Source organism: Collinsella aerofaciens (genome assembly GCF_028206995.1).
Classification (GTDB): Bacteria; Actinomycetota; Coriobacteriia; order Coriobacteriales; family Coriobacteriaceae; genus Collinsella; species Collinsella aerofaciens_AQ.
This window is the reverse complement of record NZ_JAQLFL010000005.1, coordinates 57672-171086: the sequence shown is the minus strand read 5'-3', so window position 1 is coordinate 171086 and position 113415 is coordinate 57672. Positions and strand designations below refer to the sequence as shown.

The window sequence follows — 113415 nt, the reverse complement described above, 5'->3', positions numbered from 1 at the left end:
GCTTGCCCGTATCGTAGGCAATGCGCCGAATGCTCGCCATCGAAATTTATCGGTGGCCCACTTCAGACTGTAATGGGGCGCCATGGGAGACGTGCTGCACAGGGCAATGTCGTTTCCTGAATTGCTTTCCCTATTTAGATGCCCATCCCGTACGTTAAAGACACCTCTAATGGATCGCCCTGCTCGCTGGGAAGACCATGGTAGTACCCGGCTGCGTTCATATAGAGACGTCTGTCTCTCAGGTCGTCGATATACGCCTCTTTGGACACGAACTTCAGTTGGTAGACGATGCCGTCGTTTGGCATGGTGCTATCCCCTCATTTAGTGGGTGTGTCCTGAGCCGCCGCACGGGCCCAGGTCCTTTGTTCCAAAATAAGAGAGATTTCTTAAACCATCGTGCTAGGTTGACGTGCGCCTGGCACGGCTCAGAGTAGCGGCGCCTTAGGGTATGGGAGCCCTCGCTCGCGAAGAGTTTGGCGGGCATTGCTGGACTGTGAGCGTCGGCTTCCTCTATCTGCCAGTAAAACGATCGGGTGAAGGGCACGCTCGCGCTGCCTGGGGCGCTTTTGTGCCGTGAGAGCAACTGTTGTTCAGTCTTAATTGAACGCGGCGAAGCGTTTAATTAGGGTTTTTCCCTTCTACATTCAGTGGAGACATTGCATTCGGTCGGCCTATTCACGGGTATAAGGTGGCTGTCTGGTTCGATCGTGACGGGTGATGTTTATGGCTAAGCAAAAGATGTCGGTTTACCTCATTAAAGAGGGTTTTAATATTGGTGATATCGTTGACTCCAATGATCCATAGGCACCTTCTAGAAGATGGTTCGGTTGTTTACACAAAGCCATCAGACCCTCATCCGCCAAAATGGATTGATTATTTTGACGGTCAACTGGAGTCCGATACTTTGCTATCTTCTTCTGCAAGCGCTCTCCATCTGGTTCAAGTTGCCGTGGCGGAGGACGCTGAGCGTCTATTTGCCATTTCTTTTGGCTATGGTTTTACTTTGCTGGATAAAGAGGCGGTCGAGGAACGCTTTGGGCTTAAAGTGGCGCTCAATCAGGCGATGGATGGTGGACTTCGCAAACTAAAACGAACTGCAGTTTCTGGCAATGCTCGAAAGACCGATGAGCAAATGCCCCTTCCGTCATCAGTTGATGCTTTTGAAATCGATGTCGAGCGCGATTTGCTAGAGGGAGTGACTGTGAGCGGAGGCGATGGGCTGCTTGCAACTGGATCTATTACTGGATCGGATTCTCTCGCATTGAGCGTTGGCGAGTCGGTAGAATCGATCCGAGACTATCTTAAGTCTGTCTATGCTGTTTATGTGCTTGATTCTTATAAGGCTAAATACGGTTGGGTCGACAGAATCGTTCCGGTGCGCAAGCGGTCACTCGAAGATGCGTTGAATTCTAAAGCCATCAGCCTCATTAATGCTCACGATCAAAATATATGGCTTGCAGTGCCGGAAATCCTTGAATGGGAGGCGGTCGCCGGCTTTCGTGTTGGATCAAAGGGTTCTTTGCTTGACGATGTTTGTCTCGACATGGTCTATCCGGAACCGGAAAAGTTGCCTCAGAGCTACGAAGACCTTTGCAAAACCCGTATTTCTGTTATTGGACAGGCAGAGGGCTCGGTGATAAATAAATGGCGCGCATCTGAGTGTCTATATGGCGAGGTCGAATATCAAGGGGCCAGTTACTGTGCAAATAATGGAAAATGGTATCGAATTGATGGTGACTACAAATCATCGATTGAATCTCGCTTCTCTAAGATTCCGCTTTACCCAACGGAATTCCCAGAATATTTTAAGGGCGAATATGAGGGCCCGTATAACCAACGTGTCGTGGAGATGAATTCCTCGACCGAGTTGTTGCTAGACAAGAAGACCATTTACTACGGCGGTCGTGGCAGCCAGGTCGAGCTTTGTGACATCTTGTGTAAAGACGGTACGTTCATTCACGTTAAGCATTATCAAGGTTCTTCGACTTTAAGCCATCTGTTCAATCAGGGCTTGGTCTCGGCTCGTTTGGTAAAGGCAGATCCTAGTTTTAGGAAGTGCGCACAGGTTGTTCTAGACAAGATTGAACCTAATTGTTTTAAATTGGAAAGGGATTCGGTCAAACAGGTCGTTTTTGCGATTATCTCTAAATATGATGCGGCAAGGCCTGAGATTCCATTCTTTAGCAAAGTGGCACTAGATGCCGTGTGCTCTCAACTGGCCGCGATGGACATTGATGTCGCATTGGCGAGAATCAAGGAGGTCCGAGCCGATTGCGGTTGATTCATTGCTGCTAGTTCGGTCGCCGGCTGGGAACTCTTGCTCTTGATTGATTTGTTTATTGGAGAGGGGCGTACTCATGCCTGGGGTTAAGAATCAGCACTATGTGCCTCGGTTTTATCTCAAATCGTTTACCGATGACTCGGGTTATCTCAGCGTTGTAAGACGCGATGCTGGTGGGTTGAAACCCGTCTTTCGAACGAAGCCCGAAAACGTTTGTGCTGAAAACTACCTCTATGAGGTCAGGCGACGTGGATCCCAGGGCGATGGCGGATTCATCGAGAAGGGCGTCATCGAAGATAAGTTGGGCAAAACTGAAAGCAAACTTGCTCCCGCTTATCAATCGTTGCTGAATTGTCTCGACCGTGGTGAATTGCCGAAGAACAAAGATGGCGTTGATTTGGTCATTGAGCTCGTGGCCTTCTTGATTGCAAGAAATCCAATGTGGCTGAACGAGGTGAGGGGTGCAGCCTGCAACCGCTCCAAAGAGCTTGAGGCCACCGGACGCTATTCGAATGGTGACGTTGTGTGTGCGGATTTTACTGGATTTGATGGCGAGCTTAAACCGGCTGTTGAATTTCTTTACTTGGATACGGTGCTCTTCGAGCGTTATAAGGGGACTCCTATTTATTCCTTAATAGACTTGTTTCGTGATATGGATTGCAGGTTTTGCGTTGCCCCCGAGGGCTCCGAATTCGCTACCGCTTCGTTGCCAGCGTACGTGGCATGGACAAATGAACACGATGTAAATCCTTGCGTCATTTATTTTCCGCTCAGCCCCCGTTACGCTGCCCTATTTTATCGTAGGCAGGCAAATGACCGAAGTGTCAACATTGTCTATGAGACAAACGCTAAGGTTGATTATTTAAATCGCATGTTAATGAACGGCAGTTTATCATGGGATTTTCTGATGGCAAGTAGCCCATCTTGTTTGGAACGGCTAATTAAGGGTTATAGGCCTAGGGTTTAGCTTGCGGAGTTATGTATTGAGCCGGCTGGCCGGGTTGTATGGTTTTTAATCCTGTTCTGTCGAACGCTTGAGATACACTGTGTTCAGCGCTACCGGGAACGCTGTGGGCCATATGGCGTATGGCTCCGCAAGGCCGTCGAGCTGTACAATAATCGAGTTATTTTATAACTTGTAGATATGCGGGAGGCTGCATGGATGAATTTCGACCCAAGCCTTGGTTGACTCCTGCTCAGCAAGTTCAGCATCTTGAGTCGGAGGGCATTAAATTTGAGCTTACTTCGAAGGATGATGCTGAACGGTATCTTGAGAAGAACAATAACTTCTTTCGCATCAACCTATTTCGAAAGGGTTTTCCAACGTATGTGGGCGGGCCGAATGATGGTTTGTTCATTAACCTTGATTTTGGAATGCTTCGCGATCTTGCAATCATTGACTATGAATTTCGCCAGGTGCTTCTTTCAATTTCAATCGATGTTGAGCATTTTTCGAAACTTCAGCTGTTGAGGTTCTTGGAAGCGCATCAAGATGATGGGTACTCGATTGTCGAGAAGTATATTTCTTCTAAAGATCAGAAGTTAGATAATGGGAAAACGGTTAATTTAGTTAAATCGGAAATCAACCGAGGTGCAAACGGATGCTATACAAACCAAATAATTGCTGATTACCCTAGTTATCGTTATCCAGTTTGGGCATTTGTCGAGCTTATTCCTTTTGGAACCTTCAACAATTTTCTTCTTTATGTTGCAAAGAGGTATCGAGACAAAAAGCTTCAAAGTCGTTTCTATCAACTTCAAAGCGTTAAAGCTCTCCGTAATGCTTGCGGGCATAATAACTGCATTATTGATGACCTTAAGGGAGGGGATCCTTCTTATCAGATTGGCCGCAATGTTAAAAATGCTTTACGGGCTGTCGGCTATTCGGATATCACCCTTTCAACGAAGTTGAGCAATGACAGGATTCAGCAAATTGCGACGACTCTTTATTTGCATCATCTGATTGCCTCTCCTGGCGTTGTTGCGGCAAAGGGCGTTCAGCTTCACCAGTCGGTCAATCGCATGTATCGGAATGCTCAGTATTACGATAAAAATGACCCTGTAAAATCGTCCTTCAGCTTTTTTAAAGGTATGGTCGATGCATGGTACCCGATAGTCTGAGTCTCATGTATCATATGTGATGATGTTTTTGTGGTGGTCGAGGACGCATGCTACACCATCTCAATGAGATGGTGTAGCATGCGTCCTGCAATACAAAAGCTCTTTGGGAGCTTTAAGGGTGACGCTTTCGATAAGAGAGTGTTGCCCTTTTTTCATGCGTGTAATGACTTTCGGGCTGGTAAAGTACCGTTTCGACGATGGGCCGATCGAGACTAAGAATATCAGCCTCCGTTGATGGCCGATTAGAGACTCACGAAAGAGTCGAACACCGAACGTAATTCCTCTATGCGTCGCATTATCGATGACTTTAGGGTACTATCCCAGTAGTGATTCTGTCGTCGTGGACTCTAAGTGAGGCGATGACAAAGAAGGGTCGTTGTTTGGAGACTTCCGGCAACGGCCCTTTGATTTTAGGAGCTTGTTTTGGCAAAAGAACTTAAGACTTTTGTTCAACCAATTGAACTCCTAGAGAGCCGTGGGGCGGCGACTGATTCAACCACTGTAGATTGCCCGAGACGTGATATCCGACCATGCCGCCTCGTTAGGTTCTTTGCAGGACTACACGTCTCCATATCGGTGGCTTAAACAGCGGTTTGGGGATGCCAATCTTGTCAATATCCACGGCACGCTTGATGGTGAAAGCATTTTTGGATCGACGGTTCCGGCAATTTGGATGATCGGGATATCCTCCCGTTTGCCAAGACATATCGTGTGTTGAAGTCCGCTCGAGGGGTTCCAAGTAGCTCGATTGCTTATCCTGCGCAAAGGGGAGGGGATGGTCTTGAGATGTCTTCAATAGTCTTTTTTGGACATTCGCTCTCTCGGGCCGATTATTCGTACTTTGAGTCTATCTTTAGCACGGTGGATTTGTATAACGGGCATACCAGCCTGGTCTTCTTATACCCAAACTACGCTAAGGGTGTCCGCGAGTCAGAGGTGGCCAAGGTACTCGCCCTCCTTGATTACTACGGCACTTCGCTTGGTATTGCTGGACGTAGCAACAATCTTGCACACAAGCTCATGCTGGAGGGCAGGTTCGTCGTTCGGGAGATATAGGTCGTGGCGGTTCGAGATTATCGCTTGAGCTATCATAGTCAAACAATGAAAAACAGAAGCTTGCTTGCTAAGGCCAAAGTTTTGTAAGGGGGTTCCTTCCCAAGGGAGGGCATCCCCTATTTTTATGGCGCCTCGACTTGGAAGTCTCCGTTGAAAGGCGCGCCTGTAGACAAGCTGAGGATATCAACTAGAATAAAGTCAATTGCGGTGGAAGCCTTCGGGCGACACCTGAAGAGGGTTGATGCGTCAGCCCTCTTTTTTGTTTGCATGTAAGATTCGGCCTGTCAAAACTTACATCCCAGTTGGGAAAAGGCGAAATTGCGGGTGTTTTTCTGCCAGCATGTAACTTTACTGATGCGTTGCTGCTCAGCCTTAATTCACTACGGTTTGTCGGTAAAGGATTGACTGGGACTGGGCTTTTACTTACAGTTCCAACTGTGATGAGGCTTTGCGACGGTACGTCCGGCTTGGTCCGTGGAAACCGCCGAAAGGCGGTTTTTGCGTTTAAGGGCTGTTTTCCAGCGGCTTTCGTAGCGGGTATTCATGGTTCGCATGGACTCTGTTCACATTACTTTTCTCGTAATGGAGTATTTGATGAGAGTCTCCTATCTCTTGCCGTAATATAATTACGGCAAGAGATAGGAGACTCTCATGCTTAAGCGTTTTACTGTTGATGGCTATAGGAATTTTCCGACTCCGGTTACATTAAATTTTGCAGCTTCTCGTGATTACCAGTTTGCAGAAAATAACGTTAAAAACGGAACCGTGAAAACCGCACTTTTGATCGGCAGAAATGCGTCTGGTAAATCGAATTTCGGTTCAGCTTTATTCGACATTACGCTCGGCTTTCCAAAGGCATTCGATTATTCTGACCAGGATGATCGTCTGTTTTTGAATGCTGATTGCGGGCGAGGTACGGCACAGTTTACCTATGTCTTTGAATTTGACGGTCGCGAAATCAATTACTGCTATGAGAAGACTTCTCCGACTACTTGGCTTCACGAGACCCTATCGATTGATGGGGAACGAATTTTCGATTTCAATAATGCACGCGGCGTTTTCGAAGAGAACCACCTTGAACGAATCGGTGCAGCTGGCTTTAATTTTGAATTCTTCGATGCTTCGTTGAGCCTTCTTTCTTATATAACGAGCAGTCTTCCAACTAATGTTTTAGGTGCCTTGGCTGAATTACGCCGATTTGCCTCGCGTATGAGGCTGATTCGCACGGACAACTTTCGATTAAAAGGGGTTGAAACAAAAAAGGTAATCAACAAAATCATACGCGAGAACAAAGTTGCGGAATTTGAATCATTTATTCGCAATTTTGGAGTCGATGAGTCCCTGATCGTTATTAAAGAGTCCGACGGCTCGCCTGTTCTATATTTCAATCATCCCATGCGATGCATCCCGTTTGTCGAGGCGTGTTCTAGCGGTACAAGAACTCTGGTTAAGGTGTTCTCTGAGCTTGAGCTAAACGAGTCTGCCAGCTTTTTGTTTATAGACGAGTTTGACGCTTTTTGCCACTTTGAGATGGCTGAGAGCCTTTTGAAGCTCTTTGCTTCCAAGACATCTTGTCAGATATTGTGCTCTACCCACAACACTTCGCTTGTTAAGAATGGCGTAATGAGGCCCGACTGCGTTTATCAAATATCTGCAAAAGAGGGTATTCGAACCTTGGCCGATTCCACCGATCGTGAGTTGAGGCTCGGCAACAATATTGAGAAGCTCCTCCGAGCCGGAGAGTTTGAGTAGCCATGAACGGTGCGTCTGAAAAGAACGTCCTGCTCATTGTTGAAGGCGCTAAACGCGAGCCTCAGCTGATGGGGCGTTTATTTGAATCTTTTAGCCTCGCAGATGATCATCAAATTGTTCCTGTCGAGATCAATGTTCATGACTTTCTTGATAAGCTCTTTCAAGAATACGGTTGCGATTTCGAGTCCATTGATCTTAAGCCCTTTGTCGCTGAGCTTCTTTCGGATAAAGATGATGCGACTCAGCTTCTCGAATCCAGTTTTACAGACACCTTGCTCATATTTGACTTAGATCCTCAGGACAATCGGCTCGATTTTAAACGGCTTGAGCTAATGCAAGACTATTACTGCGATAGCACTGATATGGGTCAGCTATATCTGAGCTATCCATCGGTTGAAGCATATCGTGATTTTGATCTCTTGAAGTGTCTCTCTCTGGATGACGCCCTTGTTCCTTCTGATGTGATTTTTGGCAAGCGATCTTACAAGGACTGGGTTGCCAGGAAGGGAGATTCGTTTGCGGATATTGGGCGTATTGATGGTTTTACATTTGCCTGCATTATTGCCGTCCATGCCCTGAGGTCGCTTTGGTTAACTAATGAGCAGATGATGCCAATTGCAAACGTGTCTCTGGCTGACTTAGCTGCGACCGTGGCGGGCATCAATCATTCTGAACTTCTGCTCAATGAGATTGAACGTCTGAACAATGATTCATTTTGCGCATGCTGCACCTGCCTTTTCTTTATTGCGAATTGGCCTAAGCGACTTAACGACGTTATGAACAAGGCGATTAAGAGGGGTTTGGGTATTCGTTTGTTTTAAAGAGGGTCGTACCGTGCGTTGGGAGCCCGTCGACGAGGTTCGTAACGTGCGCATTGTTGGCGATGTCTCGTCGGTCGAGGTGTTTGTGAACGATGGCGCGCTCGTGTTCTCGACGCGCATCTATCCCGAGGCCCATGGCGTGACCGTTGACGCTCCGGGCGCGAACGTGACCTATCACACGCTCAACATCTAGGCGATTCGTCGCATATCGGCGCTATACTGCAGCCGTTGCCCACGATGCGGGAAACATCCGCATCGTGGGTTTTTGCTTATGAAGGGACGGTGCCGCGTGGACGTGCAACAGCTAGAAGAGGCCTGGGCTGCAAGGGCCGGCGCGCGTGAGGCGTGTCTTGTCGCTGCTCCGCATGTGCCAGCAGCGCTTTCGCTGCTGGGGATTGTGCGTCCCGGTGACCGCCTGGTGGCCTTTGCGGACGACTTTGCCGATGCGTTTGCGAGCGGATTTGACGGCTGCGATGTTGTGATGGTGGGGGAGCCGTCTGTCGTGGCGTTTGCTGCGGCGTCCGGTGGCTTTGCCGGCTCGTTTGACGCTGGGGGTCCGCACCTGTGGTGGTTCGTCAACTCCATCGGCGGGTTTGGTCTGCGTGTGCCTGATCTTCGTGCGCTGGGTCGGGCGGCGCGTGAGGCCCATGCGCTGCTGGTTGTGGACAACACCGTGGCGTCAGCTTTTGGCTGCGATTCGCTGCGGCTGGGTGCTGCGCTGTCGCTCGAGGCGCTCGATCGCGTATGCGCCGGTGATGCTCTGCGCAAGTTGGTTGCCGTATCGGTCGCGCGCTCGCAGCTCAAGCGCCATCGTGTGGATGCCGCGGCCGAGTGCGCGCATGCCCTGCTTGAGGGCCGTGGATTGGCCAAGTTTGAATTGACTGCTGACGAGGCCGGTGTGCTGGAGCGGGGACTGGACTCGCTCGATGTCCGCATGCAGGCACACTTCGACCGCGCACGTGCGCTGTCCGAGTACTTGGCCGCCAATGAGATGGTGCGCAACGTGCGCTATCCCGGGCTGAGCTCGCATCCCGACCATGCGGTTGCAACGGGAATCCTCGAGCACGGCTTTGGTCCGGCAGTTGAGTTTGACCTTATCGAGCGCAGTGCGGGTGATTTCTTCGATGCTTTGCCGGGGGAGTTTCGTACATCGCCCGCCGGCGGCGCAACGACGCGCCTCTCGGCCACGCGCGGCAAGCAGGGGAGCACCATCCGCCTCTTCGCCGGCACCGACGACCCCTTGATCGTTGCCGCCACCCTAGATAATGCCCTCCGCAACTAGCTAAATCATCCTCGACTTCATAAGTTGCGGTGAAATAGGGATTGATTTACGGCTTTAACCGCATAAACAGCCCCTATTTCACCGCAACTTATGAGAAGGGGTTGCGTGGCTATAAGGCCCCGTCCTAAATTGGCTATTCTTTTATGCTGGCGATGAGGTCGTTTGCTTTGTTGGCAATGACGTTGTTGATGTCGGCCTGCAGCTCCTCGTAGACCGCTATGGCTCGCTCGCCGGCGGGGGTGAGGGTGGATCCGCGGGCGCCGTCGCGCTCGATGAGCTTGCAGCCCAGCTGACCTTCGGCCTCGTTCACAATGCGCCAGGCCTTGGAATACGCCATGCCCATGCTCTTGGCAGCGCGGTTGAGCGAGTGCTCGCGGGCAATACCCTGCAGCAGCAAGACGCAGCCGTGGCCGAACACGCCCGGCAAATCCTTGTCGCACGCTTGAATGACCAACTTTGCCGTCGTCTTGTACTTCATACGCTCCACGTCTTCCCGCTAAAGTGTTTGCTGGGCAAACGCAAAGCCTGCGTCAAACCCTCGTGTGCTCTTCTTAAATCATGCATTGTAGCAGTCAAAGTGCGTTAAGATACTTCCCCAGTATTGGGCGCCCAAGGTTGGGCTGGGTCCTACGAGGCCTGCAGCCGACCGGTCGCATGGAAAAAGGAGAAACATGGCTACGTTCTTTCCCGGTGAGTCCCACACGTTTTCGGAGTATCTGCTGGTCCCTGGCTACTCGTCCTCGCAGTGCATCCCCAACAACGTCTCTCTTAAGACGCCGCTGACCCGCTTCAAGCGCGGTGAGAAGCCGGCAATCACCCTGAACATCCCCATGGTTTCCGCCATCATGCAGTCCGTCTCGGGCGTCGACATGGGTGTCGCGCTCGCTACCGAGGGTGGCCTGTCCTTCATATACGGTTCCCAGAGCGCCGAGTCCGAGGCCGCTATGGTCAAGGCCGTCAAGGATCACAAGGCCGGCTTCGTTCAGTCCGATTCCACGCTGACCCCCGATATGACCATGGAACAGGTCATCGAGCTCAAGGAGAAGACCGGTCACTCCACCATGCCGGTTACCGACGACGGCACTCCCAAGGGTAAGCTCCTGGGCATCGTCACCAGCCGTGACTATCGCCCCAGCCGCGATGACCACCAGACGAAGGTCTCCGAGTTCATGACCCCGCGTGAGCAGCTCATCGTGGGCGACAAGAACATTAGCCTCAAGGTTGCCAACGACGTCATCTGGGACAACAAGCTCAACGCCCTGCCCATCGTCGACGACAACGATCACCTTATGGGTATCGTCTTCCGCAAGGACTACGACAGCCACAAGACCAACCCCAACGAGTTGCTCGACGGCGATAAGCGCTACATGGTTGGCGCCGGCATCAACACCCGCGACTATGCCGAGCGCGTGCCGCTGCTCATCGAGGCCGGCGCCGACGTCCTGTGCATCGACTCTTCCGAGGGCTTCAGCGAGTGGCAGAAGCGCACCATTGAGTGGATTCGCGCCAACTACGGCGAGGACGTCAAGGTCGGTGCCGGTAACGTCGTCGACGCCGAGGGCTTCCGCTTTTTGGCCGACTGCGGTGCTGACTTCATCAAGGTCGGTATCGGCGGCGGTTCCATCTGCATTACCCGCGAGACCAAGGGCATCGGCCGTGGCCAGGCCACCGCGCTGATCGACGTCTGCCGTGCTCGCGACGAGTACTACGAGGAGACCGGCGTCTACGTGCCCGTGTGCTCCGACGGCGGTATCGTCTACGACTACCACATGACACTCGCCCTTGCCATGGGTGCCGACTTTATGATGCTGGGCCGCTACTTCGCCCGCTTCGACGAGAGCCCGACCGAGCGCGTCAACGTCAACGGCCAGTACATGAAGGAGTACTGGGGCGAGGGTTCCGCGCGTGCCCGCAACTGGCAGCGCTATGACCTGGGCGGCGCTGCGAAGCTCAGCTTCGTCGAGGGCGTCGACTCCTACGTCCCGTACGCCGGCTCCCTCAAGGACGGCGTGGGCGGCACGCTCTACAAGGTCAAGTCCACGATGTGCAACTGCGGTGCCCTCTCGATCCCCGAGCTCCAGGAAAAGGCACGCCTAACGCTGGTCAGCTCGACCTCGATCGTCGAAGGCGGCGCCCACGACGTAGTCGTCAAGGATTCTCAGCAGAGCGTTTCCTATCGATAAGGTAAGAGCTGCATATCAAAGGTTGATTCCCAACCACGTTATTTAGATAAAGCGAGATGCATGCAAGTCGCAGGCATCTCGCTTGTCGTATTTGCTATCATCAGTCAAGTTAACCTTAGGGTCGGTCGGCCTGGCTTTGTTCGCTACAAGTTCCGCACGCAAAGAAGAGCACTTAATGTGCTCTTCGTCTTGCGCAGGACTGTCCGCAGTAGCGAATAAAGCCAAGCCGACCGACCCCAGCTAAGATTAAAGGAGCTGATATGTGCGATTGCACAGATCATAAGGACGAGATTCCTGCCTACGACGCGCAGGCCATTGAGTCCAGGTGGATGAAGGCCTGGGAGGACTCCAACCTCTTTGCCGTCGACACCGACGACAGCAAGCCCAAGAAGTATGTGCTCGAGATGTTCCCGTATCCGTCGGGCGACCTGCACATGGGTCACGCGCGCAACTACACCATCGGTGATGCCATGGCCCGTCAGGCCCGCATGCGCGGCTACGACGTGCTGCACCCCATCGGCTTCGACGCCTTTGGCCTTCCCGCCGAGAACGCCGCCATCAAGCACAACACGCAGGCTGCCGCCTGGACGTATAAGAATATGGACCAGGCGCTTTCCACGATGAAGCGCATGGGCTTCTCCTACGATCTGGATCGCATGGTCAAGACCTGCAGCCCCGATTATTACCGCTGGGGCCAGTGGATTTTTGAGAAGATGTGGGAAAAGGGCCTGGTCTACCGCAAGAAGAACCCGGTCAATTGGTGCCCCACCTGTAAGACTGTTCTGGCTAACGAGCAGGTTACCGAGGGCAAGTGCTGGCGCTGCGGCACCGAGCCCGAGAAGCGCGACCTGGAGCAGTGGTACTTCAAGATTACCGAGTACTCCCAGGAGCTGCTCGACGATCTGGAGAAGCTCCCCGGCTGGCCCGAGCGCGTCAAGCAGATGCAGGCCAACTGGATCGGCCGCTCCGAGGGCGCCGAGGTCGACTTTACCCTGTGCGACAAGGATGGCGAGCCCATCGAGGGTGACGAGGGTAAGATCACCGTCTTCACCACGCGAGCCGACACGCTCTTTGGTGTCTCCTTCTTTGTCCTGGCTCCCGAGTACGCGCGCCTGCACGAGCTCGTCGAGGGCACGGAGTACGAGGAGGCCGTCACCAAGATCGTCGAGGACTCCAAGCATATCTCTGCCGTCGAGCGTGCCCAGGGTACCCTCGAGAAGCACGGCGCCTTTACGGGCCGCTATGTGGTAAACCCCGTCAACGGCGAGAAGGTCCCCGTGTGGGTTGCCGACTATGTCGTTGCCGACTACGGCACCGGCGCCGTCATGGCCGTTCCCTGCGGCGACCAGCGCGACTTTGAGTTTGCCCGCAAGTACGACCTGCCGATCGTGCCGATCATCCTGGACGATGACGACCGCGCTGCCGTCGAGGCTAGTGGCGAGACCATCGATACCTTCCATGCCGAGACCGTCGATTGGGATTGCGCCCACGCTGCCGAGGGCACGCTCGTCCAGTCCGGCAAGTACACCGGCATGCGCGGCGGTAAGCACTCCGAGGGCGAGGCTGCCATCGTGGCCGACCTCGAGGCCATGGGCTGCGGTCGTCGTAAGGTCGAGTTCCGTCTGCGCGATTGGCTCATCAGCCGCCAGCGTTATTGGGGCAACCCCATCCCGGCCATCCACTGCGAGCACTGCGGTATCGTGCCCGTGCCCGAGGACCAGCTGCCGGTGACGCTGCCCGAGAACCTGGACCTGGGCGCCGGCGAGACCCTCGCCGAGTGCAAGGAGTTCTACGAGACCACCTGCCCGGTCTGCGGTCGCCCGGCCAAGCGCGAGACCGATACCATGGACACCTTCACCTGCTCCAGCTGGTATTACCTGCGTTATACCGACCCGCACAACACCGAGCTGCCCTTCTCCCGTGAGGCCGCCGACCGTTGGATGCCCGTCGATAACTACATCGGCGGCATCGAGCATGCCATTCTGCACCTGCTCTACAGTCGCTTCTTTACCAAGGCCCTGCGCGACCTGGGTCTGCTGAGTGTGGACGAGCCCTTCACCAACCTGCTGTGCCAGGGCATGGTCAAGGACGAGAACGGCGACACCATGTCCAAGTCCAAGGGCAACGTCGTGCCCCCGAGCTCGGTTATCGAGCCCTATGGTGCCGACACCATGCGTCTGGCGATCCTGTTTATCGCCCCGCCCGAGAAGGACTTCGACTGGGATCCCAAGGCCGTCGAGGGCGCTAACCGCTTCATCAAGCGCGCCTGGCGTATCGTGTGGCAGCTCGTCCAGTCGGGTGACGCCAACGTGGCCTTTGACAAGTCCGCGCTCGACGAGGTCGCGATGAAGCTCTACCGTGAGCGCCATCGCACCATCGCCAAGTGCACCGAGGACTTTGACCGCGGCCAGTTCAACACCGCGATCTCGGCCGTCATGGAGCTCGTCAACGCCGCGAGCGCCTACCTCAACGCCACCGAGGACGCTGACCGCGACAAGGCACTGTGCTACGGCGTGGCCAAGGACATCGTGAGCGTCCTTGCCCCCATCTGCCCGTTCTGGGCCGACGAGCTGTGGCACGAGGCACTCGGTTGCGAGGGCAACGCCTACACCGCCGCCTGGCCCGAGTTCGACCTGGCCGAGTCCATCGAGGACACGGTGCAGATCGTCGTACAGGTGCTCGGCAAGGTCCGTGGCCGCATCGACGTCGCCCGCGACGCCTCCAACGAGGAGATGCAGGCTGCCGCCGAGGAAGCCGTTGCCAAGTGGCTTGAGGGCAAGACGGTCGTCAAGGCCATCTGCGTGCCTGGCAAGCTGGTTAACCTGGTGGTCAAGTAAGCGCTGCGCGCATAGTTGACGTGCTATAGGCGAGGGGCGATCCGGCTGGGTCGCCCCTCGTTTTTCATGTACCTATCCTGGTGCCTACGGTTAATTGTTCTATTCTTGTGGAGAACCTGTGCTCACGCTGACCTGCGGGTTTGTGTTGTGGTTGCACGTTTGTGCAGGTATTGGTATAGTTTGCTTGCAAATGAAGTTGTAATTGAAAGAAGTGGGGTTTCGGCCCCGCTTCTTTTTTGTATGGATGGAGGTGCCGCAATGGTCAAGACCAAGACCGAGCAGGCGATCATCGACGCGCTCGAGGCCGTTGCTCCCCAGCACGATGTCGACATCGTCGACGTTGAGCTCGTGGGTGCCACCAAGGCCCCCTGCGTGCGTGTGCGTATCGAGGGTGCCGAGGGTCAGAGCCTGTCGCTCAACGACGTCACGGCCAACACCAAATGGGTCGGCGATGTGATTGAGGAGCTCGACCCCATCTCTTCGAGCTATACGCTCGAGGTGTCGAGCCCGGGTATGGCGCGCCCGCTGCGCCGCCCGAGTGACTTTGCCCGTTTTGTGGGCGAGAACTGCGAGCTCACCTCCACCGCCACCGAGGGCCGTCGCAAGTACGCCGGCAAGATTGCCGCTGCCACCGAGACGAACGTGACCCTCGAGCTCGAGGACGGCGAGTCCGTCACCCTCGATTTCTCTGATGTTAAAAAGTGCAAGTTGAAGCCCACCTATGACTTCAAGCCCGCGAAGGAAGGAAAGTAAGATGGCAGCATCCGACATGATGTCCGCCCTGATGGAGCTTTGCCAGGAGAAGCACATCGACCAGCTCTACCTGATCGACCGCCTGGAGCAGTCGCTCGCCAAGAGCTATGCCGAGATCCTGCATCTTGAGTGGGGCGCCAAGGTGACCATCGACCGCACCACCGGCAAGATCTACGTCTACCGTCTGGAGCCGATCGACGATTCCATGGACGAGGAGGGCAACTTCACCGAGTTCGAGGAGATCGACGTCACTCCTAAGAACACGAGCCGTATCGCCGCCCAGCACGCCAAGGCCGAGATCAACGCCATCGTACGCAACTCCGCCCGCGAGCAGATCTACGAGGAGTTCTCCGGCCGCATCGGTGACCTCATCAGCGGTACCGTGCTGCAGTCCACGCCCGACTTCACGATCGTCAAGATTCGCGAGGGCGTCGAGGCCGAGCTTCCGCACTTCGACCAGCGCCGTTACGAGAACGAGCGCAACGAGCGTCCGATGGGCGAGCGCTACCTGCACAACCAGCATATCAAGGCCGTGATCATCGACGTTCGCGACCCCAACTCCAACCTGCAGCCGGTCCGTGGCGAGCACAGCCGTCCGCCGATTGTCATCTCCCGTACCCACCCCGAGCTCATGCGTCGTCTGTTTGAGCAGGAGGTGCCCGAGATCTATGAGGGCACCGTCCAGATCAAGTCGATCGCCCGCGAGCCCGGTCAGCGCTCTAAGGTCGCCGTCCACTCGCTCGACGATCGCCTGGATCCCGTGGGCGCCTGCGTCGGCCCTAAGGGCAGCCGTGTTCGCGCCGTCGTGGGCGAGCTCCGTGGCGAGCGCGTCGACGTCATCCTGTGGGATGCCGATCCGGCCGTCTACGTCGCCAACGCCCTGTCGCCTGCCAAGGTCACCCGCGTCCTTATCGACGAGGAGAAGGCCTACGCCGGCGTCATCGTGCCCGATGACCAGCTGTCCCTCGCCATCGGCAAGGAGGGCCAGAATGCCCGCCTCGCCGCGCGCCTGACCGGCTGGCACATCGACATTAAGTCCGAGACCCTTGCCGCCGACATCCTCAAGAATGTTCCCGTTCACGAGGAGCCCGCCGCCGACCTGATCGGTGACGAGGAGGACGAGGACGTCCGTCGCTGCGAGTTCGTGTCCGAGGACGGCATCCAGTGCCGCAACCAGGCCCGTCCCGGCTCCCGTTTCTGCGGTGTCCACGACACCGACGCCTTCGATGATGCGGAGGACCTGATCTAGCGCGCGGTCGCGCCGGGCGGGTCCCAGCGCATACCCCACGCTCGTTCAGTCTCTAGGCACCCAAGGTGCCAGAAAGGGTAGGTGAAGTCATATGGCAAAAGTCCGTGTGTCCACCCTGGCCAAAGAGTTCGGCATGACCTCCAAGGAACTGATGGGTCATCTCGCCGAAATGAAGATTCCCGCTAAGTCCGCTTCCTCCGCTCTGGAGGACGCATACGTCGCCATGGTCCGCAAGCAGCTCGCCTCGGTGATCGAGGCCCGCGCCCAGGAAGTCGAGGCCGCCAAGCTGGCCGAGGAGCAGGCCGCTGCCGCCGAGGAGGCAGCACGCGCTGCCGAGGCAGAGCGCGAGCGCATCGCCGCCGAGAAGGCACGCGAGGAGGAGCGCCGCCAGTTCGCCGCTGCCCAGGCTGCCGAGGAGGCCGCCCGCGCCGAGGCCGAGGCTAAGAAGAAGGCCGAGCAGGAGCGCCTTGCCCGCGAGAAGGAGGAGGCTGCCCGCGAGGCCCAGCGCCGCGCCGTTCCCGCTTCCGATTCCGGTTCGCGTTTCCGTTCGCTGCTCGACCAGATCGCCGCACAGGAGACCGTCCTCAAGGAGAAGAAGGACGCCGAGGAGAAAGCCAAGGCCGAGCGCGCTGCCGAGCGCGGCAACCGTCGTGTCGGCAACAACGACCGTCGCGGTGGCCGTCGTAACGATCGCAACGCTTCCGACAACAACTCCGAGCGCAATGCCTCCGAGAACCGTCCCCACAGCCATCGCACCAATGCCAGCAACAACGTCGCTGCCGGCATGGACTTCCCCAACCCCGACAAGCAGGGCAAGGGCAAGAAGCGCAAGGGCGGTCACAACAACGAAGAGGACCACTACAGCCGCATGGCTCGCGAGGCCGAGGAGTACAGCCGCGAGAAGGTGCTCGAGGAGGCTCGTGCCGCCGTCGAGGAGGCCTCTCGCGAGTCCACTGGTCGCCGCAAAAAGCGCAAGGAGAAGCGCGAGCGCGAGGCCGCAAAGGCTCAGGAGGAGCGCAAGATAGAGGAGGCGCTGGCCCAGGGCGTGAACCCCGAGGACCTCGACGCCATCAAGGTCTCCCAGGGCGTTACCGTCCAGGAGCTCGCCGAGGCGCTCGACGTTCCGGCCAACGACATCATCAAGCGTCTGTTCCTGCTGGGCACGCCGCTTACCATGACGCAGTCCATGTCTGACGACCTCGTCGAGCTCGTTGCCGACGACCTGGGTCGCCAGATCAAGATCATCACCCCCGAGGAGGAGAACACCTTCTCGTTCTACGACGATCCCGCCGACCTTAAGCCGCGTGCCCCGGTCGTCACCGTCATGGGCCACGTCGACCACGGCAAGACTTCGCTGCTCGACGCCATCCGTCACACCGGCGTCGCTGCCGGCGAGGCGGGCGGCATTACTCAGGCCATCGGCGCTTCGCAGGTCATGATCAACGACCGCAAGATCACCTTCATCGATACCCCCGGTCACGCCACCTTTACGGCTATGCGTGCCCGCGGCGCCAAGGTGACCGACATCGTCATTCTGATCGTGGCTGCCGACGACGGCGTCATGCCCCAGACCATCGAGTCGATCAACCACGCCAAGGCCGCCGGCGTTCCCATCGTCGTCGCCGTCAACAAGATCGATAAGCCGGGTGCCAACCCCGACCGCGTGCGCCAGGAGCTCACCGAGTACGGCATCATCCCCGAGGAGTGGGGCGGACAGAACATGTTCGTCAACATCTCGGCCAAGCAGAAGATCGGTATCGACGACCTGCTCGAGACCGTGCTGCTCCAGGCCGACGTGCTCGAGCTCAAGGCTAACCCCGATACGTTCGCATCGGGCAACGTCCTCGAGGCTAAGCTCGACAAGGGCCGCGGCTCGGTTGCCACAGTGCTCGTGACCCGCGGCACCCTGCGCGTGGGCGACACGCTGGTCGCCGGCCTCACCTATGGCCGCGTCCGTGCCATGCTCGACCCCAAGGGCAACGCCGTCACCGAGGCCGGTCCTTCCGACGCCGTCGAGATCTTGGGCCTGCAGTCCGTCCCCAACGCCGGCGATGAGTTCCGCGTGTTCGAGGACGAGCGCGAGGCACGTGCGCTGGCCGACGAGCGTTCGCTCAAGGCCCGTATCGAGGAGCAGAGCCGCGTGAAGCACGTGACGCTCGAGAACCTCTTCGAGACTATCGCCGACGCCGAGGTCAAGGAGCTCAACCTGATCATCAAGGCCGACGTCCAGGGTTCCATCGAGGCCCTTCAGGACTCCCTCGACAAGATGGATCAGTCCGAGGTGCGCATCAACACGATCCACTCCGCCGTTGGTGCCATCAACGAGACCGACGTGGTCCTGGCCGACGCCTCCAACGCCATCATCATCGGCTTTGGCGTCCGTCCCGACGGTAAGGCCCGCTCTGCTGCCGAGCGCGAGGGCGTCGAGATCCGTTGCTACGACGTCATCTACAAGTGCCTCGAGGACCTCGACGCTGCCCGTATCGGCATGCTCAAGCCCACCGAGGTTGAGGTCTCCACGGGCACTGCGACCGTCCTGGACACCTTCAAGGTGCCCAAAGTCGGCATCGCCGCCGGTGTCCGCGTCGAAGAGGGCGAGATCGCCGCGACCGATTCCGTACGCCTGGTGCGCGATGGCATCGTGGTCTTCAACGGTAAAATCGCCTCGATGCGCCACTACAAGGACGAGGCCAAGAGCCTCAAGAGCGGCTCCGAGGGCGGTATTGGCCTGGAGAACTTCCAGGACATCAAGCCTGGCGACACCATTGAGGGCTACCGCATTGACCAGGTTGCCCGTACCGAGTAGGGGGTAGCGCTATGAAGCAAACGCAGGCAACCCGCCGTCTGGGCGAGCAGCTTCGCGAGAAGCTCGGTTATATCCTGCTCTTTGAGGTTTCCGATCCGCGTCTCGACCTGGTCACCCTGACCGCGGTCGAGGTCGCGGTGGACCGCTCGTTCGCGCGCGTGTACGTGTCGTGCGATGCGAGCCGCTACGACGAGGTCATGGAGGCGCTCGCCAGCGCCAAGGGCCGCATCCGTAGCCTGTTGGCCCGCTCGCTCGATTGGCGCGTCACGCCCGAGCTCGATTTTCGCATCGATCGTTCGACCGATGAGGCCGAGCGCATCACGCGTGCGCTGGAAAACGTTCCCCCCACGCTTGCGATCGAAAAGGACGAGGACGGCTATCCAATAGCGGATGCCGCCCAGGAGGCAGCTTTAGATGAGTAATTCCGCCGACCTCGCATCGTGCGAGTCTGCAGATATTCAGCGACGCATCCTCGAGCTCATCGAGGGTGCGTCCTCCATTGCGATTTCGGGACACACGTCTCCCGATGGCGACGCCCTGGGCTCCGTGCTGGGTCTGGGCTTATCGCTAATGAAGTTTTTCCCCAACAAGGACATTGCCCTGCTGCTGGCAGACGATGACCCGGTTCCGCGCATTTACCGCTTTATGGAGGGCGCCGATCGTTTGGTGCCGGCATCTGCGTATACCGGCAATCCGGACCTTTTCATCTCGGTGGACGTGCCGGTCGTCGAGCGTCTGAACAACTCCGCCGAGGTGCTCCGCCGCTCGGCGCATGTGGTGTGCTTCGATCACCATCCGGCGCGCGAGGAATTTGCCGAGCTGAGCCTGAGGTGCGTCGGCTCCGCGGCCTGCGCCATGATCATCGACCGCTTTTTGGACAATTGCGGCATTGTGGCTCGCAATGGTGTCGCGACCTGCCTGCTGTGCGGCTTGGTGACCGATACCGGTCGTTTTCAGTACCAAAACGCCGATGCCGCCGCGTTCCATGCCGCCTCGCGCCTGGTCGCGCACGGTGCCGATCCGGCGCGCGTCGCGCTCGAGGTCTACCAGAGCATGCGCGTGGAGTTCTTGCATCTCAAGTCCATCGTTATGGGCCGCATCAAGACCGTGGCGCACGGTCGCGTGGCATATAGTTATGCATACCAGAGCGACCTCGAGGCCTGCGGCGTCACTTCGGACGAGTGCGATGGCCTGGTCGATGTGGTGCGTTCGGTGATGGGTGTGGAGGTCTGCCTGTTCCTGAAGGGCATTGAGGGCGATACCAAGGTACGCGGCAACCTGCGCTCCAAAGGTGACCTCGATGTGTCCGAGATCGCTGCCAACTTTGGCGGTGGCGGGCATCATGCCGCCGCCGGCTTTTCCAACAACGGAACGATTCGCGAGACGCTCGCCGTGGCACTTCCCATGCTGGCCGAGCTGGTAGGGGAGGATCCCGCTTCGGTGACCGTCGAGCTCTAACATTTTGGATGGTACATGGCTCGTCGTACGCCTTCTCAATTGAATATGCTGCTCGCCGTCGATAAGCCGGTGGGTTGTACGTCCCACGACGTGGTATCGCGGTGCCGACGCGCCCTTCATGAGCGACGCGTCGGCCATGCTGGTACGCTCGACCCCATGGCCTCGGGTGTCATGGTGGTGGGCGTGGGCCAGGCGACCCGTCTGCTGGGCATGCTAACCCTCGATACCAAAAGTTATGTCGCCGACATCTCGTTTGGTGCCGAGACCAATACCGATGATGCGGAGGGCGAGGCGGTCCGCACAGTGGCTGTTGCCAACGAGCTCCGCGATCCTGCCTATGCCCGTGAGCACTTGGCCGCCATGCTGGGTCCGCAGATGCAGGTGCCGCCGGCGTTTTCGGCTATCTCGGTCAATGGCGTTCGCGCCTACAAGTCTGCTCGCGAGGGCAATGCGGTGGACCTACCTCCGCGCCCCGTCGAGGTCTATGCCGCCGACCTGATCGCCGTGGGCGGCGAAGGTGATACGTGTGTGTGGACCGTGGCGTTCTCGGTCAGCAAGGGCACCTATATCCGGGCTCTTGCCCGCGACTTGGGCCGCGCCTGCGAGAGCGCCGCGCACATTTCCGCGCTGCGCCGCACGGCCTCCGGTGTTGTTTCCATTGGCGCTTGTCATTCGGTCGAGGAGCTTTCTCCCGAGTCTGCGGCTGGCTTTGCCCTGGATCCCATTGCGGCCTTGGGCGCCACGCGTGTTGACTTGCCGGGCAATCTTGCCGACGACCTGTTCTGCGGCCGTCGCATTCCCGTTGAGCGTGCGCTTGCCGATTTCGATATCTCGAAGGCGCTGTTTGCGCTGGTGCTCGATGGGGGACTCAAGGCGCTCGCCCGCATTGAGAGTGGCCGCTTTGTCATGGAGCACGTGTTTCCGCAGGCAATCGGCGGTGTTCGATGATGTTGTCCGCTCGCGAGCTCGCGCGCGTCTTTTTCGCGGGCGAGTCGGACGAGGCTCGCATCGTTGCTGCCGATGCGTTTGATGAGTGCGAGCACTTGGGTGCCGCATCGATTGCCATCGGCGTGTTCGATGGCGTTCACCTTGGACACCAGGAACTCATCGAAGCGCTTGTCCGTGATGCCCGTGCCCATGGCTGCAAGGCGGTCGTAGTTACCTTCGATCCTGACCCGGACGTCGTGGTAAGCCCTTCGCCCGCTCAAAAATTGATGACGACGGCCGATCGTCTGCATGCCCTGGCTCAAACCGGGGTCGATGCGGTGGTGGCCGTTCCCTTTACGCCTGAGGTTGCGGCGCTTGACCATGTTGATTTTCTCTCGCTGGTGTCGCGTCTGGTCGACATTCGATCGATTCGCGTTGGCAGTGACTTTAGGCTGGGTCGTGGCGGTGCATCTGGTGTTGCCGAGATGCGCACCTGGGGTGCCGAGCGCGGCGTTGACGTGTATGGTCACGACCTGCTTTGCGAAGGCGGTGAGGCCATTTGTGCCACCCGCATTCGTCATGAGCTGGGACAGGGCCATGTGGAGCTTGCTGCTGAGTTGCTCGGCCGTCCGTATATGGTGCGTGGCGGTGTTATTCGTGGCCGTCACGAGGGTTCTGGCATGGGCTTTCCCACGGCAAACTTGCAGGTTCCCGACGGCATTCAGGTGCCAGCCGATGGCGTGTATGAGGGTCTGGTGCTGGTCGATGACACCGCGTGGCCCGCTGCCGTGAACGTCGGCCTGCCGCCAACGTATGCCGACGATGCCGCTTCGGCGCATCTCGAGGCCAACTTAATTGGTTATACGGGCGACCTTTACGGCGCTTTCGTTTCGCTGGCGTTTACGCGCTGGCTGCGTCCCTCGCGTGTGTTCGATTCGCTGGATGAGTTGATCGCGACCGTCGAGGGTAATATCGAGGACATTCGTCACAACTTGGGCAAGCAGGGGGTGAGCATCCGTGATTAGCGATGAGGAAAAAGACCAGGTACGCGCTGCGTCTGACCTGGTTGCCATCGTGCAGGAATCGGTTGAGCTCAAGCCCCGCGGCCATGAGTTTTGGGGCTGCTGCCCCTTCCATGGCGAAAAGACGCCGTCCTTCCACATTATTCCCGCCACGCAGGTGTGGCATTGCTTTGGCTGCGGCGAGGGTGGCGACGTCTTCACCTATATCATGAAGCGCGAGAACCTGAGCTTTCCCGAGTCAATCCGTTATTTGGCCGATCGCGCAGGTATTGAGCTGCACGACACCGGAGATCGCCGCGAGCGCGGTACTAAGCGTGCCCGCATCTACGATCTGTGCGCCGAGACCGCCCAGTTCTACCACACCATGCTTATGCGCGGTAAGGACGGTCGTCCGCGCGAGTACTTTGCCAGCCGCGGCATGGGTGGCGACGTCTGCCGCCGCTACTGCCTGGGCTTTGCACCGGGCCGCAATATGCTGGTGTCGCACCTGTCTCAGGCGGGTTTTACCCCGCAGGAGATGATCGACGCCAACGTTGCCGTGAGCCGCGGGCGCGGGCAGCTCGCCGACCGCTTCTACGACCGTGTGATGTTTCCCATCTTTGACGAGCAGGGTCACAACATTGCCTTTGGCGGTCGCATTATGGGCGACGGCCAGCCTAAGTATCTCAACACCGCCGAGACGAGCGTGTTTCATAAAAAGCGAAACCTCTACGGTTTTAATTGGGCCAAGGAGTTTATCGTCGCGCAGGATACCGCCATCGTGGTGGAGGGCTATACCGATTGCATCGCCTGCTGGGAGGCGGGGATTAAAAACGTTGTCGCCACGCTGGGCACCGCGCTCACGGAGCATCACGTCAAGACGCTCACTCGCTTTGCCAAGCGCATCGTGTATATGTTCGATGGCGATGCCGCGGGCCAGAAGGCCGCCCGCCGCGCGATTCAGTTTATCGAGCAGGATTCGATGGACCTGCGCTGCGTGGTACTGCCCGACGGCAACGACCCCATGGAGTTTATTACGGCGCGCGGCGGCCAGGAGCTGCAGAAACGCATTGACGCCGCCGAGCCCCTCATGGACTTTGTGTACCGTTCGCTGCAGGAGTCGAGCGACATCACCACGCCGGGCGGTCGCGCAAAGGCGCTGGAAGATGCGCTGACGCTTATCTATCCGCTGCGCGATAGCTATATGATCGACACGTACTTTATCCAGATTGCCGATCTGCTGGGTTTGGATCTGGAGACCGTGCGTGCGAGCTCGGGCCGTGTGTTTCGTGATGTCGCCAAGCGCGAAGATGCGGAACGCCGCCGTGAGCAGAACTATGAACGCCAGCGGGCACAGGCTGAGCGGTCCGGCGGGATAGGCAGTCGGGCGTCGGGTTCTCGCGATGTCGGTCGCGGTGCTTGGGCATCGGGCGCGACGCCGCCGGTGTCCGCGCCGGTCGAAGAAGAGCCGTACGACTACGTCCCGCTCGATGCCTACGGTGCCGCGCCCGTGGAGGTCGTTGGCGATCTGCCGCCGATCGATGTGCCTGATGGTATGGGCGCTGTGCCTGCGGCTGACGGTTCGGGCGCGCCGTCTGCGGCGGCGCCGATGGTTCTTACCGATCTTGAACGCAAGTCCTTGGCAGGGGAGCGCGAGCTGTTGACGATGCTCACGAGTTACCCCGACCTGTTCCGCACGTATGCCGACCGCATCTGCTCCATCGAGTGGGTTGACCCACGTCACGAGTCCATCGCATGGGCCGTTCTGGCAACGCCGCCGGGAACCGATCCTGCAGCCTGCATGGATGCGGCGCGCTCAGTGTGTCCAGATGCGGCAACGCTTGTGAGTGCCGGGCGCATCTCGGCGACGAGCAAGCACCCCACTGAGACGAACATCGTGTTTATGCTCGATACGCTCGAGCTCTACACCATCAAGCGCCGCATGCGTGCCGCACAGGCCAAGCTGCGACAGGACCGTTCGCTCGATGATGAGGCCCGTCGCGCGCTGACCGTGCAGGCCGCGCAGGATTCGCAGCGTCAACGCGAGCTGCAAAAGTCGATCGGCGGCGTGGCGGACCCGTTCCGTTTGATTGGTTTGGAGACCGCAGGAACCGAACAGGCCTAGATGTTGTGGTCAACCAGCGTATTCTCGCCTATATCCAGTCCTCTTTTTGGGTATAGACGTCAATGTGTGTGCTAAAGTATTGAGTCCTGTGGACTATGAAGGGAGAATCTGTGCCAAAAAAGACTGAGAGCACGGGTACTGGGCTGGAATCCTACGTTGCAAAGCTCATGGGCAACGGCTCAAACAGGACTTCGGTAACCGAGGACGAGATTCAGGTCGCCCTGAAGGATATCGATGTTTCTGACGAGCAGCTCACTGCGGTGTATTCCGCGCTGCGCAACAGCGGCATCCAGATTATCTCCGCGAGCGGTAACGACGACGCCCCCATGGACGTCGACGATGACGATAACGATACCGATACCGACGATTTCGATGACGACGACGAGCACGATTCCGGCTCGCTCGACGATCATGAGCTCAAGATGGCCCGTCAGGCCGACGCCGAGATGGGTTCTTCCAAGAGCAAGAAGAAGCGCACCGTGCGCACGTCCCGTTCGCGTTCGCGCGTGCGCGGCATCGATGCCTCCACGGTGATGCTGACCGGCGACCCGGTCCGTATGTACCTCAAGGAGATCGGCAAGGTCGACCTGTTGACCGCCTCCGAAGAGGTCGATCTGGCTATGAAGATCGAGGCCGGTCTTGAGGCCACCGAGAAGCTCGAGGCTGCCGATGCTGGTGAGCTCGAACTCACACGTGCCGAGATGCGTCGTCTTACGCGCATTGAGAACGTGGGCCTCGAAGCCAAGCAGGCGCTCATCAGCGCAAACCTTCGTCTGGTCGTCTCCATCGCCAAGCGCTATGTCGGTCGCGGCATGCTGTTCCTGGACCTGATCCAGGAGGGCAACCTCGGTCTGATCCGCGCCGTCGAGAAGTTCGACTACCAGAAGGGCTTTAAGTTCTCCACGTACGCCACGTGGTGGATCCGTCAGGCCATCACGCGCGCTATCGCCGACCAGGCCCGTACCATCCGTATTCCCGTGCACATGGTCGAGACCATCAACAAGCTCGTCCGCGTGCAGCGCCAGCTTCTCCAGGACCTGGGTCGCGACCCGACCCCCGAGGAGATCGGTGCCGAGATGGACATGAGTGCCGACCGCGTCCGCGAGATTCAGAAGATCTCGCAGGAGCCCGTGTCGCTCGAGACCCCCATCGGCGAGGAAGAGGATTCTCAGCTGGGCGACTTCATCGAGGACTCCCAGGCCATCGTTCCGCCCGATGCGGCCAGCTTCTCTATGCTGCAGGAGCAGCTCACCCAGGTGCTCGACTCGCTTGCCGATCGTGAGCGCAAGGTTATCGAGCTGCGCTTTGGCCTTGTCGACGGACATCCCCGTACGCTCGAGGAAGTCGGCCGCGAGTTTGGCGTCACGCGCGAGCGCATCCGCCAGATCGAGTCCAAGACCCTGGCCAAGCTCCGCCATCCCAGCCGTAGCAGCAAGCTCAAAGACTATATCGAGAGCTAGTCAAGCAAGAGGCGCCCTCAAGCACATCCGCTTGGGGGCGCTTTCATGTAGTCGTTGGGGACGTTCTTGAATGAGTGGTCGTTTAAGAACGTCCCCAATGACTAGGTCGGAAAAATTCTTAAAAAAGTTCTTGCCCTGAGCTGATTCGTCCGTATAATAAACTTCGTTGCTTGAGAGCACGCACCTATTCCTCGGTAGCTCAATGGTAGAGCACGCGGCTGTTAACCGCGCTGTTGTAGGTTCGAGTCCTACCCGGGGAGCCAGGTTGTAAAACCCGTCGCTTATGCGGCGGGTTTTTTCATGCCGCGATCGCCGTTCGCGAACGTTACCGTATCAACATTTCGTGTCGAGGATGTAATCCCGAGGCCCGCCACCTCAACATGGCGCGGTCGTTGTAGAATATTGCAATGATTGCTCCCACGACATGGTGCCGCGAGCACCAAGAAAAGGAGATTCTTGTGTCTGAGACCATTAACGGCAGCCTGAGCGTCTCGAACGACGTTATTGCCGATATTGCCGGTTATGCCGCGATGACGTGCTATGGCGTTGTCGGTATGGCTGAGCAGCTCCAGGGCGCCGAGAGCGTGCGTCTGCTTGCCGGTCAGCGCCTCCGTAAGGGCGTGCTTGTCTCCGCCGACGAGAACGGCCTTACGGTCGATCTTCACGTCGTGCTCGAGAACGGCGTCAACATGAAGTCCGTCTGCCACAATCTTTCGAGCTCCGTTGCCTTTACCCTGCAGGAGATCGCCCAGATCGATCCCGCCAGCCTTAAGATCGGCATCCATATCGACGCGCTCAAGAGCCGTCTGAACTAGCATCCGAAAACGGAGATTCAAATACCCATGATTGCAAAGACCATTCGCACCTGTTTTCCGATCGCTGCGGCTGCCGTTTCCGACAAGGCCGAGGAGATCAATAAGCTCAACGTCTTCCCCGTACCCGACGGCGACACCGGCACCAACATGTCGCTCACGCTCGCCTCGGTGACCAAGGAGCTTTCCGCCCTTCCCGCCGATGCCGACATGGAGGCCATCGCCGGCGCCATCACCCACGGTTCCCTGATGGGCGCCCGCGGTAACTCCGGCGTCATCACCTCGCAGATTCTGCGCGGCGTGGCCGAGGGCCTTGTCTCTGCCGACGAGCCCATTACGTCCGCCAACATTGCCTTCGCCTTCCGTCGCGCCGTCAAGGTCGCCTTCCAGGCTGTCCGCAAGCCCATCGAGGGCACGATCCTCACGGTCCTGCGCGATGTCTCGACCAAGGCCGACGAGTGCGAGAAGAAGAAGTTCTCGGCCGAGGATGCGCTCGATGCCATCGTCGTCGAGGCGTACCAGTCCGTCGCCCGCACGCCCGACTTGCTGCCCGTCCTCAAAGAGAACGGCGTGGTCGACTCAGGCGCCTTCGGCTTTGCCATTTTCCTGGAGAACTTTGTTGCCGCCGCGCTTGGTCGCAGCACCGTTGTCGAGGATTTCTCCGCTACGTTTGACTCCGCCGGCTCTGCCCGCGATGCCGCTCTTGGCCGTGTTGAGATCGAGGCTAACGACGACTGGGAGGGCTCGGAGTTCCGCTACTGCAACGAGTTCCTGTTTAAGGCCGACGCCCCGTTTGACGAGGACGAGTGCCTTAAGTTCCTAGGCTCCATGGGCGACTGTGAGCTGCTCGTGGGCGCCTATCCCGACTACAAGATCCATGTGCACTCCAACACCCCCAACCTGGTGCTCGAGCACATGCTGCAGCTCGGTCAGATCTATGAGGTCTTTATCCACAACATGGAGATGGAGGCCCACGACCGTACCGCCAAGATCCACGAGGATCAGGAAAAGGCCGCCGAGCCCGACAAGGCGCTGGGCTTTGTCGCCGTTGCCGCCGGTTCCGGCGAGGCCGACATCCTCAAGTCCCTTGGCGTCGACGTGGTCGTCTCCGGTGGCCAGACCATGAACCCCTCGACCGCCGACCTGCTGGGCGCGGTGGACCAGGTCAACGCGACCTCAGTCATCATCCTGCCCAATAACGGTAACATCCGCATGGCTGCCGAGGCCGCAGCTTCTGCCTGCACCGACAAGAAGGTTGCCGTCGTTCCCACCAAGACCGTTCCTCAGGCCTTCTCGGCGCTGTTCGCGGTCCTGCCCGATTCCGAGCTCGAGGACGCCGTCGCCGCCATGGTCGACGCCATCAGCGAGGTCCGCGATGGCGAGGTCACCCGCGCCGTGCGCGACTCCAGCGCCTCCGACGGCTCGCCGATTCACTCCGGTGACGTCATGGGCATCATTGTCGGCTCCATCGATGTGGTCGGCTCTGACGTGAAGCAGGTCACGCTCGATTGCATCAACCGCATGCAGGAGGAAGAGGAGGGCGATGCGCTGACGATTCTGGCCGGCGAGGAGCTGTCCGATGAGGCCTTCCAGGAGATCGTCGACGCTATCGAGGAGGCTCAGCCCGATCTGGAGATCGACGCCCATCGTGGCGAGCAGCCGCTCTATCCCGTGATCTTCTCGATCGAGTAGGCAACTGCCCATGTCCGAGCTGTGCTCCGTGCCGCGCGTCTCGGAGCGCTTTGCCCAGAGCAATGCGCTCGACGAGGATATCGCGCGACTCAAATATGTTTCGGGTAAACGTGAGGAGGCCCTTCGCCGTCTGGGAATTCGGACGGTGGGGGACCTCCTTCTCCATATCCCTCATCGATACCTCGACTTTACCCGTTCTTGGTCTATCGAGATGGCGCCCATCGGTACCGTGTGCACCATCATCGCCACGGTCGACCGTATCGTCCAAAAGCAGCCGCGTCCGCGCATGCAGGTGACTGAGGTCTCACTCGTTGACGAGACGGGCGTGCTGCAGGTCGCCTTTTTCCGCCAGCCCTGGATTGCCCAGCAGCTTAAGCAGGGCGACCGCCTGGCCGTGATGGGCAAGGTCGAGTTTGCCTACGGTTTTAAGCAGATGGCCTCGCCCCACTTTGAAAAGCTCGAGGACGGGCGCGCCGCAGGCACCATTCTGCCGGTCCATTACGTGAGCGATGGCGTGAGCCAGGCGTGGATGCGCCGCATCGTAAGCGGCGCGCTCGAGGTCGTCGGCAATCCGTTCGATCCGATTCCCGCGCCGTTGCGCGCAAAGCGGAAGCTCATGAGCAATGCCCGCGCGTTGCGTTCGATCCATTTTCCATCGAGTATGGCCGAGCGCGATATCGCGCGCGCACGGCTTGCCTACGAGGAGTGCCTCTACCTGCAGCTGGCGTTGCGTCTGCGCAACGACGGCGGCCTGGTCGATGTGGTGCCCTATGCCCACACCGCGGGCGAGCACCTGGCCGCGCTCAAGCAAGCCCTACCGTTTTCGCTGAGCGACGAGCAGGAGGCCGCGTTCCAGGATATCCTGCGCGATATGTGCGATGACGGGCGCGTGATGAACCGCCTGCTGTTGGGTGATGTCGGTACCGGTAAGACCGCCGTTGCCGCCTGCGCACTGGCTGTGGCTGCCGATAGCGGCACGCAGGCCTGCGTTATGGCGCCCACGGGCGTGCTGGCGCGCCAATATGCCGATAAGACCGGCCCTCTGCTCTCGCAGGCCGGCATGTCCTGGGCGCTTCTGACGGGTGCCACGCCGGCTGCAGAGCGCGAGCGCATCCATGCACAGCTGGAATCGGGCGAGCTTAACGTGCTCTTTGGCACCCACGCGGTGCTTTCGGATAACGTTGCGTTCAAGCATCTATCGCTCGTGGTCATCGATGAGCAGCACCGCTTTGGTGTGGGCCAGCGCAACGCCCTGCGCGCGAAGGGCCCCGGTGCCGATCTGCTCGTTATGACGGCAACGCCCATCCCGCGTACGCTGGCGCTTTCGGTCTACGGGGATCTGGATACGAGCATCATCCGCCACCGGCCTGTTCCGGGTGCCGGTGTGACCACACACGTGCTCACCGAGTCGAGCCGCGACCTCGCCTATGGCGCCATTCGCGAGGCGCATGAAAAGGGTCAGCAGGCCTACGTGATTTGTCCGCTCGTGGAGCCGAGCGATTCGGCCGATGAGCTGGAAGACGTGCCCGGTATTGCCCGCGACGACGAGGGCCGCGTGACGGTCCCCGTGCCGCTTCACGATACGGCAACCGAGCTCGACCGACTGCGTCTTGCGTTGCCGGGGCTTACCGTCGAGCGCCTTCACGGCCGTATGCCGGCGGGGGAGAAGGATCGGGTCATCGATGCCTTCAAGCGTGGCGAGATTGACGTGCTCGTCTCGACTACGGTGGTCGAGGTGGGCGTCGACGTGCCCAATGCCACCGTCATGGTTATCGAGAACGGCGAGCGCTTTGGTTTGGCTGCCTTGCACCAGCTGCGCGGTCGCGTGGGCCGTGGCAGCGTGTCGGGCACGTGCCTGGTCATGACGCACTCCAAGGGCAACGGCGGCGCGTCGGCGGCGCAAGACCGCCTGCAGTCGCTCGAAAAGACCTCGGACGGTTTTACGCTCGCCCAGATGGACCTGCGTCTGCGTCACGAGGGCGAAATCCTGGGGTACCGCCAGCACGGCGGCGTGACCTTGCGCTTTGTCGATCTGGATGCCGACGAGGAGCTGATCGAGTGGGCCCATTTGGACGCGGTCGAGCTCTTGCGGTATGCTTGCACCCTTGACTCCGTGGCGACGCGCCCCCTGCGCGATGCGGTCGCCATGCGATATCGACCCATATTTAAGGAGGTCAGCGGAGGATGAGAATCATCGGCGGCGAATGGCGCGGTCGTAAGATCGAGGAGCCCCGTGGTCGCGATGTCACCCGCCCCACGACTGATCGCGTGCGCGAGGCGTGCGCATCTATGGTCATGTCGGCATTCGATTTCGATCTGGACGAGGTCCGTGTGCTGGACGCCTTTGGCGGCTCCGGTGCCTTAGGGTTAGAGATGCTCTCTCGTGGGGCCCGCTCGCTCACGACGTTTGAGATCGATCGCAACGCCGCGCGGCTCATTACCAAGAATATTGAGTCGCTCTGCCGTGACCCTGCGCGTTGGCGTGTGGTCACGGGCGACATGCTGGCGAGTGCCTCGCGCGGTCGTGTGCCGGGCGGCCCCTTTGATCTGGTCCTGCTCGACCCGCCCTATGCTTTTGGTGCCGAGCCGGTCGAGGAACTGCTTCAGAACCTGGCTCAGCAGGGTCTGCTTGCACCTGGTGCTTATGCCCTGTTTGAGCATGCCGCCGCCGATGCAGGCGCGCATCCGGCAGGCTTTGAGACTGTACGTGAAAAGCGCTACGGCATTACCTCGGTCGACCTGCTTCGTTGGGTCGGCGATGACGACGGTGAGGGCGATAGCGCAGTCACCGATGTCGACAACAACGATGCCACGACGTTTCAGGAGGATGCTCATGAATGACACCATTAACCGCGTGATCGTCCCGGGCACCTTTGATCCCATCACGTTTGGCCATATCGATGTGATCCGCCGCGCCCGACGCATCTTTCCCAGCGTGATCGTCGCTGTTGCCGAGTCGCAGGGTAAAAACGGTGTGGGCACCACGTTTATGCTCGATGAGCGCGTGGCGCTGGCCCGCGAGGCGCTCGGTGATATCGACGGCGTCGAGGTCCTGCCCTTTACCGGCCTCTTGGTCGACTTCGCTCGCGAGCAGGGGGCGGGGGCCGTGGTCAAGGGCCTGCGCGCCATGACCGACTTTGAGTATGAGCTGCAGCAGGCCGATCTCAATTATCGCTTGGATAGCGAGCTGGAGTCCATCTTTGTCATGAGTGCTCCGCAGTACGGTTACATCTCGAGCTCGGTGGTACGCCAGATTGCGTCGCTTGGGAGCGATGTATCGACGTTTGTGCCGCCCAACGTGGTCGAAGCGCTCAGACATCGCTTTTCGTGACGTTTCTTATTGCCTGGTGGCATGTGGTAAACTAGCACGATGATATGTTACCTATGAAAGGAGACCGGATGCCGGGCGAGAATTTTCCTGGCGATAGGATCGTCAGCTTGGTCGATGAGCTCGAGGGGCTGATCGAGGAAGCCAAGCCGCCTTTCGGCAAGAACGCTCAGTTCAAGGTCATCGACGCCGACGTGTTCTTCAACATCCTCGACGAGATCCGTATGAGCTATCCCGAGGAGTGGCAGAAGTCCCGCCGTATCCTTAAGGAGCGCGAGGAGCTTATGGCTTCCGCCGCCGCTCAGGCCGATTCCATCATCGCCGACGCTCAGCAGCAGGCTCTCACCATTGCCGGTGAGCAGGAGATCGTCCGCTTAGCGCAGCAGCAGGCCGACGACATCCGCGATCGTGCCCAGCAGTACGAGCGTGAGACGCGTTATGCTGCCGAGGACTACGCAGAGCAGGTCTTTACGCATCTGGAGGAGAACCTCAAGAGCCTGACCGGCACCGTTACCCGTTGCCGTCAGCAGCTCAACGAGGGTGCCGCCCAACAGAATGGTCAGTGGTAATGGCTGAGTTCCCGAGCGTTACCGTCGATCTTTCCGAGCAGCTCGAGTTTCCAGGAGATTCGTATCCGCTGATCGGTAAGGTCGATGTCGCCACCTACACGGTGGGCGAGAAGGAGTACCGGCTACAGGACGGCATCGACTACGACGTTGTCTTTACCAATGCCGGTACCGGTGTCTTACTCACGGGCATGGTCCGCGCGCACGCCACCGGCGAGTGCGACCGTTGCCTGGAGCCCGCCTCGTTTGATATCGCTGGCGAGATCGAGGAGTTCTATCTCTTTGAGGAGCCCGAGGATCCCGAGGCCTACGAGGACGGCTACGAGCTCCTGGGTGAGGACCGCATCGTCGATCTGGGCGAGCCCATCAATGACGCGGTCGTTATGGACACGCCGTTTGTGGTGCTTTGCAAGCCCGATTGTCGCGGTCTGTGCCCCACTTGCGGTTGCAATCTCAACATCGAGCAATGCGATTGCGCCGCCCAGGCAGAGGCGGAATGGGCCGCTGCCACGGAAAATCCATTTGCAGCATTGAAGAATCTCAAGCTTGATGAGTAAAACTGTGGTAGTATCGCTACTTGCGCGTAATCGCCACACTGGATAGTTCATAAGGAAGGTCACTATGCCCGTACCTAAACAAAAGCAGGGTCGTATCCGCACTCACACCCGTCGTTCCGCCAACATGAAGATCTCGGCTGCGGCTCAGTCCACGTGCCCCCGTTGCGGCGCTGTTAAGCTTCCGCATCACGTGTGCCCCAGCTGCGGTTTCTACAAGGACCGCGAGGTTATCGTTACCGAGTAACGGTATACTCTGGATGCGATGCCGTTCCAAATGGAACCACAATGGCCGGCTCAATGAGTCGGCCATTTTTGTATAAGGAGCATGTATATGAGTAACGTTCGCGTTTGTGTAGACGTTGTGGGCGGAGACGAGAAACCTCAGGTTGTTCTCGATGGTATCGAGGCTGCACTTGCCTCCGATCCCGATATCGAGGTCTTGGCAGCTGGCCCCGCCGAAATCGTCAATCCCTTTGCAGCTTCCCATGCACGTGTTGAGGCCCTTGAGGCGCCCGACGTTATCGCCATGGATGACGATCCCATTCGCGCCGTGATGACCAAACGCAAGTCGTCGATCGTGCTGTCGTGCCGCGCCATCAAGAAGGGAAATGCGGACGCCTTCTTCTCTGCCGGCTCGACCGGTGCCATGACCGCCGCTGCTACCGCCTACGTGACGCCGTTTAGGTATCAGGCCGAAGGCAAGAAACAGCCGGTGCGCCCCTGTCTGACCAATGCGCTGCCCAATCGCGCCGGCGGTCTGACGGTGCTGTGCGACATGGGTGCCAACCCCGATGTCGAGGTTGACGATATGGTGCGCTTTGCGCAGATGGGCAGCGCCTATGCCCGTGTCGTCCTAGGCATCGAGCATCCTTGCGTGGGCCTGCTTGCCAACGGCACCGAGGACGAGAAGGGTTCTAACTTTACCAAGGCCTGTTTCCCTGCTATGAAGGCCGCCGTTCCCGGCTTTGTTGGTAACTGCGAGGGAACGGACATCACCTCGGGTAACTTCGATGTCGTCGTTGCCGATGGTATGTCGGGCAATATTGCGCTCAAGGCCACCGAGGGCGCTGCCAAGTTTTTGCTGCAGGAGCTCAAGGGCGCCTTTATGTCTTCGCTCGGCACCAAGATTGCCGCGCTTCTCATCAAAAAGCAGATGCGCGAGATTAAGGCCAAGCTTTCGGGCGACGCCAAGGGCGGCGCGATTCTTTTGGGCCTGCGCGGCGTGGTCCTGATCGGCCATGGCGCCACCTCGGTCGAGGCTGTCAAAAACGGTACGCTCGCGGCGGCTGAGGCCGTACGTGCCGGACTGGTCGAGAATGTCGCCAACTCTATGGACGGTATCGTTTTATAAGAGCGAGTTAGAGCGCTGTTATGTGCTTCGCGGCGCACGTCGTGGGGTAGAATCAGAACCGTGTCTTGGTACCGCCCGGGCGGTACCATTCTTTTGGTATTCATGCACTATGAGAGGAAGCGCTATGGACCGCTCCGAAATCTTCGACAAGATCGCCGAGGTCGCTGCTGACGTTCTGGGCGTCGATGTTGCCGAAATTAGCGATGAGACCACCTTTGACGACCTCGATGCCAACTCGCTCGAGCGCCTGCAGCTGGTTACGGCTATCGAGGACGAGTTCAACCTCGAGATCGATGATGAGACTCTGCTCTCGCTCAACTCTGTCGCCGACGCCGTCGACGCGATCGAAAACGCCAGGGAGGCCTAGGTCTTGGCTTTATCCGAACGACTTACGCGTGCCCAGGAAATCCTGGGCCACGAGTTCAATAATAAGGTGCTGCTGCGCGCGGCCCTTACGCATCCCTCGGCAGTCGAGGGCCAGCCGGTTTCTGCCAGCTATGAGCGCCTTGAGTTCTTGGGCGATTCCATTTTGGGTGCTGTGGTCGCACGCTCCCTGTTTGAGTCCTATCCTGAGTTTGACGAGGGCAAGCTCACGCGCCTGAAGGTGTCGCTTGTCTCGGGCGCTACGCTGTCCGAGGTTTCTCACGAGCTGGGCATCGACGACATCATCATCTTTGGTGCCTCCGAGACCGGTACCGGTGCGCGCGGCCTGCATTCGGCGCTCGAGAACGTCTACGAGTCGCTCGTGGGCGCACTGTACCTGGATGCCGGCTGGGACGTTGCGGCGGAGTTTATCCATCGTACGCTTAAGCCGCATTTGGCTTCCGAGCGCGCCGAGCATCCCGCGAACCCCAAGTCGTTTTTGCAGGAGTGCGTGCAGGCCGACGGCCACGAGCCCCCGGCGTATAAGCTCGTTGGCTCCGAGGGCCCGGCGCATGCGCCCACCTTTACCGCCGTGGTTTTGATCGATGGTATTCGTCAGGGTCGCGGCTCCGGCTCCTCAAAGAAGGAAGCCGAGGGAGCCGCCGCGCTCGAAGCGCTCGATCGCATGGGTTACACCACCAACGGCGTGATTCTGAACAAGAAGCACGTGTAAGCGAGGAACCGTGTATCTCAAGTCCCTCACGCTCAAAGGGTTCAAGTCGTTTGCCGACCGCGCCCATATGACGTTTGAGCCGGGCCTGACCGTCATCGTCGGTCCCAACGGCTCGGGAAAATCGAACATCTCTGACTCGATTCTGTGGGTCCTGGGCGAGCAGAGCGCCAAGCAGCTGCGCGGCCAGGCCATGGAGGATGTCATCTTCTCGGGCTCGTCAGCGCGCAAGCCGGTGGGTGTCGCCGAGGTCACGCTTGTGCTCGATAACTCGGACCATATGCTGCCCGTCGATTTTGACGAGGTCGCCATCACCCGTCGTATGTATCGCTCGGGCGAAAGCGAGTACCTCATCAACTCGAGCCCGTGCCGCCTGATGGACATTCAGGACATCTTGCACGATTCGGGCCTGGGCAAGGATACGCATTCCATCATCAGCCAGGGCAAGCTCGATGCCATCTTGCAGAGCCGCCCCGAGGAGCGCCGCGCTCTCATCGAGGAGGCCGCCGGCATCTCCAAGCACAAGCGCCGCAAGGAGCGTGCGCTCAAAAAGATTAAGTCGATGGACGAGCACCTGACGCGTGCCCGTGACATCAATAAGGAAATCGCCCGTCAGCTGCGACCGTTGGAGCGTCAGGTCGATCGCGCGCGCAAGTACAAAGAGCTGTCCTCGCGCGCGAACGAGCTTACGCAGATGCTAGCCGTCGACGAGCTGCGTTCGCTGCAGTCGCAGTGGAACGACCTGGAGAGCCGTTCCAAGGAAGGCGCCGCCGAGCTGGAGCTTGCGCAGTACCGCTTGGGCGAAAAGGAGCGTGAGCTCGAGAAGCTTCAGGTCATGCTCGAGGAAAAGGGCCTGTTTGTGGGCGACCTGGGCGAGCAGCGCCGTCATATGCAAGATGTGGTCGGCCGCATTAACTCCGACATGCGCCTGCTCGAGGAAAAGGGCCACAATATGGTGTCGCGCCTGTCTGACATGCGCGGGCAGATTTCGAGCTCCGAGCATCAGCGACGTCGCGTGGTCGAGGAGCTCGAGGACGCGCGTGCGCAGCTTGAGGAAGTGACCGGTGCGTACATGCAGGCCCAGGAGGACGTTGACGCCGCCGGACCTGCCGCCGCCCAGCTCCACGAGCATCGCGTGGCGCTCGACAATCAGATATCGCAGCTTACGTGTGAGCAACGCGATGTGCAGCGCGTGGCCGATAACGCCGCGCTCGAGCTCGCCAAGGTGAAGGATTCCTTGAGCAATGCCGAGGTCGAGGACGACATGTATGCCTCGCGCCTGAAGCAGATCGAAGAACAGCTCGAGGAGGTCACGGCTTCGCTCGAGAGCCGTCGCGACCGCGCCGAGGAGCTTGAGGGCGCTCTTGAGGAAGCGCGCCGGGCTCAGGTTGATGCGCGTGAAGGCACCGAAACGGCACGCGCGGCCCTGAAGGACCTGCGTGCCCGTGAGAGCGAGGCACGCAACAAGTTATCCGAGGTGCGCTCGGAGCTTGCCAGCCAAAAGAAGCTTGATGCGCGCATGGCCGACAGCTCGCCGCTCGTGAGCCGTCTGGTGGGTGCGCTTGGCGATGACGTAATGGGTCGCCTGGGCGATGTGCTCGAAGCCCCTCGCGAGCTTGAGGGCCTGGTTGAGCAATTGCTCGCCGGCGATATCGATGCGCTGCTGTTTGATGACGCCGCCAAGCTTGAGCGTGCCGGTCGTGCGGCTCTGGACCAAAAGAAGGCCTCAGGCGAAGCACTGCTGGTGGCGCGCGGCGTGAGCGGCTCTACCGCCGCTGAGGGCGCTGCCGGTATCCGCCTGGTTGATCGTCTGTCCGTGCGCGCAGGCTACGGACCCGTCGTCGAGGCGCTGCTCGGCGGCTATTACGTAGTGGACGATCTTGCTGCCGCGCTTTCGGCGCCGGTCGTTGACGGCGTGACTTACGTGACCCCCGATGGCGCCCGCGTCGCCTGCGGCGGCCTGGTACGCGTGGGCCTCGATGCCGGCGAGGCCTCGGGTGCTCTGGAGCGCAAGCGTCGCATTCGCGAGCTGGAGGGCCTGGAGCCCGATCTGGCTGCCGTGTTTGAGCATGTGTCGGATCAGGTCGTCGAGGCCAATGCGGCCGTCGAAGAGGCGCGTGCCGCCGAGGGCGATGCCGCCGGCGAGATCGCCCGTCTTGAAGGCGAGCGCCGCTCGCTGCTCTCCGAGATCGGCCGCTTGGAGCAAAGCGCCAACAATGCCGAGGTCGAGCGCGTGCGCATCTCCAAGCGCCGCGAGCAGGCCTCCGAGGTCGTTCGCGCTTCGCGCCCGCGCGTGGACGAGCTCACCCGTTCGCGTGACGAGGCTCGCGCGCAGGCAAGCGATCTGGGCTTGCAGATTGCCGAGGCCAACGACGAACTCGACCGCGTTCGCCGTGACGATTCCGAGGCTGCCGGCAAGCTCGCCGACGCCAAGGTTCGCCTAGCCCAGACGAGCGAACGCCTGCGTTCGCTGAAGGGCCGCGTGCCCGACCTGGAGCATCGTCTTGAGGGCATCGACCGTCGTATCCGCGGAACACGCCAGGCCTCGCGCTCGCTCGAGCTGCTGCGCCTGCGCGTCGACCCCATGCACGAGCGCTATTCGGCCCTGCTGGAGCGTGCCTCGGATTGGGCTGCGCGTCTGCGTGACCAGGCTTCGCTCGAGGAGGCGGACTCCGCTTCGCTCAAGAAGACCATCGAGGATGCCAAGGCAGAGGTTGCCCGCGCTAAGGAGCGAGTCGATACCGCCTCTGCCACGCAAAACGAGTTCAAGGTCGCGCGTGGCAAGCTCGAGGTGCAGGTGGAGGCGGCCATCAAGGCCATTACCGCCGATGGCACTACGGTACTCGAGGAAGCGCTCATGCTTCCGGCGCCCACGGACCGCGATGCCGCCGAGCGCGAGCTCAACCAGCTCGTGCGTCAGATCAACAATCTGGGCCCCGTGAACCAGGTTGCCATGGAGGAGTACGAGCAGCTTAAGCGCCGCGCCGACTACATCGAGGAGCAGCTGGCCGATCTGGAGAGCGCGCGCAAGGCGCTCACCAAGATAACCGTGGCTATCGACCGCAAGATGCGTAAGGCCTTCCTAGTTACCTTTGAGAAGGTCGATGCGAACTTCCGCGAGATCTTCGCCATGCTGTTCCCGGGTGGACAGGCGCATCTGGAGATGACCGACCCCGAGCACCCGGCTGATACGGGTATCGAGGTCGTGGCGCAGCCGCGCGGCAAGCGCATCACCAAGATGATGCTCATGTCGGGTGGCGAGAAGAGCCTGACGGCGCTCGCCCTGCTCTTTGCCGTGTACCGCACGCGTACGGTGCCGTTCTATGTGCTGGACGAGGTCGAGGCGGCGCTCGACGACGCCAACTTGTCCAAGCTCATCGGCGCCCTTGATGTACTGCGTTCCGATACGCAGCTCTTGGTCATCTCGCATCAGCGCCGTACTATGGAGGACGCTGACGTCCTCTATGGCGTCTCGATGCAAGCCGACGGCGTCAGTCGCGTCGTCTCGCAAAAACTCGATCGCGAAACCGGAAAGGTCGTGAATGCATAATGGGATTCTTTGACGCACTCTCGCGCGGACTTGAGCGCAGCCGCGAGGCTCTCAACGAGGTCTTTTACTTTGGCGGCGAGGTCGACGAGGATTTTTGGGAGGACCTAGAGGACACCCTCGTTATGGGTGACATGGGTGCCGAGGTCGCCATTCAGGTCTCCGATGACCTACGCGATGCCGCGGCCAAGAAGAACCTCAAGACCGCTCCGCAGCTTCGCCGTGCCCTGGCCGAGCAGCTCGAGCAGCACTTTGTGCCCATCGAGCGCGATCCGTTTTCCGATACGCCGAGCTGCGTGCTGTTTGTGGGCATTAACGGTGCCGGCAAGACCACGACGGTCGGTAAGATCGCGAGCGCCATGGCCGCCCGCGGCAAGAACGTGGTGATCGGTTCGGCCGACACCTTCCGCGCCGCCGCCATCGAGCAGCTCGATGTGTGGGGGCAGCGTGCCGGCGTACCGGTTATCAAGCGCGACCGCGGCTCCGACCCGGCAAGTGTTTGCTACGACGTGCTCGACGAGGCCGACAAGCGCGGCAGCGACCTGGTGCTTATCGATACCGCCGGCCGTCTGCACACGAGCCCTGAGCTCATGCGCGAGCTTGCCAAGGTGGTCAATGTGACCCGTAAGCGCGCCGCCAATATGGCCGCCGGTCCCATGCCGGTTTCGGTCGTGCTTGTGATCGACGCCGCGACGGGCCAAAACGGTCTGAACCAGGCGCTCGAGTTTAACGAGGCGCTGGGCCTGGACGGTATTATCATGACTAAGCTCGACGGCACGGCTAAGGGCGGTATCGCCATGGCCGTGGCCGAGAAACTCAAGCTCCCGATCCTGCGCGTGGGCGTGGGCGAGCAGGTCGATGATCTGCAGGAGTTCAATGCCAAAGATTTCTGCCGCGCCCTGGTGGGCGAGTCCAATTAAGGAGTGACTAGTGTTTGATTCCCTGAGCGATCGCCTCAACGACACATTTGACCGCCTGCGCGGCAAGGGCAAGCTGACCGAGGCCGATATTACTTCGGCCATGCGCGATATTCGCATGGCGCTGCTCGAGGCCGACGTCAACTTTAAGGTCGTCAAGGAGTTCGTCGCCAAGACCAAGGAGCGCTGCATGACCGCCGAGGTCATGGAGTCGCTGTCGCCGGCGCAAAACGTCGTCAAGATCGTGCTCGATGAGCTCACCGAGATGCTTGGCTCAACCGAGAGCAAGCTCGTCTTTAGCAACCGCATTCCCAATGTCATCATGCTTGTGGGTCTGCAGGGCTCCGGTAAGACCACGGCTGCCGTAAAGCTGGCCTACCTGCTCAAGAAGCAGGGCCGCTCGCCGTTGCTCGCCGCGTGCGACGTCTACCGTCCCGCTGCTGCCGACCAGCTGGCCACGCTCGGTGGCGAGATCGGCGTACCGGTCTTCCGCGGCGACGGTGCGCACCCGGTCGATATCGCCAAGGGCGCCATCCAGGAGGCCGTCGACCACCTGCGCGACGTGGTCATCGTCGATACCGCCGGACGTCTTCAGATCGATGAGCAGATGATGCAGGAGGCCGTGGACATCAAGAAGGCCGTCAAGCCCGATCAGGTGCTGATGGTCGTCGATGCCATGACCGGTCAGGATATCGTCAACGTCGTCTCGACCTTCGCCGAGCGCACCGACTTTGACGGCGTGATTATCTCTAAGCTCGACGGCGACGCCCGTGGCGGCGGCGCGCTTTCCGTGCGCCAGGTGACCGGCAAGCCCATCAAGTTTGTGAGCATGGGCGAGAAGCCCGATTCGCTGGAGCCGTTCTACCCCGATCGTATGGCCAAGCGCATTCTGGGTATGGGCGACGTTGTCGGCATTATCGAGAAGGCCCAGGAGGCGGCCGACGCCGAGCAGCTCGAGGCCGCCGAGCGCATGCTGCGCGAGGGCTTTACCATGAACGACATGCTCGACCAGATGAAGGCCGTCAAGAAGATGGGCGGCATGAAGGGCATTCTGGGCATGCTCCCCGGTGGCCAGCGTGCGCTTAACCAGATGGGTGGTAACCTGGACGAAGGTATCTTCGATAAGAACGAGGCCATCATCATGTCGATGACCAAGGAGGAGCGCCTTCGCCCCTCCATCATCAACGGCCAGCGCCGTGCCCGCATTGCCAAGGGCGCCGGTGTGACCCCCACCGAGGTCAATAGCCTTATGAAGCAGTGGGGCGAGATGAATAAGATGATGGGCCGCATGCGCACGATGGCCAATCAGGCGCAGGCCGGCGGCAAGAAGGGCAAGAAGGGTAAGAAGGGCAAAAAGATGCGCATGCCCAATATTCCCGGTCTGGATGCCATGGGGCTGGGCGGCATGGGCGGCCTGGGAACGGGCGGCCCCAAGTCCGATATGGACCTGCTGCGCCAGATGGAAGCGCAGATGCGCAACAAGAAGTAACGACTAGTTGAGTCGTGTATGGCGAAGGCCGCCTGGATGGTATTCCAGGCGGCCTTCGCCGTTTGTTCGCTGGTTGTCGCACGCGTGGAAGCGCGTTCTCGACGAGGTGCTTGTCGTTAGTGGCAGCTGCAGCCCTCGTGGCCCTCGTGCTCGTGATGGCCGTGGCAGCCGCAGGACTCGCCATGCTCGCGGGTGTGCTCGTGGTCGTGACCATGGCAGTCGCAGGTGGCCTCGCCGGTCTGAGCGAGCGTGCCGGCAATGAGGGCCTCGACGCTGGCATCGCAGCTGCCCTGGGCGCCCGCATAGACCGTGATGCCAGCCTGGGTGAGCGCGTTGATGGCGCCGCCGCCGATACCGCCGCAGATGAGCGTGTCAACGCCACCGTTGGCAAGCAGACCCGCCAGGGCGCCGTGACCGGTGCCGCCGGTGCCTACGACTTGCTCGTTGAGCACCTTGCCATCTTGGATGTCGTAGATCTTGAACTGCTCGCTGCGGCCAAAGTGCATAAAGATGTTGCCGTTGTCGTACGTCGTTGCCACCCTCATGGTGCCGACCTCCTTTGCTGGCCATGCGGCCGTCGTCGTGGTGATGGGGGAGTATGCGATATTACCGCCCTCGATGACAATCGCTCGTCCATTGACCAACGCGTTTGCCACCTTGCGATGCGCGCGGCTGCTGATTGCCGCCACCGTGGCGCGGGCGATGCCCATGTGCAGGGCGACGGCCTCCTGATTGAGGCCCTCCAGATCGCACAGGCGCAGTACTTCGAGCTCATCGACCGTCATATCGATAGCGTCTCCGCTGGCAAGGCCATCGGGGGTAAAGCCGCGATATTCGGGGATGATCCCAACGCGGCGCAGTTTTTCGCGTCTTCCAGCCATACACTCTCCAAATCTGACATATGTCAACAATAGAATAGCGAACGTGCGGATTTGCGCAAGGAATTTCTGGCATATGTCAGAAAATGAGGGCTTATGTTTGGGCTGTGGGGCCGCGTGCGCCTGGGCTACAATGAATCTCGCTTGTAGGCGACTGACAGGAGGGTCAATGAGCAAAGCTGATCAACAGTTTGTAACCATGTGCCGCGATATCTTGGACCATGGCACCACCACCGAGGGCCAAAAGGTCCGCCCGGTGTGGGAGGACGGCACCCCTGCCTATACCATTAAAAACTTTGGTGTCACGGCGCGCTATGATCTGCGCGAGGAGTTCCCCGCGCTCACCCTGCGCCGTACGGCGCTTAAGTCTGCCATGGACGAGATTCTGTGGATCTATCAAAAGAAGTCCAATAACGTGCATGACCTCAACAGCCATATCTGGGATGAGTGGGCCGATGAGACCGGTTCCATCGGTAAAGCCTACGGCTATCAGATTGGTCAGAAGAGCCATTACGCCGAGGGCGACTTCGACCAGATGGACCGTGTACTGTACGACCTTAAGCACACGCCGTATAGTCGCCGCATTATGACCAATACGTACGTGTTTAGCGATCTGTCCGAGATGCACCTTTATCCATGCGCCTATAGCGTGACCTATAACGTGACGCAGCGTCCTCAGGACGACAAGCCGACGCTCAACATGATTCTCAACCAGCGCAGCCAGGACATTTTAGCCGCGAACAACTGGAACGTGTGCCAGTACGCCATTTTGCTGATGATGGTCGCGCAGTCGGTCGATATGATTCCCGGTGAGCTGCTGCACGTGATCGCCGACGCCCATATCTATGATCGTCATGTCGATATCGTCCGCGAGCTTATCGAGCGTCCGCAGTTTGCGGCACCCAAGGTAACGCTCAACCCCGATGTGCATGACTTCTATGCGTTTACGACCGATGACCTGATCGTCGAGGGCTATGAGCACGGCCCTCAGGTCAAGAACATCCCCATTGCGGTGTAGGTGACGCGCATGACGTGTAAGCTTTCTGCCATCGTCGCCGTGTGTGACGACTGGGGTATTGGCTGCGAGGGCGATATGGTGGTGTCCAATCGCGCCGATATGCGCCATTTTGTGGCCTGCACCAAGGGCTGCCCGGTTATCATGGGACGCAAGACGCTGCTGAGTTTTCCCGGCGGGCGTCCTCTCAAGAACCGCCGCAATATCGTGCTTACGCGCGATATAGGCTTTACCCGCGAGGGCGTCGACGTGGTGCATAGCGTTGACGAAGCGCTCTCTGCGGTTGCCGATGAGCTCGTTGCCTGGGTGATCGGTGGCGGCGATGTCTATCGGCAGTTTTTGCCGTACTGCGTGGAGGCCGAGGTCACTCATAACCACTGCGTGCATGTCGTGGACACGTATTTTCCCGACTTGGACGCCGATCCCGCGTGGGAGATTGCGCAGCGTAGCGGGGTCGCGACGATTGCCGCCGGTGAGGGTGACGAGGGCGTCAATTATGAGTTCGTGACGTATCGTCGCATCGAGGCGTAAATCGTCTGGCGTGAACGGTATCATCGTGTTGATTGAATGCATGGGGCGGCGCTTAGCGTCGCCTCGTTTGGTATAGATGTGCTGTAAAGAAGGGTGCGGGCTGGCTGCTATGACTGATGCCGTTGAGGTTCTGCGAATTGATTCGCTCGAGGACGAGCGGCTCGATGCCTACGTGCGACTGACCGAGCGTGAGCTTCGCTGCGTGCTGGAGCCGCAAAAGGGCATCTTTATTGCGGAGAGCGCCAAGGTCATCGAGCGTGCCGTGCGCGCCGGATATGAGCCGGTGAGCTTTCTTCTGGGCGAGCGCTGGCTCGACCAGATGATGCCGCTGTTTGACCAGCTTGTCGTGCGCGAGGGATCGGGTCCGGTTCCCGTGTTCGTGGCCTCCATGGAGCTCATGGAGCAGTTGACGGGCTTTAACGTGACGCGCGGCGCGCTGGCGGCGTTCCGTCGTCCGCGTCAGATTCCGGTTGATGAGTTCTTGGGCGGCGTCGTCGAGGCGGCGGGGGATCGTCCGGTGCGCGTGTGCGTGCTCGAGGGTATTGTCGACCACACCAATGTTGGCGCGATTTTCCGCTCGGCCGCCGCGCTTAATGTCGACGGTATTCTGGTGAGCCCTACGTGTTGCGATCCGCTGTATCGTCGCTCGGCTCGTGTGAGCATGGGTACCGTGTTTCAGGTGCCGTGGACGCGTATCGGCAGCGAGGCTCGTGTGTGGCCGCATGATGGTCTGAGCGCGTTGCACGATGCCGGTTTTTCGTGTGCCGCTATGGCGTTGACGGACGATTCCGTATCGCTTGACGATCCCGTGCTGCAGGAGATTGACCGCCTGGCAATCTTTATGGGTACCGAGGGTGCCGGCTTGGGCGCCAAGACCATTGCCGGCTGTGACCACGCGGTGCGCATTCCGATGGCGCACGGGGTCGATTCGCTTAACGTGGCCGCGGCGAGCGCCGTCGCCTTTTGGCAGGTGTGCCCGCACGTGAGCAATGAGTATCACTACCAGCCGGGTTTGTATCACTAGGCAGTTATTCCGCACTGTGCTCTAATTCGGGGTGTTTCGGTCGCCGCCGGTCGGTGCTAAGCTGGATTTGGCTTTGGTTTTAAATTGCTGTTTTGCTGTTTGACGTATGCGTGTGGGGAGGGCGTGTGGCTAAGAAATCTACGGCGATCGATGTAACGCAAGGTGTCATTTGGCAGCAATTGCTGTCGCTGTGCGTTCCCATCTTTTTTAGTTCGTTTTTTCAACAGGCTTACACGCTTATCGGTACGTTTATCGTCGGCCAGTTTGGTGGCAAGCTCGCATTGGGTGGCATTCAAGCCACGATGGTGCTTACCGAGCTCTGCATTGGCTTTTGCGTTGGCGTCGGCGCCGGCTGCGCGGTCATTACCGGTCAGTTTTTTGGCCAGCACGATGATGAGCGACTGAGTCGTTCGGTCCACACGGCCATGACGCTCGCGCTGGTGGGCGGTATCGTCTTCTCGATTCTTGGCATAGTGTTCGTTGAGCCCATGCTCGTTTTGATGAATACGCCGCATGAACTTTTGGCCGAGGGCGTTGCCTATGCTCGTTGCTACTTTGCCGCCATGGTTGCGGCGCTGCTGCTCAATATGGGGACCGCGCTGCTGCGTGCCGTGGGCGATACGCGCGGGCCTGCCGTGATCATCGCTTCCGGCTGTCTTGTTAATGCGGTGCTGGATGTCATCTTCGTTGCCGTGCTTCATATGGAGGCTCTGGGCTGCGGCATCGCGGTGGCGCTGACCATTTGCTCCAACGCCACGATGATCGTAATTCGCATGATGCACGCACCGGGGGCGTGGCGGCTTTCGCTGTCCAAACTCGGCATTGATCCTGGCATTTGTAAGAGCATGATCTCGTGTGGTCTGCCGCTTGGCTTTCAGTCTGCTGCGTATTCGATTTCCAACGTTTTGATTCAGGTGTCGGTCAACTCGTTTGGTGCCGATGTCACCACGGCGTGGGGTCTTTCGGGCCGTTTGGATGGCATTGTCTGGATGGTTACCGAGGCGCTCGGCGTGTCGATCACCACGTTCTCCGCACAGAACTTTGGCGCGCGCAACTACGAGCGCATGCGCAAGGGCTACCATACGTCGCTCGTGCTGTCGTTTATGCTCATTGGTGGCCTGTCTGCCGTGCTGCTGGTGTTCTCGGGCCCGTTGTCGCGTCTGTTTGTCGACGATGCTTCGATTTCGGCGTACACCACGACGATCCTTCATTTCATCGCGCCGTTCTACGCGATTTTCTCGATTATCGAAAACGCGTCGGGATCCATTCGCGGTGCCGGCGTGAGCTTGCAGCCCATGTTGCTCACGATTTTTGGCACCGTCGTGCTCAGGGTGATCTGGGTGTTTGCGATTATGCCGTTCGATCCCTCGCTTGAGCACCTGCTGCTGGTATACCCCGTAACCTGGCTCATCACGGCCACGATGTTCACCATCTACCACCACAGCGGCAACTGGCTAGGCCGCGCCACCGCCTAGCCATTGGGGACGTTCTTAAACGACTAGTCGTTGGGGACGTTCTTAAATGACTAGTCGTTTGGGACACTCTTTGCGACACGAATTTCGGGTTTTCATCCAGTTTGTCTTGCACACCCTTGTAAACTGGCAGAACGGGCTCAGCAAATTAGATCGTCCGCGCCTATCAGATGTTGCCCGGTGGGTTTTTGATGGGAGGGCGATATGCCAAGAACGGGTCGAGTCGTTTCGTTGACGGGCTATAACCACATTATCGCGCGTGGAAATGGCGGCATTTGCATCTTTGAAGACGACGAGGATCGATATCGGATGCTCACGTTGTTCGAGGGCAAACTCGTTGGCAATGGTGTTGGCGTTACGGCGTGGTGCCTCATGTCGAACCATTTTCATCTCATGGTTGATGACCCTAACGGAAGAATCTCATCTTGCATGAGCGGCATCCTTACCTCATATGCTAAGTATTTCAATCGCAAAACTGACCGTGTTGGTCATTTGTTTCAGGATCGGTTTAAGAACATTCCAGTTGAGAATGATATTCAGGCAATTGCGCTCGCTGACTACATCCATATGAACCCAGTTAAGGCGGGTGTTTCCGCTGTCGATAGATATCGCTGGTCTAGCTATCGAGCATATGCGTATGGTTATGACGGGTTTGGGTTTTGCGATCCAGGTATAGTGTTGGAACTCGTGGGCGGTTCGCTGGAGTATCGGCATTATCTTGATGAGCGACTAGAGAGCGCACCTTATGATGCCGAGCCCCGTCCTCGTGTTCTCGATGATGAGGTGCTCAAAATCGCGAAGGAGATTGCTTTGCCTGTTTCTCTTTCCGACATTAAGGCGATGACTCCAGCCGAGCGCAGACCGATTCTTTGCAAAATGCGGAAATCAGGTCTTACGGTTAATCAAATTGTTAGGGCGGTTGGTCTTGGCCGCGCAACGGTTGCGAATGGCACGTCGGGTTGGCGTGAATTTTAGGGCCGGGATTTTGCCCTTTTCCCAAGAAAGAGTGTCCCCAGCGACTAGTCATTTAAGAACGTCCCCAATGGCTACCCAAGTGCCGGATTAGTATTCGATGCCTTGGCGGGCTAGGAGGCCTTCGTCGAAGTAGTGTTTGACGGGGCGCATTTCGGTTACTAGGTCGGCAAGGTCGGCGAGGGGTAGCAAGCCGCGGCCGGTGAGCACGAGCTCCGTGGTGGCGGGCTTCAGCGCGATCAGCCCCTCCACATCCTCGCGCGTCACAACGCCGCGGCGCATGGCCTCGCCGAGTTCGTCCAAAATCAGAACGTCGACCTGTGATATCTGCTCGCGTGCGAGCTCCATGATCTGTGCGGCGCAAGCCTCGGGCGTGTCGCGATCGGCCTGCACAATACGCAGCCCCAGGCGCGGCGCGGCATCATGCTCGGCGCAGTGCAGTTTCTTGGCAAACTGCAGCATAAGCACGTCGAGTCCATAGCCCGTCGCGCGCAAGGCGAGCCCCAACGCAGCCGTCGTCTTGCCCTTGCCGTCGCCTGTATAGATTTGAACCTTGCCGACTTCCAGTGATGCCATCTCTGTCCTTTCGTGCCCGGCATCGGTTTATCGCCGTCCGGGTTGGGTATTCTAGATATCATTATCAACCCCAGTAGATGGAGTTCAAGCAGATGGAGATGGATGACAACAAACGTAGACGGAATATGATCCTCTACGTGCTCATCGCCTTCGTCGTCTACCTCGTGCTCTCGACCGTTCTGTTCCCCAACATCGGTCACACGCAGCAGATTACGAAGACCGATTACTCGACGTTTGTCAAAGCGCTCGATAAGAAGAGCGTCGACAAGGTCGAGTACAACACGGACGATTACACGATTTATTACACCAAGAAGGGCGAGGACGAGAACATCGCCTACAAGACGACCGGTGTGCCGAATGATGCGGGTTTTACCGATCGCGTGCTTGAATCTGGCGCCTCGCTTGAGTCGGTCGTTCCCGATAAGAATTCGGGTCTGATGACCTACTACCTGCTCACGTTCATTCTTCCCATGGCGATTTTCTTCCTCATCGGCTGGTGGCTCAATCGCCGCATGAAGAAGGCCATGGGCGATGACGGCCCGTCGATGAACTTTGGTGGCGGCGGTTTTGGCGGCGGCGGACTGGGCAAGTCCGGTGCTCGCGTGATCGCTTCCAAGGATGTGGGCGTGACCTTTAAGGACGTCGCTGGCCAGGAAGAGGCCAAGGAGTCTCTCAAGGAGGTCGTCGACTTTCTGGAGAAGCCGCAACGCTACGAGGAAATCGGCGCCAAGCTGCCGCGCGGTGCTCTTCTTGTTGGCCCTCCGGGTACCGGTAAGACCCTGCTTGCCAAAGCTGTTGCCGGCGAGGCGGGCGTTCCGTTCTTTAGCATTTCGGGCTCTGAGTTTGTCGAGATGTTCGTCGGCCGTGGCGCCGCCAAGGTGCGCGACCTGTTTAAGCAGGCCAAGGAAAAGGCCCCGTGTATCGTATTTATCGACGAGATCGATACGATCGGTAAGAAGCGTGACGGCGGCGGCTTTAGCGGCAACGACGAGCGCGAGCAGACGCTCAACCAGCTGCTGACCGAGATGGACGGCTTCGATAACCACAAGGGTATCGTCGTCCTCGCTGCCACCAACCGTCCCGACAGCCTCGATCCCGCTCTGCTGCGCCCCGGTCGTTTTGATCGCCGCATCCCCGTTGAGCTGCCCGACCTGACCGGCCGCAAGAACATCCTTGAGCTGCATGCCAAGAGCGTGAAGACGCAGCCGCCGATCGACCTGACTGCGATTGCCCGCGCCACGCCCGGTGCCTCGGGTGCCGACTTGGCAAACATCATCAACGAGGGTGCCCTGCGCGCCGTCCGCGAGGGTCGCAAACGCGCCACCCAGGATGATTTTGAGGAGTCGGTGGAGGTTGTCATCGCCGGCCAGCAGCGCAAGTCGACGGTGCTGTCCGATCATGAGAAGCAGGTTGTGTCCTACCACGAGATCGGCCATGCCATCGTTGCCGCCCGTCAGAAGGGGTCCGCGCCGGTCACCAAGATCACCATCGTGCCGCGCACGAGTGGCGCTCTGGGCTACACCATGCAGGTCGAGGAGGACGAGCGCTTCCTGACGACGCGCCAGGAGGTTCTGGACAAGCTCGCCGTCTACTGCGGTGGTCGCGCGGCCGAGGAGCTCATCTTTGGCGAGATGACGACCGGTGCCGCCAACGATATCGAGCAGGCTACCAAGCTCGCCCGCAACATGGTGACGCGCTTTGGTATGTCCGACGAGTTTGGCATGATGGCGCTTGGTACCGTGCAGAATGCGTACCTTAACCAGGACACGTCGCTCACCTGCGCCCCCGGCACGGCCGAGCGCGTGGACGCGATTGTCGCCAAGCTGATCGAGGACGCGCATGATCGCGCTCTGCAAATCCTGAAGGAGAACAAGTTCAAGCTCCACGAGCTGGCTCGTTATCTGTACAAGAAGGAGACGATCACGGGCGAGGAGTTCATGAACCTCCTCACGCGCGAGAATCCGCTGATGCCGAAGCAGCAGTAATACTAGTTGCGCAGTGTCAATCGCCCCATTTGAGTGTCCATCTCAAATGGGGCGTTTTGCGTGGGGGAGTTGTATATGAAGATCGTAGTGAGCGCCTGCTTGATAGGCGAGAGCTGCAAGTATAACGGACTCGATAACTACCATCGCGAGCTGGTCGAAGCGTGCGAACGCACGGGGACCGAGGTCCTGTTGGTATGCCCTGAGGTTTTTGGTGGCTTGCCCACGCCGCGCAAGCCGTCCGAGATTGTTAACGGCGAGGTTCGCACCTGCGAGGGCATCTCGGTCGATCGCGAGTATCGCCTTGGTGCCCAACGAGCGCTCGACATGTGCGAGCAAGCGGGCGGGCCGGAAGAGATCGCTGCGTGCATCCTGCAGGACCGTAGTCCCTCGTGCGGTGCGGGCCGCATCTACGACGGAACATTCAGCGGTACCCTCACGGTGGGCAATGGCGTCTTCGTTGATTTACTGCTCCGCCACGGTTATCGCGTGATCCCGGCTAGCGAGTTCGACCCCAGCATGCTTGAGCAATAAAAAACCACTACAAGGGTGTTGCTCCCTTGTGGTGGTTTTGGGCTAGGCCTAGAGCGTGTGGCCGTAGGCGTTGGCGGCCTTGATGGCGGCGGCGAATTTTTCGTCGGTGAAGGGCTCCGGGTTGCCTTGCTTCCACTCGTTGGTGGCGTGCGCGTGCTCGCACAGGGCAGGGATGTCGGCCTCGGAAAGCCCGACCTGCTCAAGCGTCACGGGCAGCCCCATCTGCTTGTTAAAGGCGGCGTAGCGCTCAAGGTTCTCGGTATCGCCCGTGTAGGCGAACAGCACCAGCACGCCCAGGCTCACGACCTCACCGTGCAGGTAGGATCCCTCACGCGGAATACTGCAGGTGGCGTTGTAGAATGCGTGCGCCACGCTCGAGTTGTAGTAGTAATCGTTCTGGTTGGTCAGGTTGGAGACGTAGCCCGTGTTGACCACGATGTCGAGCGCAATCTGCTTGACGGCCTCGCTCGACAGGTTCTGGCGCACGTCCTCAAGACCCTGGACGCCATAGGTAAACAGTGGCTCGGAACAGGTGTGGGCGAGCGCCAGGCCAAGACCGGCGGTGTGCTCCAGGTTGCCGGCGCTCGTGGCGTACTCGACCTCGGGCTGTTTAGACAGGGCATCGCCCACGCCGGCCCAGAAGTACTCTGCCGGTGCCTCGGCGATGATCTTGGGGTTGATGAAGATGTGCGCCGGTCTGTTGGGGTACGAATAGCCCTCGAGCGAGCCGTCGTCGTTATACACGACGGCAATGGCGGTCGCGGCCGAGCAGTTGGAGCAGATCGTCGGCACCGTAAAGACGATCTTCTTGAGCTCGATAGCTGCGGTCTTCACGGTGTCGAGCGCCTTGCCGCCACCGCATGCGATAAGCACGTCGGCTTCCTGGCAGGCAGGGGAGTTTACGACCTTGGCGATATTTGCGCGCGTACTGTTGGTGCCGTAGACGCGCGTCTCCAGAATTTCGACGTCGGTACCCGCCAGCGCAGCTTCGATACCGGGAAGTGCTGCGGCCAGTGCCCGCTTGCCACCGATGATCGCGACCTTCTTCGCGCCGTACTCGGCCAGCGCGCCGGGCAGCTCGTCAAAGCAATCCTCGCCAACGGTGTAGTCGCTCATTCCAATCGTGCGCATAGCAACCTTCTTTCGTTCGATAAAGTGCTTTCAGGTATTTTGCTCCAAGAGAAGGTCCACAGCCGCGAGAAATTTCGAACGTATAAAACCAGTGTTGAGGGTTTTTCGCCGGCGCGGAACGTGCTAGCATACACCGCATGAGCGTTGATGGGGACGAGTAGTCGGCCGTCCGCATGCTACAGAGAGCGGGGAGCGCTGAGAACCCGTGCATGCGACCGATGAAAATCACCCCGGAGCTGCGGTCCCAACGGACGCGCCGCACAGGCACGTCTTAGTAGATATCGCCGAGATGGTCGTCGATACAGATCAGCCGAGTAACGGATGCGAGCGCGCGGCGACGCGGGCGAGGGCATCTAAGCTGGGTGGTTAAGCGAAGAGCTTTTGCGGGCGTACGGCCCGTTTTGTGGCGCTTCGTCCCAGCTTGTAGGGACGGGCGCTTTTTGGTGCCCTACGGGCGTGCGCGCCCACGACATGAAAGGGGTACCGTGGCAAACGAGTACAAGCAGACGATGAATCTGCCCAAAACCGGATTTCCCATGCGTGCCGGTCTTTCCAAGTCCGAGCCCAAGCGACTCAAGGACTGGCAGGACAACAAGGTCTACGAGCAGGTTCTGAAGAAGAACGAGGGTCACAAGAAGTTCGTGCTGCACGACGGCCCTCCGTACGCCAACGGTCCGATCCACATCGGCCACGCCATGAACAAGATCTCCAAGGACATGATCAACCGTTACTGGATGATGCAGGGCTATGAGGTTCCCTATGTCCCCGGCTGGGACTGCCACGGCCAGCCGATCGAGCATAAGGTCGAGGAGAAGCTCGGCACCGAGAAGTTCAACCAGACCCCCACGGCCAAGATCCGTGAGCTCTGCAACGAGTTCGCTGTCGAGAACATCGAGCTTCAGAAGGCCGGTTTCCGTCGTCTGGGCGTGCTCGGCGACTGGGACAACCCCTATCTGACGCTCTATCACCAGCATGATGCCGCCGACATCGAGGTCTTTAAGGCCATGTTCGATAAGGGCATGATCTATCGCGGCCACAAGCCGGTTCACTGGTGCAAGCACTGCCACACCGCGCTGGCCGAGGCCGAGATCGAGTACTCCGACGAGACGAGCCCCTCCATCTTCGTGCGCTTTGAGATGACCTCCAAGCCCGCCGGCCTCGAGAACTTCGACGGCCCGGTCGACTTTATCATCTGGACGACTACGCCGTGGACCATCCCCTCCGACCAGGCCGTTTCCCTCAAGCCCGGCGCCGCCTATGTCGCCGTTGAGCACGATGGTCGTGCCGAGGTCATGCTCGAGGACCTGGCTCCCAAGTGCTGCGAGGAGTTTGGCTGGGAGTACACTCCGGTAATGGTCGACGGCAAGCCCTATGTGGTTCCCGCCGAGACTTTCCACCACATCCACTACAAGCAGCCGATCTTTGACGGCGTTGAGGGCGTGGCGCTGCTGGCCGATTACGTTGGTGTCGATGACGGTACCGGTATCGTCCACAACTCGCCCGGCCACGGCGTCGACGACTACTTTGCCTGCCTCAAGGAGGGCATCACCGACATTTGCATGCCGGTCGATGACGACGGCAAGTTCTACACCGGTGAGGAGTTTGGCACCGGTGGTCCCTTCAGCGGTATGGATACCGATGAGGCCAACCCGCACATCATCGAGTTCCTGCGCGAGCGCGGCACCCTGGTCCTCGAGAAGAAGATTACGCACAGCTATCCGCACTGCTGGCGCTGCAAGCACCCGGTGCTCTTCCGTGCTACCGACCAGTGGTTTGTCTCGATGGACAAGACCGGTTTGCGCGAGCAGGCTGGCAAAGAGGTCCGCGAGAACGTCAAGTGGTATCCGGCCCACGCGGCCAATCGCATTGGCGCCATGGTCGAGCAGCGTCCCGACTGGTGCATCAGCCGTCAGCGCAACTGGGGCGTGCCTATCCCCAGCTACACCTGCGCCGACTGCGGCGAGAAGGTCATGAACGACGCCACGCTCGACGCCGTTATCAAGCTCTTCCACGAGAAGGGCTCCGACGCCTGGTTCACCGACGCTCCCGAGAGCTACCTGGGCGAGGCCTGCGTCTGCCCCAAGTGCGGCGGCCATCACCTCAAGGCCGATAAGGACATCCTCGACGTGTGGTGGGACTCCGGCGTTTCCTGGAAGGCCGTCTGTGAGTATCGCCCCGAGCTTGAGTACCCGGCGGACGTGTACCTCGAGGGCTCCGACCAGCACCGTGGTTGGTTCCAGAGCTCGCTGCTTACCTCGGTGGGTGCCAACGGCCATGCTCCGTACAAGGCGGTCGTTTCGCAGGGCTTCACGCTCGATGGCCAAGGCCGCAAGATGTCCAAGTCGCTCGGCAACGTCATCGACCCTAATAAGGTCTGCGACGAGATGGGCGCCGACATCATCCGCCTGTGGGTTGCCTCCGTCGACACCAGCTCCGATGTTTCCATCGACCACGAGATTCTCGCTCGTACGTCCGATGCCTACCGTCGCTTCCGTAACACGTTGCGCTTCCTGCTCTCCGAGCTCGAGGGTCAGTTTGAGCCCGAGACCGATGGCGTTGCCTTTGCCGACCTGTTGCCGCTCGACAAGCTTATGGTTGCCCGCCTGACCCAGGTCCAGGCCGAGGTCGACGATGCCTACTCTTGCTACGAGTTCCCGCGCGCCTACCGTGCGCTTTACGACTTCGTGGTTACCGAGCTCTCCAATGTGTATCTCGATGCCCTGAAGGACCGTCTGTACTGCGACAAGCCCGGCTCGCTCGAGCGCCGCAGCGCCCAGACCGTGCTGGCCGAGCTCTTCTCGATGCTCATGCGCGACTTGCAGCCGATCCTGTCCTACACGGTCGACGAGGCCATGGCCTATGCGCCCGCCGGCTGCGTCGATCATCAGAAGTACGCCGCGCTGCTCGATTGGTACAAATCGCCCATCACGGTCGACGAGGCCAATGAGTTTGAGGGTGTGCTCGAGGCTTCTCTCGAGCTCCGTAGCGCTGTGACCAAGGCCCTTGAGGATGCCCGCTCCGCCGGCACCTTCACCAAGAGTCAGCAGGTCCGCGTCAAGGCGGTCGTTCCCGCCGAGATGTATGCGCTGCTGACCGGCGACAAGGCCGTCGACTTGGCCGAGTTCTACATCGTCTCCGATGTTGAGCTGACGCAGGGCGAGGAGCTTTCCGTTGCCATCGAGGCTGCCGAGGGCGAGTGCTGCGACCGTTGCTGGAACTATCGCACCACCGTCGGCGAGTACAACGGCCACGCGCATATTTGCGAGAGGTGTGCGAATGCCCTTTAAGGCACGGTAACTCGGCATTTTAGTTATAGGGAGAATTTGGGCGCCTTCGGCCCATTTGCCCCGCTGAATATAAGCGGCATTCTGTTTTTCGGAATGCCGCTTTCGTTTTTAGCTGGTTATTTCGCTTGCGTTGGTGGATATGTCGTGCGCTCTGCGTGTGGCAATATAAGATGGTTACTTGCGTTAAACGTAATTCGATTGTTCTGAGGGTAGGGGATTTCTTTGGGTCGTTCTGCGGATATGACGCCGCCTTTGCGTTGGCGGTTGGGTGTTGCTGGTGGCGTGACGTTGACCGTGCTGCTTGTTGACCAGCTGACCAAGCTTGCGGTTCGTGCCGTGGGCGATGCTCTGCATGTGACTGTTATCCCCGGTGTGATCGACTTCCTTTTCGTGCGTAACATCGGTGCTGCCTTTAGCATGGGCGAGGGCCATGGCATAGCGTTTGCCGTACTGGCGCTTGCGGTTATTGTCGCCATTGCCGTGTACTTGCTTCGCGCGCCCCAGCTTGCTCGCTTGGAGGTTGTGGGCATGGCTATGGTCGCGGGCGGCGCCATTGGCAACGCGATCGACCGTCTGGCCTTTGGCTTCGTGACCGATTTTATTGCCACCACCTTCATCGACTTTCCCGTCTTCAATGTGGCCGATATCGACATTACCGTGGGCGTTGTGCTCGCCCTCTTCGGCTACATGTTCTTGAGTCCCGCGGCCCGCGAGGTTGATGCGACTGCCGAGCTCAATGCCCGTGATGAGGCCCGCGCTAAGCGCAAAGCCAAGCAGCGTGGGGAGCGTGCCCGCAAGATTCGCGAAAGGAATGAGCGTTAATGGCCGACATCCATATTCTTGTTGCCGACGATTCCGCTGGTCAGCGTCTTGACGCCTATTTGGGCGCCAACGATGGCTGTCCCACGCGCTCTGCCTGCGCGCATCTGATCGAGGGAGGCGCCGTTGCCGTCAACGGTGAGACTTGTCTCTCTAAAAAGTACGCCGTACGCGCCGGCGATCGCATCTCGGTCGACTTGCCCGAGCCGCACGACCCGACCGACGTGATTCCCGAGGCCATTCCCCTCGATATCCGCTACGAGGACGACTACCTTATCGTGCTCTCCAAGCAGCGGAGCCTGGTGTGCCATCCCGCCCATGGCCACGAGAGCGGCACCCTTGCGAACGCTCTGGTCTACCACTGCGGCATCGATCATCTTGGTACTGTGCAGGGTGAGGACCGCCCCGGCATCGTGCATCGCCTGGATCGCGATACCTCGGGCCTTATGCTCGCGGCAAAAGACGACGACACCCAGCGCGCGCTTCAGAATCTCATCCGCACGCGCACGCTCGACCGTCGCTATATCACGCTCGTTCACGGTCACATCGCCATGGACGAGGGCACTATCAACACCGGTATTGCCCGTTCCACGCGCGACCGCGTGAAGATGGCGGTTTCGGATGACCCCTTTGCCCGTCAGGCCATTACGACCTTTAAGGTCCTCGAGCGCTTTGATTCCACGCGTTTTGACGACGGCTATACGCTCGTTGAGTGCCACCTGTTTACGGGCCGCACACATCAGATTCGCGTGCATATGCGCCATATCAACCACGCCTGCGTGGGCGATCCGCTCTACGGCAAGTGCGATGCGCGTGCCGATCAGGGCCTGACCAGGCAGTTCCTGCATTCTTGGCGCGTTGCGTTCGATCATCCCGTAACGGGGAAGCGCTTTGAGTGCCGTGACGAGTTGCCGTGGGATCTCGCTGCGGTTCTCGACGATCTGGCTCCGCGCTCGCTCGGTCGCACGGCCGTTGGAGATGAAATCGTTCCGCAGCTCGGTCTTCTCGAAGCCTAGCCAGTATTAGGTGGTTTCTTGAACTCGGTAAGCCTGCGGTAAGATATACGATTGTTTACGTTACACGTTGCTGGGAGCCTGCATGCTCGCCTTTTTACAAACCAACACACCCATCGTGGTCTTCAACCAGATTGTCGTCACGCTGCTCACGGTCTGCTTTCTGTACCAGGTGGTCTTCTTTGTCATTGGCGCTCTTCGTGGCGAGGTCGCGCCTCCCAAGGCCAAAAAACTCCATCGTTATGCTTTCTTTATCGCGGCGCATAACGAGGAGGCCGTGATCGCCAACCTTGTTCGCTCCATCAAGGACCAGGATTATCCGTCCGAGCTTATCGAGGTCTTCGTGGTTGCCGACGCCTGCACCGACAACACCGCACAGCTCGCGCGCGAGGCAGGTGCCATTGTTTACGAGCGCAATGATCTTGCCCGTAAGGGTAAGAGCTGGGTCATGGACTTTGGCTTCGACCGCATCCTCAACGAGTATCCCGACACGTTTGAAGGCTACTTTATCTTCGATGCCGATAACGTTATCTCCCGCGATTACGTGTCCAAGATGAACGATGCCTTTGACCAGGGATTCCATGTGGTCACGAGCTATCGCAACTCCAAGAATTTTGGCAGCTCGTGGATCTCGGCAGCTAATGCTACTTGGTACCTGCGCGAGGCGCGCTTTCTCAACAACGCGCGTAATATCTGTAAGACGTCTTGCGCCGTCTCGGGTTCGGGCTACCTCATCTCCGCCAGTGTTATTGAGGGCATGCACGGCTGGCAGTTCCACACGCTGACCGAGGACATTCAGTTCACTACGTTCTGCGCTATTCACGGTATTCGCATTGGCTATGCGCCGGCGGAGTTCTTTGACGAGCAACCCGTGACGTTCAAGGCATCCTGGAAGCAGCGTATGCGCTGGACCAAGGGCTTTTACCAGGTGTTCTTTACCTACGGCAAGCATCTGGTCAAGTCGACCTTCCGCTATCATCGCTTTGCCGCCTACGACATGTTCATGACGATCGCCCCGGGTATGCTGCTATCGCTGATCTCGATGCTCGCTAATGCGACGTTCTTGATTGTGGGTGGCCTTTCGCATGGTTTCTTGGCTACCGAAGTCGAGATGCAGGCGTGCGCCGCTTCGCTCATTATGACCTTCGCCATGATGTATCAGACCTTCTTTATCCTGGCGCTGCTCACGACTATCTTTGAGTACAAGCACATTCACTGCGCGCAAAAGTGGCGTCTGGTGACTAACCTGTTTACCTTCCCGATCTTTATGTTCAGCTATATCCCCATCACGGTGGCCGCGCTGTTCCTGAAGGTCGACTGGGTTCCTACCCAGCATGCCGTAAACGTCACCCTCGACGAGGTCATGCAAGGCGCCAAATAACCACCACCAAAACCACCGCAAAGGGGACAGGCACCTTTGTGGTGGTTTTTGCTTTTGCGATGCAGCTCGAGGAGGTACTCGATGTTTTATATCCCGTTTTGGATTTGCATCTTTGCCGGCGCGGCGATTGATGCCCGTCAGCGACGTTTTCCCAATGAACTTGCCGGTGCGTGTGCGGTGACGGCGTTAGTGGGCGTTTGGCTCGACAAAGGCGTTAACACAGCGCTTGACCACGCGGGTCTTGCCGTCATTGTGTATCTTGCTCTCGTGCTGACTGAGTCCCTCTGGCGTCGTCTTCGCCAAATCCCGGGCATCGGCATGGGGGATGCCAAGGCGCTCTTCGCGCTTTGCACGCTCGACCCTATGGGTGGCATCGTGGCATTTGCCGTCGCACTCCTGGCTCTGGCCCTTTCCTGCCTCTTCACAAAATCGCGCTCCCTGCCATTGCTCCCGTTTTTAGTGCCGATTTTTGCCATAATCGAGGTCGTGGGCTGCACTTTGTAACCGATTGCGCATCCTTCTTAAGGAGCATGCCATGGAATCTAATCAAGAAACGGCCGTCATTAAGGCGCGCATGGACCGTATTCCCTCAGCGTTGTCGCCCGAGCTTGTCGAGCGCATTGCCGCCGATCGTGCTTCGGGCTATGTCAACCCGTATCGTTGCAACGATGATCAGGTCATTCGTCGTATTGATCGCACTACCGACAAAGGCACGCTTATGCGTCCGGCGTTTATGCGCGATACCGAAAAGATACTTCATCTTCCGGCGTACACCCGGTATGCGGGCAAAACGCAGGTCTTTAGCTTTCGTAGCAATGACGATCTGTCACGCCGCGGTTTGCACGTGCAGCTTGTCTCCCGCATTGCGCGCGATATCGGTCGCGCCCTGGGGCTCAATTGCGATCTGATCGAGGCGATTGGCCTGGGCCACGACTTGGGACACACGCCTTTCGGCCATTCCGGCGAGCGCTTCCTCAACGATATCTATCACGAGCGTACGGGGCGTTTTTTTTTCCATAACGTGCAGTCGGTCCGCGTGCTCGACGCGTTGTATGGCCGCAACGTGTCGCTCCAGACGCTCGACGGCGTGCTATGCCATAACGGCGAGTACGAGCAGCGTGTGTTTGAGCTCTCGGACATGGGCTCCTTTGACCAGTTTGACCAGACGGTTGAGGATTGCATTGCCACGGGCTATAGCGCAATTGAGCATCTGCGTCCCATGACGCTCGAGGGCTGCGTCGTTCGCATCTCGGATATTCTTGCCTACGTCGGTCGTGACCGTCAGGATGCGATCGCGGCGGGCCTGCTTTCGCCCGACGCTTTTGATGATGGCCGGGGCGGTGCCTACAACAGTTGGATCCTCACGCATGCCTCTATCGATATCGTTGAGCACAGCTATGGTAAGCCGCGCATCGAGATGAGCGAGGACCTGTTTGAGGAAATTCGCCGAGCCAAGCGCGAGAACTACGAGAAGATCTATAGCAAGGGCGGTATCGAAGGCGATTCCGAGGCGGAGCTGCGCGAGGCGTTCGTAAAGCTCTACGACCGTTGCCTGCGGGATCTAAACAGTGGCGACGAGTCCTCTTACATCTTTAAGCACCATATTTCGCGCATTGAGCAGCAGCTTTTCTACTATGATCGCACCTATGCCTGGCAGGACGACAAGGATCAAGCCGTGGTGGATTATATCGCGAGCATGACGGACGGTTATTTCTGCGAGCTGACGAGCAAGCTGTTCCCTGGTCTGGAGTTTCCGCACCGTACCTATATTAACGAACGGTAGTTCGTATTAATTCGGTATACTGTTAGTGGAAAACGTTTTTGATTGATACACGGGATGGCTATGGACGACCTTTTTTCTGCTTCGACGCGCGAGCGTTCCTTTCAGAATGCGCCGCTTGCGGTGCGCATGCGCCCCAATTCGCTCGACGAGTACGTGGGCCAGCAAAAGGCCGTCGGTAAGGGTTCATGGCTGCGTGCCGCGATCGAGCACGACGTGCTTTCGAGCGTGATTCTGTACGGGCCTGCCGGTACGGGCAAAACGACGCTGGCCCACATTATCGCCAACCATACCAAGAGCGAGTTTGTCGAGGTCAGCGCCGTCACGGGTACCGTGAAGGACCTGCGTCGTGTGATTGATGAGGCCAAGACGCGCCTGAATACGTACGACCGCCGCACCATTCTATTCATCGATGAGATTCACCGCTTCTCTAAGTCGCAGCAGGATGCCCTGCTGCATGCAGTTGAGAACCGTACCGTCATTATGATTGGCGCTACGACGGAGAATCCGTACTTCGAGGTCAACTCGGCGCTGCTCTCACGTGGTCGCGTCGTGGAGCTTGAGCATTTAAAGGACGAGGATATCGCCATGCTTATCGAGCGTGCGCTCGAGGCACCTCAGGGCCTGAACGGCAAATTCTCGGCCGATGAGGATACGGTTAAGACCATTTGCACGCTGGCAGCGGGTGACGCTCGCTCGGCGCTCACGACGCTTGAGCTTGCGAGCGAGATTGCCGTCACGCGTCCCGATACCGAGGGAACGCCAGCGCCTGCGGCGGGGGAGCGCTATCCCATCACCGTGGATGACGTGAAGATCGCCAACCCGCGTCGCGGCTTTACGTATGACAAAAACGGCGACATGCACTACGACATCATCAGTGCGTTCATCAAGTCCATGCGCGGTAGTGACCCCGATGCCACGATCTATTGGCTCGCGCGCATGATCGATGCTGGGGAGGATCCTAAGTTTATCGCTCGCCGCATTATGATTCACGCTTCTGAGGATGTTGGCAACGCCGACCCGCAGGCGCTTTTGGTGGCGCATGCCGCGTTTAAGTCTGCCGAGGTCATTGGCTATCCCGAGTGCCGCATTAACCTGGCTCAGGCTGCACTCTATGTGTGCTTGGCGCCAAAATCCAACGCGTGTGAGGCTTCGATCGATGCGGCACTGGCCGATATCCATTCTAGTGGGCTTCGCGAGGTGCCGAGTTATCTGCGCGATCGCCATCGCCCGGGCAGCGATGAATACGGTGTGTATAAGTATCCACATGATTATCCCGAAGGCTGGGTCGATCAGCGCTATTTGCCCGAAGGCTTGGAACGCGGTGCATTTTGGCAGCCTGCCGGGCGCGGCTGGGAAGAGTGGCGCGTAGAGCAAAGCGAACGCGACCGCAGCGGGAATGCACCGAGGTAGCTGCTGATAATTTTGTCCCACGTTGCTGCTCATGGCATGTTCGGTCCCCTTTGGGGTACCATGAAAAGCGTCTGTATTTCGATTCTTCCGGGAGGCTTGTATGAGTCCCATTCAAATCGCCCTGCTGCTGCTCGCCGTTGCCGGCGTGTGGGCCATCGCTGAGCTCGCGCTTACCCTGCGCAAGACCCGCAATGTTGTCGACTCGCTCGATAAGACCGTGAACGACCTCAACAACACCATCGCCGAGGCTCAGCCTGTGGTGGCAAAGCTCGATGGCGCTGTCGATGAGCTTACGCCGGCGCTTGCCCAGATGGAGCCGCTGCTTAAGTCGAGCAAGACGGCAGTTGATGCCCTTACCTCCAATCTCGTAGAGGTCGAAGCCGTGGTTCGCGACATTTCCGAGGTTACGGGCAGCATGGCCGAGGCCAGCAATGCTGTGTCGAGCGTGACCGACTCTGCCGCCGGTGCTGTGCAGAAGCTCTTCAATAAGGTGAAGGCTCCTGCAGCTGAAGCCGAGCGCAAGCTTTCCGCTGCCGCCGAAGAAGCCGAGCAGCCGACCGAGCGCGTCTTGATTGGCGAGGACGAGGCCGCCGCGGGCGACGATGATGGCCAGAAGTCTGTAGCCAAGCCGGCTCAGTATTACACCTATACACCCTCCGAGACCTCTGAGGAGTCCTGCGATGAGTAGCGAAGCAACCTGCCCCATCACGCTGACCGTTGCCGGTGACCCGCGTCTCGCTCGCCTTGTGCGCATGACGGCAGCCAACGTTGGTGCCCTGTGCTCTATGTCTGTCGATCGCATCGAGGACATCCGTATGGCTGCCGAGGAAGCCTTCATCTTTGGCTGCACGGCTGTTGATTCCGACGATATCTCGATCAAATTCGATGTCGATGAATCGCACGTGGGCATGACCTTTACCTTTGGCGATCAGGCGACTGTCGATGAGGATGACCAGGCAGCGGTATATGCCGAACTCATCCTCGCGAGCGTGTGCGATTCCTACGAAAAGACTGCGGCGCCCCTGACGCTTTCCCTCGACCTCAAGGCGGATATCTAATATGACCGAACGTTCCCGGAGCGGCAAGACCGCTTGGGACAAGGAGAAAACCCGCGAGCTGTTTCGTCGTTACAAGGAGACCGGTGATCCGGACGCCCGTGAGCAGCTCGTCATGTCCCATATGAACCTGGTAAGGTTTCTTGCCAACAAATTTAAGAATCGCGGCGAGCCGCTCGACGACCTCATGCAGGTCGGCTATCTGGGTTTGCTCAAGGCTATCGACCGTTTTGACCCCGAGCGCGGGCTCGAGTTCACGACGTTTGCAACACCCACTATCCTGGGCGAGATCAAACGCCATTTCCGCGACAAGGGCTGGAGCGTGCGCGTACCGCGTCGTCTGCAGGAGCTCTCGGCCAAGGTCAACCAAGCTACTGACAAACTTACCAACGAGCTTCAGCGTTCGCCCAAGGTTGAGGAGATCGCTGAGTATCTAGATGTGACGGTCGATGAGGTCCTCGAGGCTATGGAATCGTCTTCGGCCTATACCTCGGTGCCCATCGAGGCTCCTGGTGCGTCCGATTCCGACGATGCCCCCTCGATTCTCGACCGTTACGCCGACGACGACAACGAGCTCGACTTTACCGATGACCGCCTAGTGATCGAGGAAGCCATCCGTGATTTCTCGCCGCGCGAGCGCGAGGTGATCGAGCTGCGCTTTGTGAAGGGCATGACCCAGATCGAGATCGCCAAGAAGCTGGGTATTTCTCAGGTGCAGGTTTCGCGTCTGCTGCGCCGCACGCTTAAGAAGATTCAGGACAAGATCGACCCCGACGGAGTGATGATTCGTTCATGAGTGAGCACCCCCAACAAACCGATCGCGTGCTGCGCGACACCCGCATTCTGACGCTGCGCATTTGGGCTGTTGTCGGCTGCATTGTCATCGCCGCTGTCATCTTTAACCTTATGGGCATCCTGGCGCCGGTTATTGAGTTTCTTGCCGTCGGCTCCATCATTGCTTTTGTGATGTCCCCGATCACCAACTGGCTCGAGCACCATGGCGTGAATCGTGGCATCGGTTCGCTTATCGCGCTTATTGTTGTTGTTGCCGTGCTCGTCGGTGTCGTTTGTATCTTGTCGCCGATTCTCTTTGGTCAGATCATGGAAGTCCTGAGCCGCCTGCCCGAGCAGCTTCGTGTTGCAGGTGGCGATCTCAACGAGATGATCTCGCATGCAAAGACGCTCAACAACACGCCGCTCAAGGAGTATTTGGACGATAATCTTTCGTCGCTGGTTGCCGTGGCATCGAGGTATGTGTCTCAGATTGCCGCCGAGCTTGGTCGTGGTGTGTTCCCACTCATCACCAATACGGCCTCGCAGCTGTTCGTTATCTTCCTTGGCCTGGTGCTTGCCTACTGGATGGCCTGCGACTACCCTCGCATGCACCACGAGATTTGCACCATCATCGGTCAGGAGAAGGAGACCTCGTACCGCTTTATGGTCGCCATCCTTTCTCGCTCTGTCGGTGGCTACATGCGCGGTATGGTCGTGACGTCCATCTGCGGTGGTTTCCTCGCCTTTATCGGTTTTATGATCATCGGCCATCCGTATGCGGCGCTCATGGCTATCTTTACCGGCATCATGCATTTGGTTCCGGTCGTCGGTCCCTGGGTGAGCGCAGCAATCGCCACGGTGCTCGGTTTCATGTTCAGCCCCATGTTGGCGTTATGGACGCTCATCGTGACGATGGTCGCGCAAAACGTCACCGATAACGTCATTTCGCCCAAGGTCATGCAGAGCTCGGTGCAGGTGCATCCCATCATGAGCCTCACGGCGCTCGTTATTGGCTCGGCACTCATGGGCCCCATCGGCATGATTATTGCCATCCCGCTTTGTGCGGCCCTCAAGGGTATCTTCGTGTACTACTTCGAGAATGAGACCGGCCGACAGCTTGTGGCCTATGACGGCGCCGTGTTTAAGGGCACGCCGTACCGCGATGCCGATGGCAACCCGGTCGCCGCCTACGACGCGCTCGGCGACGACACCTTCATCTACGAGTCCGAGCTCATCGGCAACGAGACTGCGCCCGAGGCCAAGGCCATGCCCAAGCCCGAGCTCGATAATCCCTGGATCAAGCTCTCAGGTCTGCAACCTGATGCCACGGGCTTCTTCAAGAACCCCTTTGCCAAGGACGATGACTCCAACTCGGACGACGATACCAAAACCGGTATCGACGGCTCCATGGACGATGACGATAACTAGCGGGGTAATTCGGGTTAACATTCATACGTGCTAACATGCAATTTCGCTGGAGGGTCGCTGTTTGGCGGCCCTCTTTTTTGCACTTGCGCGGTGGGATGGTAATATCGTTACGTTTGAACTGTTTCGATGTGAAACCGAGGAGATTCCCTCTATGAGTGCTGACTACCCGTCAATGACTACGGCCGAGATTCGCTCCAAGTTCCTCAACTTCTTTGAGGAGCGCGGTCTTAAGCTCTATCCTTCTTCGTCCCTCGTCCCCGACGATCCTTCGCTGCTGCTTGCCAACGCCGGCATGAACCAGTTTAAGGAGTACTACCAGGGCAAGAAGACCATGAAGGAGATCGGCGCTATCTCCTGCCAGAAGTGCGTCCGCACCAACGACATCGATTGCATCGGCGAGGACGGCCGTCACCTGTCCTTCTTTGAGATGCTCGGCGACTTCTCCTTTGGCGGCGTCTCCAAGCAGCAGGCTTGCGCCTGGGCCTTTGAGCTCATCACCAAGGAGTTCAAGCTGCCGCTCGACCGCCTGTACTTTACCGTCTTTACCGAGGACGACGAGACCCACGACGTGTGGCGTTCTCTGGGCGTTGCCGAGGACCACATCTCCCGCTTGGGCGAGGACGACAACTTCTGGGCCGCTGGCCCCACTGGCCCCTGCGGTCCCTGCTCCGAGATCTACTTTGACATGGGCGAGGAGGTCGGCTGCGGTAGTCCCGACTGCAAGCCCGGCTGCGACTGCGACCGCTTCCTGGAGTTCTGGAACCTCGTCTTTACCCAGTATGACCGCCAGGAGGACGGCTCCATGCCGGAGCTGCCGCACCGCAACCTCGATACGGGCATGGGCCTGGAGCGCATGGCCGCCATCATGCAGCACAAGACCGCCAACTACGACGGCGATCTGATGCAGCACCTCATCAAGCTGGGCGAGAAGATTAGCGGCAAGACCTATGACGCCGACGATTACTCCGGCGCCAGCCGCTCCCTGCGTATCATCGCCGACCACTCCCGTGCCGTCGACTTTATGATCTCGGACGGCATCCTTCCCGGTAACGAGGGTCGCGAGTACGTCCTTCGCCGCCTGCTCCGTCGTGCCGTGTTCCACGGTCGCCTGCTGGGCATCGAGGGCGCCTTCCTGACCAAGTTCATCGACGAAGTCAACGCTCAGATGGGCGAGGCTTATCCCGAGCTGTTCAAGAACGTCGCCCTCGTCAAGGGTATCGTCGCCTCCGAGGAGGAGCGCTTCTCCACGACGCTCGACAACGGCCGTGTTTACCTGGACGAGGCCCTGGCAGCGCTTGCCGAGGGCGCTGTGCTTCCGGGCGACGTTGCCTTTAAGCTGCACGACACCTTTGGTTTCCCCATCGACCTGACCGTCGAGATCGCCGGCACCGCTGGCCACGACGTCGACATGGACGGCTTCACTGCCTGCATGGAGGACCAGAAGGCCCGCGCCCGCGCCAATGCCAAGGGCGACGCCTGGGGCAGCTTCAACGACGTGTGGGTTGAGCTTTCCGACAAGGTCGCTGCGACCGAGTTCGACGGCTATGACAACGATGTGATCGAGGGCGCCAAGGTTGTCGCCATCGTGCGCAACGGCGAGTCCGTCGAGTCCGCTGCCGCCGGCGAGGACGTCGAGGTTGTGCTCGACCGCACCCCGTTCTATGCCGAGATGGGTGGTCAGCAGGGCGATGCCGGCAAGCTTTCCGCCGAGGGCGTTGTTCTGACCGTTGCCGACACCAAGAACCACAACGGCCTGTATGCTCACGTCGCGCACGTTGCCGATGGCACGCTGACTGTCGGTGCCGCTGTTACCGCCGCGCTCGACGCCGAGCGCCGTGGCTTCCTGCGCCGCAACCACACCGCCACGCACCTGCTCGACGCCGCCCTTAAGCAGGTCCTGGGCGAGCACGTCTCTCAGGCCGGCTCGCTGGTGACGCCCGAGCACCTGCGCTTTGACTTCACGCACTTCGAGGCTCTGTCCTCCGAGCAGCTCAAGGCTGTCGAGGACTTGGTTAACCAGCAGATCTTCGCTTCCAAGCCGGTCGTGACCCGTGTCATGGGCATCGACGAGGCTAAGGCCGCCGGCGCTGTCGCTCTGTTTGGCGAGAAGTACGGCGATGTCGTCCGCGTCGTCTCCGTGGGCGCCGAGGACCAGCCGTTCTCCCGCGAGCTCTGCGGTGGCACGCACGCTGCCAACACTGCTGAGATTGGCCTGTTCAAGATCATTTCCGAGTCCTCTACGGGCTCGAATGTCCGTCGTATCGAGGCCGTGACCTCTAAGGGTGCTCTCGACTATATGGCCGACCGCCTGGCGCTCGTCGACGCCGCCGCCGCTGCGCTCAAGTGCCGCGTAGACGAGGTTCCCGCCCGCGTGGAGAACCTGCAGGCCGAGCTGCGCGAGACGTCCAATAAGCTCAAGAAGGCTCTGACCGGTGGCTCCTCCGACGCCATCTCCAGCGCCATCGAGGGCGCCGTCGAGCTCGACGGCTATAAGCTCGTTGTCGCTGAGCTCCAGGGCCTTGAGGCTGCCGACCTGCGCAACGTATGGGATACCGTGCATCAGAAGGTCGCCGGCCCCGTCGCTTGTGTCGTCGCCAGCGTGACTGAGAAGGGCACTCCGGCCCTGCTCGCTGCCGGCTCCGATGACGCCGTCAAGGCCGGTTTCCACGCCGGTAACGTGATCAAGCAGATCGCGGGTCTGGTTGACGGTCGCGGTGGCGGTCGTCCCAACATGGCCCAGGCCGGTGGCAAGAATGCTGCCGGCATCGCCGATGCCCTCGCGGCCGCTAAGACCGCGCTCGGCGCCTAAGAATCTAAGAAGTCGCTGTGGTTGCGCTCGCGCTGGACATAGGGGAGACCAGGATTGGCATCGCCGTCTCGAGCCGTGATGGCAAGATGGCGATGCCTGTCAAGGTGCTTCCGGCTGCCGAGGTCACCGGTATGGCCAAGACGTTCCGCTACCTGGTTGAGGACTATGAGCCCGACATCCTGGTAAGCGGACGTCCCCTGACCATGGCCGGTGAGCCCGGCCCTCAGGCCGAGCGCGTTGCCGCCGTGGCGCAAAAGATTGCCGACGAGCTCGATCTTCCGCTTGAGTTTGAGGACGAGCGTCTGTCCTCGCAAGAGGCCAAGCGTATCCTGCGCGAGCAGGGCCTCAACGAAAAGCAGATGAGGGGCAAGATCGACATGATTGCCGCCAGCCTGTTTTTGCAGACGTGGCTCGATCGTATAAACGAGGAGGTTTCGCATGCCTAACGCTTCCGATCCGCGCCAGCAGAATCGTACACGGCAGCCGGCGTCGCGCCCTGCTCAGCCTGGCCAGCGTTCGGCACAGCCGACGCAGCGTGCAGCTCAGCCTGCCGCGCGCCCGGCGCAGTCCTTCTCTCATTCGGCCCAACCTGTTCAACGGACGGGTCAGCAGCCATCTGCTCGTTCGGTTCAGCATTCGGCTTCTCACGCGGCTCAGCAGCCCACTGCTCGTACGGCCCAGCCTGCAGGCGGTACCCGCTTTAAGCAGCAGGCACCTACTCAGCGAACTCAGGCCCCTCAATCGCATTCGCATCACGCTCGCGGTTCGCATGGCGTTGCTCCGGCGACCCGCTCGAGCTACAACACGCATGCTCGTCGCGCTGCTCAAAAGAAGAGTTCTCCGGTTCCCATGATTATCGGCGTTGTGGTGGCGGTGCTCGCGCTTGCTGCGATCGCCTTCTTTGTCGTGCCGGCCGTCAAGGGCTTCTTTGCCGGTGAGGATACGAAGGTCACGGCTGGTCAGCAGGTTACGGTGACCATTCCCGATGGTGCTTCGGGCGATACGATCGCCTCGATTCTCTCCGAGAACCATATCGTAGAAAATCCCAAGGATTACTATGCGGCGGTGAAAAAGCTCAACGCCGATATGTCGCTCAAGCCTGGTGATTATTCGTTCACCACACTCATGGATGCGACCAAGGTTGTTCAGCAGCTCATGGAAGGCCCCAACGTGGGCTCCAATACGCTGACTATCCCTGAGGGCCTGACGGTCGATCAAGTCGCCGACCGTGTGGCCCAGGCCTACGACAGCATCTCTAAGGAAGACTTCCTCAACCAGGCCAAGGCCTCCAACTACGTGGACGACTATAGCTTCCTTAAGGGCGCCGCCAACGACTCGCTCGAGGGTTTCTTGTTCCCCAAGACCTATTCGCTGGGTGATTCGCCGACGGCCGATGGCGTGATTCGCGCTATGCTCGATCAGTTTAAGACCGAGTACAAGTCGCTTGACTTTGCGAGCTGCGAAGCCAAGATCAAGGAACGCTACGGTGTGGAGATGTCCGACTACGACATCGTTAACCTTGCCTCGATCGTTGAGCGCGAGGGCCTCAACGCCGATCAACGTGCGCATGTGGCCTCGGTTTTCTACAACCGCCTTGCCGGCAAGCTCGATGGCCTGCGCTATCTCAACAGCGATGCGACTATGATGTATGTCACCGGTGGCGAGGTTACCGCCGACGACCTGCAGAGCGATAGTCCGTATAACACCTATAAGCATGAGGGCCTGCCGCCCACGCCCATCTGCTCTCCGTCGCTCGAGGCGCTCAAGGCCACCCTTGAGCCGACCGACTCCGATGACCTGTATTTCTACATTACGCAGGACGAGGAGTACTTCTCGCAAACCTACGAAGAGCATCAACAGTCTTGGAATTAGCATGAGGATTTTTAGCCCCAAACGATACGTTGCCTCGGTCGATCGCATCGACCTTGATACCCTGTGGGCCGACGGCAAACGCGCCATTCTGCTCGATCGCGATAACACCCTGGTGCCGCGCGACACCGAGCAGGTTCCCGCCGCGGTTTCCGCTTGGCTCGACGCCGCCCGCGCCAAAGGCTTTAAGCTGTGCATGGTGTCCAACAACTGGCATCGCGACCAGGTCATGAGCTCTGCGCGCGAGCTGGGACTCGAGGCCATCAGCCACGCCATGAAGCCGGCGCCGTTTGCCCTCAAGGCGGGCCTTAAGCGCCTCGGCGCCACAGCCGGTGAGGCTGTGCTGATCGGTGATCAGCTCTACACGGACGTGTGGAGCGGCAACTTCGCCGGCGTCGATACCATCCTGGTAAAGCCGCAGGCGACGCAGGACCTGTGGTATACGCAGATCTTCCGTATCTTTGAGCGCCGGGCCCTGCGCGACCTTCCCTGCGAGGAATAGGTTTCGCCATGTCTCAGCACATCAAACACGGCTGCGACCATATCTTCTTTATCGGCTTTTTGGGCGCGGGCAAATCGACGCTCGCGCGCAACGTCGGCACCATGTTCAAGCGGCGTTTTATCGATACCGACCGCCTGGTCGTGCGCCGTTGCGGTAAGTCGGTAACCGAGATTTTTGAGACCGAGGGCGAGGATCGTTTTCGTGAGCTCGAGACCTCGGCGCTCCGTTCGCTCCAAAGTGAGCGCAGCCTGTTGGTTTCGTGCGGGGGCGGTATCGTCGAGACGCCGGTGAATATTGAGCTGATGCACGAAATGGGTACGTGCGTGTACCTCGAGGGCGACTTCGAGGATTCGATTCGCCAGATTCGTCGGTCCGACACGCGCCCCGATTTCCGTTCGCCCGAGCACGCTGCGCGCCTGTTTGAGCATCGCCGTCCGCTGTATCGCCAGGCCGCCGACCTTACCCTTGATATTCGCAACAAGTCCTTCGAGGACGTTTCCTACCTTTGTGCCGAGATGCTTTTGGAGCGTGGACTGCTATGATTCGCCGTCAACTGATCAATTTCCAAAACCGCAGTGTCGATGTCCGCGTCGGATTGGGCGCGTTCGATGAGCTGTCGCGCATGTTTGCCTCGGCTGTGGGCAAGCCTAAGCGCGCAATGGTGGTTTGGAACTCCGCCACATCCGAGCGTTTTGGTGAGGTCGTCGAGCATGCGCTGGTCGACGCCGGTTTTGTCGTGTCGCCGCTAGTCCTCGAGGTTTCGCCTGCCGGTGCTACGCTGGCCGATGCCGATACCGTCTTTGGCGCCCTTTCGGCTAACGGCATTACCTGCGACGATCTCGTTGTCGCTGTCGGCGACACAGCGACCTGCTCGGTTGTTAGCTGGTGCGCCAACCAGTGGTGTGGCCGAACCGAGTGCGCGTTGCTGCCGACGACCTTCGATGCAATGCTCACGGTCGCGACGACCATGAAGCCGCTCGTCGCTTCGTCGGCCAATGCGCTTCCCGCCATCGCGTTCCGTCCCGAACCGGGCTTGGTCGTGTGTGACCTCGACCTTGTTCGCGAGGCGGACCCCGAGGACCTCAAGCTCGGCTATGTGGTACTTGTTGGCACCATGCTTTCGAGCAGCAAGTCCCGCTGGAATCAGTTTACTGAGACCGTCCCCGAGATTCTCGCGGGCGAGGAGGTCGCGCTCGTCAATGCCGTTCAATGGTCTCAGACTGCCCGCAAGGACGTACTGATGGCCACGAACCCGAGCGCCCGCCATGCGCTCGATTTTGGCAAGACGGGGGAGCGTACCTTGCGCGCTTGCTTGGGCGATGCCGCTTCGCAGGTCCCTGCCTACCAGCTGTTGTCCGAGGGCATGCGCTTTGAGGCGCGCCTAGCACATGACGCCTGCGACTTCGATATCGATTACGTTTTTGAGGTCGATGACTGCCTGGAGGACTTTGGTATCGAGGAACTTGCCTTCGATCTGGAGCCTGCCGCATATATCGAGGAGTTCCGCAAGCAGCAGTTTGCACGCTCGAACCGCAGCATGTTGCCGCTGCCCGCGGCGCTCGGCGCCATTCGTCTAACGAGCGTTGAGGACGAGGTTCTTGAACGCCACGCTCATGCCTACTTGGCTTCTCGCAAAGAACTTCTCTAAGATTTATTGACATCCATCGTCTTTCGTATCATGTTGAGGGGCGGGTTTTCAATCGGTTGCGGATCGCATACGATTCCGTACGTTGATTGAGACCCGTCCCGTCTTTATAGAGACAACAAGAAAGGAATCTGCATGTCTGAGTTTGCTGCCGGTCCTGCCGGTCGTATCGAGCGTGTCCGTGCCCTGATGGTCGAGCGTGGCTACGACGCCATCGTGGTGCGCGACGAGGCCAACCTTCGTTGGCTTACGGGCGTGAAGGGCGTCTTCGACTACACCTTCGAGTTCCCGCACGCTGCGTTTATTACGGCCGACCAGTGCCTGTTCCACACCGACTCGCGCTACCTCAACAGCTTTGAGGAGAACACGCCCGCCGGCAGCCCCTGGGTCTACGACATGGACGAGGGCACCATCCCCGGTTGGGTCGCCGGCAAGATTGCGGCCAACAAGTGCCGCGTCTGCGCTGTCGAGGACGATATGCAGATTAATTTCTACCAGGGCATTCAGCGCGGCCTGGAGGACCGCTCCGTCGCCTGCATGCTGCCGCTGATGCACGACGACATCCGCAAGATGCGCGCCATCAAGGACGCCGAGGAGATCGAGCTCATGCGCCACGCACAGTCGATCACCGACGCCGCCTTCCAGCACATGCTCGGGTTTATTAAGCCCGGTATGACCGAGAAGCAGGTTCGCAACGAGCTCGAGAACTTTATGTTCGCCAACGGCGCCGACAGCCTGGCCTTCGGCTCCATCGTGGCGAGCGGTCCCAACACCGCCAACCCGCATGCCGTGCCGAGCGATCGCGTGATCGAGAAGGGCGATTTCGTCCTCATGGATTACGGCGCGGGCTACTGTGATTACCGCTCCGACATGACGCGCACCGTCGTGATGGGCGAGCCCACGCAGGAGCAGCTCGACCTGTACGCGCTCGTGCGCCGTACGCACGAGGAGTGCGTCGCCGCCATCCATCCGGGCGTCGAGGGCAACGACATTTTCAAGCTTTCCAAGAAGATCATCGGCGATGCCGGCTATGGCGATTACTACAACCATGGTCTGGGCCACGGCGTCGGTATCGACATCCACGAGCTGCCCAACTTCAACCGCAGTAAGAACACCATCGAGATCGGCTCGGTTGTCACCATGGAGCCCGGCGTCTACCTGCCCGGCGTGGGCGGCGTGCGCCTGGAGGACTATGGCGTGGTCACCGAGAACGGCTACGAGCCCTTCACCAAGACCCCGCACGACCTGCACATTATCGACTGCTAGTCTACTTCGGTAGATAGTTTGGGGCGGGGCGTCCGGAGCAATTCGGACGCCCCGCGTTCTCTTTTTATGCGCTCGCTGCAGGCGCCGTCTGCAAGTGTATAATTTCGGTCGTATGTAATTTGGACGCTTGTGCGTTCTGCCCATAACAAGAAAGGTCGCTATGCCTACCATTTCTACCGCCGACTTCAAGAACGGCCTCGGTCTCCGCATCAAGGACAAGGTCTACACCATCGTCGAGTTCCAGCATGTCAAGCCGGGCAAGGGCGGCGCGTTTGTGCGCTACAAGACCCGCGACATCAAGAGCGGCCGCGTCGTCGAGAACACCTGCAACGCCGGCACCAAGTTCGAGAGCGTCATGCTCACTACCCGTGAGTTCCAGTACCTCTACAACGATGGCACCGACTATATCTTCATGGACAACGAGTCCTATGAGCAGGTTCCCGTTCCCGAGGACATGGTGGGCGAGAACTCCAAGTGGCTGCGCGAGAACGACGTCTGCCAGCTGCTCTTCGCCGACGATGAGCTCATGGGCGTGACCCCGCCGATGTTCATCGAGACCACCATCGTCCAAACCGACCCGGGCTTTAAGGGCGACACCGTCCAGGGTTCCACCAAGCCGGCCACGATCGACACCGGCGCTGTCATCCAGGTCCCCATGTACCTCAACGAGGGCGAGGTCATCAAGGTTGACACCCGCGACGGCAAGTTCGTCTCCCGCGTCTAGCAACCAAATCTTCTAGGAGGACTCATGCCCCAGGAAATCAAGATTGACGGCATCGGCATTTCGCCCGATGTTCTGACCGCCATCGTCTCGCGCGCCGTGTCCGATGTCGAGGGCATCGCCTCCGTTGGCGTCAAGGACCTTGCCACCAACCTTGTCTCCATGATGCTCTCGTCCAAGGCCCCGGCTTCCGAGCCGGCGGTCGAGGCCGAGGTCGTCGGCGACAAGCTCGCACTCACCGTGCGTGTCGTGGTGTTCTTTGGCTATCCGTTCAAGAAACTCGCCGAGGCCGTTCGCGCCGCCGTGGTCGCCGCCATCGATGCCCAGGTGGGCGTCGAGGTCGAGCGCGTTGACGTTTGCATCGACGGCCTCGTTTTCCCCAAGGAGTAACCTTTGAGCCTTAAGGTTTATCGCGGGCGTACGCTTGCCCGCAGTCAGGCGCTGCAGCTGCTGTTCCAAGCCGAGGCCACGGACAGCCCGCTTGAGCGCGTCCTCGAGGGTGATTTCCTGATCTCGAAGGGTCCCCTCGACCCCTATGCGCTGGAGCTGTGCCGCGGTGCCTACGAGCATATCGACCGCATCGACTGCGCTCTGCGCTCCGTTGCCAAGAACTGGGATCTTATGCGCATGCCCGGCGCCGACCGCAATCTGCTGCGTATCGCCGTTTACGAGATGCGTTTCCTCACCGACGAGGAGGTCTCGGACGCCATCGTGATCAATGAGGCTGTCGAGCTTGCCAAGGCCTATGGCACCGATCAGTCCGCGTCGTTCGTCAACGGCGTGCTGGGCAAGATCGCGCGCAGCGAGGAGTTGCCGGGCGAGGACCTGTACCAGGAACTGCTGGCCGAGGATCGCGCTCGCGAGGAGGCGCAGGCTGCCGAGGCGGCCGCCAAGGTCGCTGCCGCTCAGGCTGCCGCCGGTGTACTTGCCGAGGATGCGGACGCTGCTGAGGCCGTCGAGGCCGACTCCGTCGAGGAGTAGCCATGCCAGAGGGTTCCGTCCGCAACTTCGACGAGATCTCGGACCGCCTGGACCAGATCATCGCTACCGTTCGCTCCAAGGATACGTCCTTGGAGCGTTCGCTCGATCTGTTTGACGAGGCGATTGAGCTGGGCTCCCGCGCGGTCGATATGGTCGACAAGTTTGAGCTGACGCCGCGTGAGGCCGATAAGCTCGAACAGGAATACGATGAGGATGCGGCAAACGAATCCCAGGATAGCTAGGCCGCATCTCCGGATACGAATGGTTGATGGCATTCATGAAACGCGTGCGTCTTGATGACGAACTGATTTCACAGGGCATCTGCGCCGATCGCGCGGATGCCCTTCGCACTCTTATGGCCGGCTTGGTCTCGAGTGGCGGCGAGCGCTTGACTTCGCCGGGTCTTAAGGTGATGCCGGGGCTGCCGCTGCACGTGAAGGGGCGTATTCCCTATGTTGGCCGCGGCGGTCTTAAGCTCGAAGGCGCGCTTGATGCGTTTGGCATCAATCCGACGGGCCTTGCCTGTTTGGATGTGGGCTGCTCTACCGGCGGTTTTACCGATTGCCTGCTCAAGCGCGGAGCTGCGACTGTTGTCTCTGTGGACGTGGGTCGCGCCCAGTTCGATTGGTCGTTGCGTCAGGACGATCGCGTGACGCTGCATGAGCGCACAAACGTGACGCAGCTGCCTGAGCTTGGCTATGCCGGCGCCATCGACCTGGCTGTGTGTGATGTCTCTTTTACCAGCATCGCGAACATTATCGATGCGGTACTGGCGTGCCTGGCGCCTACGGGTGCATTCTGCACGCTCGTAAAGCCGCAGTTTGAAGCTCCGGCGGCGCTGGTGGGCGAGGGCGGCATTGTGACCGATCCCGCCGTGCGCCGCGATACGCTCGTGGCGGCGGTTGAGCTCTTTGCTGCCAAGGGCCTGTTCCCGGTCGATGTGTGCGTGTCGCCCATTCATGGTGCCAAGGGCAACGTTGAGTTTTTCCTGTACGGCACGAGATTTGAATCTGGCGACCGCTCGCAAGACGTGCTGCAATCCCAGGTATCGGTTTTGAGCGAGAAAGCTGCAACGCTATGAAGGTCTTTCTGGTTCCCAATTACTACAAGCAAGAGGCGGTCGAGAGCGGCCTGATGCTCGAGCTTTGGCTGACGCGCCAGGGCTATGAGGTCGCATGGGCTGCCGACCAGCGATCGAAGATTCAGAGCACGCCTGATATTGACGGCTCCGATCTGGTCATTACGCTCGGCGGTGACGGTACGTTGCTGCGCGCTGCCCGCATCCTCAACCATCGCGAGATTCCTATCCTCGGTCTTTCCTATGGTCACCTGGGCTTTTTGACGGCCGCGAGTCCCGAGGAGCGCGACATTTTGCAGGTTGTGAGCGACGCCCTGTCCGGCGAGCTGCATGTGAGCCGTCGCGCTACCATCGCCGCGGATATCGTGTCCGTGCGTGACGATGGCACGAAGGATGTCGTGCGCACGTTCGCCCTCAATGACATGGCGCTCACGCGCGGCCCTCTGTCCGATATGGTCGAGTTTGACATCACGGTGTCCGGCCACCATATCGATCGCCTGCGTGGCGACGGCGTGGTCGTGTCCACGGCGACTGGTTCTACGGGTTACGCGCTCAGTGCCGGTGGCCCCATCGTGAGCCCCGACTATACGGGCATGGTCTGCGTACCCATTGCGCCGCACACCATTCAGGCCCGTGCCTTCTTGACTTCGCCGAGTGATGTCGTCGAAATCTTTATGTCTGATGATCGTCCGAGCGTTCCAGCGATTGCTATCGATGGACAGTTTATTACCTGCGATGGCACCGTTGAGAGCGTGGCGGTGCGCCGCGGGCCCGGAGATGTGTTGCTGCTGGATTACGGCCCCGAGAGCTTCTATAACTCGGTGAGCCGCGTATTCTACGGAGTCCGTCATGATCGATGAGCTGCAGGTTTCTAACATTGCGCTCATTCGCGAGGCGACGCTGCTGCCGAGTGCCGGCCTGACTGTCCTGACCGGCGAGACCGGTGCCGGCAAGACCGCGCTGCTCTCGGCCCTCAAGCTTATTTTGGGTGAGCGCGCGGATTCGTCTATGGTGCGCGAGGGCGAGGCGCTGGCGAGCGTCGAGGCGCGCCTGTTTGACGGCCCGCACGACACGGAGGGCTTCATCGTGCATCGCAGTCTTTCTGCCGAGGGCCGCAGCCGCGTGAAGATTGACGGACGCATCGCCAGTGTGCGCGAGCTTTCGGAGCGCGTTGGCGTGATGATGGATCTGTGCGGCCAACACGAGCACCAGCGCTTGCTCGATCCGGCGCATCATGTTGCGATGGTCGATGCCTGGGCAGGGCGCCCTGCACTCGAGGCGCTCGAGCACTACCGCGCCTGCTTTAAGGCTTCGCGCGCTGCCGCTAAGGAGGTTCGACGTGTCGAAGAGACCTCGCGTGCGCAGGGGAGCCGCGTCGAGGAAGCGCGCTTTGCGCTCGAGCGCATCGGCGAGGTCGACCCCAAACCGGGCGAGTATGAGGAACTCGAGGAACTGCTGCCGCGCTCCGAACATGCCGAGGTGCTGGTTGCCACAGCTAATGATGCCCATGCATCGCTTGCCTCTGAAGGGGGAGCGCTCGATGCCGTGAACAGCGCCGTGGCAGAACTTTCCCGTATGGCTTCCGTCGATCGCAAACTTGGCGACATTGCCGATTTGCTTTCGGATGCCTGTATCTCCCTTGAGGATTGCGCGAACGAACTTCGTGCCTATCGCGATGGCGTCGCCTTCGATCCGCGCGAGCTCGCTCGCATGCGTGAGCGGTATTCCGACCTCAAGGGCCTGCTGCGTCAGTGGGGTCCTACCATGGACGATGTTTTTGCCATGCGCGATCGCTCGCAAGAGCTGCTGTCCCTGGTCGATGATGGCGATGAACAGATCAGAAAGGCGCGTGAGGCACTCGGGAGCGCCGAGCACGAGTTGTTTGCCGCTGCCAAGGCACTTAAGCGCGCTCGCAATATGGCGGCCCCGCGCTTCTGCCACGAGGTTTGCCGCCAGATGGCTCGCCTGGAGATGGGCGGCGCCGAGCTCGTCTGGGAGTCGCGCGATCTTCCCCGTGCTGAGTGGACGCCCGTTGGTCCTTCGAGCTACGAGCTGCTATACCGCAGCGGTGCCGGTTTGACTCCACGTCCCCTGCGCCGCATTGCGTCGGGCGGCGAGCTCAGCCGCGTCATGTTGGCAAGTAAGGTTGTCCTCGGTAACGCGGACGGTGTCGATACGCTGGTGTTTGACGAGGTCGATGCTGGCGTCGGTGGCTCCACGGCGCGTGCGCTCGCGGGCGTGCTGGCAGATCTCGCCGCTACGCATCAGGTGATTGTCGTAACCCACTTGGCGCAGGTCGCCGTCATGGCTGACAAGCATTATGTCGTCAGCAAGGAACCGGGCGATGTTCCCCAGACGCATTTGGACGAGGTAACCGGTGAAGCGCGTACCGCCGAGATCGCCCGCATGTTGAGCGGCGATCAGTCCGAGGCAAGCTTGGCCCACGCGAAGCAGATGCTCGAAGAAGCTCGAGGTTAGGTCGTATCAGCGGTGTTGGTGGGACAAAATGGACTGAAATTTTTGTCCCACTACGCGTTTTACTCAACGACCTTATCCGGCTGGATGAGCTCCTCGTAGTAGCTGATATGCTCGCGAGCGTCTTCAATCTCGGGCAGCAGGAAGTTGTAGATGACTTCGATGATCATCGTGGCGCTGATCTTAGAGAACGCAAAGTCGCCCGTTGTCAGCAGCGCTTCGTGGTTGACGGTGTTAAAAGTGTAGTCTGCCAGGCGCGCGAGCGGGGATTTACTGTCGCTGCTGATGACGACTACGGTTGCGCCGCAGTTGTGAGCCGCTTTTGCCATGCGATTCAGTCGGCGCGATTTGCCAGAGTTTGAGATTAGCACGATGACGTCACCCGGGCGTAACGTGAGCGCAAAGCCGATTGATGTCTCGCTAATGGTGCTCGCCATGCAGCGCAGGCCCAGCTGCGAAAACTTAAACGTCGCATCGAGCGCGACCGCGTTCGTATTGCCCACGGCGGCGAACTCAATAACGCCGGCATTCTTAAGCGCGTGTACAACTGCGGCCAACGTGTCGTGATCTATGCCGTCGATGGTCGCATTAAGCTCACTCACCTTGGCGGCGAGGATATTTTTTAGGCTCTGCTCCATATTGTCGAGCGAGACCTCGTCAGTCAGGCCCTCGTTACGCTGGCTTTCCAAATCCCTCGCCAACGAAAACTGAAAGCTGCGGAAGCTACCAAAGCCAAGCTTGCGGCAGAAGCGCGAAACGGTCGCCTCGGACGTGGCGGCGGCGCGCGAGAGCTGAGCGGCCGTGAGGCGTGGCGCCTCGGACTGGTGCTCCAATATATAGTCGACAATGCGCTGCTCGGACTCGCTGTATCCCTGATGGGTGCTAATGAGGGAAAGTGCGCTCTTGCTACTATCGGTCATGGATGGCTCCTGGTTGGCATGAAAATCTAATTTACTACGCCATGCCATAGTATACGGGCATTTTCAATTACAAGATACACCTTGCCGTTTCAAGTGTTGATGGTAAACTTTCACTTACCGTTTACGGTTATGAAAGAACCTTTCACCGGAGATTTGCACCTTAGCTCTTCTCACGCGGACGGTAGGTTGGTATCTTTCAGTTGTGGAAAAACGCGCATCGAAGCGCGTGTAGGGGAGCGCCCGCGGGCGCTGTACTCAAGAAGGAGGGACACATGGCTAAGTTTGACATCATCGCCGCGACCGGTTGCCCGACCGGCATTGCGCACACCTTCATGGCGAAGGAGGCGCTGGAGAAGGCTGCTGCCGAGCGTGGTCTGACCATTAAGGTCGAGACACATGGCCAGGTCGGTGTCGAGAACGAGCTCACCAAGAGTGAGATCGCTGGTGCCAAGGCCGTCGTCGTCGCAGCCGATAAGGATGTCCAGGCTGAGCGTTTCGCCGGCAAGCCCATGGTTTCCGTCGGTGTTTCCAAGGCCCTGTCCGTCGAGGCCGCCGGAAAGCTGATCGACCGCGCGCTCGCCGCCAAGGGCGACGACACGGTTGCCGCTGCCGCCGATGTCGAGGACGAGGTCGAGGAGAAGGAGTCCATCGGTCACGTCATCTACAAGCACCTCATGAACGGCGTCAGCCACATGCTGGTCTTCGTCGTTGCCGGTGGTGTTCTGACCGCCATTTCGTTCCTGTGGGGCATCACGTCCTTTGATTCGACGGCTGCCGACTACAACAGCTTTGCCGCGATGCTCAAGATTATCGGCGGTATCGCCATGAACCTCATGGTTCCGGTGCTCTCCGCTTACATCGCCGAGTCCATCGGCAAGCGCCCGGCGCTCGTCCCCGGCTTTGTTGCCGGTATGATTGCCATCCAGGGTCTTCCCATCAACGCCGATACCGGCATGATCGACGCTGGAGGCTCGGGTGTGGGCTTCGGCTTCCTGGGCGGCATCGTCGGCGGCTTCCTCGCTGGCTATGTCATCCTGCTGCTCGAGAAGGCTTTCTCTAAAATTCCCGCGAGCCTTAATGGCCTGAAGGCAATCTTCCTGTATCCGCTGTGCTCTACCGCCATCGTCGGCCTGGTCATGCTCGGTATTTCCGGCCCCATGGCTGCCATTAACCAGGGCATGATGGATTTCCTGCAGAGCCTCGGTAACTCCGGTCCGGTGATCCTTGGCCTGGCCATCGGCTGCATGTGCGCCTTTGATATGGGCGGCCCGGTCAACAAGGCTGCTTACGCTACTGGCACCTTCCTGCTCGGTACCGCTCTCGAAGCTGGCGTCGGCACCGAGACCTACAACTTCGGCACCAACTTCATGGCTGCCGTCTCCGCCGCTTGCATCGTTCCGCCGCTGATCACCACCTTCGCCGTCGTTGTCGGCAAGAAGTACTTCAGCCAGGAGGATCATGACGCCGGTATCGTCAACCTCATCCTTGGTTGCACCCACATCACCGAGGGCGCCATTCCGTTCATGACCAAGAACATCTGGCCCGTCATGCCCATCATGATGCTCGGTTCTTCCATCGCTTCCATCTTGACCATCTTCTTCAACGTTCACGATCCGGCGCCTCACGGCGGCTTCCTGGTCCTGCCTGTTGTCGAGAACGGTCCGCTGTGGGTCCTCGCGATCCTCATCGGCGCTGTGGTCGGTGGCATCCTGTTCGTGGCCTTCAAGAAGTACGACTTCGAGAAGAATCAGAAGGCCGCTCCTGTAGCCAAGCCCGTTGAGGCCCCCAAGGCCGCTGCCGTCGAGGCCCCCAAGGCCGAGGCTGCCGACTTCGTGAAGGTCGAGAATGTCTTTGTCGCCGAGGACTTCGCTTCTCGTGACGAGGCTCTGAGCTTCGTTTCCAACCAGGCCGTCAAGGCAGGTATCGCCAGCGACGCCGACGTCGTGATGAACGCCTTCCTGGCTCGCGAGGCCGAGGGCACCACGGGCATGATGGAGGGCTTCGCCATCCCGCATGCCAAGTCCGACGCCATTACCGAGGCTGCCGTCATCGTCGTTAAGGACGAGTCCGGCGTGACCGGTTGGGACACCATGGACGGCGCTCCCGTTAACGTGGCTATCGCCCTGCTCATCCCGGGTGCCCAGGCTGGCACCACGCACCTCAAGATCCTGTCCAAGGTCGCCGAGGCGCTCATGGACGAGGACTTCCGTGCCACCGTCAAGGGTTCCACCGACGCCGCCGAGATCGCCAAGACGATCAACGCCCGTCTGGTCTAACCCCACGGCTAGCGATTAACATCGCCCCCTGTACAAAAGGCGAGGACTCCACCAGGAGCCCCCGCCTTTTTTCTTGCCCCTCCCATAAGTTGCGGTGAAATAGGGACTGTTTAACCGTTTCAACCCCAAATCCAGTCCCTATTTCACCGCAACTTACAGAGATGGGCATAGACGGTCCTGCTTGCCGAGTCTTTAGTGCGGACAGACTATCAGCCAGAATTCCGTTTGGTCGATATTACTCTGGACCGACTGAGTTTCCCCAGCTTGCTCGCCCACGGAGGCCCGGACGCGGCCTGTGAGATTTATCGCGAGTTCCGCACGAGCCGAAGAGCACTTAATGTGCTCTTCGTGCGAGCAGGACTGTAGAGCAGGAAATCTCACAGGCCGCGCACGGGCCCCTGTGGGCGAGCAAGCGGACGACAAACACATCTGTCCAATAATTCGTCTGAAACATAATGAAAAACCGTTTGATGTGAGTTAATATAAACAACGTCGTGAATCTGACTCCTGCCACATGCATGACAGGGGTTAAACACAAAAAGGAGTCAATTATGGTTTCTGAGAAGGCTACCCTCGTTAATCCTCAGGGTCTGCACATGCGTCCGGCTGGTCTGTTCGCCTCCACCATGGGCAAGTACGCCTGTGACGTGACGGTCGTCACCCCCGAGAAGGAGGTCAACGGCAAGTCCCCGATGGCCCTCATGGCTGCTGGTATCCCCTGCGGTACCGAGGTCGAGGTCAAGTGCGACGGCGCCGACGAGGCCGAGGCTCTGGCTGCTGCCATCGAGCTCATCAAGAGCGGTCTTGGCGAGTAGAACTCAAACGGGTCGCATGTTGAACAACTAAGTTCATATTTGGGGGCGCAGTGACCTGTTGTAAGGTAACTGCGCTCTTTTGTCATGGATATGGCAAAACGCTTTATCACATGACACGGAGAGAGGAATGGGAATGTATCAGGGAGTCAACGCTTCCGAGGGCATCGGTATCGGCACCGTCATGGTCGCCGTCGATCCCGACTTGACGTTTGAGCCGCACGAGGTTGCTGATTCGGCAGCAGAGAAGGAGCGCTATCAGTCCGCTCTTTCGGTCTTCTGCGAGAAGACCCAGGCTCAGGCCGACCACATGAAGGAGACGGTGGGCGAGGCCGAGGCCGAGATCATGAGCGGACACATTGTTCTGGCTCAGGATCCGGGTATGACCGACGCCATCAACGCCGCCATTGACGGCGGTACCTGCGCCGAGCAGGCGCTCATGGACACCTCGACCATGTTCGAGAACATGTTCCTGTCCATGGACGACGAGATGTTCCGTCTTCGCGCGGCTGACATCGCCGACATCCGCACCGGTATTCTGGCCGAGCTGCTGGGCAAGGAGGTCGTCGACCTCTCCGTCCTGCCCGAGAACACCGTCGTTGTCGTGCACGACCTCACGCCGTCCATGACCGCCACGATCGATAAGGCCCACGTTGCCGGTATCGTCACCGAGACCGGTGGCCGCACGTCGCACTCCGCGATCATTGCGCGTGCCCTCGAGATCCCGGCTGTCCTTTCGGTTTCCAACAGCTGCACCGCGCTGCGCAACGGTATGACCGTCGTCGTCGACGGTGGCAAGGGTATCGTCGAGGCCGATCCCGACGAGGAGACGCTCGCTGCCTACACCGCCAAGGCCGAGGCCTTCGCTGCCGAGAAGGCAGCCCTCGAGGCCTTCCGTGGCAAGCCGTCCGTGACTGCCGATGGCATCAAGAAGATCATCGCCTGCAACATCGGTAACCCCGATGACGTGCCCAACGCGCTCGATCACGACGCCGAGGCCATCGGTCTGTTCCGCTCCGAGTTCCTGTTCATGGACTCTGCCGAGCTTCCTTCCGAGGAGGAGCAGTTCAACGCCTACCGTAAGGTCGCCAGCGCGCTCAAGGGTGCTCCGGTCATCATCCGTACGCTCGATGTGGGTGGCGACAAGGAGATTCCGTATCTGCATATGGTCAAGGAAGACAACCCCTTCATGGGCTTCCGCGCCGTGCGTTACTGCCTGGCCAATCCCGACCAGTACAAGGTCCAGCTCCGCGCTCTGCTGCGCGCTAGCGCCTTCGGTGACGTCAAGATTATGATCCCGCTCGTCACCTGCGTCGAGGAGGTCTTGGCTGTCAAGGAGCTCGTCGAGCAGTGCAAGGCCGAGCTGACCGAAGAGGGTCGCAAGTTCAACGAGAACATCGAGGTCGGCATCATGGTCGAGACGCCTGCCGCTTCGCTGCTCGCAGACCGTCTTGCCGAGGTTGCCGACTTCTTCTCCATCGGCACCAACGACCTGATCGGCTACACCATGTGCGCCGACCGTGGCAACGACACCATCTCCAACCTGTACCAGGTGTACTATCCCGCCGTGCTCCGCTCGCTCAAGAACATCATCGAGAGCGGCGTGAAGGCCGGCATCATGGTCGGTATGTGCGGCGAGGCCGCTGCCGATCCGCTGCTCGAGCCGCTGCTGATCAGCTGGGGCCTGGAGGAGTTCTCGATGAGCGCTCCGTCGATCCTGCGCGCCCGCAAGACCATCAGCCAGTGGACCAAGGCCGAGTGCGACGAGCTCGCCGAGAAGGCGCTCGCCTGCAACACCGCCGCCGAGGTCAAGGCACTGCTCGAGTCCGCAGCTCGCTAATTTGGTATCAGAGGTAACCGCGTGGTTGGAATGGGCCGGCCACGCGGCCCTCACATATACAGGGGGTACTGTAAATGTTCTACACGCTAACCGCTAACCCGGCTGTCGACATGACGGTTTCGAGCTCTCCGCTCGAGCCCGACGAGAACGTCCGCACCGGCTCGGCCAGCTACACGGCTAACGGCAAGGGCCTCGACGTGTCCTTCGCCTTTAAGAAGATGGGCGTCGACACCGTCGCGCTCGGCTTCTTCGCCGGCTTCACGGGCAAGTTCATCGTCGAGGAGGTCATGAACCTGGGTTGCCTCTGCCGCCCGGTCTGGACCGACGGTATCACGCGCATTAACACCTACGTCAACGATGGCCAGCACGAGTACGGCATCCTGAACCCGGGTGCTCCGATCACGCCGCAGCACCAGGAGGAGCTCTACAACATCCTGGACACCGCGGGCGATCTCGAGTGCCTGATCGTTTCCGGCTCCGTTCCTCCCAAAGCTACGCCTGACTTCCTGGCTAAGGTCATGGAGCACGCTCAGGCTCGTGGCGCCGACGTCGTCCTGGACCTGTCCTCCGACAAGCTCAAGGAGCTCGCTCACAAGAAGCCTCTGCTCATCAAGCCGAACCATCACGAGATGAAGGCCATCTTCGGCGTGCCGGTCGACACCGACGACGAGGTCCGCGTTGCCATGAAGATGGCTCACGACGCTGGCGTTCAGAACGTGCTGCTCACCCGTGGTAGCCGCGGCGACGCTTACTTCTCCAACGGCGAGGACATCTGGTACGCCAAGCGTGAGTTCAACATCAAGCTGGCTTCTTCTGTCTGCGCCGGCGACTGCACCCTCGCTGCGTTCCTGCACAAGTGGTACAGGGATCGCGACAACGTCGAGGAGGCCATGAAGCTCGCTATGGCCACCGGCGCCAACGTTGCCGAGTCCGTCGGCATCGGCGACTTCGGTCACGTCGACGAGTACAGCAAGCGCGTTGCTGTCCGCAAGCTCGATCGTCAGTAATCGAAACGCGACATATTCGTGCGCATGTGGCGCCCCGGTTTCGGCTGGGGCGCCTTTTTGTTCCGCCGCGGGGGAGAGGTGTCCCGCCGTACTTCATCGCTTCCACACCGTTCGCCGAGTTGTCCTAGCCTTTTACCGATGCGTGGAATATACTTTCATTAACACGTTGCTTCGTGAAAGGAACATTCATGATTTACACGCTCACTGCAAATCCCGCCATTGACTACAACATCGCCTGCGACGGCCTTACTGCCAATACCGTCACGCGTACCCGCAATGCCGTCTACACGCCCAACGGCAAGGGCCTCAACGTCTCGTTTACGCTTGACCACTATGGTGTCGACACCACGATCCTGGGTTTCTTCGCCGGCTTCTCGGGTGAGTTTATCGTTAAGGGCGCCGAGGCCCTGGGCGTGCCCGTCAAGCCCGTGTGGACCGACGGTATTACGCGCGTCAATGTGTTCCTCAACGCCGGTCCCGACACCGAGTACAACATGGTCAATGCCGGTGCCGCCATCAATGAGGCCAACGAGCAGGAGATGTTTGAACTTATCGATTCGCTCGATGACATGACCTGCCTGGTCATCAGCGGCTCGCTGCCTCCCAACACTTCCGAGGGCTTCTTGGCCGAGGTCCTGCGCCGTGTCAAGGCCAAGGGGGCCGAGTTCGTCCTCGACATCTCGAGCCATCAGCTGGCAGACCTCATTGCTCTGGAGCCACTGCTGATCAAGCCCAATGACGACGAGCTGCTTGACATCTTTGGCATCAAGGTGAGCGGTGGCGACGACGAGTCCGTCAAGGGCGCTATGGCCGAGCTGCACGCCAAGGGCGCCAAGAACGTGCTGCTGACCCTTGGTGGCGCCGGTGCGTACTTCTCCAACGGCGAGCATATCTGGTTTGCCAACCGCACCTTCGACGTCAAGCTGCTGTCGACGGTGTGCGCCGGCGATTCCTCGCTCGCTGCCTTCCTGTCCGTGTGGCACGACGCCCCCGAGCGCGTCGAGGACGCCCTGCGCCTTTCGATGGCCACTGGCGCCAACGTGGTCGAGTGCCCCGGTCTGGGTGATTTTGCCAAGGTGGACGAATATAAGAAGCACATCGAGGTTCGCCAGGTCTGCTAGTTCCGGCACCTTGTCTGAATAGTTTGATTATTTCGCATCCGTCTTAGACTAGGACGGATGCGTTTTTGTTTATCGGACTTGCGTGTGCAGTGGAGGCTGTTTCTTGCTAGACTTCTTGCAGACGCAATCGATAGCCAATTTGATAGTCGCAGGAGGCCATAGGCATGTGCAATGTTTCGCTCAACGGTACTCAACCGTCCGATGCGTCCCTGCGCGTCCTGCGCGCGCTTGAGGCGGCTGGTCTTGAGGCTTGGTACGTGGGCGGTTGGGTGCGCGACGCCCTGATGGGGTACCCCAGCCACGATGTTGATATGTGCTGTAGCGGCCTGTGGCAGGAGTCCAAAGCGGCGCTCGAGGCCGCCGGCATCGCGGTTGTGGAGTCGGGCATTAAATTTGGCGGAATCACGGCTATTTCCGATGGCGAGCGTATCGAGGTCACCACGTACCGTCTGGATGGCTTTTACACCGATGGTCGTCATCCCCAGAGTGTGGAGCGTGCCGCCTCGCTCGAGGACGATCTGGCGCGCCGCGACTTTACCGTCAATGCCATGGCCTGGCATCCCGAGCGCGGGCTTGTCGACCGCTACGACGGCCAGGGTGACTTGGAGCGCAAGCTGATTCGCGCTGTCGGCGATCCCAAGCGTCGCTTTAACGAGGACGCCCTGCGCATGCTGCGTGCGGTGCGCTTTGCCTGCCGTCTGGACTTTATGATTGAGCCCGAGACCAAGCGTGCGCTTGCCGAGTGCGCGCCGCTGCTCGATGCCGTGGCGCGTGAGCGTGTGGGTATTGAGCTCGAGGGCATTCTTTCGACCGGTCATGGGGGAGACGCGATGCTTCGCTATCCCGAGCTCATCTGTGCCGCTGTGCCCGAGTTGGCAGCGGGTCGCGGGTTTGATCAGCGCAGTGTCTATCATGCGTTTAACGTCTACGTGCATATCGCCCGTGTGCTGACGGTGGCGGGGGAGCTCGCGCTGTGTGACGGCGTCGCGCCCTCGTCGAGCCTTATGTGGGCGGCGTTTTTGCACGATGTGTCCAAGCCCGAGTGCTTCACGGTCGATCACGCCGGCAGCGGACACTTCTACGGTCATCCCGAGCTCGGCGCCAAGAAGGCGCGCGTCATTATGGATCGCCTGGCCCTCTCGCACGACTTGGTGCGCGACGTGTGCCTGCTCATCAAATACCATGACAAGCCGCTGCGCCCCGAGCGCTCCTGCCTGCTCAATATGATGCGCGCGCTTTCGGGTGAGGGCGTCGACACGGCCCGCCTGATTGACGAGCTCATGGACCTTAAGCGTGCCGACACACTTGGCAAGGCCCCGTCGTGCTTCTATTATGTTGAGACGATTGAGGAGATGCGCGCGCTGGCGCACGAGCTGCTGAAGGCAGGGGAGCCCTATACGCTCAAGATGCTCGCCATCAACGGCGGCGACCTGATCCGTGCCGGAGTCAAGCCCGGGCCGGAACTGGGTCAGCTTCTCAACTCCGCCCTCGACGCCGTGATCGAAGACGATATTCCCAACGAGCGCGAAGCTCTTTTGGTTCATCTCAACTTGAATTAGCTACCAAGTTTACCTGCGTATTCCATAACCTGCCGACAATTTTTCGGCAATTTGGAATTTCTTCTTGCGCTGACGTTTTTTGTCCCGTAATATATTTCCTCGCAGCACGGCAGTGCAGATGTCATGTGGCCCGTTCGTCTAGCGGTTTAGGACGCCGCCCTCTCAAGGCGGAGATCACCAGTTCGAATCTGGTACGGGCTACCACGCATCTGATACCCGGACTTCCTATGGAAGGCCGGGTTTTTTTATTTTCAAACAACCGTCTGCAATTCCCGTTTGAACCAGAGCTTTGCGTTCTGCCTATGGCCCTTACGGGTACAATATCCAAGATATTTTGACTGTTAGAAGGAGTCTCATGACGGAGTCCTCTCAGCATACGTCTAAGCCCCAGGTCGAGGTTGAGGCCTCGGGCGGAGATGACAATAAGAGCGCACGCCGCGGCGCCATCTTTATCGGCGTCGTGCTGGTAGGTTATATCGTCTATCTGGTGGTAACCGGGCAGATGGGGCAGTTCTGGGCCGCTATGTCGAGCGTCCAGGCGTCATGGCTCGTTGTCGCGTGTCTTTGCATGTTCATGTACCTGTTCTTTGGCATTGTGGCCTATGCGATCGCCGTCTGGCTCGATCCCAATTCGCCCGTCGGCATCCGCGACCTGATCTCGGTCGAGGCGAGTGGCATCTTCTTTGGCAACCTGACGCCCATGATGATGGGCTCGACTCCCGCCCAGATCTACCGCCTGACCAAGGCGGGCCAAAACGTGGGCGAGGCCGGCGCCACGCAATTCACGCGTTTTATCGTGTACCAGTTTGGCCTGGTCGCCTGGGGCGCTATCCTGCTGCTCGCCCGTATGCCGTTTTTTGCCGAACGCTACGGCGACATGACGCTGCTGTGCGTCTTTAGCTTTGGTGGACACTGCTGCATCTTGCTTGGCATCTTCGCCGTCGCGCTCATGCCTAAGACCGTCACGCGCGTCGCCCATTGCATCATCAATTGGCTCGAGCGCATTGGTGTCTCGGCCACTAAGATCGAGGGTTGGCGCACGTTTGTCGATGGCGAGATCTACTCCTTCTCCGAGAAGTTCAAGCTTTCGGCCGGACATTTTTCTTCCATGCTGCTCACCGTGTTTATCACCATGCTGCAGCTCGCGTTTTTCTATCTGGTTCCGTATTTCCTGATGCTTGCCTTTGGCCACCACGAGGTCGACTTTTTCTCGGTCATGGCCGCGAGCGCCTTTGTCCAGCTGTTAAGCTCTGCGGTTCCCTTGCCCGGTGGAACTGGTGGCGCTGAGGGCGGCTTTGCATTGTTCTTGGGTCATTTCTTCGGTTCGGCTTCGACCGCCGGCTATCTGCTGTGGCGTCTCATTACGTTTATTGCGCCTACCATTTTGGCTGCGCCCCTGCTGGGACTTAAGAGCGCCCACAACGAGAGCATCCATGCGCGCTGGGATCGCGTGATGCGCAAGCTCGGCCGCACGCCTCAGACGCCCTCTGCGCCCACTAAGCCGCACCCCACGAATGCTGTTACCGTTGATCCCAAGAAGCACGCTCAGAAGGCTTCTGGGACCGCAAAGCCGGCTCATAAGGCCTATGTGCGTCAGACAGGAGACGGTATTCGCGTATCTCCGTCGGCACTCAATAAGAAGAAGCACCCTAAGTCGCAGTAGGGCAGTCGTGCGTTCTTCATGATGCGAGGCATATTTGTGCTGTATGGGGGATAATCCTCTTACGTAGATTATCTCTCATCTGTTGATGAATGCTCGCATATCGAAGGGACACGCCCATGGCAACCAGCAAACCGCGTCTTGATCGTCGCATCGTTCGCAGCCGTAATGCCATCCTTTCGGCTTTCGAGCGCCTGCTCATGGAAAAGCCGCTGGCAGACATTACGGTGAGTGCCATCGCGCGCGAGGCCAATGTCGACCGCAAGACCTTTTACGTTCACTTTGGTACGGTTGACGGCCTGCTCGATGCCATTGCCGTCGATGTGGTGGAGATGATTGTCGACTCAGTCGAGAAAACGCTTGCTTCCATGGACGGCGACACCAACGAGCGCGCCCTGAGCGCGGCGGCGACCTTCTTTAAAACCGTTAACGAGGCACTGTGCAACAACTTGGTGCTCAATCGTCAGCTGATCGAGAATATTCCGCTCGATGATTTCATGGCTCGTCTTCGTGCGCCGCTCGAGCACGAGATTGCCGAGCGAGATCTGCTGCCCCAAGGTCTCAAGGACGAAATGTTCGACTACTATCTGGCGTTTTTGCTGTCGGGTATTATCGGTATCTATCGCACGTGGGCGCTGTCTGACGGCTCGGTTCCTATCGAGCGCGTCTCTGGGGTCGCCAACGATCTGACTCTCAATGGTCTGTCGAGTCTGGAATCTCGCTTCGAATAGCATCGATAATTCAACAACTTATAGAAGTTGCGGTGGAATAGGGATTGTTTTGGTTATTGGAAGGCCGTTCTGGTCCCTATTTCACCGCAACTTAGTAAAACTGTTTTGATGGTAAGGCGGAGCAGCCTCGAAGATGAGCCTCGAGACTGCTCCGCTTCATTTCTGAGCGTTTGCCGTGTAGGGCAGCATTAATCGCCGTTTTTGAGTATGCGGCCCTGTTTTTCGAACTTGTGCATGTCGCTATCGGCCATGCCCTGCGACTTGTCCTCGTGACGCTTGGCGTATAACGGATCGTCGGAGTCGTTCCAGATGCGGTCGGCGACAGGTGACCATGCCTCGGCGGCAGCCTGGGTCTTTTCGCGCAGCTGCTCGGGTGACTCCTTCTCGATTAGGTCGGTGCTCATTGCGCCACTCTCGGCGACCAGTTTGGGCAGCACGTCGGGATTCTCGAGCATGGGGCATGGTTTGAGGTAGTTGTCGTTAAACGGCATGTTCTCGTAGTACTTCATAAAGAGGGGAGAGCGCAGCGCGTCGAGTAAACTCACATCGTGGATGTTGGCGTTTGAGTAGTGGATGAACACGCACGGCTCCACGTCTCCGGCGGCGTTGATGTGCAGGTAGCGGCGGCCGCCGGCGATACATCCGCCTACAAACTCGCCGTCGTTTTGGAAGTCGAGCGTTAACAGCGGCTTCTTCTCACGCATTTCGCGGATAAAGTGATACATGTGCTCGCGCTGCTCGGGCGTGGGCATGAGCTCGGGGGTTGCATTGCGGCCAACCGGCATAAAGTGGAAGTACCAGCAGAAGAGTGCTCCCTCGCCGATCATCCAGTCCATGTTCTCCTCGGTAGCAACCGTATCGGCATTGGCGCTGGTCCAACAGGTGGAGATACCAAACGGCAAGTCGCGCTCGCGCAGGAGTTTCATGGCGTGCTCGATCTTTGCGTAGGTACCCTCGCCGCGACGGGCGTCGGTGGTGTGCTCATTGCCCTCGGCGCTGATGGCGGGGAAAAAATTACCTACGCGAATCATATCGTCGCAGAAGGCCTCGTCGATCAGCGTGGAGTTGGTAATGCAGAGAAACACGCAGTCCTGATGTTTTTCGCAAATTCTGATCAGGTCGTGCTTGCGGACGAGCGGCTCGCCGCCGGTATAGATGTAGATATGCGTACCGAGCCCTTTGCCCTGCGTAACGATAGAGTCGATGTCTTCGAACGAGAGATTCTGCTTGTAGCCGTACTCGGCGGCCCAGCAGCCCGTACAATGCAGGTTGCAGGCGCTCGTGGGATCGAGCAGGATGGCCCACGGAACGTTGCACTGGTACTTTTCGCGGTTCTTTTCCTGCTCTGGCCAAGCTAGCAGGTTGGCGTCGACAATGAGGGTCTTAAGCAGTTTGGTTCGCATCTGGGGATTAAGGCTGAACACACGCATGATCAGGTCATACCAATTGCCGCGGCTCTTGATGACATTGGTGAATGCCTCTCGCTGTACAGGAAATACGCGATTGGGGACCAGCTTGTTCACGAGGTCCATGATTTTGTCGATGTTTTCTTGCGGGTTGTCGTCGAGATAATCGATGAGCTTGTTGAGCGCTGCACGCTCTGCTGACCGTGTAAGCGACATGGGTATATCCTTTCACGTGTGCTTAATGTGTGATAATACCCACTTGTGGATTAAACGAAGTCTAAAGATTTGTAGTGTGTCTATTCAACGAATCAATTTAATTTGGGGTGAAGCGTTATACGCCGACACCTTCTAAGTTGCGGTGAAATAGTGTCAGATGGGGATGCGGACGATTTCTTGGATCGCGCCTAGGCGTATCCATTGGAATCCTCCGATGCGCCTTCGCACGCTTGCATGACCTCGATACCATGCGATCGTGCGAACTCGACGAGCTCTGCGTTGCGGGCGTTTATGGTGCCGAAGGCGGTGGGGCACACGATGAGGTGCGCACAGTGGACGAGGAGCTCTTTGGCGCGGGCTATGGTTTTATCCCCGATCGGCTCGAAGGCGCGTTCGGCCACGCATTCCGTCGCCAGGTCGCGCGCGAGCTCGCAGTCGATGTCCCCTTCGTGCAGAACGCCCGCGTAGAACGCCTTGCCATGCCGGATGAGCTGGCGAAACACAGCCGACCCCGTTCCTGCGCCGGCGATGACGAACGTGTGCGCATCGCCGTGCGGGCGCCCAATTTCCACGCTGCCGAAGCGCTCGTTGAAGGTGCCATGTTGAAGGCCGTAGAGCTCGCCAATCGTCTCGCGCGTGAATATGTCCTCGGGTGCGCCGGCGCGGAAGACCCGGCCGTCCTTCACGCAAATCACCTTGTCGGCGCTTTTCTGCGCGAGCTCGAGTTCGTGGATGGACATGATGACAGCAACATTCCGCGATTTCGCAAGGTGGCGAAGTATTCGCAGCAGGTCGATCTGGTAGCGGATATCGAGATACGACGTGGGCTCGTCGAGCACGAGCACACGCGGATCCTGCGCGATGGCGCGTGCGAGCATGACGCGCTGGCGTTGCCCGTCGCTTATCTGCATGAAGTCGCGCTCGGCGAGCTCTTCCACATGTGCGGTTTTCATGGCCTCGTCGACCCGACTATGGTCGTCGGGCGAGAGTGTACCCATTCGCCCGGTGTAGGGATGCCTTCCCGCCTCTACGATATCGCGGCAGGTGAGGAGCTCGGTCCGGGGGCGATCTGTCAGCATAACGGCAAGGTTCCTTGCGAACTCCGCCGTCTTCCATCTGGAAATCTCCCGCCCGTCGAGCTCGACCGCGCCGGCAAGCGGTGCCAGATGGCGTGTGATGGTTTTCAAGATGGTCGACTTGCCCGAGCCGTTCGGCCCGATGAGCGCCACGACGTCGCCCGTGCGAACCTCCAGATCGACGCCTTCGACTACGACCTTCTTGTCGTAGCCCGCCGACAGGTCACTTATGCGGAAAAGCGGCGCTCCGTCAGCCTGCGTTTCGACCGGGGTTTCGAGGTTCGACTCCGCTCGGAGCGTTTTGGGCCGCGGCACAAATTTCCCCATCTACCTCACCCGCTTCTTCAACATGAGCGCGATAACCACCGGCGCGCCGAAGATGGCGGTGACGGCGCTGATGGAAAGCTCGACGGGAGAGAACAGCGTGCGCGCGATCAAATCGCAACCCGCGCAGAAGATGGCGCCTCCCAAGAAGCACGCAGGAATCACGCGGATGGGCTTCGACGACTTCAGCGCCGACTTCACGAGATGCGGAACCGCGATGCCTACGAACGACACCGGACCAGCGAACGCGGTCACGCAGGCGGAGAGCATGCTCGCTAGAAGGACGAGCACCACGCGGAAGCGTGCGACGTTCACGCCGACGCTTTTCGCGTAGGCTTCTCCCAGCTGGAAGGCGGAAAGGGGCTTCGATATCGCGAATACGCATGCGCTCACGGTGATCACCACGACCGCGATGACCGCGATGTCGTCCCAGCTCGAACCCGAGAAGCTACCCAAAGACCAGTTGTGCAGGTTCACGATGGACTGGTCGTCGGCGAAGGCGATGAGAAAGTTCGTCGCCGCCGAGCAGATGTATCCCACCATGACGCCCGCCACGATGAGCATGGCCATGGAACTTATGCGCCGTGCGATGAAGAGCACGAAGCCGATGGTGATAAGCGATCCCAGAAACGCTGCGGCCACCATGGCCGGCGAGGACATGGCCTGGTTCGCGCCCAGAAGTACGATCATCGCAAGCGCGACGACGAACTTTGCGCCCGAGGAGACGCCCAAGATGAACGGGTCGGCGATGGGGTTGTTGAAAAACGTCTGCAGCAGGAACCCGGAGAGCGAAAGTGCCCCGCCGAGAAGCACGGCTGAAAGCACGCGCGGCAGGCGAATCTCCCAGATGACTTGGCTTTCCATGGAATTGGCCGCGCCGCCCGAAAGGATGCCGGGGATGTGGTCTGCGGGCACGAGCACGCTCCCGATGCACAGGTTGGCCCCGACGAGCACGATGAGGACAACAGCGAGCAGCGCCGTCACGACGCGACACCGCGCGGCGCGCCCCGATTCGTCGTATGTCATGGAAAGCCGGCTTCTCATGACGCTAGCCAAGCTTCCTCAGATAATGGAAGTCGCTCGCGTCATCGCCGGTGAACGCCCCGTGCAGCTCGTCGATAATGTCGGCGGTAGAAGTCATCTGCTGGTACATGTCGGCGCTTGTGACCCAGACGTTGCCGTTCTTTACAGCTTTGAACTGCGACAATAGCGCGTTTTTGCCTACGAAGTCTTTCAAGGTGGCAACCGATTCGTCGATAGTGCCGTTGTAGACGATGATGTCGGCATCCTTCGCCGTCGCGTAGAAGCGCTCCATTTCGAGCGTTACTGACGAACCTGACGTCGACGCCGTCTGCGCGTCATCGAGCGCGTAGCTGCCGCCTGCAAGCTCGATCATCTGCGCCACGTAGTCGCCCGCCCGCCGCGTGACGGCGGCCCCGTTCGAGTTAATGTAGAAATACGCCACGGTTTTACCTGACGACGCGAGCCCCGACGTTTGCTCGACGCGGGTCTTCTGCTCGTTGAACAGGTGCGCGGCCTCGTCTTCCTTGTCGAACAGGACGCCGAAAAGCTTAATCCACTCGACGCGCCCGAGTGCTTCGGGCTCGCTCGACGACTGTTCGGTGAGCACGACGAGCCCGAGCTTCTGCAGCTTTTCCTTCACATCGGGCGTGTGGTTGATCATGGTGTTCTCGATGGCGAGCGTGCAGCCCGAGGCCGATATTCGCTCGTAGTCGGGCGCGCTGTACTTGCCGCCGTAGGCGATCGCCCCACTTTCGAGTGCGCTTTTGAAGCCCGCGACCGAGCAATCGTCGGCCTTCGTGCCCGACATGATGATATTGTCGTTCGCATCGAGCGCGTCGACCAGGCACATCGTCGCCGACGACACGAGGTACACCTTGTCGGCGGGGCGCCTTATGACCGCGATGTCGGAGCTCAACCCATCAGGTACCTTCGCATCTTGCGGCACCACGAGGAAGCGCTCCCCGTTCGAAATGCAGATAAGCCGCAGGCCGCCTTCGAACTCGTCGACAGTGAAGTGTTCGGCGTATTCAAGCTGAAGCGTCCCCGTCGGCTTCCAGCCGCAGCCCAAATCGGCGTTGTGGAAGTCGGCCGCGGCGCTTGAATCCGTTCCCGCAGGGGAGCCGCCGCTTGCTTCGTCGCCCGATTTCTCCTTCATGGTGGATGAGTCGAAGTGGATCGTGTAGTCGATGGTGTGCGGCGTCGACATGGCGACGGTCTCGGCCGACACGGCGATGTCCTCGTCGAGCGTGACGGGTATCTCGAACGTGGAGTTGCCGCCGTCGTTTACGGGCGCGTAGTCCACGCCGTCGACGGTCATCTTGTCGTAGTTCGAACTCGACCAGGTGATGGTCGCGGTGTAGGTGTCGCCATCCTTCACAATTGTGGTTGGTGAGGCGATGCTTGCGCGCCCTGACCCGCCGGAAAGCGAGACGCTCACAGTGTATTCCTGAGAGCCCGTCGTGGCACCGGTCGCGTTCGGGCTCGCACTGCACCCCGCGAAGGGAAGCGCGAGCAGGGCGACGAGAACGCAGGCGATCGCGCGCGCCGCGATTCTGTGGCGCTTTCTGTTTTCCCCCTTGGGAAGAATCGACCGCATGGCGTTACTTCAGTGCGTCGGCGCGCAGATCGACGCCGGCGGATTCGAACACGAGCGTGCGGTCGTACCACTGCTCTTTTCTAATACTCCACGCGGCGCAGGCGGTGTCCTCGTCGAGCGCTTCAACGGGCACGTCGTAGGTGTACTTGCCTTCCGCGTTTTCCACATAGGGGATGAAGTCGGCCTCGCTCGCGGCGGCAGCCTCGTCGCCCGTGCCCATGAAGAGCTTGCCGTAGCCCGTGCCGGAAAGTGTCATCACGCAGTGCATGGAGCCGTTTTCCACGATGAGCTGGGCGTCCACAATCCTGAACATGTTCGAGCTGGAATCTACGGTGATCGGATAGGTGCCGTCGGCCACCTTATCGGCGGTGATGGGGGCAGCGCTTGCGCCCTCGGGCGCATCGGCCGCCTGTTCGGTCTTTTCCTGGGAATCGGCATCGCTTGCCTTTGCGCTGTCGATTGAATTTCCGCCGCAGCCGGCGAGCGAGAATGCGAAAAGCGCCGCCGACAGGGCGAAGGCGAGGGTTTTCTTCAACATGGAGGGGTTCCTTTCAATCGCTTCGACCGCCCGCGCCGTGCGGTGGGCGGGCGGGATGCGAATGCAACGGGCATGCGCCGTCAGTCGGGGAAGGCGCATGCCCGTTGCACGGGGACGCGACCGGCGCCCCCGTGCGCGGCGAGTTTACAGCTTGGCGATGGCGTCGTCCGCGTGCGAGACGTAGATGTCGTCGACCGCGACGTTCTGTCCCAGACCCTGGAGCAGGCACGTCACTTCGAAGCCGGCGGCCACGAACTTCGCAGCCCAGCTGTCGGGGTCGGTCTCGTCTGCCATGTCGTTGTTCGCGTGGTCGCCCGCGACCACCATGAACGGCGCGAGCACGGCCTTCTTGTAGCCTGCGGCGCTCGCGGCGGCGATAACATCCTCGCAGGTCGGTTCAGCCTCGACGGTGCCGACGAAGAACTGCGTCAAGCCCTCGTTCTTAAACACTTCCTGCATCTTGGCATAGTCGGCGTTGGAATCGGCTTCGGTGCCGTGGCCCATGAGGCACAGCGCCGTCTTGCCGTCGTCGAAGGACGCCATGTTCTCCTTAATGGCTGCGGCCACCTTCTTGTAGTCGTCGTCGGAGGTGAGCAGCGGGTCGCCGAGCGAGATCTTGTCGAACTTGTCAGCGTACTTGTCGAGCTCGTCTTTCACGTCGGCGTATTCCAGGCCAGCCATGAGATGCGTCGGCTGCACGACGATTTCCTTCACGCCGTCTTCCACGCAGCGGTCGAGCGCCTCGGTCATGTTGTCGATCGTGATGCCGTCGCGCTTCTTCAGCTTGTCGATGATGATCTGCGCGGTGAAGGCGCGGCGAATGTCGTAGTCCTGCCAGTACTTCTCACGGATAGCGTCTTCGATGGCGCCGATGGTGATGTGGCGCGAGTCGTTGTAGCTCGTGCCGAAGCTCGTGACGAGGATGACCGGCTTCACGGCCTTCTCCTTTTCGCTCGATTTCTCGGAACTCGCGGAGGTGTTGGAGCAGCCCGCGAGCGCGACTCCGGCGAGCGCGACGGCTCCGGTTGCCGCGGCGCTCATGAAGCCGCGGCGTGACATCTGTTCGGACATGGTTTTTCCTTTCCTCGGTTTGCCGGTCCCCCGGCGACAGTTGCTTGTCGGCACAAGCGAAAGAAAAGCGCACCCCTCGGGGTTCACAAGGAGCTAACGCCACGGCGATGCCGTGAGGAAAAGGCGAAGCAGTCTGGCTTGGGGCGTGAGGCGGTTCGCCCGCGCGTCCTATACAGTAATGTCCCTTGCCCAGGATTCCCACCTGGTTCCCTCCGCAAGCCAGCGCGGGCTGTGCGGGCGCCGCGCCGGTCATTTCCTTTTATCCGATTGTCATATGCTCGTTGCCGAATCTTTTACTATGATAGTGGGCACTTGTGAACGTGTCAAAGCCAGGGCGGGCGGCATTGCGCCTTCTGCCTGCGTATTTGCGCCGATTGTCGCCGCAGGCGCCGTGTTTTGCCTGCTGCGCGAATGGCGGCGTAAACGGTTGCGATGAGAAACGGGAAGGGAAGGCTCGGATGATTCATATCGTTGGCGCAGGTTCGGGCGCCGCCGACCTTATCACGCTTCGCGGGGCGCGTCTTCTGCGCGCGGCCGACGTGGTCGTTTGGGCGGGGAGCCTTGTGAACCCCGAGCTGCTCGCCGAGTGCAAGGAATCCTGCGTCGTCTACGACAGCGCGCACATGACCTTGGAGGAAGTGCTCGACGTGATGTGCGCGGCGGATGCGCGGGGCGAGGAAGTGGTGCGCCTGCACACGGGCGACCCGTGCCTGTACGGCGCCATCCAGGAGCAGATGGACGCACTCGACGCGCGCGGCGTGGACTACGAGGTGGTGCCCGGCGTGTCGAGCTTTTGCGGTGCCGCGGCGGCGCTTCGCCAGGAATACACGCTGCCGGGAATCAGCCAGTCGGTCGTGATCACGCGGCTTTCCGGGCGCACCCCCATGCCCGCGGGCGAGGGCATGCGCACCATGGCGGAAAGCGGCTCGACTATGGTCATCTTCCTGAGCTCGGGTATGCTCGCCGAGCTTTCCGCCGAGCTTTTGGATGCGGGCCGCAGCTCCGACGAGCCGGCGGCGCTCGTGTACAAGGCAACCTGGCCTGAGGAGCGCGTGGTGCGATGCACAGTGGGCACGCTCGCCGATGCGGGCGCGCGAGAGGGCATCGACCGCACGGCGCTCGTGGTGGTGGGCCGCGTGCTCGGAGCTCGCGGCAGGCTTGCACACAACGGCGCGCAAGCGGAGTCGTACGAGCGCAGCAAGCTTTACGACCCTTCGTTTTCCACGGGGTATCGGAAGGCGAGCAGCTAGCGTGGCCTTCGAGCACTACATATATACCGGGACGACCCGCCTGCGCTGCGGCTACACCACGGGGAGCTGCGCCGCGCTCGCGGCGAAGGCGGCCTGCGAGATGCTCTTGTCACGAAAGCCCGTCGGCCTCGTGTCGATCGTCACCCCCGGCGGGCTGCCCGTCGAGGCGAACGTGGTCGACGCATGCATCGGCGAGGGGTGCGCCCAGTGCGCCGTGCGAAAGGACGCAGGCGACGATGCCGATGTGACTGACGGCGTACTCGTGTACGCGCACGTGGAACATGCGGGGTCGGGCACGGGTGCTGCGGGCAGCAAGGACGTGCCCGCGCGCGAATCGGAAGTTTCCGTCGATGGCGGCGTGGGCGTGGGGCGCGTGACATTGCCCGGGCTCGAGCAGCCGGTGGGGGCGGCCGCCATCAACGCGACGCCGCGCGCGATGATCACTTCGGCGGTGCGCGAGGTGTGCGCCGCGCACGGCTTTTCTGGAAATATTGCTGTGACGATTTCGGTACCCGAGGGTGTTGCCCTTGCCAAAAAGACCTTCAACCCGCATCTGGGGATAGAGGGCGGCATCTCCATCCTGGGCACGACGGGCATCGTCGAGCCGCGCAGCCTCGCTGCCTTGCGCGACAGCATCGAGCTCGAGATCCGGCAGCATGCGGCTATGGGGCGGCGCGGAGTCGTGCTCACGCCCGGCAACTACGGCGGGCAGTTCATCTCGGGGCATTTCCACCTAAACGGTGCGCCGGTGGTCTTCATCTCCAACTTTGTGGGCGATGCGATTGACTGCTGCGTTCGCGAGGGATTTACCAATGTCCTTCTTGTGGGACACATCGGCAAGTTGGTGAAGGTCGCGGGCGGCATCATGGACACCCATTCGCGTACCGCCGACTGCCGCGCGGAGATTCTGGCCGCCCACGCGGCCATGGCCGGCGCGGGCGCGAAGACCGTGCGCGAGATCATGTCGTCCGTCACGACCACGGCGGCGCTCGAGGTAATCGAGGCCGCCGGCGTTGGGGACGCTGCGCGCGCCTCGCTCGCTGCGGCAATTGAGGACAGGTTGCGCCGCCGCGCGGCGGGCGCATGCGACATCGCCGCGGTCGTGTTCGACGCCGAGCGCCGCGAGCTTTTCCGCACGTCGGGCGCCGATGCAGTTATCGGGAAATTGGGGGCGACGTATGAGTAAAGGCGTTCTGTACGGGGTGCGCCGTGCAATCGGCTGGCCGGGGACGAAGGTGGTCATGAAGGCGCGCCGCTCGCTTGCGGACACGAAGCGCTTCCTTTGCGAGGAGGGTGCCTTCGACGGTGCCGAGCTTGTAGAGGACTGTGGGCTTCCGGGCGAGCGCGTGTACCGCTCGCTCGACGATGTGCCCGATCGGGGCAGCTACTTCTCGACGATGGTGGTGCGCTAGATGAGGGTTTCCTGCATAGCGTTCACTGAGAGGGGGTATGCGTTGGCGGTGCGCACCGCACACGCGCTTTCCGATTGCGCGCAGACAGGTGAAGACGACCCTGGCTGGGACGTTTCCGTTTCGCGCGGGTTCGGCGAGGGGAAGGCCGACCTGCGCGCATGGACGGCGCTCGCGTGGGAAGCGTCGGACGCGCTTCTGTTCGTGGGCGCGGCGGGCATCGCCGTGCGGGCGATCGCGCCGCATGTCGCCTCGAAGGCAAACGATCCCGCGGTTGTGGCGATCGACGAGGCGGGGCGCTTTGCCGTCCCGCTTTTGTCGGGGCATTTGGGCGGTGCGAACGAGCTTGCGCAAACTGTGGCACGCGCGGCAGGGGCCATCCCCGTCATCACCACGGCGACCGACGTCCGCGGCGTGTGGGCGGTGGATACGTGGGCGCGCTGTGCGGGGCTCGCCGTTTCGAATCCCGAGGCCATCAAGCGAGTGTCGGCGCGGCTGCTTTCGGGCGGGCGCGTGGCGCTCTATTCCGACATGCCGATTTCGGGACAGCCGCCTGAGGGGGTTGACATTGCGTCCGACCGCGCTCGGGCCGATATCGTCGTGTCGCCGTTCGCTGGCGCGAATGCAGGTGCGTCCGTTCGTGCGGCGGAGACAACGGGCGAGGTCGTGCCCGCCGGTGAGACGGGGAAGCCGGCGGGCGTGCGGGCGCAGGCGCCTGCGCCCGAGCCGCTTCGCCTTGTCGTGCCCTGCATCGTTGCGGGCATAGGATGCCGTCGCGGTGCGTGCGCCGAAGCGATCGAGGAGGCGTTTCTTCTCGCGTGCGGGCAGGTGGGTATCTCGCCTTCGGCCGTGCGCGAGGCGGCGACGATCGACGTGAAGGCGCACGAGGAGGGTCTGCTCGCCTTCTGCTGCGCGCGCAATATCCCGCTTGCGACGTATTCCGCAGAGGAGTTGTCGCAGGTCGAAGGCAGCGTTTCGCCATCTGATTTCGTGCGCGCGACGGTGGGGGTCGACAACGTGTGCGAGCGCGCGGCGCTCGCGGACGGGGGTAAACTGATCTTACCGAAGCTTGCTCACGGCGGCGTGACCGTCGCGTTTTCCAGGGTAACTATCGAACTTTCGTTTAAGGAGCGGTGATGGGAAAGCTCTTCGTGGTGGGAATCGGCCCGGGCGGCCCCGACGGCATGACGATTGCGGCTCGGCGTGCGCTCGAGGCGTCCGACGTCGTTGTGGGTTACACGAAATACGTGGAGCTCGCGCTCGCCGCCGTGCCCGACGCGGCGCATCTCGCGACGCCGATGATGCACGAGGTCGAACGGTGCCGCCTTGCGCTTTCGCGCGCGCAGAGTGGAGAAGCCGTGGCGCTCGTGTGCAGCGGCGACGCGGGCGTGTACGGCATGGCGAGCCCCGTGCTGGAGCTTGCGGAGGACTACCCCGATGTAGACGTGGAAGTTATCGCCGGGGCCACCGCGGCTCAGAGCGGGTCGGCGGTGCTCGGCGCCCCGCTTGCCCACGACTTCGCGGTCGTGTCGCTCTCCGACCTGCTCACGCCATGGGAGGTCATCGAGCGCAGGCTCGCCGCCGTGGCGAGCGCCGACTTCTGCATCTGTTTGTACAACCCGCGCAGCAGAAAGCGCGCCGACAGGCTCTCACGCGCGGCGAAGATTATGCTCGAATGGAAGGCCCCCGACACGCTCTGCGGCTGGGTGCGCAACATCGGGCGCGAGGGGCAGCAGTCGGGCATGTGCAGGCTCTCCGAGCTGGGGGAGATCGACGCCGACATGTTCACCACCGTGTTCGTCGGCAACGCGGACACGAAGCTCGTAGGCGGCCGTATGGTCACGCCGCGCGGGTATCGGGAGATTCCATGCGAAAGGTAACGATCATCGGGGCGGGGCCCGGAAACCCCGACTTGCTCTCGCGCGCGGCGCTCGACGCGATCGACATCGCCGACGTGGTCATCGGCGCTCATCGCGCGCTTGCCGGCATCGACGTGCCGCCCGACGTGGTGAGATGCGAGCTCGTGAAGACGGCGGACATCGTCGCCGCGCTCACCGATGCGGCGTCGTGGCAGCGCGCCGTGGTCGTGATGACGGGCGATGTGGGGCTGTTCAGCGGCGCGCGCCGCCTGGTGGAGGCGCTCTCCGGCGACGCGCAGGTGGACGTGCGCGTCATTCCCGGCATAAGCTCAGCGTCGTATCTCGCCGCGCGCCTCGCGCGTCCATGGCAGGATTGGCGCTTCGCGAGCGCTCACGGCGTGGCGTGCGACATCGTGGCCGAGGCCGAGCGCGCAGGTGAGCTCTTCCTCGTCACGTCGGGCGGGGAAGATCCCTCGCGGCTTTCGGGCGAGCTTGTGCAGGCGGGCTTCGGGGACGCGTGCGTGACGGTGGCCGAGCGCCTGTCGTACCCCGACGAGCGCATCACCTGCGCGACCGCAAGTGAAATCACAGGTCAGACGTTCGACGACTTGAACGTGATGCTTATCGATTTCGCAGGCGGCGCCGGGTCGCCTGCGGGCTCTAGCGCAGCCTCCGAGGTGCCGGCCGGCGCGTCTGCGCCCGCGGCGGCTTCTTCCGCGGCGGACTCTGCGGGCGCATCCCGCGCCGCGAGTTCCCGCTGGCCGTACGCTTCCTCGGGCATTCCCGACGAGCTCTTCATCCGCGGCGACGTTCCCATGACCAAGCAGGAGGTGCGCGCCGTCGCGCTCGCGAAGCTGCGCCTTACCGCGACCGACACCGTGTGGGACGTCGGCGCCGGCACGGGGAGCGTGTCGATCGAGGCGGCGCTCGTCGCGCGAGCGGGGTCGGTATGGGCGGTCGAGCGCAACGCGACCGGCGTGCAGCTCATCCGAGAGAACGCGGATGCATTCGGGTGCGGCAACGTGCATGCGGTCCCCGGTGTCGCCCCCGAAGCGCTCGCGATACTGCCCGTCCCCGACGCCGTGTTCGTCGGCGGGAGCGCGGGCGAGCTTCCCTCCATCGTGGAGGTGGCGCTCGAGAAGAACTCGCAGGTTCGCCTGTGCGTGCCATGCGTCACCGTTGAGACGCTCACCGAGGCGTGCGCGCTCCTCTCGAGTTCGCGCTTTAAGGGGTTCGAGGCTTGCCAGGTGTCGGCCGCCCGCGCCGAAGCTGTAGGCTCGCACCATCTTATGAAGGCGCAAAACCCCGTGTTCCTCGTCAGCGCGCGTGGTGCAGGTGGGGAAGGCGGCGCCCGGTGAGCACGACCATCCCGCGCTTCATGGTCGCTGCGCCCTCGAGCGGGAGCGGCAAGACGGTCGTTACGTGCGCGCTCCTGCGCGCGCTCGCGCGCCGCGGCCTTGCATGCGCGGCCTTCAAATGCGGCCCCGACTACATTGATCCGCTCTTTCATCGTCGCGTCGTGGGCGCGCGCTCGGGCAACTTAGACGGCTTCTTCACCGACGCCCCGACGCTGCGCGCCCTGCTCGCACGCGGCGCCGCGGGCGCGGATGTCGCGGTGCTCGAGGGGGTCATGGGCTTCTACGACGGCATGGCGCCCGGCGTGGCCGACGCGAGCAGCTACCAGGTTGCGCGCGACACGGAAACGCCGGTCGTTTTAGTGGTGAACGGGCGCGGGGCGTCTTTATCGCTCGCCGCCGTAATTCGCGGCATCGCCGAGTTCCTGCCTTGTGCGAACGTGCGCGGCGTCGTGCTGAACAAGACGAGCGCCGCTGCCTGCGCCTACGCGGCGCCTGCGATCGAGAAGCACACGGGCGTCGCGGTTTTGGGTAATATTCCCGCCGACGAGGCGTTCTCGCTCGAAAGCCGGCATCTGGGGCTTGTGACCGCCGACGAGGTCGAGCAGCTCTCCGCGCGCATCGACAAGATGGCCGAGCTGGTGGAAAAGAGCGTCGACGTCGACCGCTTGCTCGAAATAGCGGCGACGGCACCCGATATCTGCGAGGAACCTTACCGGTTGGAGCCGATCGCGGGAGCGCGGCCCATCGTCGCCGTTGCGCGTGACGAGGCGTTCTCGTTCTACTACGAGGAGAACCTGCGCGCGCTCGAGGACCTGGGTTGCGAGCTGGCCTTTTTCAGCCCCCTGTGTGATAGCGAGTTGCCGCGGGGGACAAGCGCCCTCTATCTGGGAGGCGGCTACCCGGAGCTCCATGTGCGGCAGCTCTCCGAGAACGCGCCGATGCGCGAGGCGGTGCGGCGTGCGGTGGAATCCGGCATGCCGACGGTTGCCGAATGCGGTGGGTTTCTGTACCTGCAGCGCGAAATCTCCGATAGCGAGGGGCGGCGCTGGCCTGTTGTGGGCGCCCTTGAGGGCGCAAGCGAGAACGGGGGAAGGCTGTCCCATTTCGGGTACGTGGGGCTCACTTCCCAACGCGACGGGCTCTACGGGCCGCGCGGCACACGCATCCGCGCGCACGAGTTCCACTACTGGCAGTCCACCTGCCCGGGCGGCGACTTTTGGGCGCAAAAGCCCCGGCGCGACAAGGGCTGGCCGTGCATGACGACTACCCCGTCCCTGGTTGCGGGCTTCCCGCATGTGTACTATCCTGCGAACCCCGACGTTGCGCGCGCGTTCGCGTCTGCCGCAGCGTCGTTCGCAGAGAGGAGACGGCATGGCTGAAGCAACCGAAACCGCGCTTGCCTGCATCCGCGAGGAAGTCGAGCGCGCGTTCTCGTCGGCGCCGGGCGCCGTGCTCGAAGCCGCGCTCTCCCGGATCGCGCCCGCAGACGAGTGCGCCCGCGCCGCCGCGTACGCCGCGTGGGACTCCATCGCGCACCCCTTGGGGGGATTGGGCGACTTTGAAGATGCCGTCGCGCGTATCGCCGCGGCTCAGGGGAGCGCCGAGGTGGCCGAGTTTCCCCGTGCGCTCGCGGTATTCTTCTCCGACAACGGGGTCGTTGCCGAAGGCGTGTCGCAAAGCGGGCAAGACGTGACGCGAGCCGTCGCGCGCAACATGTGCGAGGGGGCCACGAGCGCCTGCCGCATGGCGGCGTTCGCGGGTGCCGAGGTCGTGCCCGTCGACGTGGGTATGGCCCGGGGCATAGAAGACGCGCGCATGGTGCGCGCGAACGTGCGGCGGGGGAGCGGCAACATCGCGCACGGCTCCGCCATGTCTCGCGATGGGGCCGTGCGCGCGATCGAGGTCGGAATCGCCGTCGCGTGCGGGCTTGCCCGCGCCGGCGTGCGCCTTCTCGCTGCGGGCGAGATGGGCATCGGCAACACGACCACCTCGGTGGCGGTGGCCGCAGTGCTCATCCGGGCGGACGCGCGGAGCCTCGTCGGGCGCGGCGCGGGGCTCTCGGACGCCTCGCTCGCGCGCAAGCGCGACGTGGTCGAGCGCGCTATCGACGCGAACTCGCCCGATCCCGCCGACCCGATCGACGTGCTCTCGAAGGTGGGCGGCTTCGACATCGCGGCGATGTGCGGTTTCTACCTGGGGGCCGCGGCCTCGAAGGCGCCGGCGCTCCTCGACGGGGTCATATCCTGCACGGCGGCCCTGTGCGCGGTGCGCCTGTGCCCCAACGCCTTGGGCTACCTCGTGGGCACCCACGCATCTAGCGAACCCGCAAGCCAGGAGCTCCTTCGCGAGCTCGGCATAAAGGCACCCCTCGTCGCAGGCATGCACTTGGGCGAGGGCGCGGGCGCCATGGCGTATCTGCCCCTTCTGGATTCGGCGCTGCGCGTGTACCGGGATGGGAAGACGTTCACGGCGACTGGCATGGCTGCTTACGAGCATTTCGAGGCCGGGAAATGGCGGTGACGTTCGTTATCGGCGCCGGCGCGAGCGGTAAGAGCGCCTACGCCGAGTCCCTGTGCCTTGGGCACGACGGCCCCCGCGTTTACCTGGCAACGATGGAGCCCTTCGGGGAAGAGGGAGCCCACCGCATCGCGCGCCATCGGGCGCTGCGCGAGGGCAAGGGGTTTTCCACCCTCGAGCGCACGCGTGACGTGGGCGCCGCAGTGCCTGGGCTTCCGCGCGGCTGCACGCTTCTTTTGGAGGACGTGGGCAACCTGGTTGCAAACGAGCTCTTCGCGGAAGGCGGCTTGTCCCCACGTGACCCCGACGCTGTGGCGCGCGAGGTGCTCGGAGGCATTGAACGGCTCGCTCAGGCCGCTGCGTATACGGTGGTGGTCACCGTCGACGTGTTCGCCGATGGGATGCGCTACGATGAGGGGACCGAGGTATGGAGGCGCGCCCTCGCGCGCGTGAACGCGGGCGTGGCGGCGCTGGCCGACCGTGCAGTCGAAGTGGTATGCGGGATTCCCGTGTGGATGAAAGGCGAAGGACCTACAAGGTGAAGATAGCAGAGGCAATCGGCGCGGCGTTCGGAACGTTCTCGCGCATCCCCGTCCCGAAATCGGCCTGGACCGATTTCGGATCAACCCATGCGCTTGCTGCGTTTCCCCTGGTGGGCCTTGCGGAAGGCTTCCTCATGACGGCGTGGGGGTACGTGGCGAACCTGCTCGGCGTGCCCGCGACCATCGTCGCGGCCGTGCTCGTGGCGCTGCCTGTGGCGGTGACGGGAGGCATCCACCTAGACGGGCTCTGCGACACCTCCGATGCGCTTGCAAGTTGGGCCCCACGCGAGCGAAAGCTAGAGATCATGCACGACCCGCGGGCGGGCGCCTTCGGGGTCATCGGTGTTGTTGTGTACCTTATTCTGCAGTTTTCCCTGTTCACCGCGCTGCCGCTTACGGCGGGGACGTTCCTCGCGCTTCTGTGCTCGCTCGTGTTCTCCCGCGCGCTTTCGGGGCTCGCCGTTGAATGTTGGCCTGCCGCGCGGGCGGACGGCATGGCCGCGGGGCTCTCGCCTTCGAAGAAGCGCGCGGCGATCGTCGTGCCGCTTTGCGCTTTCGCTGCGGCTTCGGCTGCAGGGATGGTCGCGTGCGCTCAGGCCGTCGGCGCCCTTATGGCGGTGGCGGGGCTTTTGGCGCTCGCGTGGTATCGCCATGTTGCCCTGTCCCGCTTCGGCGGGGTGACGGGGGATTTGGCCGGATGGTTTCTGCAATGGGCCGAGCTCGCGATGCTTGCCATGCTGGTGGCGGGGGGCATGCTCCTATGATGCTCGTGGTAGGTGGCGCGCATTCGGGGAAGAGGACCTTCGTGCGCGAAAAGCTCGGGTTCGCGGCGGACGATTTCGTCGACGCGGCGCAGCTAGCGGAGGGCGGCGTGCCCGCGGCTTTTGCCGGCCGCGTCGCGTACCGTGCTGAGGAACTCGTACGCGCGCTCGACGCTGACCGGGCGCTCGAGCGGCTGATCGGCTTCGACGCAGTGATTCTGTCCTTGGTCGGCTCGGGGGTCGTCCCCATGCGTGCGGAAGACGCCCAATGGCGCGAGCGCGCGGGGCGCCTGGGATGCGCGCTCGCTACGCGCGCCGACGTCGTCGTGCGCATGACGTGCGGGATTCCCCAGGTCATCAAAGGAAACCTTGCCGATGCACCTCGAGGGACGCAGGGCGCGGGCGCGCCTTTGGAAGTCGTCTTTGTGCGCCATGGTGCCACGGCGGGCACGGAAGACCATCGCTACAGCGGGGCGGGCACCGACGAGCCCCTGTCGAGCGCGGGCGAGCGCGCTTTGCGCGATCTCGCGTGCGATCGTGACGTGTTCCGTGTTATCACGAGCGGCATGGCCCGCACCGACCAGACGGCGCGCATCCTCTTCCCGAACGCGGAGCTTATGGCGTGCCCCGGTCTGCGCGAGATGGATTTCGGTGACTTCGAGGGGCGAAGCGCCGCCGAGCTTAAAGAGGATGTGCGCTACCACGCCTGGGTAGACTCCTGGTGCGAGACGCGCTGCCCGCATGGCGAGGGCAAGAGCGATTTCACCCGCCGCGTCGTCGCGGCGTTTCGGGAGGCGTGCGAATCGGAGCGCGCCCAGGGGAGTGGGCGCGCCGTCTTCGTCGTTCACGCGGGTACCGTGAAAGCGCTACTCTCCGAGCTAGCTGTCCCGAAAATGGGATATTTCGACGTGCATACCGAGCCGGGCGGCGCATGGGCCGCCACCTGGGATGGGCGCTGCCTTCGCGACGTTCGCCCCGCTTCGGGGGGCGATGCCCGGTGATGACGATTCTTGCCGTCGCCGCCGGGTTCGCGGCCGACCTTGCCTTCGGCGACCCGCGCTGGCTTCCCCATCCCGTCGTCGCCATGGGGCGCGCGATCACGTGGGCCGAAGGCCGCCTTCGAGGCGCATTCCCGCAAACGTCCGCGGGCACGCGTGCCGCAGGGCTTGTGCTCGCCGTGGCGCTTCCGCTTGCGTGTGGGCTTTTGACCTGGGGTATCCTACATCTTTGCGGCATGGTTCACTCCGGCTTGCGCTTCGTGGCCGAGGCATGGGCGAGCTATCAGGTTCTCGCGACATGCGAGCTGCGCCGCCAGAGCCTGGCCGTGGCCCACGCGTTCTCGAAGGGCGGCCTTGTCGCGGCGCGCGAAGCCGTCGGGCTCATCGTGGGACGCGACACGTCTGTTCTCGACGAGCAGGGCGTCGCGCGCGCCGCCGTGGAAACGGTGGCGGAGAACGCGAGCGACGGCGTCATCGCGCCACTTTTCTACCTTATGATCGGGGGTGCGCCCTTGGGCATGGCGTACAAGGCGGTGAACACGCTCGACAGCATGGTGGGCTACAAAAACGAGCGCTACATCGACTTCGGTCGCGCCTCGGCGCGCCTCGACGATGCGGTGAACTGGATTCCCTCGCGCTTATCGGCCCTGTTCATGATCGCCGTGTGCCCGATCGTCGGGCTCGACGCGCGCGGGGCGGCGCGCATCTGGCGCCGCGACAGGCGTCGCCATGCGAGCCCCAACTCGGCGCAGACCGAGTCAGCGTGTGCGGGCGCGCTCGGGCTGCGCCTGGCAGGACCCGCGGTGTATTTCGGCAAGCTCGTTGAGAAACCGACGATAGGCGACGCGTCCCGCGAAATCGAGTGGGGCGACATCGCCCGGGCGACAAGGCTCATGCTCGCCGCGTCCGTATGCGCGCTCGTCGTCTTCGGCGCCGCGCGCGCGGCGGTCGTGCTCGCCTTGGGGGCGATGGCATGAGGGAAGACCACGCCGCGCTCCGGGCTGCCGGGGGAATCCTGCGCGCCCGTACGCATGGGGGCAGCGCGCAATCGCTCGGCATCGGTTGCGAAGGGGGCGCCTCCGATCTCATCGACTTCTCGGTGAACGTGAATCCGGCAGGCCCCTCGCCGCGCGCCGTCGCCGCAGCTTGCAAGTCGCTTTCTCGAATCGACGCCTACCCCGATAGGGAAAGTCTTGCCCTCGTTCGCGCCCTAGCGCGCGCCCAGGGCATTCCCGAAGATACTATCGTCTGCGGCGCGGGCGCGTCCGATATCATCTGGCGGCTCGCCGCGGCGGTGCGCCCGAAACGCCTCGTCGTGTGCGCGCCGACGTTCTCTGAATATGCGGAGGCGGCATCGTACTACGGCGCATGCGTGCAGGAGTTCCCGCTCTCCGAAGCGGACGACTTCGACGTGCCCGCCTCCTTCGCCCACGCGATCGAGGGGCCGGGAGACGTGGCGTACCTCTGCAATCCGAACAACCCGACGGGGCGCCTCGTCGACCCCCGCGTGATCGATGCCGCGGCTTGCCGCTGCGAGCAGGCGGGCGCGCTGCTCGTCGTGGATGAGTGCTTCCTCGGATTCGCGCCCGACGCCCGCGAAAGGAGCGTGGCCGCACGCGCCGCGTGTTCGCGCCATGTGGCCGTGCTCTCCGCGTTCACCAAGCTCTACGGAATGGCGGGGTTGCGGTTGGGATATCTGATCAGTGGAAACGCCCAACTCATCGAGGGGATTCGCCGGGCGGGGCAGGCGTGGCCCGTCTCCTCGGTCGCCGAGGCCGCGGGCATCGCCGCCCTGGAAGACGTCGAATACGTCTCACGCACGCGCGATGTATTGGCGGGCGAGCGAGCGTGGCTTTCCCACGAGCTCTCCTCGCTCGGGCTTTCCGTCGTGCCGTCGGATGCGAACTTCCTTTTAGTCCGCACGCCGGCGAAAGACTTCCCCGAGCGCCTGTATAAACAGGGGGTTTTGGTCCGCACGTGCGACTCGTTTTCGGTACTGTCCCGTTTCTGGTGCCGCGTCGCGGTGCGCACGCGCAAGGAGAATGCCCGGCTTGCGATGGCGTTCAGCCGCGCGCTTCGGGCGGAAGGCGCATCGGGCGAAGGCGAACCCGACGAACGGGGCTGCGCTTCTTGCAGCGGCGCTATGGCGGGCGCGTATGGCCGAGGCTCGACGAAGGAGGTCGATACCCGTGGGTAGGGCGAAGCCCATCATGATCCAGGGCACCATGTCGAACGCGGGGAAGAGCCTGCTTGCGGCGGGGCTGTGCCGTGTGCTTTCGCAGGACGGCCTGCGCGTGGCTCCCTTCAAGAGCCAGAACATGGCGCTCAACAGCGGTGTCACGGCCGACGGGCTCGAGATGGGGCGCGCCCAGATCATGCAGGCCGAGGCGTGCAGCATCGCGCCCGACGTGCGCATGAACCCCATCCTGCTCAAGCCCGAAAGCGGCCACCGAAGCCAGCTCATCGTGGCCGGCAAGGAGCAGGGAGCCTTCGCTGCGAGGGACTACTTCGCGCGAAAGAAGGCGCTCATGCCGCAGATTTTGGAGGCGTTCGATTCGCTCGCGGAGGAAAACGACGTCATCGTTATCGAGGGCGCCGGCAGCCCCGCCGAAATCAACCTTGCCGAAAACGACATCGTCAACATGGGGCTCGCGCGCGCCGTGTCCTCCCCCGTGCTGCTCGCGGGCGACATCGACCCAGGCGGGGTGTTTGCCCAGCTTTACGGCACGGTCGCGCTCCTTGCGCCCGAGGACCGCGCGCTTTTGCGGGGGCTTGTAGTAAATAAGTTCCGCGGCGATGTAGAAATCCTGCGCCCGGGTTTGGCCCCGCTTGAGAAGATGTGCGGGGCCCCCGTCGTGGGGGTCGTGCCGTATCTTACGCTCGACCTGGACGACGAGGACTCGCTCGCGTCGCGCCTATCTGCCCGCGAGGCGCGCGGCGTCATCGACGTCGCCGTCGTGCGCCTTCCGCATCTGTCGAACTTCACCGACTTCGACCCGCTTTCGCGCGTGCCCGGCGTAGGCGTGCGCTACGTTTCCTCGACGACCGATCTGGGCCGACCCGACCTGGTGGTGCTCCCCGGCTCGAAGACCACGCTCGACGACGCGCGCTGGCTTGCGGCTAGCGGCATCGGAGCCTGTGTACGCGCGCTTTCGGGTGCGGGCACGCCGGTGCTCGGCATATGCGGAGGCTACCAGCTTTTGGGTGACGAGCTTTCCGACCCGCACGGCAGGGAAGGCGCTGGCACCGCGCGCGGGCTCGGGCTCATCCCTGCAAGTACGGTGTTCAGGGAGGAAAAGCGCCTCGCCCAGTCGGAGCTGCGCATCACAGGCGCCCAAGGCGCGTTCTCGGTGTGGAACGGCATGACGGCTCGCGGGTACGAGATCCACGACGGCGAAACGATCGTCTCCTGCGCCCCTGCGGGCACGATTGGCGGCAAACCAGAAGGCGCGGCCTGCGGAAACGTGTTTGGAACCTATCTCCACGGCCTGTTCGACGAACCGGGGGTGGCGCTCGCCCTCGCGCGCTCGCTCGCGCGCATGCGTGGCCTGCCCGAGAGCGTCGTGGGTGCTGCGGGCGCGGCGTCCGCGGCCGATCACCGTGCGCGCGAGTTCGACCGCCTGGCCGACTCCGTGCGCGGGGCGCTCGACATGGAGTATGTCTACCGCATTATCGAGGAGGGCGTATGATCCACGTGTATCATGGCGACGGCAAAGGCAAGACCACGGCGGCGATGGGCCTCGCCCTTCGCATGCTCGCCGCAGGCCGCCGCGTCGTCGTCGTGCAGTTCCTGAAAGACGGCGAAAGCGGGGAGGTGCGCCTGCTCGCCGAGCATTTCGGCGTGCCCGTGTTCGCGGGGAAGGCGTCGGACAAGTTTACCTGGTCCATGACGTCGGAAGAACTTGCCGCGACGCGCGAGCTGCACGATGGGAACCTCGCTTCCGCGCTCGCCGAGCTCGAGGGCGCGCAGGAGGGGCTGCTCGTGCTCGACGAGGCGCTCGACGCGCTTTCGAAGGGGCTTGTCGACGAGGCGCTCGTGGACCGCGCGCTCGATATGTCCGCGCGCGGCGTCGAAGTAGCGCTCACCGGGCGCGCGCCTTCCCGCAAGATCGTGGAGAAGGCCGACTACATAACCGAGATGCGGTGCGAGAAACACCCCTACGCTCAGGGGATAGGTGCAAGGGAAGGAGTGGAGTACTAGATGGATTCCAAGGAGATGGCGCCCGGCGATATCGAGCGGCGCAGCTTTGAGATCATCACCGAAGAGCTCGGCGGCCGCACGTTCCCGCCGCTTGAAGAGCCCGTCGTGAAGCGCGTCATCCACACCACTGCCGACTTCTCGTACGCCGATTCCCTCGTATTCACCCATGACGCCGCGCACTGTGCTCTCGACGCACTGCGCGCAGGGGCCACGGTGCTCACCGACACGAACATGGCGCTCGCAGGCATAAGCAAGCCCGCGCTCGCAAAGCTCGGCTGCAAGGCCGTGTGCTACATGGCCGACCCTAATGTCGCCGCGGCTGCGCGCGCCGCGGGCACGACTCGCGCCGTTGCGAGCATGGACAAAGCTTGCGGCATCGAGGGTCCGCTTATCGTGGCCGTCGGCAACGCTCCCACAGCACTTCTGCGCCTCGCCGAGCTTATGGACGCGGGGAAGATCGCGCCCGCGCTCGTCGTTGGGGTGCCGGTCGGGTTTGTGAACGTGGTCGAGGCGAAAGAGGAGCTACTCGCGCGACGCGTGCCGGCCATCGTCGCGAGGGGTCGCAAGGGCGGCTCGACCGTGGCGGCTGCCATTATGAACGCGCTGCTCTACCAGATCACGCGCCCAGGGGGCCCGAAGTGACGGCGCCCGCATCCGCGCCGGCGCTGCGCATCTTCGCCGGCACCACCGAGGGCCGCCTTCTGTGCGAATGGGCGAGCGGGGCGGGCATCCCCGCCCGTGCCTACGCGGCAACCGATTACGGAGGCGAGCTTTTGGGCGAGCTTCCGGGTATCGAGGTGCATGCGGGCAGGCTCGACGAGGCCGACATGGAGCGCGAGCTTTCCGGCGCGCACATCGTCGTCGACGCCACGCACCCCTACGCTACGCTCGCAAGCGGCAACATCCGGGCCGCTTCGCTCGCCGTGGGTGCACGATGCCTGCGCCTTGCGCGCCCGGCCGAGGCGCTGCCCAAAGGCGTCGTGTCGGTCGCGTCGATCGCCTGCGCGGCGCGCTTTCTCTCCGAGAACCCGGGTCGCGCGCTTCTCGCGACGGGGAGCAAGGAGCTTGCTCCCTACACGCGCGTCGCCGATTTCGCGGAGCGCTTCTTCGTGCGTGTGCTCCCGCTGCCCGGCGCTATAACGAAGTGCATCGACGCGGGGTTTTCGCCGTCGCACGTCATCGGCATGCAGGGGCCCTTCACCCGCGAGCTCAACGAGGCGATGCTTCGGCAGGTGGGCGCCCAGTGGCTTGTGACCAAGGACTCGGGAACCGTAGGCGGCACGGCCGAGAAGCTCGCCTCCGCGCGCGACGTGGGAGCGCGCTGTATCGTGGTCGCCCGTCCCGCCGAGGGAGGCGGGGCCCTTTCGCTTAGGGAAGTGGAAGACGCGCTCTTACGGGAGTTCGCGCGCTAGGCGCTCGCCGCGCATGCGTGCCCTCCCGCCTGCGAGGAGGAGCGCCCCGAGCAAGC

The 113415-nt window shown here is 60.6% G+C and carries 99 protein-coding genes, 2 tRNA genes and 1 pseudogene; 91 read left to right on the top strand and 11 right to left on the bottom strand.

What is annotated here, in order from left to right; all coding sequences use genetic code 11:
- Positions 1-793 precede the first annotated feature (793 nt).
- The 7 genes and pseudogenes from PMX60_RS05535 (at position 794) to PMX60_RS05505 (ending at position 9313) form a co-directional block, all read left to right on the top strand.
- Positions 794-2281, top strand: coding sequence for a DUF6119 family protein (locus PMX60_RS05535; protein WP_271747189.1), 1488 nt, complete (start codon positions 794-796; stop codon positions 2279-2281).
- Positions 2282-2357: 76 nt separating this feature from the next.
- On the top strand, positions 2358-3248 hold the full coding sequence (locus PMX60_RS05530) for a DUF4238 domain-containing protein (RefSeq protein WP_271747186.1): 891 nt from the start codon (positions 2358-2360) through the stop codon (positions 3246-3248).
- Positions 3249-3439: 191 nt separating this feature from the next.
- Positions 3440-4402, top strand: coding sequence for an Abi family protein (locus PMX60_RS05525; protein ID WP_271747185.1), 963 nt, complete (start codon positions 3440-3442; stop codon positions 4400-4402).
- 1707 nt (positions 4403-6109) lie between these two features.
- Positions 6110-7210: an AAA family ATPase gene (locus tag PMX60_RS05520; protein WP_271747184.1), complete on the top strand. Its 1101-nt coding sequence runs from the start codon at positions 6110-6112 to the stop codon at positions 7208-7210.
- A 2-nt stretch (positions 7211-7212) separates the two neighbouring features.
- Positions 7213-8031, top strand: a complete 819-nt coding sequence (locus tag PMX60_RS05515) for a hypothetical protein (RefSeq protein WP_271747183.1) — start codon at positions 7213-7215, stop codon at positions 8029-8031.
- Between the two features lie 10 nt (positions 8032-8041).
- Positions 8042-8224 (top strand): annotated as a pseudogene (locus tag PMX60_RS05510) (GH32 C-terminal domain-containing protein); the annotation flags it as partial.
- Between the two features lie 96 nt (positions 8225-8320).
- Complete coding sequence (locus tag PMX60_RS05505; RefSeq protein WP_271747181.1) at positions 8321-9313, top strand: PLP-dependent transferase; 993 nt, start codon at positions 8321-8323, stop codon at positions 9311-9313.
- Between the two features lie 133 nt (positions 9314-9446).
- On the opposite strand, the gene PMX60_RS05500 is transcribed toward PMX60_RS05505, so the two are convergent.
- Positions 9447-9791: a winged helix-turn-helix domain-containing protein gene (locus PMX60_RS05500; RefSeq protein WP_271747179.1), complete on the bottom strand. Its 345-nt coding sequence runs from the start codon at positions 9789-9791 to the stop codon at positions 9447-9449.
- A gap of 193 nt (positions 9792-9984) precedes the next feature.
- Between PMX60_RS05500 and PMX60_RS05495 the strand changes: the two genes are divergently transcribed.
- From PMX60_RS05495 to ffh, 26 genes are all read left to right on the top strand, one after another.
- Positions 9985-11496 (top strand): IMP dehydrogenase, encoded by a 1512-nt coding sequence (locus PMX60_RS05495; protein ID WP_055251158.1) that lies wholly within the window; start codon positions 9985-9987, stop codon positions 11494-11496.
- Positions 11497-11756: 260 nt separating this feature from the next.
- A complete protein-coding gene (leuS, locus tag PMX60_RS05490; RefSeq protein WP_271747178.1) occupies positions 11757-14333 on the top strand; it encodes a leucine--tRNA ligase in 2577 nt (858 codons plus the stop codon).
- A gap of 258 nt (positions 14334-14591) precedes the next feature.
- A complete protein-coding gene (locus tag PMX60_RS05485) occupies positions 14592-15086 on the top strand; it encodes a ribosome maturation factor RimP (RefSeq protein WP_118267782.1) in 495 nt (164 codons plus the stop codon).
- 1 nt (position 15087) lies between these two features.
- Positions 15088-16335: a transcription termination factor NusA gene (gene nusA / locus PMX60_RS05480; protein WP_022094169.1), complete on the top strand. Its 1248-nt coding sequence runs from the start codon at positions 15088-15090 to the stop codon at positions 16333-16335.
- 91 nt (positions 16336-16426) lie between these two features.
- Entirely contained in the window at positions 16427-19141 is a 2715-nt protein-coding gene (gene infB / locus PMX60_RS05475) for a translation initiation factor IF-2 (RefSeq protein WP_271747177.1), read from the top strand.
- Positions 19142-19152: 11 nt separating this feature from the next.
- Positions 19153-19563 (top strand): 30S ribosome-binding factor RbfA, encoded by a 411-nt coding sequence (rbfA, locus tag PMX60_RS05470; protein ID WP_271747176.1) that lies wholly within the window; start codon positions 19153-19155, stop codon positions 19561-19563.
- Positions 19556-20599, top strand: a complete 1044-nt coding sequence (locus tag PMX60_RS05465) for a DHH family phosphoesterase (protein WP_271747175.1) — start codon at positions 19556-19558, stop codon at positions 20597-20599. Before rbfA ends, PMX60_RS05465 begins: the two co-directional genes overlap by 8 nt.
- 15 nt (positions 20600-20614) lie before the next feature.
- A complete protein-coding gene (gene truB, locus PMX60_RS05460) occupies positions 20615-21547 on the top strand; it encodes a tRNA pseudouridine(55) synthase TruB (RefSeq protein ID WP_271747174.1) in 933 nt (310 codons plus the stop codon).
- Complete coding sequence (gene ribF / locus PMX60_RS05455; protein WP_271747172.1) at positions 21544-22551, top strand: riboflavin biosynthesis protein RibF; 1008 nt, start codon at positions 21544-21546, stop codon at positions 22549-22551. The genes truB and ribF overlap by 4 nt, the downstream gene beginning before the upstream one ends.
- Positions 22544-24652, top strand: a complete 2109-nt coding sequence (dnaG, locus tag PMX60_RS05450) for a DNA primase (RefSeq protein WP_271747170.1) — start codon at positions 22544-22546, stop codon at positions 24650-24652. Before ribF ends, dnaG begins: the two co-directional genes overlap by 8 nt.
- 110 nt (positions 24653-24762) lie before the next feature.
- Positions 24763-26112: an RNA polymerase sigma factor RpoD gene (gene rpoD / locus PMX60_RS05445; protein ID WP_055286388.1), complete on the top strand. Its 1350-nt coding sequence runs from the start codon at positions 24763-24765 to the stop codon at positions 26110-26112.
- Between the two features lie 188 nt (positions 26113-26300).
- Positions 26301-26375: transfer RNA gene (locus tag PMX60_RS05440), tRNA-Asn, on the top strand.
- Positions 26376-26570: 195 nt separating this feature from the next.
- Complete coding sequence (locus tag PMX60_RS05435) at positions 26571-26927, top strand: Asp23/Gls24 family envelope stress response protein (RefSeq protein WP_022093773.1); 357 nt, start codon at positions 26571-26573, stop codon at positions 26925-26927.
- A gap of 27 nt (positions 26928-26954) precedes the next feature.
- Complete coding sequence (locus PMX60_RS05430) at positions 26955-28616, top strand: DAK2 domain-containing protein (protein WP_271747168.1); 1662 nt, start codon at positions 26955-26957, stop codon at positions 28614-28616.
- A 10-nt stretch (positions 28617-28626) separates the two neighbouring features.
- Positions 28627-30804 carry an ATP-dependent DNA helicase RecG gene (gene recG, locus PMX60_RS05425; RefSeq protein ID WP_271747167.1) on the top strand — a complete coding sequence of 726 codons (2178 nt, stop codon included), beginning with the start codon at positions 28627-28629 and terminating at the stop codon, positions 30802-30804.
- The gene (gene rsmD / locus PMX60_RS05420; protein WP_271747166.1) at positions 30801-31457 is read left to right on the top strand and encodes a 16S rRNA (guanine(966)-N(2))-methyltransferase RsmD; all 657 of its coding nucleotides are present in this window, start codon (positions 30801-30803) and stop codon (positions 31455-31457) included. The genes recG and rsmD overlap by 4 nt, the downstream gene beginning before the upstream one ends.
- Positions 31450-31947, top strand: a complete 498-nt coding sequence (coaD, locus tag PMX60_RS05415) for a pantetheine-phosphate adenylyltransferase (RefSeq protein WP_117847654.1) — start codon at positions 31450-31452, stop codon at positions 31945-31947. The genes rsmD and coaD overlap by 8 nt, the downstream gene beginning before the upstream one ends.
- Before the next feature lie 68 nt (positions 31948-32015).
- A complete protein-coding gene (locus tag PMX60_RS05410) occupies positions 32016-32513 on the top strand; it encodes an ATP synthase subunit B family protein (protein WP_040358176.1) in 498 nt (165 codons plus the stop codon).
- Complete coding sequence (locus PMX60_RS05405) at positions 32513-33067, top strand: YceD family protein (protein ID WP_271747165.1); 555 nt, start codon at positions 32513-32515, stop codon at positions 33065-33067. Before PMX60_RS05410 ends, PMX60_RS05405 begins: the two co-directional genes overlap by 1 nt.
- Positions 33068-33131: 64 nt before the next feature.
- Positions 33132-33311 carry a 50S ribosomal protein L32 gene (gene rpmF / locus PMX60_RS05400; protein ID WP_022094017.1) on the top strand — a complete coding sequence of 60 codons (180 nt, stop codon included), beginning with the start codon at positions 33132-33134 and terminating at the stop codon, positions 33309-33311.
- A gap of 87 nt (positions 33312-33398) precedes the next feature.
- Positions 33399-34418 (top strand): phosphate acyltransferase PlsX, encoded by a 1020-nt coding sequence (plsX, locus tag PMX60_RS05395; protein ID WP_271747164.1) that lies wholly within the window; start codon positions 33399-33401, stop codon positions 34416-34418.
- A 124-nt stretch (positions 34419-34542) separates the two neighbouring features.
- Positions 34543-34785, top strand: coding sequence for an acyl carrier protein (locus PMX60_RS05390; RefSeq protein ID WP_055309519.1), 243 nt, complete (start codon positions 34543-34545; stop codon positions 34783-34785).
- Between the two features lie 3 nt (positions 34786-34788).
- Complete coding sequence (gene rnc / locus PMX60_RS05385; protein WP_055286400.1) at positions 34789-35514, top strand: ribonuclease III; 726 nt, start codon at positions 34789-34791, stop codon at positions 35512-35514.
- A 10-nt stretch (positions 35515-35524) separates the two neighbouring features.
- Positions 35525-39061, top strand: coding sequence for a chromosome segregation protein SMC (gene smc / locus PMX60_RS05380; protein ID WP_271747163.1), 3537 nt, complete (start codon positions 35525-35527; stop codon positions 39059-39061).
- Positions 39061-39978, top strand: coding sequence for a signal recognition particle-docking protein FtsY (gene ftsY, locus PMX60_RS05375; protein WP_271747162.1), 918 nt, complete (start codon positions 39061-39063; stop codon positions 39976-39978). The genes smc and ftsY overlap by 1 nt, the downstream gene beginning before the upstream one ends.
- A 10-nt stretch (positions 39979-39988) precedes the next feature.
- Positions 39989-41464 carry a signal recognition particle protein gene (gene ffh, locus PMX60_RS05370; RefSeq protein ID WP_035138144.1) on the top strand — a complete coding sequence of 492 codons (1476 nt, stop codon included), beginning with the start codon at positions 39989-39991 and terminating at the stop codon, positions 41462-41464.
- 116 nt (positions 41465-41580) lie between these two features.
- Here ffh and PMX60_RS05365 read toward each other — a convergent pair whose 3' ends face one another.
- A complete protein-coding gene (locus PMX60_RS05365; protein WP_271747161.1) occupies positions 41581-42345 on the bottom strand; it encodes a DUF134 domain-containing protein in 765 nt (254 codons plus the stop codon).
- 166 nt (positions 42346-42511) lie between these two features.
- Here PMX60_RS05365 and thyA point away from each other — a divergent pair, with 166 nt between their 5' ends.
- The 5 genes from thyA (at position 42512) to PMX60_RS05340 (ending at position 47359) form a co-directional block, all read left to right on the top strand.
- Positions 42512-43360, top strand: coding sequence for a thymidylate synthase (gene thyA, locus PMX60_RS05360; RefSeq protein WP_055309513.1), 849 nt, complete (start codon positions 42512-42514; stop codon positions 43358-43360).
- 9 nt (positions 43361-43369) lie between these two features.
- A complete protein-coding gene (locus PMX60_RS05355; RefSeq protein ID WP_271747160.1) occupies positions 43370-43888 on the top strand; it encodes a dihydrofolate reductase in 519 nt (172 codons plus the stop codon).
- A gap of 109 nt (positions 43889-43997) precedes the next feature.
- A complete protein-coding gene (locus PMX60_RS05350; RefSeq protein ID WP_271747159.1) occupies positions 43998-44912 on the top strand; it encodes a TrmH family RNA methyltransferase in 915 nt (304 codons plus the stop codon).
- Positions 44913-45037: 125 nt separating this feature from the next.
- Positions 45038-46387 (top strand): MATE family efflux transporter, encoded by a 1350-nt coding sequence (locus tag PMX60_RS05345; protein ID WP_271747158.1) that lies wholly within the window; start codon positions 45038-45040, stop codon positions 46385-46387.
- Positions 46388-46588: 201 nt separating this feature from the next.
- A complete protein-coding gene (locus tag PMX60_RS05340; RefSeq protein ID WP_271747157.1) occupies positions 46589-47359 on the top strand; it encodes a transposase in 771 nt (256 codons plus the stop codon).
- A gap of 87 nt (positions 47360-47446) precedes the next feature.
- On the opposite strand, the gene PMX60_RS05335 is transcribed toward PMX60_RS05340, so the two are convergent.
- Positions 47447-47932: a cob(I)yrinic acid a,c-diamide adenosyltransferase gene (locus tag PMX60_RS05335; protein ID WP_271747156.1), complete on the bottom strand. Its 486-nt coding sequence runs from the start codon at positions 47930-47932 to the stop codon at positions 47447-47449.
- A gap of 92 nt (positions 47933-48024) precedes the next feature.
- On the opposite strand from PMX60_RS05335, the gene ftsH reads away from it, so the two are divergent.
- Both ftsH and PMX60_RS05325 read left to right on the top strand, forming a co-directional pair.
- Positions 48025-49917: an ATP-dependent zinc metalloprotease FtsH gene (ftsH, locus tag PMX60_RS05330; RefSeq protein WP_271747155.1), complete on the top strand. Its 1893-nt coding sequence runs from the start codon at positions 48025-48027 to the stop codon at positions 49915-49917.
- Between the two features lie 75 nt (positions 49918-49992).
- Positions 49993-50448: a 2-thiouracil desulfurase family protein gene (locus tag PMX60_RS05325; RefSeq protein WP_271747154.1), complete on the top strand. Its 456-nt coding sequence runs from the start codon at positions 49993-49995 to the stop codon at positions 50446-50448.
- Positions 50449-50496: 48 nt separating this feature from the next.
- Here PMX60_RS05325 and PMX60_RS05320 read toward each other — a convergent pair whose 3' ends face one another.
- Positions 50497-51579: an iron-containing alcohol dehydrogenase family protein gene (locus tag PMX60_RS05320; protein WP_271747153.1), complete on the bottom strand. Its 1083-nt coding sequence runs from the start codon at positions 51577-51579 to the stop codon at positions 50497-50499.
- A 509-nt stretch (positions 51580-52088) separates the two neighbouring features.
- Here PMX60_RS05320 and ileS point away from each other — a divergent pair.
- From ileS to recN, 25 genes are all read left to right on the top strand, one after another.
- Positions 52089-54866 carry an isoleucine--tRNA ligase gene (ileS, locus tag PMX60_RS05315; protein ID WP_416377928.1) on the top strand — a complete coding sequence of 926 codons (2778 nt, stop codon included), beginning with the start codon at positions 52089-52091 and terminating at the stop codon, positions 54864-54866.
- 222 nt (positions 54867-55088) lie between these two features.
- Positions 55089-55688, top strand: a complete 600-nt coding sequence (gene lspA / locus PMX60_RS05310; protein WP_271747151.1) for a signal peptidase II — start codon at positions 55089-55091, stop codon at positions 55686-55688.
- Complete coding sequence (locus PMX60_RS05305) at positions 55688-56701, top strand: RluA family pseudouridine synthase (RefSeq protein ID WP_271747150.1); 1014 nt, start codon at positions 55688-55690, stop codon at positions 56699-56701. The genes lspA and PMX60_RS05305 overlap by 1 nt, the downstream gene beginning before the upstream one ends.
- Positions 56702-56783: 82 nt before the next feature.
- Entirely contained in the window at positions 56784-58079 is a 1296-nt protein-coding gene (locus PMX60_RS05300) for a glycosyltransferase family 2 protein (RefSeq protein WP_195234985.1), read from the top strand.
- Positions 58080-58160: 81 nt separating this feature from the next.
- Positions 58161-58583 carry a prepilin peptidase gene (locus PMX60_RS05295; protein ID WP_161144951.1) on the top strand — a complete coding sequence of 141 codons (423 nt, stop codon included), beginning with the start codon at positions 58161-58163 and terminating at the stop codon, positions 58581-58583.
- 31 nt (positions 58584-58614) lie between these two features.
- Positions 58615-59862 carry a deoxyguanosinetriphosphate triphosphohydrolase family protein gene (locus PMX60_RS05290; RefSeq protein ID WP_271747149.1) on the top strand — a complete coding sequence of 416 codons (1248 nt, stop codon included), beginning with the start codon at positions 58615-58617 and terminating at the stop codon, positions 59860-59862.
- Between the two features lie 60 nt (positions 59863-59922).
- Positions 59923-61272: a replication-associated recombination protein A gene (locus PMX60_RS05285; protein ID WP_271747148.1), complete on the top strand. Its 1350-nt coding sequence runs from the start codon at positions 59923-59925 to the stop codon at positions 61270-61272.
- A gap of 100 nt (positions 61273-61372) precedes the next feature.
- On the top strand, positions 61373-61960 hold the full coding sequence (locus PMX60_RS05280) for a hypothetical protein (RefSeq protein WP_195520454.1): 588 nt from the start codon (positions 61373-61375) through the stop codon (positions 61958-61960).
- Positions 61953-62330, top strand: coding sequence for a hypothetical protein (locus tag PMX60_RS05275; protein ID WP_022094590.1), 378 nt, complete (start codon positions 61953-61955; stop codon positions 62328-62330). The genes PMX60_RS05280 and PMX60_RS05275 overlap by 8 nt, the downstream gene beginning before the upstream one ends.
- Before the next feature lies 1 nt (position 62331).
- On the top strand, positions 62332-63123 hold the full coding sequence (locus PMX60_RS05270; protein WP_022094589.1) for an RNA polymerase sigma factor SigF: 792 nt from the start codon (positions 62332-62334) through the stop codon (positions 63121-63123).
- Positions 63120-64529 carry an AI-2E family transporter gene (locus PMX60_RS05265; RefSeq protein ID WP_260698955.1) on the top strand — a complete coding sequence of 470 codons (1410 nt, stop codon included), beginning with the start codon at positions 63120-63122 and terminating at the stop codon, positions 64527-64529. Before PMX60_RS05270 ends, PMX60_RS05265 begins: the two co-directional genes overlap by 4 nt.
- Positions 64530-64680: 151 nt before the next feature.
- Entirely contained in the window at positions 64681-67338 is a 2658-nt protein-coding gene (alaS, locus tag PMX60_RS05260; protein WP_271747147.1) for an alanine--tRNA ligase, read from the top strand.
- Between the two features lie 17 nt (positions 67339-67355).
- A complete protein-coding gene (gene ruvX / locus PMX60_RS05255; protein WP_271747146.1) occupies positions 67356-67784 on the top strand; it encodes a Holliday junction resolvase RuvX in 429 nt (142 codons plus the stop codon).
- Positions 67777-69210, top strand: a complete 1434-nt coding sequence (gene mltG / locus PMX60_RS05250; protein WP_271747145.1) for an endolytic transglycosylase MltG — start codon at positions 67777-67779, stop codon at positions 69208-69210. Before ruvX ends, mltG begins: the two co-directional genes overlap by 8 nt.
- Before the next feature lies 1 nt (position 69211).
- Entirely contained in the window at positions 69212-69709 is a 498-nt protein-coding gene (locus PMX60_RS05245; RefSeq protein WP_271747144.1) for a YqeG family HAD IIIA-type phosphatase, read from the top strand.
- An 8-nt stretch (positions 69710-69717) separates the two neighbouring features.
- Complete coding sequence (locus PMX60_RS05240) at positions 69718-70251, top strand: shikimate kinase (RefSeq protein WP_035138190.1); 534 nt, start codon at positions 69718-69720, stop codon at positions 70249-70251.
- Complete coding sequence (locus PMX60_RS05235) at positions 70248-71357, top strand: hypothetical protein (protein ID WP_035138192.1); 1110 nt, start codon at positions 70248-70250, stop codon at positions 71355-71357. Before PMX60_RS05240 ends, PMX60_RS05235 begins: the two co-directional genes overlap by 4 nt.
- Positions 71358-71489: 132 nt before the next feature.
- Positions 71490-72620 (top strand): M24 family metallopeptidase, encoded by a 1131-nt coding sequence (locus PMX60_RS05230; protein WP_271747142.1) that lies wholly within the window; start codon positions 71490-71492, stop codon positions 72618-72620.
- Between the two features lie 160 nt (positions 72621-72780).
- On the top strand, positions 72781-73344 hold the full coding sequence (efp, locus tag PMX60_RS05225) for an elongation factor P (RefSeq protein ID WP_117799248.1): 564 nt from the start codon (positions 72781-72783) through the stop codon (positions 73342-73344).
- 24 nt (positions 73345-73368) lie between these two features.
- Positions 73369-73731, top strand: a complete 363-nt coding sequence (locus tag PMX60_RS05220; protein ID WP_006233982.1) for an Asp23/Gls24 family envelope stress response protein — start codon at positions 73369-73371, stop codon at positions 73729-73731.
- 3 nt (positions 73732-73734) lie between these two features.
- Positions 73735-74322 (top strand): transcription antitermination factor NusB, encoded by a 588-nt coding sequence (gene nusB / locus PMX60_RS05215; RefSeq protein WP_195444340.1) that lies wholly within the window; start codon positions 73735-73737, stop codon positions 74320-74322.
- Positions 74323-74324: 2 nt separating this feature from the next.
- On the top strand, positions 74325-74564 hold the full coding sequence (locus PMX60_RS05210; RefSeq protein WP_006233978.1) for an exodeoxyribonuclease VII small subunit: 240 nt from the start codon (positions 74325-74327) through the stop codon (positions 74562-74564).
- A gap of 35 nt (positions 74565-74599) precedes the next feature.
- On the top strand, positions 74600-75403 hold the full coding sequence (locus tag PMX60_RS05205; RefSeq protein ID WP_195444370.1) for a TlyA family RNA methyltransferase: 804 nt from the start codon (positions 74600-74602) through the stop codon (positions 75401-75403).
- The gene (locus PMX60_RS05200) at positions 75400-76260 is read left to right on the top strand and encodes an NAD(+)/NADH kinase (RefSeq protein WP_117746039.1); all 861 of its coding nucleotides are present in this window, start codon (positions 75400-75402) and stop codon (positions 76258-76260) included. Before PMX60_RS05205 ends, PMX60_RS05200 begins: the two co-directional genes overlap by 4 nt.
- The gene (recN, locus tag PMX60_RS05195) at positions 76250-77878 is read left to right on the top strand and encodes a DNA repair protein RecN (RefSeq protein WP_271747141.1); all 1629 of its coding nucleotides are present in this window, start codon (positions 76250-76252) and stop codon (positions 77876-77878) included. The genes PMX60_RS05200 and recN overlap by 11 nt, the downstream gene beginning before the upstream one ends.
- 59 nt (positions 77879-77937) lie before the next feature.
- Here recN and PMX60_RS05190 read toward each other — a convergent pair whose 3' ends face one another.
- The gene (locus PMX60_RS05190; RefSeq protein WP_240128741.1) at positions 77938-78795 is read right to left on the bottom strand and encodes a MurR/RpiR family transcriptional regulator; all 858 of its coding nucleotides are present in this window, start codon (positions 78793-78795) and stop codon (positions 77938-77940) included.
- 272 nt (positions 78796-79067) lie between these two features.
- Here PMX60_RS05190 and PMX60_RS05185 point away from each other — a divergent pair, with 272 nt between their 5' ends.
- From PMX60_RS05185 to PMX60_RS05145, 9 genes are all read left to right on the top strand, one after another.
- Positions 79068-81071, top strand: coding sequence for a fructose-specific PTS transporter subunit EIIC (locus PMX60_RS05185; protein ID WP_271747140.1), 2004 nt, complete (start codon positions 79068-79070; stop codon positions 81069-81071).
- A 551-nt stretch (positions 81072-81622) separates the two neighbouring features.
- Entirely contained in the window at positions 81623-81886 is a 264-nt protein-coding gene (locus PMX60_RS05180) for an HPr family phosphocarrier protein (protein ID WP_022094575.1), read from the top strand.
- A gap of 133 nt (positions 81887-82019) precedes the next feature.
- Complete coding sequence (gene ptsP, locus PMX60_RS05175) at positions 82020-83723, top strand: phosphoenolpyruvate--protein phosphotransferase (protein ID WP_035138206.1); 1704 nt, start codon at positions 82020-82022, stop codon at positions 83721-83723.
- 74 nt (positions 83724-83797) lie between these two features.
- A complete protein-coding gene (locus PMX60_RS05170; protein ID WP_271747138.1) occupies positions 83798-84730 on the top strand; it encodes a 1-phosphofructokinase family hexose kinase in 933 nt (310 codons plus the stop codon).
- 188 nt (positions 84731-84918) lie between these two features.
- The gene (locus PMX60_RS05165) at positions 84919-85851 is read left to right on the top strand and encodes a 1-phosphofructokinase family hexose kinase (RefSeq protein ID WP_006233968.1); all 933 of its coding nucleotides are present in this window, start codon (positions 84919-84921) and stop codon (positions 85849-85851) included.
- Between the two features lie 164 nt (positions 85852-86015).
- Positions 86016-87410, top strand: a complete 1395-nt coding sequence (locus PMX60_RS05160; RefSeq protein ID WP_161161420.1) for a CCA tRNA nucleotidyltransferase — start codon at positions 86016-86018, stop codon at positions 87408-87410.
- Between the two features lie 127 nt (positions 87411-87537).
- Positions 87538-87614, top strand: a tRNA-Glu gene (locus PMX60_RS05155).
- Between the two features lie 151 nt (positions 87615-87765).
- A complete protein-coding gene (locus PMX60_RS05150; RefSeq protein ID WP_006233965.1) occupies positions 87766-89073 on the top strand; it encodes a lysylphosphatidylglycerol synthase transmembrane domain-containing protein in 1308 nt (435 codons plus the stop codon).
- Between the two features lie 116 nt (positions 89074-89189).
- Positions 89190-89801, top strand: coding sequence for a TetR/AcrR family transcriptional regulator (locus PMX60_RS05145; RefSeq protein ID WP_271747136.1), 612 nt, complete (start codon positions 89190-89192; stop codon positions 89799-89801).
- Positions 89802-89989: 188 nt separating this feature from the next.
- On the opposite strand, the gene PMX60_RS05140 is transcribed toward PMX60_RS05145, so the two are convergent.
- The 6 genes from PMX60_RS05140 to PMX60_RS05115 form a co-directional block, all read right to left on the bottom strand.
- The gene (locus PMX60_RS05140; protein ID WP_271747135.1) at positions 89990-91423 is read right to left on the bottom strand and encodes a radical SAM protein; all 1434 of its coding nucleotides are present in this window, start codon (positions 91421-91423) and stop codon (positions 89990-89992) included.
- A 188-nt stretch (positions 91424-91611) separates the two neighbouring features.
- Positions 91612-92814 carry an ABC transporter ATP-binding protein gene (locus tag PMX60_RS05135; protein WP_271747134.1) on the bottom strand — a complete coding sequence of 401 codons (1203 nt, stop codon included), beginning with the start codon at positions 92812-92814 and terminating at the stop codon, positions 91612-91614.
- 12 nt (positions 92815-92826) lie between these two features.
- Complete coding sequence (locus PMX60_RS05130) at positions 92827-93849, bottom strand: FecCD family ABC transporter permease (RefSeq protein ID WP_271747133.1); 1023 nt, start codon at positions 93847-93849, stop codon at positions 92827-92829.
- 22 nt (positions 93850-93871) lie between these two features.
- Positions 93872-95284 carry an ABC transporter substrate-binding protein gene (locus PMX60_RS05125; RefSeq protein ID WP_271747132.1) on the bottom strand — a complete coding sequence of 471 codons (1413 nt, stop codon included), beginning with the start codon at positions 95282-95284 and terminating at the stop codon, positions 93872-93874.
- Between the two features lie 163 nt (positions 95285-95447).
- Positions 95448-95981: a hypothetical protein gene (locus PMX60_RS05120; protein WP_035138217.1), complete on the bottom strand. Its 534-nt coding sequence runs from the start codon at positions 95979-95981 to the stop codon at positions 95448-95450.
- 144 nt (positions 95982-96125) lie between these two features.
- Entirely contained in the window at positions 96126-97052 is a 927-nt protein-coding gene (locus PMX60_RS05115) for a sirohydrochlorin cobaltochelatase (protein ID WP_271747131.1), read from the bottom strand.
- Positions 97053-97510: 458 nt separating this feature from the next.
- Between PMX60_RS05115 and cobM the strand changes: the two genes are divergently transcribed.
- From cobM to cobK, 17 genes are read left to right on the top strand one after another with little or no spacing between them, the layout of a single operon-like run.
- Positions 97511-98302 carry a precorrin-4 C(11)-methyltransferase gene (gene cobM / locus PMX60_RS05110; RefSeq protein WP_271747130.1) on the top strand — a complete coding sequence of 264 codons (792 nt, stop codon included), beginning with the start codon at positions 97511-97513 and terminating at the stop codon, positions 98300-98302.
- A gap of 1 nt (position 98303) precedes the next feature.
- Positions 98304-99488 carry a cobalt-precorrin-5B (C(1))-methyltransferase CbiD gene (gene cbiD / locus PMX60_RS05105; RefSeq protein WP_271747129.1) on the top strand — a complete coding sequence of 395 codons (1185 nt, stop codon included), beginning with the start codon at positions 98304-98306 and terminating at the stop codon, positions 99486-99488.
- Positions 99481-99714: an SAM-dependent methyltransferase gene (locus PMX60_RS05100; protein WP_187359579.1), complete on the top strand. Its 234-nt coding sequence runs from the start codon at positions 99481-99483 to the stop codon at positions 99712-99714. Before cbiD ends, PMX60_RS05100 begins: the two co-directional genes overlap by 8 nt.
- Positions 99715-99762: 48 nt before the next feature.
- Positions 99763-100848 carry a cobalt-precorrin 5A hydrolase gene (locus PMX60_RS05095; protein ID WP_271747188.1) on the top strand — a complete coding sequence of 362 codons (1086 nt, stop codon included), beginning with the start codon at positions 99763-99765 and terminating at the stop codon, positions 100846-100848.
- Positions 100848-101591 (top strand): precorrin-3B C(17)-methyltransferase, encoded by a 744-nt coding sequence (cobJ, locus tag PMX60_RS05090; RefSeq protein ID WP_055310656.1) that lies wholly within the window; start codon positions 100848-100850, stop codon positions 101589-101591. The genes PMX60_RS05095 and cobJ overlap by 1 nt, the downstream gene beginning before the upstream one ends.
- On the top strand, positions 101579-102928 hold the full coding sequence (gene cbiE, locus PMX60_RS05085; protein ID WP_271747128.1) for a precorrin-6y C5,15-methyltransferase (decarboxylating) subunit CbiE: 1350 nt from the start codon (positions 101579-101581) through the stop codon (positions 102926-102928). Before cobJ ends, cbiE begins: the two co-directional genes overlap by 13 nt.
- Positions 102925-104307 carry a cobyrinate a,c-diamide synthase gene (locus PMX60_RS05080; RefSeq protein ID WP_271747127.1) on the top strand — a complete coding sequence of 461 codons (1383 nt, stop codon included), beginning with the start codon at positions 102925-102927 and terminating at the stop codon, positions 104305-104307. The genes cbiE and PMX60_RS05080 overlap by 4 nt, the downstream gene beginning before the upstream one ends.
- Complete coding sequence (locus tag PMX60_RS05075) at positions 104300-105448, top strand: nicotinate-nucleotide--dimethylbenzimidazole phosphoribosyltransferase (RefSeq protein ID WP_271747126.1); 1149 nt, start codon at positions 104300-104302, stop codon at positions 105446-105448. Before PMX60_RS05080 ends, PMX60_RS05075 begins: the two co-directional genes overlap by 8 nt.
- Positions 105445-105987 carry a bifunctional adenosylcobinamide kinase/adenosylcobinamide-phosphate guanylyltransferase gene (locus PMX60_RS05070; RefSeq protein ID WP_271747125.1) on the top strand — a complete coding sequence of 181 codons (543 nt, stop codon included), beginning with the start codon at positions 105445-105447 and terminating at the stop codon, positions 105985-105987. The genes PMX60_RS05075 and PMX60_RS05070 overlap by 4 nt, the downstream gene beginning before the upstream one ends.
- Positions 105984-106751: an adenosylcobinamide-GDP ribazoletransferase gene (locus PMX60_RS05065; RefSeq protein WP_271747124.1), complete on the top strand. Its 768-nt coding sequence runs from the start codon at positions 105984-105986 to the stop codon at positions 106749-106751. The genes PMX60_RS05070 and PMX60_RS05065 overlap by 4 nt, the downstream gene beginning before the upstream one ends.
- 41 nt (positions 106752-106792) lie before the next feature.
- Entirely contained in the window at positions 106793-107749 is a 957-nt protein-coding gene (locus tag PMX60_RS05060) for a histidine phosphatase family protein (RefSeq protein WP_271747122.1), read from the top strand.
- Positions 107749-108723, top strand: coding sequence for an adenosylcobinamide-phosphate synthase CbiB (gene cbiB / locus PMX60_RS05055; protein ID WP_161161406.1), 975 nt, complete (start codon positions 107749-107751; stop codon positions 108721-108723). Before PMX60_RS05060 ends, cbiB begins: the two co-directional genes overlap by 1 nt.
- Positions 108720-109943, top strand: coding sequence for a pyridoxal phosphate-dependent aminotransferase (locus PMX60_RS05050; RefSeq protein WP_271747121.1), 1224 nt, complete (start codon positions 108720-108722; stop codon positions 109941-109943). Before cbiB ends, PMX60_RS05050 begins: the two co-directional genes overlap by 4 nt.
- Positions 109936-111435 (top strand): cobyric acid synthase, encoded by a 1500-nt coding sequence (locus tag PMX60_RS05045; protein WP_271747120.1) that lies wholly within the window; start codon positions 109936-109938, stop codon positions 111433-111435. Before PMX60_RS05050 ends, PMX60_RS05045 begins: the two co-directional genes overlap by 8 nt.
- Complete coding sequence (locus PMX60_RS05040; RefSeq protein ID WP_161145595.1) at positions 111432-111947, top strand: cob(I)yrinic acid a,c-diamide adenosyltransferase; 516 nt, start codon at positions 111432-111434, stop codon at positions 111945-111947. Before PMX60_RS05045 ends, PMX60_RS05040 begins: the two co-directional genes overlap by 4 nt.
- Positions 111948-112589: a precorrin-8X methylmutase gene (locus tag PMX60_RS05035; RefSeq protein ID WP_161115670.1), complete on the top strand. Its 642-nt coding sequence runs from the start codon at positions 111948-111950 to the stop codon at positions 112587-112589.
- A complete protein-coding gene (gene cobK / locus PMX60_RS05030) occupies positions 112586-113359 on the top strand; it encodes a precorrin-6A reductase (RefSeq protein ID WP_271747119.1) in 774 nt (257 codons plus the stop codon). The genes PMX60_RS05035 and cobK overlap by 4 nt, the downstream gene beginning before the upstream one ends.
- The last annotated feature ends 56 nt before the right edge of the window (positions 113360-113415 follow it).

What these genes read in the sequence shown, in the direction of transcription:
- PMX60_RS05535 (WP_271747189.1), top strand. Translation starts at nt 794, where the DNA reads ATGATCCATAGGCACCTTCTAGAAGATGGTTCGGTTGTTTACACAAAG.
- PMX60_RS05530 (WP_271747186.1), top strand. Translation starts at nt 2,358, where the DNA reads ATGCCTGGGGTTAAGAATCAGCACTATGTGCCTCGGTTTTATCTCAAA.
- PMX60_RS05525 (WP_271747185.1), top strand. Translation starts at nt 3,440, where the DNA reads ATGGATGAATTTCGACCCAAGCCTTGGTTGACTCCTGCTCAGCAAGTT.
- PMX60_RS05520 (WP_271747184.1), top strand. Translation starts at nt 6,110, where the DNA reads ATGCTTAAGCGTTTTACTGTTGATGGCTATAGGAATTTTCCGACTCCG.
- PMX60_RS05515 (WP_271747183.1), top strand. Translation starts at nt 7,213, where the DNA reads ATGAACGGTGCGTCTGAAAAGAACGTCCTGCTCATTGTTGAAGGCGCT.
- PMX60_RS05500 (WP_271747179.1), bottom strand. Translation starts at nt 9,791, where the DNA reads ATGAAGTACAAGACGACGGCAAAGTTGGTCATTCAAGCGTGCGACAAG.
- PMX60_RS05495 (WP_055251158.1), top strand. Translation starts at nt 9,985, where the DNA reads ATGGCTACGTTCTTTCCCGGTGAGTCCCACACGTTTTCGGAGTATCTG.
- leuS (WP_271747178.1), top strand. Translation starts at nt 11,757, where the DNA reads ATGTGCGATTGCACAGATCATAAGGACGAGATTCCTGCCTACGACGCG.
- PMX60_RS05485 (WP_118267782.1), top strand. Translation starts at nt 14,592, where the DNA reads ATGGTCAAGACCAAGACCGAGCAGGCGATCATCGACGCGCTCGAGGCC.
- nusA (WP_022094169.1), top strand. Translation starts at nt 15,088, where the DNA reads ATGGCAGCATCCGACATGATGTCCGCCCTGATGGAGCTTTGCCAGGAG.
- infB (WP_271747177.1), top strand. Translation starts at nt 16,427, where the DNA reads ATGGCAAAAGTCCGTGTGTCCACCCTGGCCAAAGAGTTCGGCATGACC.
- rbfA (WP_271747176.1), top strand. Translation starts at nt 19,153, where the DNA reads ATGAAGCAAACGCAGGCAACCCGCCGTCTGGGCGAGCAGCTTCGCGAG.
- PMX60_RS05465 (WP_271747175.1), top strand. Translation starts at nt 19,556, where the DNA reads ATGAGTAATTCCGCCGACCTCGCATCGTGCGAGTCTGCAGATATTCAG.
- truB (WP_271747174.1), top strand. Translation starts at nt 20,615, where the DNA reads ATGGCTCGTCGTACGCCTTCTCAATTGAATATGCTGCTCGCCGTCGAT.
- ribF (WP_271747172.1), top strand. Translation starts at nt 21,544, where the DNA reads ATGATGTTGTCCGCTCGCGAGCTCGCGCGCGTCTTTTTCGCGGGCGAG.
- PMX60_RS05430 (WP_271747168.1), top strand. Translation starts at nt 26,955, where the DNA reads ATGATTGCAAAGACCATTCGCACCTGTTTTCCGATCGCTGCGGCTGCC.
- recG (WP_271747167.1), top strand. Translation starts at nt 28,627, where the DNA reads ATGTCCGAGCTGTGCTCCGTGCCGCGCGTCTCGGAGCGCTTTGCCCAG.
- rsmD (WP_271747166.1), top strand. Translation starts at nt 30,801, where the DNA reads ATGAGAATCATCGGCGGCGAATGGCGCGGTCGTAAGATCGAGGAGCCC.
- coaD (WP_117847654.1), top strand. Translation starts at nt 31,450, where the DNA reads ATGAATGACACCATTAACCGCGTGATCGTCCCGGGCACCTTTGATCCC.
- PMX60_RS05410 (WP_040358176.1), top strand. Translation starts at nt 32,016, where the DNA reads ATGCCGGGCGAGAATTTTCCTGGCGATAGGATCGTCAGCTTGGTCGAT.
- PMX60_RS05405 (WP_271747165.1), top strand. Translation starts at nt 32,513, where the DNA reads ATGGCTGAGTTCCCGAGCGTTACCGTCGATCTTTCCGAGCAGCTCGAG.
- rpmF (WP_022094017.1), top strand. Translation starts at nt 33,132, where the DNA reads ATGCCCGTACCTAAACAAAAGCAGGGTCGTATCCGCACTCACACCCGT.
- plsX (WP_271747164.1), top strand. Translation starts at nt 33,399, where the DNA reads ATGAGTAACGTTCGCGTTTGTGTAGACGTTGTGGGCGGAGACGAGAAA.
- PMX60_RS05390 (WP_055309519.1), top strand. Translation starts at nt 34,543, where the DNA reads ATGGACCGCTCCGAAATCTTCGACAAGATCGCCGAGGTCGCTGCTGAC.
- ftsY (WP_271747162.1), top strand. Translation starts at nt 39,061, where the DNA reads ATGGGATTCTTTGACGCACTCTCGCGCGGACTTGAGCGCAGCCGCGAG.
- PMX60_RS05365 (WP_271747161.1), bottom strand. Translation starts at nt 42,345, where the DNA reads ATGGCTGGAAGACGCGAAAAACTGCGCCGCGTTGGGATCATCCCCGAA.
- thyA (WP_055309513.1), top strand. Translation starts at nt 42,512, where the DNA reads ATGAGCAAAGCTGATCAACAGTTTGTAACCATGTGCCGCGATATCTTG.
- PMX60_RS05355 (WP_271747160.1), top strand. Translation starts at nt 43,370, where the DNA reads ATGACGTGTAAGCTTTCTGCCATCGTCGCCGTGTGTGACGACTGGGGT.
- PMX60_RS05350 (WP_271747159.1), top strand. Translation starts at nt 43,998, where the DNA reads ATGACTGATGCCGTTGAGGTTCTGCGAATTGATTCGCTCGAGGACGAG.
- PMX60_RS05340 (WP_271747157.1), top strand. Translation starts at nt 46,589, where the DNA reads ATGCCAAGAACGGGTCGAGTCGTTTCGTTGACGGGCTATAACCACATT.
- PMX60_RS05335 (WP_271747156.1), bottom strand. Translation starts at nt 47,932, where the DNA reads ATGGCATCACTGGAAGTCGGCAAGGTTCAAATCTATACAGGCGACGGC.
- ftsH (WP_271747155.1), top strand. Translation starts at nt 48,025, where the DNA reads ATGGAGATGGATGACAACAAACGTAGACGGAATATGATCCTCTACGTG.
- PMX60_RS05325 (WP_271747154.1), top strand. Translation starts at nt 49,993, where the DNA reads ATGAAGATCGTAGTGAGCGCCTGCTTGATAGGCGAGAGCTGCAAGTAT.
- PMX60_RS05320 (WP_271747153.1), bottom strand. Translation starts at nt 51,579, where the DNA reads ATGCGCACGATTGGAATGAGCGACTACACCGTTGGCGAGGATTGCTTT.
- ileS (WP_416377928.1), top strand. Translation starts at nt 52,089, where the DNA reads ATGAATCTGCCCAAAACCGGATTTCCCATGCGTGCCGGTCTTTCCAAG.
- PMX60_RS05305 (WP_271747150.1), top strand. Translation starts at nt 55,688, where the DNA reads ATGGCCGACATCCATATTCTTGTTGCCGACGATTCCGCTGGTCAGCGT.
- PMX60_RS05300 (WP_195234985.1), top strand. Translation starts at nt 56,784, where the DNA reads ATGCTCGCCTTTTTACAAACCAACACACCCATCGTGGTCTTCAACCAG.
- PMX60_RS05295 (WP_161144951.1), top strand. Translation starts at nt 58,161, where the DNA reads ATGTTTTATATCCCGTTTTGGATTTGCATCTTTGCCGGCGCGGCGATT.
- PMX60_RS05290 (WP_271747149.1), top strand. Translation starts at nt 58,615, where the DNA reads ATGGAATCTAATCAAGAAACGGCCGTCATTAAGGCGCGCATGGACCGT.
- PMX60_RS05285 (WP_271747148.1), top strand. Translation starts at nt 59,923, where the DNA reads ATGGACGACCTTTTTTCTGCTTCGACGCGCGAGCGTTCCTTTCAGAAT.
- PMX60_RS05280 (WP_195520454.1), top strand. Translation starts at nt 61,373, where the DNA reads ATGAGTCCCATTCAAATCGCCCTGCTGCTGCTCGCCGTTGCCGGCGTG.
- PMX60_RS05275 (WP_022094590.1), top strand. Translation starts at nt 61,953, where the DNA reads ATGAGTAGCGAAGCAACCTGCCCCATCACGCTGACCGTTGCCGGTGAC.
- PMX60_RS05270 (WP_022094589.1), top strand. Translation starts at nt 62,332, where the DNA reads ATGACCGAACGTTCCCGGAGCGGCAAGACCGCTTGGGACAAGGAGAAA.
- PMX60_RS05265 (WP_260698955.1), top strand. Translation starts at nt 63,120, where the DNA reads ATGAGTGAGCACCCCCAACAAACCGATCGCGTGCTGCGCGACACCCGC.
- alaS (WP_271747147.1), top strand. Translation starts at nt 64,681, where the DNA reads ATGAGTGCTGACTACCCGTCAATGACTACGGCCGAGATTCGCTCCAAG.
- mltG (WP_271747145.1), top strand. Translation starts at nt 67,777, where the DNA reads ATGCCTAACGCTTCCGATCCGCGCCAGCAGAATCGTACACGGCAGCCG.
- PMX60_RS05245 (WP_271747144.1), top strand. Translation starts at nt 69,212, where the DNA reads ATGAGGATTTTTAGCCCCAAACGATACGTTGCCTCGGTCGATCGCATC.
- PMX60_RS05240 (WP_035138190.1), top strand. Translation starts at nt 69,718, where the DNA reads ATGTCTCAGCACATCAAACACGGCTGCGACCATATCTTCTTTATCGGC.
- PMX60_RS05235 (WP_035138192.1), top strand. Translation starts at nt 70,248, where the DNA reads ATGATTCGCCGTCAACTGATCAATTTCCAAAACCGCAGTGTCGATGTC.
- PMX60_RS05230 (WP_271747142.1), top strand. Translation starts at nt 71,490, where the DNA reads ATGTCTGAGTTTGCTGCCGGTCCTGCCGGTCGTATCGAGCGTGTCCGT.
- efp (WP_117799248.1), top strand. Translation starts at nt 72,781, where the DNA reads ATGCCTACCATTTCTACCGCCGACTTCAAGAACGGCCTCGGTCTCCGC.
- PMX60_RS05220 (WP_006233982.1), top strand. Translation starts at nt 73,369, where the DNA reads ATGCCCCAGGAAATCAAGATTGACGGCATCGGCATTTCGCCCGATGTT.
- PMX60_RS05210 (WP_006233978.1), top strand. Translation starts at nt 74,325, where the DNA reads ATGCCAGAGGGTTCCGTCCGCAACTTCGACGAGATCTCGGACCGCCTG.
- PMX60_RS05205 (WP_195444370.1), top strand. Translation starts at nt 74,600, where the DNA reads ATGAAACGCGTGCGTCTTGATGACGAACTGATTTCACAGGGCATCTGC.
- PMX60_RS05200 (WP_117746039.1), top strand. Translation starts at nt 75,400, where the DNA reads ATGAAGGTCTTTCTGGTTCCCAATTACTACAAGCAAGAGGCGGTCGAG.
- recN (WP_271747141.1), top strand. Translation starts at nt 76,250, where the DNA reads ATGATCGATGAGCTGCAGGTTTCTAACATTGCGCTCATTCGCGAGGCG.
- PMX60_RS05190 (WP_240128741.1), bottom strand. Translation starts at nt 78,795, where the DNA reads ATGACCGATAGTAGCAAGAGCGCACTTTCCCTCATTAGCACCCATCAG.
- PMX60_RS05185 (WP_271747140.1), top strand. Translation starts at nt 79,068, where the DNA reads ATGGCTAAGTTTGACATCATCGCCGCGACCGGTTGCCCGACCGGCATT.
- PMX60_RS05180 (WP_022094575.1), top strand. Translation starts at nt 81,623, where the DNA reads ATGGTTTCTGAGAAGGCTACCCTCGTTAATCCTCAGGGTCTGCACATG.
- ptsP (WP_035138206.1), top strand. Translation starts at nt 82,020, where the DNA reads ATGTATCAGGGAGTCAACGCTTCCGAGGGCATCGGTATCGGCACCGTC.
- PMX60_RS05170 (WP_271747138.1), top strand. Translation starts at nt 83,798, where the DNA reads ATGTTCTACACGCTAACCGCTAACCCGGCTGTCGACATGACGGTTTCG.
- PMX60_RS05165 (WP_006233968.1), top strand. Translation starts at nt 84,919, where the DNA reads ATGATTTACACGCTCACTGCAAATCCCGCCATTGACTACAACATCGCC.
- PMX60_RS05160 (WP_161161420.1), top strand. Translation starts at nt 86,016, where the DNA reads ATGTGCAATGTTTCGCTCAACGGTACTCAACCGTCCGATGCGTCCCTG.
- PMX60_RS05150 (WP_006233965.1), top strand. Translation starts at nt 87,766, where the DNA reads ATGACGGAGTCCTCTCAGCATACGTCTAAGCCCCAGGTCGAGGTTGAG.
- PMX60_RS05145 (WP_271747136.1), top strand. Translation starts at nt 89,190, where the DNA reads ATGGCAACCAGCAAACCGCGTCTTGATCGTCGCATCGTTCGCAGCCGT.
- PMX60_RS05140 (WP_271747135.1), bottom strand. Translation starts at nt 91,423, where the DNA reads ATGTCGCTTACACGGTCAGCAGAGCGTGCAGCGCTCAACAAGCTCATC.
- PMX60_RS05130 (WP_271747133.1), bottom strand. Translation starts at nt 93,849, where the DNA reads ATGACATACGACGAATCGGGGCGCGCCGCGCGGTGTCGCGTCGTGACG.
- PMX60_RS05120 (WP_035138217.1), bottom strand. Translation starts at nt 95,981, where the DNA reads ATGTTGAAGAAAACCCTCGCCTTCGCCCTGTCGGCGGCGCTTTTCGCA.
- PMX60_RS05115 (WP_271747131.1), bottom strand. Translation starts at nt 97,052, where the DNA reads ATGTCCGAACAGATGTCACGCCGCGGCTTCATGAGCGCCGCGGCAACC.
- cobM (WP_271747130.1), top strand. Translation starts at nt 97,511, where the DNA reads ATGATTCATATCGTTGGCGCAGGTTCGGGCGCCGCCGACCTTATCACG.
- PMX60_RS05100 (WP_187359579.1), top strand. Translation starts at nt 99,481, where the DNA reads ATGAGTAAAGGCGTTCTGTACGGGGTGCGCCGTGCAATCGGCTGGCCG.
- cobJ (WP_055310656.1), top strand. Translation starts at nt 100,848, where the DNA reads ATGGGAAAGCTCTTCGTGGTGGGAATCGGCCCGGGCGGCCCCGACGGC.
- cbiE (WP_271747128.1), top strand. Translation starts at nt 101,579, where the DNA reads ATGCGAAAGGTAACGATCATCGGGGCGGGGCCCGGAAACCCCGACTTG.
- PMX60_RS05075 (WP_271747126.1), top strand. Translation starts at nt 104,300, where the DNA reads ATGGCTGAAGCAACCGAAACCGCGCTTGCCTGCATCCGCGAGGAAGTC.
- cbiB (WP_161161406.1), top strand. Translation starts at nt 107,749, where the DNA reads ATGACGATTCTTGCCGTCGCCGCCGGGTTCGCGGCCGACCTTGCCTTC.
- PMX60_RS05050 (WP_271747121.1), top strand. Translation starts at nt 108,720, where the DNA reads ATGAGGGAAGACCACGCCGCGCTCCGGGCTGCCGGGGGAATCCTGCGC.
- PMX60_RS05040 (WP_161145595.1), top strand. Translation starts at nt 111,432, where the DNA reads ATGATCCACGTGTATCATGGCGACGGCAAAGGCAAGACCACGGCGGCG.
- PMX60_RS05035 (WP_161115670.1), top strand. Translation starts at nt 111,948, where the DNA reads ATGGATTCCAAGGAGATGGCGCCCGGCGATATCGAGCGGCGCAGCTTT.